We start from the raw sequence: 115,343 nt of genomic DNA on the forward strand, positions 1-115,343 counted from the left end.
ATTGATCATTTAACAAATAAAATTATAAAAAGATGGAAAACAATAATCAAAACCTACATTTCAAGACTAACATCAATTGCAGTTCATGTGTAACAAAAGTAACTCCTTTTCTTGATACTGCTGAAGGTATTTGCCATTGGGATGTTGATACTACTGTAAGAGAAAAAGTGCTTACTGTAAAATCAGAAGGAATTACTGAACAGGAAATTATAGAAGCAGTACTGAAAGCAGGTTTTAAAATAGAGCCTTATGCCCTAAAAGTAGAATAAATTATTATTTAAAAAGAGTATAAAACTATTTCTAACAACTTCCAATTTAAACATAAAAACCCCAGTAGATACTGGGGTTTTTATTCTTATCTATAATTATAACCTCTCTATATCAAGACGCTCTAATTCTTTCAAAAAATTCTATTCTTTATGATAAGGGCATTTTGAATCCAAGATAGAATATTCTGCTTTATCATTATCATTATGTCTTTTGATACCTTTAAATTGCTCTTCTATTAAAATTCTCTGTTCAGCAGGAACATCTTCGATTTTACGGAGCGTATTAACCTGTATGTGAGGCCAACTTGTAGTACCTCCATCATCTCCAAAATTAAACTCAAAAAACACAATTTGTTCGTATTGCAGTTGAAGAACTTTCTTATTTAAAACCTTGTCATGCACTCTTTGAACACTCATGTTCATATTCATTTCAACAGTTGGCACAAAACGATTCACAAAAGGCACATTTAATATCCCTCCTTGTGCTCCAGTTTTGTTTTTAGATGACATCTTAATTGACATATATTCATCTATTTCCTCCCCTTGTATAGAATCTCTTAATCTTAAATCAGGACGCACTGAATATGGATATAATTGATGAGCAAGTATTCGCTGTGTATAAATTTTATTTTCACGAGGATCATTAGCATGAGTTAATTTTTCATGTACCCATTTTGGCGCTGGATCATCCAGATTAATTGGACCATCATGCCTTGTATCTGCACCTCCCATAGTTGGTGAAATAGAAAGATGATCAAAATCCCAAGCTTCAATACCTTTAGGGAATTCTGGAGCTCCCTCAATTACATATTTGCCTTTTTTGGGTACAAGATCGCCTAATAAATTAATAGTACTTCCATGAGGAATTACACCACTACGCGAAATAGAATAATCAGGAATAAAATATGGCCCATCTAAGCCAAATCCTGGTTTTAGCTCTTTAGCAGGAACTACCCCATAGTATTTTTGTCCTTCTTTTAATTGACTTATAGCTATGTACTCATACACATTTTGATCGTTTTTTATCTTAACAAGTGTTTCGTCTTTGTAATCTCCTTTAAATTTATACTTTTTTATATCTTCCTCAGATTGGGTAAGAATACCTCTATCCTCTTTAATAGATGCAGCTGTAGCGGCATGATTGTAAAGATCACTAAGCCAAAGATACATTCCGTTTTCCTCATGTATTGGCGTGTATTTTAAATCTTTTTGCCCCTTTATTGTATTCACGCTTTTAATACTTTGTTCGTATTTTACAGCTCCACAAAATTGTTCACTTACACCTCCACGATTACGTATACCACCAGGAACGAGAGAGAACGTTAACGCTTCGATATATTCTTCACATTCAAAACTATATTTTCCAGGAATGGTTCCTAAGTTTACACCTGGTGAAGGCATAATAGTGGTATGTATTCCTGTTCCTATACATCCTCGTTTTTTATCATTATCACTTTTATAACTAACCCAAGTTCCTTCTAATAGTTCTAAAACGCCATATTCAGCTTTATTCTCTTGAGCTTGTAGTGTTTCATCTGTAAAAGGTTTAATTTCATCATTTATGGTTAGCTTCCCATAATTTTTAAATTTTTCCCAAAGATCTAATGAACCAACTGCCTTAGCATAATACTTCTTTTCTACAATCTCTTCTTTTGGTTTAAGCATGATATATCTATTTTTTTTTAGTTACAAATTTGAGTATTCAATGTTGTCTTAAATTATATTTAAAATCCAATGCCTATTTCATTAAACCAACAAGTTGTTCTTTTGCTACATAGAGGCATACAATAATAAAGTAAAATTTGAAAAACCAACTAGGTGTTTTTACTCGTTTTATATCTTATATTTAACAGAGCAATTCTAAGATTGATTATCAAAAATGAATATGTTTATTTGAGCTTATCAAGTAAAAAATGTAGCTCTTGAAAATGGTATGCAAATTGTAGAGGCTTACTATCAAACTGAATCCCTATAATTTTAAAACACACAGATGAAAAAATTACTGATTATTATATTAGCTATAGGATGTATTTCTATTACCCAAGCACAAACCATAGAGTCTGGAAACCATAGTACAATTGGATATATTAAACCGAACGGTACTATCGAAAATAGCAACCATTCTACAGTAGGTTATATTAAAAGTAATGGGACTATCGAAAATAGTAATCATTCTACAATTGGATATATCAAAAGCAATGGAACTATCGAAAATAGTAATCATTCTACAGTAGGTTATGTAAAAAGTAACGGGACTGTAGAGAATAGTAACCACTCAACTATTGGTTATATCAAAGGTGACGGAACTGTTGAAAACCGCAACCATAGTACAATCGGTTATGCAAGAGGTGTGAGCAAAGAATGGGCTGCTGTAGTTTATTTCTTTTTCAAGTTTGATTAAACCATTTTAATTCATCAGAATAAAACTTCAATTGAGAAATCAAAACATATACAACTTCAATTAACATAAATTATATAGGTAACGCCTGAAGGATAGTTTATGAATAACAATACCATTTAGCATTCTTCTTTTGAAGAATAACAAATGGCTAATGATAAACATTATTCTTAAATGCGACTGAGTCAGTACAATAGAACAACTCGTTTATTCTATAGTATTCCAACCTTTTTATTTAACTTAGCGCAACCGATTTTAAATGACAAAAAAACTGTCGTCAAAATAGAATTCGGTCTTTGTAACGCATTAAAAAAACAGCATAACTACTCATTATTTCAATGCATTACAAATATAAACTCACTAATAATTTAGTTAATTTTAAAAATTATGAACACATTTGATTTTGGCATTGTCGGACTCGGCGTAATGGGTCGTAACCTTCTTTTAAACATTGCCAGCCAAAAATTTGCTGCAGCAGGTTTAGATTTAGATACAGAAAAAGTCAATTCTTTACAACAGGAAGCTGATTCAGAGCACACACTAGAAGCAACAACTGACGTTAAACATTTTGTAGAACTTATCAAACGTCCGAGAGCAATTATGCTTTTGGTACCTGCTGGTAAGCCTGTCGATAGCGCAATTCAAAGCCTTTTACCTCATCTGGATGAAGGCGATATTATAATAGATGGTGGAAACACCTATTTCACTGATACTGATAGAAGATTCCTAGAATTATCTGCTAAAGGAATTCATTTCTTTGGTATGGGAATTTCTGGTGGAGAACAAGGAGCTAGGTTTGGTCCTAGTATGATGCCGGGAGGTGATAAAAAAGCGTACGAAAGACTTCGTCCTATTTTTGAAGCTATCGCTGCCAAAGTAGATGGAGAGCCATGTGTAGAATATTTAGGAAACGGATCAGCTGGTAACTATGTTAAGATGGTTCACAACGGAATTGAGTATGGAATCATGCAACTTATTTCTGAAGTTTATGACCTAATGAAACGTGGTTATAATCTGGATGAAGATACCATAGAAAAAACTTTTGAAGAGTGGAATCAAACAGATCTTAAGTCATTCCTAATTGAAATAACAGGGCATATACTTAAAGTAAAAGAACCAAATGGAGTGCGACTAATCAATCTTATATCTGATTGGGCAAAATCTAAAGGAACAGGAAAATGGACTTCTCAGAATGCTATGGATCTCCAAGTACCCGTTCCAACCATCGATGCTGCAGTAGTAATGCGTGATATGTCTAAAAGTAAACCAGAAAGAATTGAAGCGGCTACTAAATTAATTTGGAATGGTAAACAAACAACTGTAAATTCAGCTGAAGCTATAAGCGCTCTTAAAGATGCATTATACTTTTCTATCCTAATTACTTATGCACAAGGATTGGCACAACTTAAAACTGCTTCTAAAGAATATAACTATGAATTAAATTTAGAAACTGTTACAAAAATATGGCGTGGAGGGTGTATCATCCGTGCAGATGTTCTTGAAGATTTCAGAAAAGCATTTGCAACAAACCCTAATTTGCCTAACATCCTTTTAGATTCTGCTATCGCAGCAAAATTTAATGAAACCCAAGCTGGTATAAGAGAAGTTATCTCATTTGCTGTACAAAAAGGACTACCTGTAGCTGGGCTTATGAATTCATTAGCTTATTTTGATGCTTACCGATCTGAAAATCTTCCAACGAATATGATTCAGGCACAACGTGATTATTTTGGAGCTCATACATACGAACGCACTGATCTTCCGGGTACTTTTCATACCCAATGGAATGATTAAGAAACTTTAAGTGAAAAACAATGAATAATTTCAAAAATACTGACCCAACCATAATTGTTATTTTTGGGTCATCCGGTGACTTAGCAAAAAGAAAGCTTTTTCCAGCATTTCAAAATCTATTCCTTGATGGGCGTATGCCAGAAAAGTTTCAGATTATTGCACTAGGAAGAGCTGAAAAGAGTAATGAAGAATTTCGCAATTATGTAATTGAAAACTTAAAGAGTTTTTCAAGAAAAGGAGCGCTTTCAAACGAAGAAACTCAGAAATTCATCTCTCATATTACCTATTTGAGACATGATATCGATAAGGAAGAATCATATCAAGAATTAGAATCAAAATTAAATGGTATTGACGAGGCTTTTGGTGTGCGTGCCAATAGACTTTTTTACCTTTCTATAGCACCTTCATTCATCGCTACAATCTCAGGTAACATGAAAAAGTTACGTCTTGCAGCCAATGCTAAGCAAGACCGCATCATTATCGAAAAACCTTTTGGTTATGATAAAAGCTCTGCGATTGAACTTAATGAAATGCTCTCACAAACTTTTAAAGAAGAACAGATTTACCGTATTGATCACTATCTAGGTAAAGAAACTGTTCAGAATATCTTAGCATTCCGTTTCGGAAATTCGATGTTTGAACCATTATGGAGTCGTAACTTCATTGATTTTGTACAGATTACTGTAGCAGAAGAAGTGGGTGTTGAAGAGCGTGGTGGTTTTTATGAAGGAGTTGGTGCTTTAAAAGATATGATCCAAAATCACTTGCTACAAATTTTATGTATGACTGCTATGGAAGCTCCCGCTTCATTAGGAGCTGATGACATAAGAAACCGCAAAGCTGATGTATTAAAATCTATTCGACGTATAAAACCAGAAGAGGTAAATCACTACACCGTAAGAGGTCAATATGATGAAGGTTTTATAAAAGGAAATCCTGTTCCTGCTTATCGAAATGATAAAGGAATAGCTCCTGACTCAAATACGGAGACCTATGTAGCAATGAAAATTTATCTCGATAACTGGAGATGGCAAGGTGTTCCTTTTTATTTGCGTACTGGGAAAAGAATGCAAGAAAAACAATCATCGATTATCATTCAGTTTAAACCTGTACCTCATTCTTCTTTTTCTTATGACAATCAAGGGATGACTCCAAACAGGCTTATCATAAATATTCAACCTGCAATGGACATAAAGTTACAATTCATGACCAAAAAACCTGGTTTGTCACTTTCTTTACAACCTGCAGAAATGATTTTTGATTACTTCCAGTGCTCTACAATGTCACCAGAAGCATACGAAACGCTACTCTCTGATGCTTTGGCAGGAGACCCTACTCTATTCATGCGTTGGGATCAGGTTGAACAAGCTTGGGATGCTATCGATACAATTCAGGAAGTATGGAAAAACAATGCTCCTACCGATTTCCCTAATTACAAAGCAGGAAGCTGGGGACCTGAAGCTGCAGACGAGTTACTTGCTCGCCAAGGACACGCTTGGGTTGCTAACACACAAAATATTGTGAAATAAAAAGTTTAAAATGATACAGATATATAATACTATAGAAGCCATAAATAATAAAGCTGCAGACATTTTTGTAGCCGCTGCACAGAAGGCAATACTTGAAAAAGGGAGCTTTACAGCAGTACTTACAGGAGGATCTTCACCTGCAGGTATATACAGACTCTTAGCTTCTGCCGAGTATAAAACAAAAATTGACTGGAGTAAGGTTTTTATCTTTTGGGGTGATGAACGTTGGGTACCTCTTGAAGACGATCGCAGTAATGCAAAAATGTCTTTTGATACTCTTTTAAGTCATGTGCCTATTCCTGAAAAGAATGTATTTCCGATGTACAAAGATGGCGTTTCAGCAGAAGATTATGCAGTGACGTATGAAGAGTCAATTAGAACTGTTTTAGGTGCTGACGGAAAATTTGATCTTATTTTACTTGGTCTTGGAGATGACGGTCATACTGCCTCTCTTTTTCCGGGTGAAGCAGTTCTGGACGAACAAACAAAATGGGTAGCTGCTTACCGACTTGAATCTCAAAATATGCATCGTATTACTTTGACTGCGCCTTTAATAAATAAAGCAGAAAAGATAATCGTAGTTGCTTTTGGTGAGAAAAAGGCTCCTGCTTTGAAAGAAGTATTATACGGAGATTATAATCCTAATACTTATCCAATGCAATTGATTAAACCTGTTTCGGGTGAATTATTATTTTTAGTAGATAATAGCGCAGCAGGGATAAATGGTCAAAATGCAACTGAAGCTATTTTAGGCCTTTCATAAAAAATGGATAATCGCTGAAATAATGAATTATTGAGTTCAATAATTTCTTTTTAGCATTCCTCTCATAAAAAAGAGGCAGTTTCACAAGTGTTGAAACTGCCTCTTTTTATTTTTATATAAATTCCAATTAAGGTCTAATATTCAACTCTTAAGAAATGGGGCTTAGCAAATAATTAATTTGGGATTTTGCTAGGTGAAACACCAAATTTATTCTTGAAGGCTGTCGAGAAATGATTGTAGTGCTTGTAACCAACCTGACGTGCCACCTCGGCAACTGTCCAACCTGATGAATACGATAATAGCTGATAGGCTTCTTCCATTCTTTTATCTACTACAAATTCATGAATAGTCATTCCGAAAAGCTGTTTAAAAGAGCTCTGTAATTTTGTACGATTCATAAAAGTCAGCTCTGTCATTTGTTGAATCGTATATTGCTCTGTTTTAACTGATGCAAGGAGTTCCTTTAAATGAAAGAGTCTTTCTCTATCTATCTTAGATATATTCGTTAAAGGTTTTGTTGGAAAACTATTTGCTGCCTTATGAATTTTAATAGCAAGCAATTCCAATAATTTACTCTCTATAAAAAATTTCTTTAAATCGCCTTCATAAGGACAATCATAAAGTTGTTTGATAATGCGATAGATATCTGGACATATCGGATATGCTCGTCCTCCTAAAATAGCTGCTTGACTTCCTTTTAAAGCAAAAGCAAATTCCGTAAGCAAGGACAATTGTTCTCCAAGTTGCTTCTTTAGCCATTCTTCAGACAGTTCGATTTCAACAGTTGTTGCTCCCAAACAAGCCGGAAAAGTCAAATACCCATCTAAATAAGGTTCAAAAAACAACATATGTTGCCCTTGATAGGTAGGCAAAATTGACCCTTTATTTTCTCTGGATTCATATAAAGTTGCTCCGGTTGAAAGTTCAAAATGCATTTGAATATAGCCCGAAGTACTGAGCACTTTTACTTTTTGTTGTTCAAAAATATTCTTCTTGTAGAAATGAATGAATACGCCATCAATTTGAATACTACGTTTTTCAATTTTAAATTCTTTAGTCTCAATCTTAGTTTGAGTCTCTAAAATACTTTCTTGACCTGATAATATATACCCACGATTAACTTCAATAATAGTTTTGGGAAGAGTTAACTGAGGTTTATTTAATTCAATTTTCATCATAACATACTAATCCTAGATATTACTGCCTTTACCGTATATAATGCTGTTAATACCGTATACCTATCTCTTTATTTTTGCACTTGTTTTTATTAAGTCTTAATAATGCAAATTTATAAATTAAATGAAATACTTATACTATACTTCAACAATTATCATTTTCTTCTGCTCAATAGCAACAGGAGTTACTGCACAAAATACCCCCAAACGAATACATGGACAAGTTCTTTTTGAAAATGGGTTAGCAATTCATTCAGCAAATATCATGCTTATTGGGGCACAAATCCAAGTACAAACTGATGCGCAAGGATATTTTAACTTAATGTCTACTGCGGTAAAGTCAGATACCCTAAAAGTGAGTTATATGGGAATGAAGACTGAAACTCGAGTTTTAAATCTACAAGACAAGAAAGATGTACCGCTTCTATTTATTCTCTCTGATGGATCTGTTCAAATTGATGAAATTAAAGTTTATGCAAAAAATGCTAATAAAGTAGCCAAGAAAGAAACCGTTAAGGCAGAAATTATCGATACCAAAGCAGTTCAAGGTCAAGCAGCTACCTTGGTCGAGTTAATGAATCAGGCAGCAGGAGTACGCATTCGCCAATCAGGAGGATTAGGATCTAACACTAATATCATGTTAAATGGTTTTCAAGGGAAGGCTATTAAAGTTTTTAAAGATGGAATTCCTACTGATTACTTAGGCAATGCGTTTAATATTTCGGCAATTCCAATCAATATGCTTGAACGTGTGGAAGTGTTCAAAGGAGTATTACCTACCAATCTTGGAGCAGATGCATTGGGAGGGGCTGTTAATATGGTTTCTCGTGCAGATCAACAACGTTATCTTGCCTTATCCTATGAGTTAGGTTCCTTTAATACTCATAGAGTGTCTGCCAATTTATTGTATAATACTGCCGATCGTAAACTCTTCTGGGGTTTAAACTCCTTTTACAATTATTCAGACAATAACTATTCAGTCACTGCAGGCGTACCTGATCACGAAACAGCAAATGTAATTCCGACAAAAGTAAAACTCTTTCACAATGCTTATAAGCAAATCTATGGTGAGGCCTTTATAGGGTTACGAGATTTATCTTGGGCTGATGAGTTTCGTATAGGAATAACTTCCTTTTATATCAAGCGAGACAATCAGTTTGCTGCCTTGATGGAAAAACCGTATGGTGCATCATACAACGAACAATACACTCCTATTATCCCCACAGTTCGATATAAAAAGAAGTTTATAAATGGACGTTTAGATGTAGATCAGTTTTTAGTGTATAGCAAAATCAATAGTCTTCGTGTAGATACGTTAAGAGGTTCGTATGATTGGTTTGGCAAATATCATCCACCAGTTAATCAAAATCAGCGTGGGGAAAGCGGAAATCCATCCCTTTTAGATGCATGGTTTGCCAATTTTACTTCTCGAACTGGAATAAACTATACGCTTTCAACAAACCACAGTATTGCATTCAACTTTATTTACAATGCCTTTTCTAGAACAGGAAAAGATCCCTACGGAGGCAAAACTGCTGGAGAAAATCCTGTGGACTTACAAAGCCTACCCGCAGATTATAATAAAGCCATAGCCACATTGGGTTTAAATTCTAGCCTGATGGGTGATAAATTGAAAAACACCTTTCAACTGAAAGCCTATCATGCAAATATGGTCGGACAAGAGGTTGATGTGAGCACAGCAATGCTGAAGGGAGAAACTTCAAAAGCAAATATCTCCACCTTCGGATTAGCTGAATCTTTAAAATACGATTGGACTAGACAAACTTTCATGAGAATTTCTGGTGAATTGGCTACCCGACTACCTGAACAAAATGAAATACTGGGTGATGGTTCTTTTGCTTTATCCAATTTTAACTTAAAACCTGAGCGCAGCTTAAACGGAAACATTGGTTTTGGTACTGGTAAAGAAGGCCTTTTCGGTCTTGAGCTAAATGGATTTTACCGTATTACCAAAGATTTAATCCATGCTGTACCCATGAATTTGATTTATACTCAAAACATAAATGTCGAACAAGTGAGAGGAATCGGTTTAGAAACTGACCTGCACGTAACTCCCCTATCTTGGCTGCGTCTTAATGGAAACTTTACCTATCAAGATTTCCGTTTGTACCATGTTGAAGATCCTCTTTTACATTATTTAGAAGGAGCACGATTACGTAATATGCCTTTCTTCTTTGCTAATTTATCTACTGATGTACATCTTACAAAAGTTTTTAATAACCAAGATCAGCTAAAAATGTACTGGAACATGGGGTATGTACATCAATATTACCTCGACTATATTCCTAAAGATACTGAGCCTGATGGTTTTCTAGGGCTTTGGGGAGATGCCAAGGTCAATGCACCTAATATTATTCCGACCCAAACAATCCAAAGTGCTGGAGTACTCTGGACCCCATGGAAAGATCGCTTGTTATCCGTGAATATTGAATGTAAAAACATATTTGATAAAACGGTCTATGATAATTTCCGTGTTCAGAATGCTGGGCGTAGTTTCCACTTGAAGCTAAATTATATTTTAAAATATTAATCCTAAAATAAATAATTATGAAAAATAGATTTTTAACAACCGTACTATCCATAACAATGGGTGGTTTAATACTAACATCTTGTAGTAAAGATGATAATAACGAGACAGCTACGACAGGACCTTCTGCATCAGGTAAATATGTACTCTTAACAGCAGAAAGTACAACAGCAAATGCAGGTTACTATGCTGCATATACTAATTTACCAAATGGTCCTGTGGACAATATTGGTGGATATTCACTTCAAGCTAGAGCTTATGGTGGTTTTAGACATTATAAGAACTGGATTTTTAATAAAGCAACCTTATCAGGCGAAACTGGTGTAGTACGTTTTTCTTTAAATGCATCTGGAATATTAGAGCAATCAGGATTCATTAAATGTGGTACATCGGCACAAAACTTAGTGGTAGATGAAAACACAGGTTTTTATTTTGATGCTGATCGTGGAAAGACTAAAATTCAAAAATTCAATCCTTCAACTATGAAAAGAACAGGAGAAATTGATTTGTCTGAATTGGTAGAAAAAGGAAGTGGAATTAGTACCAATGTAACTACAGGTGATCAGACAATTGTAGCTAAAGAAGGTAAGTTGTTTGTTAACATTAACTATTCTCGTGAAGGAGGCTCTGGTTTTAATGACAATACACGTAACTATACATTGGCAGTTATTGATATTGCAACGAGCAAACCTGAGAAAACTATTGTACATTCTTTTGTAAAAAACCAAGGGCATGCCCGTTCTGAATTTCCTGCTTGGACTCAGGCGCCTGATGGAAGTATTTACCTAGTAACAACAGGTTGGGACAATAATAACTTAGGAGTATTAGAGCCACAGCCTTCAACAATATTCCGTATCAAGGCTGGACAAACTGATTTTGACCAAAGCTGGTATTTAAAATCAACAGATCTTGGTATGCCTGCTGGTGCACAACTTTGGAGTTTGAGAGTATATCATGGAAAATTATTTGTCGATGTATCTGAGAAAAAAGTTGAATTGCCTTCGTATAGTAACCTAATGGATATCATGTACCGTTTTTATGCTGTAGATATTGAAAGCAAATCGTCTAAACAAATTACTGGTCTTCCCTTATCGACTTTTGGTTTTACCATTGGTAATTTAGAGGTAATCGATGACTCTTTGTTTATTCGTATTATCAACAAAACAGAAGGAATTAATGGATACTATAAGTTAAATACAGATGGAGTTTCGGCAAGCCCAGCTTTTACTATTTCACGTGGTGGAGAAGTTAAAGGTTTTGTACGCTTGTCTAACAATTAATTGATAAATGGCATTACAAGATAAAAAACAAAAAAGCACTTGGAGGAAGATTAATAATTGGCTCCATCTATGGCTAGGATTAACCTCAGGAATTATTGTCTTTGTCATCTGCTTGACCGGAGTAGCCTTTGTCTTTCATGATGAAATAAATAATTTTGTTAATAGAGAAGCTCGTTTTGTTAAGGTTGAAAATGGAGCTGAAAAGCTTCCTATAGATTCTATATTAGAGAGTGTAAAACATCAATATCCAAAAATAATGTTGATGCAATATACAAGTTACAAAGACGCTACTAAATCAGTAAAAATTATGTGTTTTGATCGCTCAGCAACGCCATCGTTGCTGGGTTTAGGAAACATTTATGTAAACCCATATACAGGAAAAGTATTAAAAATGGATTTTACCTACGGTATTTTCCGATTTATTGCTGAGGTGCATGCTAATCTATTATTAGGAAAAGTAGGTTCACAGATTGTACGTATTTCAACTATTATATTTTTAATCGAGTTGATATCAGGACTGATCTGGTGGTGGCCTAAAAAATGGAATAAAACCAATTTCAATAAAAGTTTTAAAGTAAAATGGGATGCTAACTGGAAAAGATTAAATATTGACCTGCATAATGTATTAGGCTTTTATGCTTTACCATTGGCCATTATCCTAACGATCACTGGATTGGCTTTAACCTATGATCCTGTAAAAAATGCAATTTTCACTGCTTTTAGCGGTACCACTGAAAGAGCCAATTTACAGGAAACCTTACCTAAGGCTGATAGCACTAAAGTAGCCATGCCTATAGCAGATCTTTTAGCTCCTTATGAAAAAGCAGATGTTCCGCAAATTACGATTGGTATTCCGAATCCAAAGTCAGGAGCCCTTATGATTCGTACTGAAAATGAAACTAGTATGGTTACTTACAGGGGCGATATTGCTTACGTTAATATGTACTCTGGCGAAAAATTAGATTTAAACCCTCAGCTATTGACAGAGTTAAAGATGGAGAATATGAATTTATCACTGCATCTGGGTACTTGGTATGGCTTGCCTGCCAAAATCTTAACTTTTATAATTTGTCTTATCTGTACCAGTCTTCCTATTACAGGTTTTATAATATGGTACAATCGGAAGTTTAAGAAAAAAAGACCTCAAAAAATTATTAATGCATAGCATTTAATGCTTGCTAAATCATTCAAATATTTATGAAACTATCAAGAATCTTATTGTTTATTATGGTCATTTTTGGCCTACAAAATTGCATGGCACATGCCCTTTGGGTTGAAACCAATGCCCAAGGAAAAAAGGGAGCTTCTCAATTAGTAAAAGTTTATTTTGCTGAGGTTGGTGAAAAATGGGAACTCCTTAACGGTCAGGAATGGTCTACGGTGAAAAATTTTGAACTGTGGTTACAAAGTCCTAAAGGAGAATTAAGCCGTCTGGAAGTGAGCCCTAAAAATGACCACTATGAGGCAAATTTTACCCCTGAAGAAGATGGAGTATATCAACTCATCGCAAAAAACACTTCTATTGGAGCATTAAATTTCCCAAATACTCCTGCCTTTATTCCTTATTTCTATGCTAAGTCAACTGTGCAGGTTGGAAACTTAAAGTCTAAAGTAGCAAGTTATGAGCTACCACTGGATTTTAATTTAGTTCAGAAAAAAATCAACTTGGTTATACCTGAATATGCTGCTGGAAAAGCTCAGGTAACACTATTTACTCCTTCAGGTAAATCAAAAACTTTTAAAGAGTTACAAAACGGATTATTAGATTTTGATTGTGTAGAAAAAGGAGTTTATCAAATCGAACTTCAGATTAAAGATGAACGTCCCGGAAAAGATTATCAATTTGCTTTTCATACCTTGACTTCAAATATATTAGTTACTAATATTTTAAGATAACATCAATTTATGATATTTCTAAAATTACGATTTACACAAAGTGTTCTCTCTTTTTATTTACAAAAGCGTTTTACTGAATAAAATCTAGTTTAAAAACAAGCAACAAAAAAGCCATCTCGATTAAACGTTTGAGATGGCTTTTTTCAATTAAACGAATACTATTTAATTAACCCAAGGAGTTTGCCAAAGTAAAACTTCACTAATCTGTAAGATGGGAGTAACATTGGTATATTTTAAACCGTCTTCTCTAAGTACATCCTCATTGGGAAGAAATCGATCATAGAAATCTTCTATTTTTCAAAAAAAAGATTAGTAAAAAGCAAAAATAAGCAAAACGGTTAAAACCGTTGCTATGCAGGGTTTTATAAAACAGTAGTCTTAGTTTGGAACTCGGTGTCTGATAGGTTTTGGTCATGAAAATACAAAGTTAGGTTACTAATTCATTACCGATTTATAAAGCAACCTTTCGGCATAACTGATTATATTTCAGTGTTTTGCTCTATTTTTTATATTCCCTTGTAACTCAATGTAATTTAATTTTAAACATTAAACATTTGAGTTATGGAACAGACAAAAAAATCCACGTTCAAGCTACTTTTCTACTTAAAAAAGAACGAGCCGAAAAAGAATGGTAATGCTCCTATTATGGCACGCATTACCATTGATGGGACCCCTAAGACTTTGGGAACTAAGTTAGAAATCAACCTGAATAATTGGGATTTAAAGTACGGAAGAGTTGAAGGCAAGAGTGCAAAAGCACTAGGTATTAATCAAAAATTGGATAATATACGGGCACGTATCGATACCCTTTATGAAGATATGCTGAAACACGAGGGTTTTGTAACGGCACAAAAGCTGAAGCTTGCATTTCTCGGTGTTGGTGTTATGGAAGATTCCTTGCTGAAAGTATTTAAAAAGAACAATGACGATTTTGGGAAAATGGTAGTACAAGGAGAACGCTCCGAAAGTACCTACTACAAGTACAAAATTGTCTATAACCACGTTGCTGAATTTATCAAAAGCAGGTATCATCGTGATGACATGGCGTTCAGGGAATTGACGTGTGATTTTATCAGAGAGTTTGATTTCTTCCTTAGAATAGACAAAAAGTGCACACACAATACTGTTTGGGTATATACTATGCCACTCTATCGTGTTGCGGAAATAGCTGTCAAAAACGGTCTTATCAGGAAAAATCCTTTTGAAGATTATGAAATATCGATGAAGGAAAATGACCGTAGCTATTTACTTAAGGAAAACGTTGAATCCCTGTTATTACACAATCCTTCAAAACAAAATTATGAAATTGTAAAGGATCTTTTTGTATTCAGCTGTTTTACAGGACTATCTTATATAGATATTAAACAACTTAAAAGTACTAACATACAATCCTTTTTTGATGGTCACGATTGGATTATAAGCCGAAGACAAAAATCTGATGTTGCTTCTAATATAAGGCTTATGGAAATACCCAAACGAATTATTGAAAAATATAAAGGTACCACCCGAAATGATTCTATTTTTCCTGTTCCTACAAACAAAATTTGTAACAGCTATATAGACAAACTAATTCAAGAATTAGATATTGTTACAGAACAAAAAGTAACCTTTCACACAGCAAGGCACACATTTGGAACAATGTTTTTAACAGAGGGTGTACCACTAGAAAGCCTCAGCAAAATGATGGGACATAAAAATATTTCTACCACTCAAATCTATGCCAAGATTACCAGTCAGAAAATCAGCAAGGATATGGATTTGGTTTCTGATAAATTTAGGTCTATGGAAAATGCTTTTATGGAATCTATATGAGATATTATCTCAAGAAGCAGGATCATAGAATCCTGCTTCTTATTTACATTCATTCCTCCAATTTTGAACGCACTATTTTCTATATTTACAGTTGGGGATGATAAAAAGAATCTCCCAAGAATTCAGCAAAATTTCTATTAATATAAAATTTATCCTGTGGAAGAAATAGACCTTACCAAAATAAAATATTATCCCGACAGATTTTATATATGTCTTGATGGATTTGATATCCAAAATTTAACAACCTTCGTTACAGATCTTAATATTGGTCAACAACAGTCCATATTTATACACGAGTACTACCATTATCTAACTAACATAGCGACTCTTCCCGGAATCCGCCAGTTTGCCCTCAATTTTTGCGACAGATTTAAGGCAACGACAATCTTGACTGTGGCAGAAGGCTTGGATGCATTCCCGATAAATTCTAACACACACGAGAAGTCTAAGGAACTGGTGCAATATTGGAAAGGGGTTATTGATCTGCTTGAAGAGGATGATATTGACTATAAAGTTGTGGAAGAAACCGAAAAGTCTGCTAACAAGAAGTTTACTATAGCATCTGTGGAAAAAACAGTAAAACCAATGGAAGTCGTCATCGAAGGAAATGTGACAAATGGGGGCAGAAATTTGATAAACATTTCAATTAATGGCTTAATTGGCATTCAATCTTTCAATCTCACCTTTGGAGCAATTGACGAGTTTCTTAGTTCATCTATTGACGAATATCTATTTGAAAATGACCTATCAGATATAAATCCAAGTATGCTTAGCAACAGACCTTTTTATCCGTACTGTTTTTTTGATGAGCTACTTTCATTTTATGGCATACGAAGACCATCAGCATTTGAAAAGATTATTATAGCTTACTTTTCCCTAAACTCTCCAAACCCTCCAATTACCCTTATCAATATTCTCGAAAAACTTCAGGATGGCGGTTATGATGAATTTCAGAAGAATCCTGAAAATTTTCTTATGTCAAATTTTCTTGAAGCTTCCCAATATAATGAGGTTCTTGATTATATAAAATCATTCGCTGATCAGTGTTCTGATCAAGGAAGAGTCCACACCGCACAGGCGCTTTACTATTATTACGACAAATTTTATCTTGCTCAGAAATTAAAAGAAAAAGATTTCTTTTTCTTCATTAGGCCATTTTTTGTAACCGCAGAAGATACCTTGAAGATGAAACAGAGATTTCTACTTGCTCTTTCAAGAATTATCAACCTCTTTACCCCGCCATTAATACTGAAGGATAAGCAATTCTTTTATATTGATAAACTTACTTCATTTGGGGAGTCTACAGCTTTGATATTGGCTACATACGAAATTTTGGAAAGTGTTAAGACCAATCAGATTGCTAAAAGACCAGCACATCTTAAAGCTAAATATAGTTTCCCTGACCGAGATCCAGATTGTGACACATTCGAGCTTTTTACGCCTCCACCCATATATGGAACTGTGTTTCGATTGGCACTTAATGAAATAGGCTTGTATGGTACATATCTACAGGAGCTTGAAAAACGTAACAAGAATAAAGAAAATGACAGCACTAAGTAATATTTAACATGCATGACCCTATCAAAAAGACACCATTATATCCCGCAGTTTCTTATTAAGAGATTTGCTGATGAAGATAATATGCTTTATCTCTATGATAAAGAAAAAGGGGCTTTCGCAAAAGAAAGAAGAAGTCCCAAGTCTGTATTCTTTGAGATGAACCGGAATACCTGGTACTTTGACGGAATGCCAAACGATAATATGGAAAAACTTTATGCCGAACTTGATGAAAAGTTTTCAAAAGATCTTGTCGAAATAACACGTACAGGTATTATTACCGAAGAAGCCTTAACATCTATATTGGTAATGGCATCATCTATGAAATGGCGCTTGCCGGCAAATGATAATCTTTTTGACACCAAAGACAAGGAGTACCCATATGATAAACTTCCTGTAAACATAGTAATTAAAAAAGACGATGGTTCCGATCACACAGAAGCACTGGATCATCTATTGAATTCTGAATTGTTCAGGCATACCAAAAAATTAATATTCCCATTTCTCCCTTTCTATGACAATCTGAATATAAGTGAGGAAAGATTACTTCGAGTTCACCATAATAGTTATGTAAACTCTAATCCAAATATTAAATCGATTTTAGGAGATGTCCCCTTAATAGAAAGCGACAGTAATAATCTTGATGATTTTGGAAATTTTATCTTACCCCTAGGTAGTAATGATACCTTTATCTGTAATGATTCCCAAGTAAAACGTGTACAACATATCGCATTCTATGTAAATAAGGACCTGGCAATGTTTCATCAGGCACAGAAATATGTTGTGTGTAAGGATAAAGAACATCTTCAATCAATCATTGATGCTTACGCCCATCTTCAAACAATAGGACAAACAGAAATTATAAATCGTTATGTGTTCCAGTTTGTATAAGGGTGATTGTGTTATTTAAGGACGGAGCAAAAATGCTCCGTCTTTTTTTATGCTCATACTTAATCCTCAAAAGCACATTTATTCCTCCAGTGCCATCCAACACAATAAAAAAGCTTTAGCAGGATGTCTTAATAAACCATCCAGAAAAACTACCCAATCTTATCCCTCAACAAATGTTTTTTAGTATCGTTTACGTGGCTACCATAGCCACAATATTTTAAGATACTAAAACCCCATATTTATAAATTCTGCAAAATGTAATTGCAGGTTTTGTAATCACAAGGCCATTTACTCAATGCCTTTTTCACGTGCTTCCACATGATTTTTTATTCAAGAACCGGTATGCTGTTTTGTTCCATTTCAAGAGCAAAGGTATTTCCGTGTTCTTAACGCAGGAACAAGGTCGTGCCCTCTTGGTTTGCAAAAAAATCTCCACCCATTCGGGTCGTATTTTTTTGACAAAACCTTGTTCCTGCTAAACACTAACCTTTTTATGCTCGTGAAACGAAACAAAGCATACTCCGGCTCTTTAGACGAATAAAAAAAATGTCAGAAATGAAAAAATACAGCATTGGAAATGGCAAAAGAGTGAAACGAAACTTCAGCACCTCCTCTCATTGCCGAATAAATCAAGGAAAATTAAATCAGAACAAAATTAATAACGCAAAAAAGTAGAAATCATGAACATTACAGGAAGACTGACAAGAGATGCGGAAGTACGCACAACGTCACAAGACAAACAAGTAGTAAACTTTTCAGTAGCGACCAACGACAGCTACCGTACCAAACAAGGCGAGCGTGTAGAGCAAACAACCTATTTTGATTGCTCCTATTGGATAACCCCAAATGTAGCCAAGCTACTTACAAAAGGCACTTTGGTGGAACTATCGGGAAGAGTAAGTACAAGAGCGTGGACAGGCAATGACGGAGAGCCAAGAGCAGGACTAAATTTCCATACATCAAACATAAAATTACACGGAGGTAGCAAAAAATCGGAAACGGCACAAGCTACTACAGGCACAAACAATAATAAGACAGAAGACGACCTCCCATTTTAACAACGAGTATTCAATCATTTTTTAACATCAAATTTTAAGCATTATGGCACATAATATCAATTTCAACGAGAGAACAGGACGTTATTCATTTTTTAGCGTACAACAAAAAGCGTGGCACGGTTTGGGGCAAATCGTGGAGCAATACCCGACAAGCGAAGAAGCTATCAAGCACGCAGGGTTAGATTACGAAGTCGTAAAATCCCCACTGTTTACCAAAGGTTCGGGCATTATCGAAACTGCTAATGATATAGAGATAGGCAGTAGTGAATTGGAAGTACCCAACTATTTTGCCAACATACGTACCGATAACAATTCAGTATTAGGAGTAGTTGGCAAGGATTACCACATAGTACAAAATCGTGAAGCCTTTAATTTTTTTGATGCTATTGTAGGCGGTGGCGAGGGTATTCTCTATGAAACCGCAGGAGCATTAGGAAACGGAGAACGTATTTTTATCACAGCCAAATTGCCTGACTATATCCGTGTAGGTAATGGCGATGATGTTACGGAAAAGTACATTTTCCTAACCACTTCGCACGATGGTAGCGGAAGTATCACAGCCGCATTTACTCCTATCCGTATAGTTTGCCAAAACACCTTAAACGCTTCGTTACGCACTATGACCAATGTAGTCCGTATCAAACATACTTCGGGAGCAAAACAACGTATTGAGAATGCCCATAAGATTATGGGACTTGCCAATACATTGAGCAACCAATTAGAGGGCATTTTTAATGAGTGGGCAAAAGTAAAGGTAACAGACCAAGAGGTTAAAAAGCTAATCCAATTGGCACTTTGCCCGAATAAGGAAACCTTTGATTTGCTAAAAAAAGGTGCTATGGATGAAATTTCCACAGTGTTCAAAAATACCGTTGAGGATGCATTTGCATACGCAATGATAAGCGATACACAGCAAATGGACACAACAAAAGGCACTTTGTTCGGAGCGTATAATGCTGTTACAGGCTACTATCAGAACGTGAGAAATTACAAGAATGACGAAGCCAAATTACAAAGCATTGTATTGGGTGGTACTGCTCAACTCAAATCACAGAAAGCATTTGAATTGTGTAATGGTTTTGCTTTAGACGGTGCAGAAATCCTAAACCTTAATTAATTAACAACAGGCTACCGCCTTAAACGGTGGTAGCCTCATAAAGCTATGCAAGTAACAGATTTAAACGGTTGCCCCATTGAGATAACAAACCTTAAAGAAGCCATTAAAATGGCTAGGCAATACAAAGAATACCGCCACGAAGACAAAAGTTTTTCTGAGTTCGACAAAAGACAAAAAGCTTATTGGATAGATATGTACGAAAAACTGACAGTAATCAAAAAGCAATCTTCAACAATTAAAATTTCAGAACGATGAACACAAATTTTTTCAATCAGATACAGCAGTTGGACTTTACAGGAGTTTTACAACTGAACATTTCAAAAGGAATAGAAAGTAACCTAATTGTAACAGTATTGCTCAATAACGAACAATGCGGAGATAGTGCCAAAAACGGTATTCCCCCATTAACATTTAACGCCACGCCCCAAGAATTTGACGAGGGATTTTTTGAGCAGATAACCACACCTATACAAAAGGTATCGGGCTTAATGGTGGATATGGAAAAATTCCTAAAGCAATTGGAAGAAGTTAAAAAGCATTCCGCAATAGAAAAAGAAAAAGCCGACAGGCAGAAGAAAGAACAGGAAGCCAAAGACAAGAAGTTTAAAGATGCTATGGCAAAGGCTGACGAACTCGAAAAAGAGGGCAAATTCCGTGAAGCGTGGATGAAAGTACCCGATATAACAGAGTTTCCCGAAAAAGCGGACGAGATACGAAAACGCAAAACATCATTATCCGACAAGTTTGCCACACCGAGCCTTTTCGGAGCAATGGAAGAAGCAACACCCGAACCGCCAGAGGAAGCAGTTACTGGCGATTATCCTATTGATGAAGCGGACGAAGAAGAACAGTATTAATAATTAAAACGAGCAATATGTTATTAGCAACCCAATTAGAGCGAGTTTTCATACTCAAAGATAAAGGACAGGACATTAGACTGACCGACCCCGAACCACGTTGGAGCGTGGAAGCCGTAATGAATTTTTACGCTAATATGTACCCGATTTTGACAACAGCAAAAGCATCTGCACCGCAAATTAAAGATGATGCAGTAGAATACAAATTTGAGAGCGTAATGGGTACGAAAGGTTAAACCAAAATTATAAAACAATGAATTATGCAACGCAACATCATATCGGGAACTATCAGCATACCCGAACAGAAACGACAACGGCAATTGCACCGACAGTTGTGCGAGTTCGCCAATTGGCTACAAAGACCAAAAGATGCAAACCAAGTGCAGAAAGACAAGCAGAAATCCGTACCGATAGCAATGCTACCAATGGTATTCTAAAGTGTACGTTTCTGCCAAAACTGAAAACAGCACAATCCGTACAGGCTTGTCAGAAAACGGAGAGGGATTTTTACAATTCCCTTTCCAAACTTGCCGAGCATTACAGCATTGAACCAATGCAGACCAAGGATTTTGAGTTTCCATACAATATAACATTGGCTATGTGGGATATGGAAACCAAAGTAAAACATACCAATATCAATTGGGATAGTTTCAAATTGGTACAGGACAGTAAGAAAATCTACTTCACAAGTGAGGAACGATACAATACAGGTACAACCCTTTATTATATTCCTATAGCACCACTTTATCGGATGCTAAAAGACCCGAAGCGTAAAAAGACTGCACAGCTTTTAATATCAGTATGTAGTTATCTGTACCATATTGCCGATGTGCCGTATTACAGGCAGGAAGAAAGTTATCTGTATTGGCTGTACGAAATGATGAACGATTGGGTAGAACAGGACGAGGAAACGGACGAAACAGAAACATATAGAAGTGAGTTGAGAAATACCGAATACATTGGCGATAAAATAGAACAAAAGCTATTTAACCGTAGCAATCTAAAGGTATTTGAACAGCGTTTGAACCGATTTAAAAGCGTTGATATGTTCGACAGGGAATGCCATAAGGTGTCTTGCAATGCGTTTGCCCTTATTACAGAATATCCGAACGCAAGCATTTTCCGAAACGCACCATTGTCCGAACAAGACCCTTATGATGATTACGAAAACGAAGCAATCGGAATGGAAAAGTACATTTCATTTATTGCAGATACCAAAGGTTGGTTATACGGAAGCCTTTCCGATACCATCAACAATGAATTTAACGAGTACGGAGCAATGGAAGAACCAACCATTTCCAAGCGATTTGACGGAAGTGAAATACCAACAACAAATCTCGATTTTGAGAACCGCTTGTTTGCCTTATTGGATGACCTCTGCACAATATTAGACGACTATAAAACAACAGAAAAATGAACAACGTTAACGATATCACCGAAAATTTTGGCACATTGTACCACCCAAAATCCGCTTTGGTTTTCTATGAAACTATAGGCACAAATACCGATCTGTACGTGGAGCATTTTGATATGGACAGCAACGGAATGCCTATCAATGCCCACCCACTAACGGTAAAAGAAGCCAATATTTTAGCAAAGTCCTTACAGACCGATGAAGAAAAGAACCAAGCCTTTTTAAAACCGAAGGGAATATTGCCTACAAATATCCTGCATATCAATCCGAATGCTGAAAAATGTACGGTACTTTGGTACACCAAAGCACAGCAACGGAAACTGTATTTTGTGGATAGTTTGGGCATACCCAACGGAAAAGCACAAGTACCGCCAATGCTTTGGTTGGCGAGCAAAAGCAGTCTTACCGTATTTGCTTTGGCAAATGACAGAAGACCCACCGAGAAAACGCTATTGCATTATGCACCTTTTTTCAATATCTACGAAAAGGGCAATGTATGTATGGGTACGGTGAGTATTGACATTAAAAATTCGGCTTCGGTTGAGGAATTTATACAGGCGTGGGAACATTATTTTTTCAATTCTTATTTCAGTCATTCATTATGCGAAAACTTAACGAAAAAAAATATTGTAACCCTTTGGAAAGACCTTATCAATACGGATAAACCCTTTCCTAAAGAGGTATTGAAAAAGAATAATAAAACCCTTAAAAATATATTGTGATGAATACAGAAAAAACAGCAGTTCATTTTACGGACAACTATTTACTCAATCCTACCAACCCGATTTCGGTAAACCTCATCGGAGCAGGTGGTACAGGCTCAAAAGTATTGACCGCCTTAATGGAAATAAATGAGAGTTTGATAGCATTGGAACACGCAGGGTTGCAAGTCCGCCTTTGGGATGATGATGTTATCACGAGTGCCAATTTGGGCAGACAGCGTTTTGCAGAAAGTGAAACAGGATTATACAAATCCGTTGCTTTAATCAATCGTTGCAACCGTTGGGCAGGTACAAATTGGAAAGCCAAAACGGTAAAATTTGAAAAAGACAATTTTGGCAGATTGCCCGAACAAGCAAGGGCAATCATTACCATTACTTGTGTGGACAATGTACAGGCGAGGTTTGGCGTTGCTGAAATTCTTAAAGAAATAAGTTACCGCAGACACTACCAAGATGAGCCGAAGTATTGGTTGGATTTTGGCAACAGCCAAGATACAGGACAAGTGCTACTATCTACTATCGGAGAGATAAAGCAACCCAATTCCGAGAAATACCAAATGGTGGCAAGCCTGCCATTTGTTACCGATGAATTTGGCGAATTGCTGAAGCAATCCGAACAAGAAGACAACACGCCAAGTTGCTCCCTTGCCGAAGCATTGGAATACCAGGACTTGTTTATCAATTCCTCATTGACACAAATGGGTTGTTCTTTGCTGTGGAACTTATTCCGCAGAGGAATGACCGAATACAAGGGATTTTTTCATAATCTGAAAGATTTCCGTACCCACCCGATAAAAGTCGCCTGACCCGAAAAATCGGGCGGGCAAAAATGCAATTCCTCACTTTGGTCGGAAACGCATTTTTGCATTTAGAATAGGTGCAACCCCCTTGTCAAAATGCACCACTACACAATTCCCTTTCCTTACATTTTACCAAACAGGTTGCGAGTTTTTGCTTGGGATATTTAGTATCCCATTTGTTGTATTTAGCACTGACTTCTTTTCTTTTCACACAGCGACCAAAGAAAAGAAGCAAAAGAACGTCGCATGATTAGATTTGATCGTCACATTAAAAATTGCGCCATATTATTTTTTAAATTTGACTATATCCTAAATAAAATAGACAATATGGAAAAAGCAGAAAAAATAAAGCAATTATTATTAAATCAATTTGAACAGGATTTATTTGAAGCTTCACTTGCTAGCCTAAATGATCGAACAAACAAACTTCGCTTTAATAATTTTGCATACTCTATAAGGGAGTTATCACGACATTTTTTATATAACCTTGCACCTGAAGAACGTGTGAAAAATTGTGTTTGGTTTAGTCCCGAAACTACTGACGGAAAGCCTACAAGAAACCAAAGGATTAAATACGCAGTTCAAGGTGGAATAGAAGACGCTTTATTAGATAGCTGGGGATTTGATGTTGACGAACTTAAAGACATGATAAAGGAGGTAAAAGAAACAATCAATACTTTAAGCAAGTACACTCATATTAATCCTGAGGTGTTCGATATTAGCGATTCTGAAGTTGAGCGTATGAGCCAAGATGTACTTAACTCCTTCATTGCTTTAGTAGAAACAATTGAGAACTATCGTGAAGATCTTAAACAATTCCTTGATGGACATATTGAAGAGCATATGATATCATCCGTTGTAACTAATTTTTTTGAGAATGTTGATCGGCTCGCACCTCATCATTCATTGGAATATAGTGAGGTGTCAGAATATCATATTTCAGAAATTAATGAATATGAAATTGTAGTGGAAGTCTTTGGAGATTTACATGTGATTCTTGAATATGGATCTAATAGAGAAAGACGTGAAGGTGATGGATTAGACTTGCCAGAAACATTTCCTTTTGAAACGAAGATACGCTATCAAATCGATGATGATTTTCCATCCACTAAGTTTGAGGTTGATGATTACGATGTAGATACTTCAAGCTGGTATGGAGATGATGAAGATGAAATATAGTCTTAAGCGTTGAAAATCAATTTCTTAAAATCCATAGTATCACTACCAACAAGAAGATAACTTGAAAACCCTATATTTAAAATTGCCTTTCCTACTTTCTCATCATCAATATCACTATGGGCAATCAGTTTTATGGTTGGATATTTTGTCCTCAATTCTTGAAGCTGTGTCAGCACATTCTTGTCGTAAAAATCAAGGTCAATAATGCAAACATAGGGAAGTTCATTCAATGAAAACAATTGCGATAGTCCATCTTCAATGCTTTCCGAACGAAATAAGACTTCAGTTCCTGAAGCGACAAGGTCTTGGCAGATACCATTTAAAATAGGGCTTTTGTCGTTGATAAATGCGAGAGTGATTTTTTGTTGTGCTGTACCAGTTTCCATAATATTGTCAGATTTTGAGTTAATGGAGTTTCCTGCACAAAAAAGAAAGCGCAGGCAACTACACTTACCGCACATTGAGGTACTGGTATACCCGACAACGAATAAGCGAGCGCCCACGCCTATGGCATGAGCGTTCTTCCTTATCGTCCCGTTGTCTAAAAATTACCAGTTTTCAATGTGGGACTTAAAGTAAAAACACTTTAAGATTCTATATTTTATATAGCAAATATACTAAACTCATTCCTTTTTGAACAGATATAAGATACAAAAGGTTACCGTAAGCCTGTTTTATTGACTATATAATTCTGTTCCAAGATAGTCAGGATATCACTTTCCTTGTAGATGATCTTTCCGCCAATCTGTATAAATGGCAATATATTATCATCACGGTACTGCTGTAAAGTCCGTTTGCTGATATGCAATAACCGGCACAGATCTTCGCCCGATAAGTAAATCTCTCCATTCATTACAGGACGATAGTTTTTCAATATTTCTTCAATGCGGCCTCTTAACTTCATTATCATTTCCTGATGAGTAATGATTTCTTCATTTTCATTCGTCAATAAATCCATTTTCAGTAGTATTGTACGGCTGTCCGGCTTCGAGCAAAGCCTGTATGTCCGAAAGTTTGTAATAATTCTTGCGGTTCAGTTTGGAATAAGGTAATAAGCCTTTGTCCTTGTAGGTTTGCAAGGTCCGTTTGGTAATGTTCATCATCAAACACACTTCCTGGTTATCGAGCCACTTTTCTTCTTTGAAAATCGGTGTGTATTTTTTCGTTGCGTTTTCGGTCATTTTCAAAAGTTCCTTCAACTCATTTTTCATTCCGTCCAATGCGGATTTTTGTATTGCGATAACTTCCATAGTTTGCTTGTTTTTTCCGTGGAAGTCTAAATTAAAGAGGCTTAATGCAGTGTTGGGAGTTGTGGTATTGATTGGCTTTGAAAGGAAGTGTTTGGCTTAAAAATAGGATTCAATTTTGTTTACAATGCGTTTTATTTAATCAGCCCCAATTGTTTAGCAATGTCCATTGTCATTTTGCTAAATGGTCTTTTATGGATATCTTTTTCTTTGGTATAATTACCTACAATTACTCTATCAAAATCATTTTGACTTAATGATAATTTTGAAAAGCTCTTTTGAAGAATATCTTTGAAACTCTCATTATAAATTTGGTTCTTGACAATCAATTCTGCTATAATATCCTTTTGAGTATCGTGAATTTCTTTTATGCTGAACATATTTTGTAGCGATTGATGACCAGCTACTGTTGTAGAGACATCATTAAATAGAATTTCAATACTTTCAGCATCTTTCGTCACTAAATAATCACATTCGGAAGACTTAGTGATTTTAAAGTTATAATCGGATTTTGATAGTTTTGATGTGATATCTGTATAAAGAAAAAAATTGATTGGTGTAGAACTTTTTCTTTTGTTACAAGAAGCACAACAGGGATATAAATTAAATAACGAAATGCTCAAAAACGGAAAATCACTTTTAGGATAGTGGTGGTCAACTTCGAGTCTTGCGTCAATTTCGTTGTTCTTTTTAGTGATAACAACAGTTAATTGAGAATTACAATAAACACAAGATTTTATTCCAATCTTCCTAAAATATTTTGGATAAAATTTATCTCGGCAATTTGTATAGTTAAGGGCATTTTGAATAAAATGAGTTAGTTGTTTTTTCATGGGCTTGAGTACTCCATTAACCGTCTCAAAACGGGAATTTGTAGGTAATGGCCCAACTATTCCTTTGATAACTTCTATTTCTAAAGGGCTTTTTGTTAAAAATGAAATATCTTGAAATTGAGTAATGATGTTGTTAAGGTAAGTTTGTTCAGCTTGATCAAATATGTTTGCGTTAATTGCCTGAAGTTTTTGCAGTGCAGAACTTCTTTGTTCTTCTATTTCTACTTTAAAAAATTCTTGAACACTTTTTGCTTTATTTATATGTAACGAAATCATGATTATTTGTTTAATAGTTTAGTTAGCTTGTCAATTTGTGATTGAATGAAATTGGTTTCATCATTTGGAAATGCTTGACTGTAAAGTTCCATTAAACTATTATACAAAACAGGTTCACCAACTATTGATATAATAGAAGAGCATTGACTTTGATCTATCTCTTTGTATCTAGAATTTTCAATTTCAATAGATTTAATCTCGCCTTTTATTATAGCAATTTTATTTTTTTCGGTCTCTTCATTTAATAGACCGTTGAGTGATTCTATCTTTTTATTATTAATCTTCAATGTGAGACTTTCAATAACCAATTTTATTTGACTTTTTGCCCATTCCCCCATAAACCCCTTTTGCATAAAAAAGTCATTTGCTAAGAGGTCGTGTACATTTGCTCCAAAGGTTTCGTTGCCTTCTATATAAGGCTCTCCTTTGATTAATTTCAAAACAAAAGCATTCGGAATGTCTGATAAAATATATGGTGAGTGCGTTAAAAAAGTTATGTTTAATCCTTTAATGTGTTTTAAATTTTCAGGATTAATTTTACCAATATAATCTAATAGATCAGCAATATATGTCCTTTGCCATTCAGGGTGATAATAAAGTTCTATTTCGTCTAATATGATGTTGATATAGTTGTAATGAATTATTTTTTCGGACTCTTCTGCTTTTTCTTCCTTTAGCTGTTCAACAGAATTGAGGTTAATAAGATGATATACAATAGAACTAATACTATGTGTTTTTTGTTTTTCTCCAGAACTTAAAGAACCAAATGAAGAACCATCTTTTGGGACTATGTTAATATAGAAAAAAGAAGGAGGTGACATCATAAAGGTATTCACCATAAATGATTCTTTTTTCTGTATCTCCTGTATCTTTTTTGACAATCCATCAATTTCTAAACTGAAAGGTTTTTTAAAATCGAGATTCGGTAACAAGGTCTGATAATATTTTAAGTAAAGAATAGCTCCTTTTACTTTGAAAACGGCGTGACTGTCGCTTTCTTTTATTCTTCTGATATACGCATTTATATTTTTTATATTTCTTTCTTTCGGTTCTCTATATCTTTTGAATATTTTATAATCAGAAAAAGCCATTTTAATGAGCTTCTTATGAATGTACGAAAGTGTAACATTCACAAATAAATCATTATTAAGTTGTTGTTCTGTTATTTTAAATCCAAAATGTTGCTGAAAGGCTTCAATTAATTTTTCTCTTACTGTTGAATCTATGGGCTCTTCTAGGGTTGCATTAGGATTAGGATTGTATGACAGTTCCAAAGCAGATGCAATTTTATTGTTTACAATATTGCGTAAACTGTTTTCTTCTTGTCCTTCGGTTATAGGTTCAAGAAGATTGGCTAATAATCTTCTTGTGAGCAAATATTTTTCTTTATTGATGTCAATAATACCATCGGTTCGCATTGGATTTAATACAATAGGTGTCTGATATCCGTCGTTTTTGTGAAATAAAGGATTAATCCAATCTCCAATTTCTAAAGAATTCAAAGCAAAGTGAGAGTAATTAACAACTATCGTATAAAAGAACTGTTGTAAGTCATCAATGCTTTTAATCTCTTGCTTTGACACATTCGCGACAAACTTATTGTTTTTTCGTTTATAGGTTTGTTGATAAACATTACCTTCTTTAAAAACAACATTTATTAGAGTATTCAAATCAACAGAATACAAAAGTTCAAAATCTAAAAATTTAAAAGGTTTCCGTTTTCTACGGTTCTCATCTTCTAATAAATTTAGAATACTTCCAATATTGTAATTTGCCCAGTATAGTAATTCTATTAAAGTACTTTTACCTGAACCGTTTCCACCTACAACAGCATTAATGTTAATTGGAATATTATTTATTGAGGTTTTAAGTTCATATAAATTGACATCGGTTTTAGGTATGTATTCTACCTCTGAAAAGTCATTTTTCCGAAATTGATACTCATTTCGGAATTGGTAAATTTGATTTTTTTTTAAATTTTTTGAAGCATCTAAAGTCAATAAAGAATTTTTACGAGTGTCTTTGGTTGGTAGCATTTTACCAACATTAATAGCTATAATTTTGAAGTTTTCTTTGTTACTCATTCTGTACCATAATTGTAATTATTAGTGATCTAAATTACATTATTTTTTCCTCTACAGTGAGATCATAAAGGTTTAATTAATCATTCTTGTACTATAAAAGTGCTAGATTTGCTCAATTAGCTTTATATTTTTACCGAAAACTCGTAATATCTATACCATCTACTATATAAATTTGAATAATTGCTGTTTGATGAGTTTCAATTATTGTTCTACCGAATACTTTCCACTGCTGCCTTCTGCTTTTCCATTTCTTTTTTCTCACGAGAATAAACCCAAAGCGACAAAAGTCCAAATATTATCAGGGCATAAGCTATCCATTTACCAACCTTTTCAATAAATTTAATGGCAACCGACTTTTCATAGGACGAAAAGCCCTCAGCTCCCATTGGACCACGCCTGTAAAACTTTCTCCGGTTGATCCAATAACGAAGTCCCAAGCCTGCAAACACAAATATTATCCCAATAACCAATGATGCAACCATATCCTCACATTTTTAATTTCACAACTATGAATTTAAGAAATATTGATGAGCCAGTAAAATACTCCTAATCATATTGCTTTAAATATAAAACGGCTTACCAATCAGATAAGCCGTTTTTATGAACTGACATACTACTTTTAATCACTACTGTTAAACTGAAAGCTCAATTGCTTTTCGTTTCCGAAGCTGTCCGAAATCCAAACCTCAAAGGATTGTGATACGGCAGATGTTGACGTATAGTACAATCTAAACTGCTCTGTCGGTAAAGGGTATAAATCGTTCGGCAGATATGGCGGTTCATCGTAGTATTGCAACGTTCCTTGTCCGTCAAACTGAAAGTAACGGAAAAAATACTGCGTGTTGCTGTAATTGCCTTTACGCTGTATGGTAATGCGTATTTCAACCGTTTGCCCGTTGGCTACATCTTTTGGAACAGGCATCACGTTTACCTCAAAAGGGAAATCGTTCTGTATTTCGAGTTCATCATCTTTGCTACAAGATACCAAAGAAACCGAAGCTGTGAGGATTGCCAGCATTACATATATCGGCAGTAATCCTATTCTGAATTTATTGAATATTCCTATCATTGTTTTAAGTTTTAAAAATTAAACCTTAATCCCACACCTGCAGACGGTCGGAACTGTTGTAAATCCGTACCCCATAAAACCTTTGTACGCCCTTGCAGGACTAACACAAAACGGTCTGACAGGTACGTTTCAAAAGTGAGGCGACCACCTGCTCCGTATATAAAATTATCCTCGCTCAAAATCTTTGCTCCGTCATATAACATTGTTTCGCCACGATTGATACTTTCATAACCGACTACGCCTGTTATCCCGAAGTTCAGTGTGATATTCTTACGAACATCACCCAGAAGGAAGAAGCTGTAACCACCCTCGGCAGTATAAGTTTCCTGCTGTATACGGAGGTCTTTATAATCGTGGTATTGGTGTGTGTATTCCAACGCCCAAAGCTGGTAATTTCCATTTTTTCCGTTCACGGTCATTCCGATGTTGAGGTAATAATCATTACCGATTTTATCATCGGATAATACGCCTGCACTTATTTCCAATCCTTTCTGTTTTGGAAGCATTCTTTGTGCCTGTGTAGCAGTGATGGCCATAAAGATGAGCATCACGGTATAGATATACTTTTTCATAAAATTGCTTTAAAAGGTTATTAAAATTTCAGGTGCATATCATTAACCAAACGAGCCTTGATTAAATCGGAATTTTCTATCTGGAGTGTCTGATGCCTGCCCCCGTTTTTTTCGAAAATCTCAATCAGCAGTACTTTGTCATCGGCAATCGTAAATTGATCTAACAGGAACACGTTTTGTTCGGTCGATTTACCGCCAATCTCCTCCAATGGCTTGTAAGTGCGTAACGGTATCAGCGGGCGTTCCTGTACTACGGTACGTTTGGCTATCTTTTTATCCACTACTTTGAAATTGATAAAATCAATCTGAAACGGCACATTGGTACGGTTTCTCAATTCCGTATGGAAATAGTATTTGCCGTTATGTATGTAAATGCCTTTAAGAATAAACTGTATACCGAAACTCTTAGCCCCGATATGTTTTACAATGCGTTTGTCTTTTTTGTAAATGGTTTCCAAAAGCAAACCCGCCAATGATGGCGAATTGTTGCCCAATTCCTCAAAAAGCACATCGTTTCCGTTAGCTTTATCAACTGCTTTTTGCATTGTAAGTAGGTCATAGCTCAACACTTCGGGATAGGAACTGTAATACACATTGAAACTGTAAAAACGTCCGTCATTAGTAATCACAGAAAAATTGGTTTCAGCTTCAAAATCCCTTACCGTTGCTTTTACACGCAACACGTTTTCCGCATCTTCCGCTTTCCCTGCAATCAGGTATTCGCTTCCCAAATCCACGTAACGGATAGCGGTCGGGAAAATCAGGTGTGAAGTCTTATCATAGGTAACTTCCATTTTATACGGTTCTATCTTGCCCAACGCAAGCGGAGTTTTTGCCTTTGTACTGTCCTGTGCATAAGATTGTACGGCAAGGCCGAGTATCAGGGCGATTGCCCAAAAGGTTTTAAAATGATTTTTCATTATTTTATTTATTTGAGTTCAACATTATTTTTTAGGTACAAGAAAAACCTGATGTCCTGCTTTCAGCGTAACTTTTGGGGTTCTTACCTTTTTGGCGAAATAGCCCGAAATTCCCTGTACCACTCCTTTGCTTAAATCTGCGGCAACCTGTTGTCCGGCATTCTGTGTGAGCATTACGCTCGTTCCACCTGTCTGGCTCATATTGCCTGCCATTTCGGTAAGGGCATTCATTTCGGGTGAATACGGAACATACAAGCCTTGCTGCCCGTCCAAATCGTAAATGGTTATATCTACCGGGATGATATTGCCCTCCATTTCTATCGAGGTAATTTTTAGTTGTAATCTCCCACCTTGAAATTTGGCATTAGCCGTTACAATCGTTCCTTTTGGAATGGTATGTTGTGGTGTTTGGGCAGGCTCTAACAATCGTAAACGCACACCCGTTTCGCCAACTACTGTTTGAGCATCGTGTACACAGGCTTTGATACTGTTTTTCGGTTGTATCACCTGCTCAACAGAACCGGCGGTATAAAAACCTCGGTTCTTTGTTTGGCTCCAATCGGCTAAAAAAGCACTGTCCGTAGGCTCACGGTACAGGGCTGATACGGCATTCTTTCTTGCAGGCGTAAACGATACAAAATGCTCTTTTTGGTTAGTGCCAGCAGCACTAAAAGCATCCGGAACAGCACCATTAGCAGGTGTTACATTTTCGGTATTCGTATTTTTCGGAAGATACTTTGCTGCCATTTCATAGGATTTCTCCATTAGTTTAAGTTGGTCATCTACGGTAGCAACGGGTGGCACATCTTTTTCAGCCAGCTTTTCTTTCATTTCGTCCAATTGCCTGCGGAGTTCCATTGTTTCCGAATTGTTGTCCTGATAAAAAGAACCTAATGTGCTTTGCGCATTACGGTAACTGTTTACTGCCGGATTACCGTTCCTGCCCGAATTTCTGCCGCCGCCATAGCTGTTGCTTTGGTCTTCTTCAGGAAGTTGTTCATCAACTGGCTCTTCTTTGTCTTCGGTATTCCAATAATCAGAAAGCGTAGTTAAAGCATTACGCTTTTCCTGGTCTTTGCTTTCCAGCATTTCCTGCTCATACGCCTTGCCTTTGTCGGCAGGCATTCCGGCTCCCGTAGCTTCTGGTACTGCATCGTTCAGCCCGATGTTTTCAATCGCTTTTTTATCTTCGGACGGTTTAAATATGAGGTACATACAACCCACGAATACAATCGCCATCAAACCAAAGATTAGGGGCTTTTTGAGCTTCTCCTTATTATTCTGTGTGCCGTCTTGCAGCACATCAGCGGTTGCTGTCGGGTTCCCTTCCGTTACCCGAACAACCGATTTTTTGTTCTCATTTTCTTTCATAAATCTTATTTTTTAGAATTGTTGATAATGTGTCCTGTAATCTTGCAGGGCTTTCACTTTTTTTGAGGACAGGGTTTTCGATATGCTCAATGATTATATCGTTACCGGATTTTGAGGTATCATACATTACTTTGCCAATCACCGCCATGGTAAGCAGCAGGTAACCTACAAAGAAGTACAGCGTATATTGGTACTGTTTGCGTAGGGACAATGCCCGCCAGCGTTCGTCCAGCTTGTCAAAATATCTGTCCATAATTGCTCTTAATTTTTTCATACCGTTTTCTGTTTTAGAGCTTGAAACGCTTAGGGCTTTTACCTGCCTTTTGTTTTAGTTCATCATTGACCAAAGCGACTACCTCAGCCGCTTTGGGTGCAGATATTACAGACAGGTTTGTCAGTTCCGATTTTTTCAGCAGTTGCCCAAATTGGTCTTTCCTTGCCACCTCCATTTTATTGAGAGAGAATTTCCCGTTCAGGTATTTTACCCACATACTACATTCGACACGGGGCTTGTCATCGCCCGACCATTGCAGATAGCCTGTCAGCAATAAATCTTGTTTGGGTAAACTGTCTGTACCTTTTTGGCAGCTTTCGATGTAATCGCTGATGGTGTCTTTCAACCTTCCGGCATACGCACCCTGCGTATGGAAATAGCCGTTATATCCTTTGTCGGTAAGGATTTTCGCAAACGTGTTTAAATCTGATAATGTTTCCATAAGATTGTTTTTTAGCGTTCGATGACTTCAATATCCCTGTTTTCAACCACTGCAAATTTTTCAATGTTAAAGCCTTGCGGGTTATTGTCGGAACGGACGGAGTTCACGAGATAGCAGGAAGTAATCAGGTTACGCCTGGTTACATTACTCGAACGGATAATAAATTGTTTGGCATAGGTGCGCACCGCATAAGGATGGGTGTCGAAATTGCACACGACACTATCGACTTCGATGCGTTGCTGAACATTACCTGAAATAATTCTGTTGTAATAACCCTTTTCAGATAAGTCTTTGTAATAGTCAAAAGCACTTTTATCCGCAAGGTTAAATGCCCTCCTCATATTGCTTTCGATAGCATTTTTATCCGGAGCGAGTGTAAAAAAAAGCTCGTGAAAACGTCTGACGTGTTCCCTTGCTTCCACAGGTCGGTTGATGCTCGCATCTTGCGACAAGGCAAGCATCAAAGATTTGCCGTTATCCAATACATAGATTTTTTGGCGTTGTTCTTCTGCAAAGTGGTAGGACTGCCATACGGCATATCCTACCACGCCAATGCAGAGAACCGCAAACACAATGGCATATAATCTTATCTGCCTAAAGCTGTTTTCGATATTTCTTAGAGTTTTAAATTCCATTTTTTAGAATGATTAATTGTTTATTTATTCATCAGTTTGCCGCCGATGTTTCCAACTGTGGAACCTGCACCTGCTCCGGCGATGTTCCCTGTTTTCATTGCAGCTTGGTTCACGTTGCGGGTAAAGTTTCCTGCGCCTCCGGCTTGGATTACCCAACCTGTCACTGTAGGAATTGTGAAGTACCCGATGATGCCGATAATCATAAATATGATGTACACTGTATTGCTCGTATCAGGTATGTAGGTCGGATCGGCAAGCATTGCTATATCCCTTTCCAGTATGAGGGATTGTATTCTTGCCAGCATCGAGCTGAACAAATCCGAAACAGGAAGCCAGAGATATACGCTGACATACCTGGTAATCCACTGTGTGAGTGTGGACTGAAATCCCTCCCAAACGGAAATAGCAAAAGCTATTGGTCCGAGTATGGAAAGGACTATCAGGAAAAATGTTCGTATGGTATCAATAACCAAAGCCGCCGCCTGAAAGAGTATTTCCAGTAAATTGCGAAACCAATCCTTTATGGCTTTCTCTATCTTGTAGGCTTGTCTGTCCATATACATTCCCGCCATTGTACCAACGTCCGATGGCGACCAGCCCAATTCATCCAGTTTTTTATCAAACTCTTCGTCTGATGCCATATAGGCGGTTTCTGGATTTCTGACCATTGCTTCATATTCCAATTGGTCTTTCTGCTGTTGCAGCTTGTTCAGGTCAAGTACTTGGTCTTCGAGTATGGTGTGGGTTCCTCTAACCACCGGACTTAATACTGCATTAATGGTTCCCAACACGATAGTTGGGAAGAACATTATACAAAGCCCCAAAGCGAAGGGACGCAACAACGGGAACACATCAATAGGTTCTGCTCGGCTTAAAGCCTGCCAAACCTTTAATGCTACATAGAACAACGCTCCCAATCCCGCTAAACCTTTAGCTACTGCCGCCATATCGCCTGCAAGCGGCATCATATCGTCGTAAAGCGAACGCAGGAGTTCGTGAAGATTATCCCATTCCATTTTACCAGTATTTTTGGTTAGAGGTTCCGTAGAGTTCAAGCACTCTTTTGGCATCGTTTTTCTTTTTCGCTCTTAGGTAGCTTACAGAAATGTTCTTATTGGTGTAGTAGCGTACAAGGCTGTGGTAATCCTTTACCTCTTTGTACACACGATCAATAATATCCATACGCTCTTTGTCGTTTAGCGAAAGGCTTGAAGAGGTTATAATTTGCTTCAATTCTTTCAGCAGTTCGGTACTTTCATTGAGTAGTGCCGAATAACCATTGCCAATAGCAACCAATTCCTGTGGTGTGAAATTTGGGTCGTTCATCATCTTGCCAAAATTCTGCACATACATTTCGGAAACATCGCCTACTAAAAGTACGGTTTGCTGCACCTTACGGGCATCTTTCACAAGGTTGTTAATAGCTTTCAGCTTGTCGTAATATTCCTTGCCCTGGTCGTAAACTTTCTTCACTTCGTTGAAGTTCTTTACTACATTGCTCACGGTGGAAGAAGTCTGTATGATTTCGTTCGCAGAGTTGATAATACCTGAAGCCAAATTTGCAGGGTCGGTTACTACCCATTGTGCTTTCGCTGACGGTGCTACGGCAAGCATTAGTGCCGTACACACCAGATACAATACTTTTTTCATTGTTTCTGAATTTTAAAATGTTAATGACTATTGATTTACTTTGTCCCGCCTTTCCATTGCGATATGCTTAATGGCGAGTTCTACGTTACCGTCCAATTCGGAAGCTAATTGCATTACTTCCATTTTTTCGGTTTCTTCGGTCGTATATGCGAGGTATTCCTCCAAACTAACTTCGGTGGCATAGACTGCCGAGTGCGTACCACCTAAGCCAATCCAAACCTCTTTGTACAGACGGCTTGCATCGTTGTTCATATTGATGGAAAGTACTTGCCCTTTCTCTTTATCCGTAAGCCCTAACATCGCCTGTATATCATCGAATTTGTTCATATACTTGCGTTGGTCTAATAGGATTTTACAATCGGAATTGTTGATGATACTTTCTTTCACAATGGGCGACTGGATAATATCATCGACCTCTTGCGTTACGACAATCGCTTCTCCGAAAAATTTGCGGACGGTCTTAAACAAATACTTGATGTATTCTGCCATTCCCTCTTTCGCTATCGCTTTCCACGCTTCTTCAATCAGGATGAGTTTGCGGATACCTTTGAGCCTTCGCATCTTGTTAATAAAGACCTCCATAATGATAATTGTGACTATGGGAAACAGGATTTTATGGTCTTTAATCGCATCAATTTCAAACACGATAAAGCGTTTGGAAAGCAGGTCTAATTGCTTATCAGAGTTCAACAGGTAATCATATTCGCCACCCTTGTAGTAGGGTTCGAGAACATTCAGGAAATTGGCGATGTCAAAGTCTTTTTCCCGTACCTGTTTTTCTTCGAGTACCTTGCGGTAATCGCCCTTCACATATTCATAGAAGCCATTGAAAGATGGATAAACATCGTCCGCTTTAATGCGTTCGATATATCCGCTTACGGCATTGGAAAGGGCAACCTCTTCCGAACGGGTTGGCGGTTCATCATCACGTTTCCAGAGTGTCAGTATCAAAGTCTTGACACTTTCTCTCTTTTCAATGTCAAACACACCATCATCAGTATAAAATGGATTAAAGGCGATCGGGTTGTCTTCCGTATAAGTAAAGTAAACACCGTCTTCGCCTTTGGTTTTTCCTTTAATGAGTTCACATAGTCCCTGATACGAATTACCTGTATCTACAAGCAATACGTGAGCTCCCTGCTCGTAATACTGCCGTACCATATGGTTTGTAAAGAACGATTTACCACTTCCCGATGGACCAAGTATAAACTTGTTCCTGTTCGTGATAATTCCACGCTTCATCGGTAAATCCGAAATATCTAAATGGATAGGTTTTCCGGTCAAACGGTCGGCCATCTTGATGCCAAATGGCGATGGCGAATTGTGGTAATTGGTTTCTTCTGTGAATAAACACAAAGCAGGTTCAATAAAAGTGTAAAAACTTTCCTCACTCGGAAAATCGCCTGCATTGCCAGGCATTCCTGCCCAATACAATGTGGCTACATCCGTAGTGTTGTGGCGTGGTTTGCATTCCATCAGTGCCAACGCACTACCGCAATCATTCTTTAGCTGTTTCAGTTCTGCCGGATCTTCCGACCACGCCATAATGTTGAAGTGTGCACGGATGGAGGATAGCCCGAAGCTGTGGGCTTCGTTCAGATACTTTTCTATCCATTCTTTGTTGATTTGGTTGGCACGGCTGTACCTTGCCAGTGAGTGCATATTCCTTGCGGACTTTTCAAACTTTTGCAGGTTGTCTTCGCTGTTATCCAAAAACAAATACTGATTGTAAATGTGATTGCAGCTTAACAGCAAACCCACAGGTGCGGCGAACGACAAACGGCAGTCGCTGCGGTCGGTGGATAGTTTTTCAAAACGGGTATCAGCCGATACCGTTCCGGGTAAATCGTCCGTATCGGACAAGGTGTGCAAGCTCAACCTTTTGTTCCCGATACGGACTTCTTCCGTTCCGAGAGCGATGTCCTGCATCGGTGCTCCGGCATCCCTTGATAGAGTTAGGTATTGTTCCAGTAATCCCTGCGTTTCTTCTGTTCCGATGATGTCATCTTCGGTAAGGCGTTTCAGGGTTATGAAACCGCTATCGTTTACGATACGCTCAAATTGTGCTACCGCTTCCATAAAGCGATGTATCGTTTCCTTGTTCCTGATTTCCTTTGGTATCAATGAACCTTTGCAAAGCGAGCTGAAGTTGCTTTGCATACGCATTCTTTCCTTAGTAGTCTTGGTTAGGAAAAGGTAGCAGTAGTGATTTAAGAACGGTCGCTCATTAAAATGGCGTTGGTAGGATTTAGCCAAAAAACTTTGGTCTTCCTTCGCCAAATCGGGAGCGTAGCTTTCTTTAATGTACCAATCCTGTTTGTGAACGACTGTAAAATCCGGTAAAGTCTTGATAGCTTTATGCCAGGCAGAATGAATGGCTTCATATTCCGCAGAAGCTACCGTAAACAGTTCTGGTAAACGAACCTCAAAGCAGGCGGTAATGTCTGCATCTTTTGAAAGAATGCAGTTGTTTTCTACTGCCAGCAAAGGAAACTTGCTTTCCAATGTGGTGGTCTTTGCTACATTTCTCATACGGCATTCTGTTTAGAAGTGAATTTTAAATAGCGGCGTACAGGCTTGCGGCAGATGATGTAGCGCGGATGCCTTTTATTGGCCGCTATCTTCATCAATCCGTGTTCTCCATATTTCCTATTCAGTGAAAAGGTTTGCCATACAATGAGCGAAGCTCCGCCTGCTCCGAGGAACAGGCAGATGTAAGAGTTTACGCCTGCCATATACAGTATCATCACGAGGATAAGCGTACCGAGCAGCCCACCTGCGAAAATGAACAGGTATTGTGCTTTCAACCCTTTAAATTCCACTGTCCTGCCAATGCCTTTGTTTATGTTATAACTGTTCATAAAGCAAAGGATTAAAGGAAGAATGAACGCAGGATGGTAGCCGCCACGATTAAGAAGATACACGCACCGAACCAGCTCGCCGCAGTTTTCGATGTGTCGGGATCGCCTGAACTGAATTTGTTGTACACCTTAACGCCTCCGATGAGCCCAACCACCGCACCGATGGCGTAGATTAGTTGGGTTGCGGGGTCGAAATAGCTTGTTACCATTTGGGTAGCCTCGTTGATACCTGCCGAACCGTTTCCCTGTGCGAACGCACCAATTCCTGACAGCATTGCCATTGCTGCCAGCAAAACTTTTTTTCTCTGTTTTTCCATAATTGAAACACATTAATTTGTTACTGTTTTCCCGCACCTTGCGGGCTTTCGAGACAAAGGTGTTTCAGAAATCAGGGCGTGATAACAAAGTGGCAGTCAAAGGAATTGTTTGGCGGTGGGTGGCGGTCTAAGGGGGATTTTTTATAACTTAGTCACTTATTATTTTTAATAAGTTAATACTATGATAGATTTTGAAATAGCAGAAATAGAAGATGCTAATCAATTTGCCCGATTATTGAATCCAAGGGTAGATTTTGCGACACCGTACATATTCTATTATGATGAAACCAATAACATCAAAACATTCTATGTAAGAGAAAATGATTTCAATTATACATTTACAGCAAACTTCGTTTTGGGTGGACTTCTACATCAGGGAGAAGTACCAGACGTACAGCCATTGATAGATAGCTTTAAATTGCAAAAAACAGCTAAGGAAGTTAAATTCAAACATATAGCATTCGGGGATTTTCTTGATTGCCTCAAATCCCAGAAGTTAAACCTGTTCTTGCACTTTTTAAAGGATAGTGATCTTTATGTGCATTATTCAAGTCTTAATATTCTCTATTGGTCGATTGTGGACATTGTAGATTCTGCTATCATGAACTCTGATGTGGCTATGAGATTAGGCCCTGGATTTGACAACCGACTAAAGAACGACCTCTATAAACTGTGTCGTCTTGAAATAGATGCCGTTATTCAACTCTTTTATACTTTCGAATATCCTAATGTTAAACCTGAGAAAATTGGTGATTTCATTGAAGCATTGAGTAATCTTTTTGAAGCATATCTTCAGTTACCTGAATTTCATTTTGGGTTGGAATCGTTACGACAGATATTGAAAGAGTCTAAAAAGAAAGGCGAACTAGCTTTTGTTATGGATGAAAAAGATTATATTCTGCTGGCAGATCTGACACATTTTTATCTTAGACCCATTTACACTTTCAAGAATTCAACTCATATATTCGATAATGAGGATTCCATCCGAGAAGCTTTGAACGGGTATAGAATGCTAGATAAAGGAGTAGAGTTTAAAAACTATTCTTTTGTTGATTCTCAGGATAGCCAATTGACACAACTATCTGATGTTTTTGTTGGTTTCATGGGTAAATACACCAATTACAGGAATACACACAATATGGAGGAAATTAAAGCGGATATCGACTCTTTCTCAGCTTTACAATTAGAAAACATGAAGTTATTTATTGATATTATTAATAAATCAGACCAGAAAAACCCCGCCTTTCTACACGCAACAGATAGTTACGAAGAGGTAATGAAATTTGGAGAGTTGTGCGAGATTATTGCTGGAAAATAACCTGTATGTCTTCAAAAGAAAGTGTACTTTTTCTTAGAGAGTGTTTTCTGTTTCAAATATAGAATTTAAAGTTTAGTTTTTTGCTTTTAAAAAGAAAAAAAATTAGGTTTCGATTAATTTTCTTTTGTAATATTCCTTTTTTCTTCTTTTTAGAGTTTCAGATTTTATCTGCTGTCTTATCTTCAAGACTTCGTTGGCTCTTCCAAAATACACATCCGCTGGAGTGAGATTCTTCAAAGATTCGTGATAACGCTCATTGTTGTAGCGGTTTACAAACACTTCCAAAGCGGCTTGCAATTCATCCGGACTGTAATAATGATGCAGTTTCACCACATTTTTCATCGTCCTGTGGTAGCGTTCAATCTTGCCTTGTGTCTGTGGATGAGCGGGTTTTCCGTGGATTTGCTTCATGCCGTGATTATCGTGTAAATAATCCTTTAATTCCTCGGTAATATAGCAAGAACCGTTGTCCGATAGAAGTTTCGGAACTTGTCCTTTTCTTAAACCTGCTTTCTTCACAGCTCGGTCAATCGTTCTTTGAACATCATTCACCTTCATATTTCGGCACAATTCCCAATGAACGATATAGCGGCTAAAATCGTCAATCACCGTGCTTAGATAGTACCAGCCCCAACCCAGAATTTTAAAGTAAGTAAAATCCGTCTGCCACATTTCGTGAACAAAATTGGTTTTATCCTTAAATTCATTCGAGGCAGAAATCAGGATATGCGATGGCGCGGTTATCAGCCCTCTTTTCTTTAAAATCCGATAAACACTGGATTCTGAGATGAAGACGCCCTTCTCATCGGTGATTTTATGAGCCAGTTCTCTGCTGGAGAGTTCAGGATAATTCAAAGCGATTTCTACCACCAGATTTTTCTCTTCTTCAGGAATGCTGTTCCACTGCCTTCTGCCAGAAGAAGGGGAAGAATGAAATCCCGCTTCACCTTTCTCAAGGTACAGATTATACCACTTGTAGAAGGTGCTTTTGTGAATGCCAAGTTCCCTGAGCGTCCTGTTGACGCCGATTTCACTACGGGTAACCATTTGGATGATTTCCAGTTTTTCTTCAGGTAACAACCTCATATACTTTCTGTATTTTTCGGTTATTCCAGAATTTCCAAACTTTTTTTTATAATGTCGTAGCGGATAACGAGGTCGGCGACCGTCTCCTTGAGTTTTCGGTTCTCTTCCCGAAGGGCTGAAACTTCTTCGGAGGTTGCCTGGCGGAGCGTATCTCCGGAGAGCTGCTTTTTACCGGCTTCAATGAACTCCTTATTCCATTTGTAGAAGGTAGATTCCTGAATAGCGTGCTTGCGACAGAGTTCGGCTATGGAGGTTTCAGCCCGAAGGGCTTCCATCACAATGAGGATCTTTTGTTCCGCCGTGAAAATCCTTCTGGTTTTTCTGCGGATGTCTTTTAAATAATTTTCAGGATTACTGATTGGTTTTTTGGCTGTCATAATAAATCAAATTTAATTATTTTTTTGTTCTGTTTATTATGAAAACACTATCTTAGTTCTGAACTAAATCAGTACACTTTTTGCTGACGATTTACAATGTATGTCTTCAAAAGAAAGTGTACTTTTTCTTAGAGAGTGTTTTCTGTTTCAAATATAGAATTTAAAGTTTAGTTTTTTGCTTTTAAAAAGAAAAAAAATTAGGTTTCGATTAATTTTCTTTTGTAATATTCCTTTTTTCTTCTTTTTAGAGTTTCAGATTTTATCTGCTGTCTTATCTTCAAGACTTCGTTGGCTCTTCCAAAATACACATCCGCTGGAGTGAGATTCTTCAAAGATTCGTGATAACGCTCATTGTTGTAGCGGTTTACAAACACTTCCAAAGCGGCTTGCAATTCATCCGGACTGTAATAATGATGCAGTTTCACCACATTTTTCATCGTCCTGTGGTAGCGTTCAATCTTGCCTTGTGTCTGTGGATGAGCGGGTTTTCCGTGGATTTGCTTCATGCCGTGATTATCGTGTAAATAATCCTTTAATTCCTCGGTAATATAGCAAGAACCGTTGTCCGATAGAAGTTTCGGAACTTGTCCTTTTCTTAAACCTGCTTTCTTCACAGCTCGGTCAATCGTTCTTTGAACATCATTCACCTTCATATTTCGGCACAATTCCCAATGAACGATATAGCGGCTAAAATCGTCAATCACCGTGCTTAGATAGTACCAGCCCCAACCCAGAATTTTAAAGTAAGTAAAATCCGTCTGCCACATTTCGTGAACAAAATTGGTTTTATCCTTAAATTCATTCGAGGCAGAAATCAGGATATGCGATGGCGCGGTTATCAGCCCTCTTTTCTTTAAAATCCGATAAACACTGGATTCTGAGATGAAGACGCCCTTCTCATCGGTGATTTTATGAGCCAGTTCTCTGCTGGAGAGTTCAGGATAATTCAAAGCGATTTCTACCACCAGATTTTTCTCTTCTTCAGGAATGCTGTTCCACTGCCTTCTGCCAGAAGAAGGGGAAGAATGAAATCCCGCTTCACCTTTCTCAAGGTACAGATTATACCACTTGTAGAAGGTGCTTTTGTGAATGCCAAGTTCCCTGAGCGTCCTGTTGACGCCGATTTCACTACGGGTAACCATTTGGATGATTTCCAGTTTTTCTTCAGGTAACAACCTCATATACTTTCTGTATTTTTCGGTTATTCCAGAATTTCCAAACTTTTTTTTATAATGTCGTAGCGGATAACGAGGTCGGCGACCGTCTCCTTGAGTTTTCGGTTCTCTTCCCGAAGGGCTGAAACTTCTTCGGAGGTTGCCTGGCGGAGCGTATCTCCGGAGAGCTGCTTCTTACCGGCTTCAATAAACTCCTTGTTCCATTTGTAGAAGGTAGATTCCTGAATGGCGTGCTTGCGGCAGAGTTCGGCAATGGAAGTTTCTGCCCGCAGGGCTTCCATCACAATGAGGATCTTTTGCTCCGCCGTGAAAATCCTTCTGGTTTTGCGACGGATGTCTTTTAAATAATTTTCAGGATTACTGATTGGTTTTTTGGCTGTCATAATAAATCAAATTTAATTATTTTTTTGTTCTGTTTATTATGAAAACACTATCTTAGTTCTGAACTAAATCAGTACACTTTTTGCTGACGATTTACAGTTTTCTTCTGCAATTTTGTCCAAAATTTGTGCTGGAACGCTATAGCCTGTAGTTGATGCATGCTCTTCTATATTCAGGCTGAAGTTAAATATTCGAACTCCAGTTCTAGCTTTTAATTCCTGAACAGCAGTTTCAAGTTCATTAAAAAATTCTAGAGGTTTTGAATAGTACGAGCTATATCTATCAGCACGAGGTAATATATCAAGATCTATAATTTTACAACCATCAATTTCCCTGCAAATAGCCTTTCCATTTAATTGTTGGCCAAATATTGCTAATCCAGCTATAAAAGTACCGTGATTTTCGTCTTTGTCCATGCTGCTAATTAATCCCCAACGATCTTCTATCCAGTCGCCATAAACATCTGAAACACCTCCGTCTACAACGCATATTTTTGGATATGAGCCTTCATGATCAGGAGCAAGAACAGTAAAGTTTTCACCTTTGACCTGAGACTTGACAGTTGAGCTTTGTGTAATGATGGGAGGAAGAGTAACTTTTTTTACCAATGGATGATTTCCCAAATATTCTAATAATTCGTTATGTCTCTCCAAGTTTAGGTCAATAGATTTTTTCTCACCTGATTTGCCTGCTGTTGATGATGAGTAAAGCTGTATTACAGGAGTTGAATCGGTTTTTTCTAATTTGATACCAAATACAATAGATGAGCCCTGACCAGTAGTAATTCTTGACACAAATAAGCCTGTGCCTAAAATGGTTAACCCGCCAAAAAAGCTATCAAACAAATCGAATTTGTATTTGCTTAGTAAATCCCAATCTTGCCTCGCCGGAGGAGCTTCAAACAATTCTACCATATACGAACCGCCAGTTTGAGGATTAGATAGCCATTTTACGGCTTCTTTAACAGAAAAATTCCTTTTGTCACTTGCAGTATATGGGCTAATTCCTTCAATTGCACCGACTTCACTTCTTAATCTTGAAGGATTAGGTTCATTCTTCCCATTCTTTTCTTTATATCTTGTTTCGGGTTCAGCCTGTCCAACTTTAGTATTTATTTTATCAATACTTTCTGGCGTCAGTTCGACAAATAATTCTCCCAAATCTCCAGCTCCAATTATAGGAGCAACATCCCTTTTAAAAACTTGTGAAGTTGGGCGATGACTTTTTGCTAATGCCGTTTGCTTTAATGTAACTTTCGCATAAGAAACCTTAGCAAAACTATTTACCAATTGCATGCTCTTTATCTCACTAAGCTGATTTTGAATGTTATCTCGATGCTCTATGAATTCAGTATCATTTCCGGCAAAAAAGTCTTTAGAACCACCGCCACCATTATTTTCTAATGCCTCGATAAAAGCATCGCTATTTAATACTATTTGAACAGGACTATTTGCCATAACTTATATTTTTTCAGAATCTTTAAATTTCGATAGCTGCTTACTCAAAGTTGACGGGGTCATTCCGAACAATGATGCTAGATCTTTCTGTTTAAAAGAGTAAACCTTATCGTTTAACAGCATGTTTATAAAATCTTCATCACTGTGAACCATAACATTTCTCTTTTTTGTGTCTACCCTTCCAGAGTTGAGTACAGCAAATTGCTTCATTACTTCTACGATATTGCTTTTCTTTTCTAAGACAAAAGCTCTCTTTAGCCATTTTGAAAGCATTTCTGCATCAGCACCTGATGAACCATCTAGGCACCATGCTAAAAATTTAATCTCACTTTCGTTAAATTCTAAAGGCGTAATAAAATTCTTGAGTAATTGAATCATTACTTCGGGAGAAGGTTTAGGAATTTCAACCTGTATATCAAACCTTCTCCAAATAGCGGGATCAAGAAGACTTTCATGGTTGGTTACACCAATGGTAAAACCTTTTTCATGACGTGAATCTAGACTTTGCAACAACGTATTGACTACTCTTTTTACTTCACCAACCTCCTGTGGATCGTTACGGAGTTTAGCAATTGCATCAAACTCATCAAGAAGTAAGATGCATTTATACCTATTAGCAAAAGCGAACAGATTACCAATATTTCGAGATGTAGTTCCTAAATACGAAGACATAAGCCCTTCTAACCTTGCCAGCACTACAGGTAATCCAATTTGTTTTGCAATCCATTTTGCTAAATGTGTTTTACCAGTTCCTGGCGCACCATAAATTAAGCAAGAGCTAGCAGGAGTAGCATTAATTTCTAAAAGTTGATCGAATTTACTCCATTCATTTACAATTGAGTGAATAGCAAGCTGGATATTACCATCAAACATTGGGGCTTTTTCTGGTAGATCATCAGGAAAAAAAATCTCTGCCAATGGAGTTGATGTCTCCTTATCTACAGGAATCGATGTCTTAGGAGTTACTTCCTCGCCTTTTAAAACAACGAAAGATCTTTGGATTTTACTTGGAGACATGTCAAGCGATGATTCAGAAGCAGTCAACAAAGCCTCCAATGACTTTGCCTCTTTAGCAAACCCATCTTTTTCCAGACTTTCTTTTAATCTTCTAATTTGATGCGTGACAGCTTCATTCGGCGTTGCCAATGCGGACCTGCTTAGAGCTTGTACTATACTGAAATATTTGAGCATTTGCTTATTTGTTTCTTAAGTTATAAATGCAAATATAGTAATAAATTTCCAAAACAAGATTTTTATTTCCATTTTTTGATATAAATTTCCAAAAAAAAGATTTTAGTTTCTATTTTCTATTAAAAACAAGTTTAACGACATGAAAGTGAGTATGTTTCATGAATATTAATAAATGGGGAGCATTGCAAATAGAAAAGGGAGCTTGCTATCAAACAAACTCCCAATGTCAAAATTCTCCAAAATCATTTTCCACAAAACAAAAGAATAAACTTCAGTTTCAAAGAAAAGGTAACTGCCCAATAGCTAGCTTTTTAGCATGCTTAATTCACATTCTGCGACCTTTTCTTTTGCTGAATTCACTTTCCTCTGGCTTTGGACTAGTAGATTTTTTTTGTCCTACCTTTACTTCTTGTCCATTGTTTTGCTTTACGGTTTCCGCAAAACGGGTCTGATGCCACGGTATTACTTTGGCGTCAAATTTCAGTTGCACTCCATGTTTTTTTAAATAGTCTGAACTATTTAAGTCACCCGCTTTGTTTTGACCAATTGGGTCAAGGGTACGTTTGCCGGGAATTTGTACAACAATAAGGTCTTTGGGAACCTCCTTGACATTGAGGCTCACTTCCTGAAAGGTATGTGTCCCTTGATTGTACGGAATTGTATAGGTGTCGTCTTTGTACGAATAATAATGTTTGAGTTCGGAAAAGATGATGCCCCGTGACCAGATATCATCTTTAGGGTGCAATTTGTCATTGAATAAGTCAATATAGAAGGTATGCCCCGCAATATCTATTGTTGGAATAATACCTTTGTAAGCAATTTTATCGAACGCATCCTGATTAACCATTAGTTTGAAATCGTCCATTCCCGCCATAATATCTTCGGAAATATTATATTTCTTTGACATCCCAGTTGGGTCGAGTTTTACAAAGTCGGGTATCTCTGCTAATTTTGCTCCTGGTTCGGCATATGTCGTCAAGCCCTTTGTGTTTGGGCTGTACCAAAATCTGTAGCCCTGTACTGCTTTTTCTTCCATGTCGGATAGAGAAATTACATTTTTCGGATTGGCTTTTTGACGGAGTTCCAACTGATTGACATCGACGATAAATTCTGTTCCGAATACTTTATATGTCGGAAGTACCCTTTGTGTATCGGTTGGTATCTTATACAGATTGTCCTTTGGCTGGTTGACAATATATTCTTCTTTTGGATGTAGCTGTTCGGCAACATTACGTTTTATATGCTCAATCACATTGGTATCTACCCACGGCAGGGTACGCGCTTCAAAGTGCATTTGTTTCACATCCTGATCAGTTAGGCTATTACCATGCTTTCTATTCCATCCCACTATATCCAATTCATACTGATTGGGAAACTGCACTATGATAATATCAGTAGGCAGTTCGGTCATTTTAGAAACATCGTCCTGCTGAAATTCGCGTTTTGTTGGATTATAGGGAATAACAAATGCCCGTCTGTCTCGGTCATAATAATCTTTTATTTCAGTAAAGTCTATGCCTTTGGATATAAAGTCGTCCTTTGGCCGTAGTTTGTTCATGCGTAAATCCACGTAGAATGTATGACCTGCAATATCAAGTGTAGGTAGCATGCCTTTATTCAAACGCAGGTCAAGCAAACTGCCCGGTTCTATATTGGTATTAGGCAATCCATTTTCCATATTTTCTTATTTTAAAAGACAAAGGGAAGTCTATACAAACTCCCCAATGTCAAAATCATTCAAATCATTTTTCCGCAAAGTGGAAGAACCGGCTTCCGTTTCAGATGAGAGTGTGCTATCCAAAAGCTCGGCAATTTTTCGGGAGGCACCCTCGATGGAATTTTCCAGCAGACTGAATAATTCAGTCCCCTGTATTCTTTGAACTATATCTACCGCTGTTTCCTTTTGTGATTGTTCCAAATTCTCTTTTTGGAGCAACGCCCCTACGGAGCTTAGTTCTTCAAAGGTAACCCCTTGGGCAAGACTGTTATCGCCACTGGATATTCCATACCTATTCCAATCTTCTTCCTCTTCCTCCAAATCAGGCATATTACTGAAAACTTCGTCCAGCTCTTCCTTGCGGATTTGAATGCCGACGTTTTCATTTTCGTCGTATTCAATGTCTAAATTAGCAGGGTTTATCTCCGGTTCCTCAATTTGGCGTTCAGTGGCAGTGTTTGGCACTGAAAGGCGTTCTACGGATTTAGGTTGCCCCATAATATCGGGCAGGTTCGGATTGAATTTCTTCTGCGGAGGTTCTTGTTTTGTCCTTTTCTTAATAACAATCTTATCCTGCAAAAGCAGGACAATGACCGTCAGCATGCATATCACAATTACTATTTCCATAACGTAGGTTTTTTTAAAACAAGCCTTTGTACTTTTCGTTGAACTCTTTTGTAATCATATCTTCAAACATTTTAAAATGGTATTCAAGAATATTATTGAGATAGGCAAACAAGGGTATTTTATCATCGCCTATAATCTGGACAATGCGAGTTAAACGCTCATGATGTTCAGGACTTAGGTATATGCTTTTATTGCCTCTTTTCTGCATCCTATTCATTTGCATAAATGCTTGTTCATAGGTTGTCTTAGCCGTATTGCTAACTGTATCGGAGCCGTTGCCGGATGCAACAGCAATCCTGTTCTTTTTATCTTTCTTCATTATAGAATGGGTTTAAAATGTTCATTAAAATAATTGGTAATATCGTCCCCGTACTCCCTGAAATGATGTTCAAGGATATTGTCAATGTAAGAGTAGAGCGTTGTTCTTTCTTCCCTTGTCAGTTGAACGATGCGGAGCAATCTTTCGTGGTATTCAGGGCGTATATAAACCACCTTGCCGTTACGCCCCGATGGAAACCGATTGACCAAAAATGTTTCCTCGTAGTCTGCTTTCTTTGATGAACTATTCCGGGCTTTTTCCCTGGGCTTGGTTTCCTTTGGTACATCCTGCTCTTTATTATTGCTCGGTGGAGCAACAGGCTCATCGCCACTTATGACGTTCATAAGGTATTCCTCATCAACATTGGGCTTTTCAAAATCGTTGTTTTTGTTATCTGAAGCCATACTTTACTGTTTTTATAGATGAACGATTTTTAAAAATTCCTCGACAAACAAATCCATTTTGGTTGCTTTCATTAGCTGTGGTTCGGCAGGCAGCAAACTTGACCGGAATACATAACTGCCCGTGTCGTCTGTTTCCTTTCGGAAACGCTTGCTATCCATTATCCTTGTTTCCATTATGGGCAGGTTGAGTTCTTTGATGACACTTTGATACGCATCATACAAACCTGTTTTTTCCCTGCCGTCCACTTGGTTCCAAAACAGCCATATCTCTTGTTCGGGATTGCCCTCGTCCGTTTGGGGAAGTCCGAGAAAGGCTTTGGTAAAGCCCAATGTACTTTCCACTACCAAACGGTCGGCAGTAATGGGCGAAAAGATAAAGTCCATTTTTTTCAAGGTAGTCAGTACGCCTTTGGTATTGGCTGTTCCCGGCAGGTCGAAGAAAACCACATCCGGTACAACCGCCGACTGGCTTCTATATTCCGATGCTTTCTCCAGAGCCGTTTCAGCCTTGCATTTGATAATCGGGTACGCTTTTTTGTTGATGGCTTGGAACTGCTTCATTGCTGCCTTTTTATGGTAGTCGTTCTGCATTATGGTTCTCTTATCCCGTTCACGCATATTGGTCAGGCTGTGCTGTGGAAAGTCGCAGTCCATTACCAGCACATTAAAACCTAAACGGTAATGAAGTACACTTGCCAGCAAGGTGGTCATCGTAGATTTTCCCACACCGCCCTTTTGGGTGGAGAAACTGATTTTTAAAGTTTTCTTTGTCGTTTCCATTATTTAAAAATTTATTGTTACACACTTTATTTGTTTTGCAGGATTGAATATTGGTTTATCTGATTATTACCTCATTCCTATATTCCTGCATTCCCTTTTGCGTACTTTTCTGCACAGGTATTTGCTTTCATTTTTGCCTTGTCAGGTACATTCTTTGGCAAGTGGCAAAACTTGCAACAGGTAAATTGCTTTACCGCTTTTATGCTTTTACACTTTTATTGTTTTATGCTTTTAAAACCCTATGCTTTTATTCCAAACCGCTTGTTTTCAAACCTGATTTTCTTCTTTGTTGAAATACATTTTTTACTACCTGCACTAAAATTATACGGCAAATAAAGAGATTGATTTGACCGCTGATTGCGGTGTGGCAGTGTTTGGCGTTCAAAGGCAGTGTTTGGCACTGTTATACAGTACAATGCTTTCGTAAACAGGGCTTTACTTTGTACAATGATTTTTATTAATGGATTTATGCAAAATTCTTTTGACAAATCGGAGGGTAACGGGAACGGCATCGAGCCGTTTTTCCCTGTTACATTTAATCCGTCCCGCAGGGCGGATTTTTGTGTTCAACAGAACACGGCAAGTTGTGTTCTCAGCATCTCAAAAGTATTTTCCGATGCAGAACAACTTGCCCTGCCGGGGGCTGAAAAACACTCTCCGAAGTCGAGGTTTTGTATAGATTAAAAATGGATTAATTATGAACGAGAACAACAGAAGACAAGTGAAGAAGACCATAGGTCGTCCACTTAAAACAGATCCAGCGACCATACGGTACACCGTTTCTTTTAACGAACAGGAACACGCCCTATTTCTTGCTCTTTTTGACAAATCAGGTATGCAGGTAAAGGCACATTTTATTAAGTCTTGCATCTTTGATAAGACAATCAAGACCATTCAGATTGACAAAGGAACCGTTGATTTTTATATGCGACTTACCTCATTTCACAGCCAATTTCGCAATGTTGGCGTGAATTACAATCAGATTATTAAACTGCTTTACAAGAATTTTTCGCCGAAAAAAGCATCGGCTTATCTTTTTAAACTGGAAAAACAGACCGCTGAAATGGCGATGTTATGCCGACAAATAATTGAATTAACAGAAGAATTTGAAACAGAATATCTGAAAAACCAGTCTAAAAAATGATAGCAAAAATTGGTAGGAGCGAAAATTTATATGGTGCATTGGCGTACAATAATCTGAAAATTGAGAAAGAAAACGGACAAATTCTGTTTACAAATAAGATTATTGAAACTGCAAACGGGCAATATACAGTGACGCAATTGGCTCAATCTTTCGCTCCGTACCTAATTGCAAATCGCAATACGGAAAAACATACGCTGCATATTTCACTCAATCCCGACCCAAACGATAAGGTTTCTGATGATAAATTTCGGGAAATGGCACAACAGTATATGCAGGAAATGGGTTACGGAGAACAGCCTTTTATAGTATTCAAACATACCGATATTGACCGCAGCCATATTCATATTGTTTCGGTTTGTGTAGATGAAAACGGTAAGAAAATTTCTGACAAGTTTGAGAAAATGCGGTCGATGAATGTTTGTAGAGAACTTGAAAAACAACATCATTTGATACCTGCAACGGACAAAGAGCATAAGCAAAATGATAAGATTTTCCGTCCGGTAGATTACAAAGTTGGCGATATTAAAAGTCAGATTGCATCCGTCGTTCGTCATCTTCAAAACTATTACCAATTCCAAACGTTGGGCGAATACAATGCTTTGCTTTCGCTATTTAATATTACTACAGAAAAGGTCGAAGGCGAATTACGTGGCAAGCCGCAGCAGGGTTTACTCTACATTCCATTAAATGAAAAAGGCGAAAGAGCTGGGCATCCATTCAAGGCTTCGTTATTTGGAAAAAACGCAGGACTTGCGGGTTTGGAACTGCATTTTGAAAACAGCAAAACAAAATTAAAAGATCATCCCGTCAAGCAGACTTTAAAATCTGTCGTTACCATTGCCCTGCAATCCACAGATAATGAACAGGATTTTAAAAAGAAGTTAATGAAACAAGGTATCAATGTGGTGGTACGAAGAAATGACACAGGGCGTATTTATGGTATGACTTTTATTGACCACAATTCAAAATCGGTATGGAATGGTTCACGATTGGCAAAGGAACTTTCTGCAAATACCTTTAATGATTATTGGAACAATAGTATCAAACCGGATATTAAAGAACCTACCGTACAATCCAAACGATCTACTATTAATGATGTAGATCTTCCAAAAGAAGAACCTCATCATTTATTCGATTTCTTAACTACGGATAAAAATGAAGACGGTTTGATTGAAGCATTAGGAGGTTTACTGCCCGAAGTTCAGGGCGAAGATTACGAAGAACAAGACTTTGCAAATAAGATGAAGAAGAAACGAAAACGTCAAAGAGGTCAGCGATAATATTCCGCCAAATACTACCAAAAAACGCCAAACACTGCCACATTAATACAGCCATTATGTAGAGCTTTTAAATTCACGCCCGAACATTAAAATTTAAAATAATGCAAGGAGAAGACGATTTAAGAGGACTTGCCAAGATAATGGCTTTTATGCGGGCAGTCAGTATTCTTTTGGTGCTGATGCACCTTTATTGGTTTTGCTACGGTTTCTTTTTAGAACGTGGTTGGACTTTGGAAGTAATCAACAAAATATTAGGGAATTTTCAACGAACGGCAAGTTTGTTTTCACATACTCTTTACACCAAAGCCTTTGCTTTAGTATTGTTGGCTTTAAGTTGTTTGGGAACAAAAGGTGTAAAGAACGAAAAGATAACCTGGTCTAAAATTTATGTTGCTTTGGGCGTTGGTTTTGTATTGTTCTTTCTGAACACACCATTGCTAAAATTACCTCCGATAATTGGCACATTTCTGTATATCCTTACTATCTCTTTGGGCTATATTGCTTTGCTGATGGCAGGAGTATGGATGAGCCGATTACTTAAAAACAACCTGATGGACGATGTTTTCAATAACGAGAACGAGAGTTTTCAACAGGAAACCAAGTTGATGGAAAACGAGTATTCTGTTAATCTACCCACCAAATTTTACTACAAAGGTAAATGGAACAACGGTTGGATAAATATTGTAAATCCATTTAGGGCATCTATCGTGTTGGGCACGCCAGGTTCGGGAAAATCTTATGCTATTGTAAATAACTACATCAAACAACAGATTGAGAAAGGTTTCTCAATGTACATCTACGATTTCAAGTTCGACGACCTTTCCACCATTGCCTACAACCACTTACTAAAGCATCGGGATAAGTACAAAATCCAGCCTAAATTTTATGTGATAAATTTTGATGACCCACGCAAGAGTCACCGATGTAATCCACTCAATCCCGACTTTATGACGGACATTTCTGATGCTTACGAAGCCGCTTATACCATAATGTTAAACCTCAACCGAAGCTGGATACAAAAACAAGGGGATTTTTTCGTGGAAAGTCCAATCATCTTATTGGCTGCCATTATTTGGTATCTGAAAATCTACGAAAATGGTAAGTATTGCACATTCCCGCATGCAATCGAATTGCTGAATAAAAAGTATTCGGACGTGTTCACGATTTTAACCTCATACCCCGATTTGGAAAATTACTTATCACCCTTTATGGATGCGTGGCAAGGTGGCGCCCAAGATCAGTTACAAGGTCAGATAGCATCAGCAAAAATTCCGTTATCGAGAATGATTAGCCCGCAACTTTATTGGGTAATGACAGGCGATGATTTTACACTCGATATCAACAATCCAAAAGAGCCTAAAATTTTATGCGTTGGTAATAATCCTGATCGTCAAAATATTTACTCGGCAGCGTTAGGTTTGTACAATTCAAGGATTGTAAAGCTGATTAACAAAAAAGGACAGTTAAAAAGTTCTGTTATCATTGACGAGTTACCAACTATTTATTTTAGAGGACTGGATAATCTAATCGCAACAGCGAGAAGTAATAAGGTAGCGGTGTGTTTGGGGTTCCAAGATTTTTCGCAATTAATACGTGATTATGGCGACAAAGAAGCCAAAGTTATTCAGAATACCGTTGGTAATATATTCAGTGGTCAGGTTGTAGGGGAAACGGCAAAAAGCCTTTCGGAACGTTTCGGTAAAGTTTTACAAAAACGCCAAAGTTTGACCATTAACCGTAATGATAAATCTACGTCTATTTCTACACAATTGGATAGTTTGATACCTGCTTCCAAAATCTCAACATTGACACAGGGGATGTTCGTTGGTTCTGTATCAGATAATTTTGATGAGCGCATTGAGCAAAAGATATTTCATGCAGAAATTGTGGTGGATAATGAAAAAGTAGCTGCCGAAACCAAAGCCTATCAGAAGATACCTGAAATTTTATCCTTTGTTGATGAACATGGAGAGGACAAAATGAAACAGGAAATTGAAAACAATTACCGCAAGATAAAAACCGATATTCTACATATTGTAGAAAGTGAAATTGAACGGATTAAGAATGATCCGAACTTACAGCATTTGGTGCAAGAATGAATAGCACACAAACTATATAAATGGTATAAAAATGTCGAAAGCAACTATATCAAAACTGAAATATATTTTATGTAATTAGTTGTTTATTAAAAACTTAAATTATGTGTTTTTTGGTTAAGAAGTTTCTTTTACCCGTCTCCAATGCTTAAAATCAAAAGTATTAACAATATCCAATAGGTAAATGTTAGATGGTCGCAAATGTATATTACATAATATTATTTGTATAATATCAGGAGAATTGGGGAGTATAACTTTGCATTATCAAATTAGAAGAAATAATTATTAAAGTTCTTCTAAAAGCAAAAAATGGAACAAGTGAATACTACAATAGACAATTTAAAAAAGATCCTGATCGAAAATGAAGAAATCTCAACTCTTCTGAATCCAGAATCTCTATCGTTGCTTGAAAATCATATTAAGCAAGCAAAACGTATCTTTTTTGTAGGAGCTGGACGTACTGGATTAGCATTAAAGATGACAGCTATGAGGTTTATGCACCTTGGATTTAAAGTGCATGTAGTGGGAGAAACTACAACACCTGCTATTTTAGAAAATGATCTGCTTATAGTCGGTTCCGGTTCTGGCACAACATCAACCCTTGTGCTTGCTACAGAAAAAGCTAAAAAACAAAATGCCACAGTAATTGCAATTACAGCAGATGAGCATAGTAAAATCGCAACTCTATCAGATCAAATAATAGCCATTAAAGCAGCTGTAAAAACCGATTTCGGTATATCTGCTTCTGAGCAATATGCAGGTAGCTTATTTGAACAGTCTGTTTTGTTGATTTTAGACGCAGTCTTTATGACGCTATGGCAAAAATCAGGATTAACAAAAGAAAATCTTTGGCCGAAACATGCCAATCTCGAATAATTAAAATACAACTAAATTTTTAAATTTTATATCATGACTAAATTACAAGTAGCAATTGACTTATTAACTACTGAAGCAGCCTTAGAATTGGCAGAAAAAGTAGCACCTTATGTAGATATCATTGAGTTAGGTACTCCATTAATCAAGGCAGAAGGTCTTAAAGTAATCACAGCAATGAAGGCCGCTCATCCAAATAAACTGGTATTCGCAGACCTTAAAACTGCTGATACAGGTGCATTAGAAGCAGAAATGGCATTCAATGCTGGGGCAGATTTAGTAACCGTAATGGGTGCTGTAGATGATGCAACAATTATTGGCGCTATTGAAGCTGCGAAAAAAGCGGGTAAAAAAGTAGTAGTAGATACAATCGGTGTTAAGAATCGTGTACAACGTGCTAAAGAAGTAACTGCTTTTGGAGTAGAGTTTGTGGAATTACACGCTGGTTTAGATGAACAAGCATTACCAGGCTATAATGTACAAAAATTAATCAGCGAAGGTAGAGAAGCTCAAGTTCCTTTCTCAATCGCTGGTGGTGTTAACATCAACACAATAAAAGATGTCGTAGCTGCTGGTGCTGCAGTAGCAGTTGCTGGTGGAGCAATCTATGGTGCAGAAGATCCTGCCGCAGCTGCAAAAGCTTTAAAAGAAGCAATAATAGCATAATTTGCTATTAACTCACCATCAAAGTCTTCTCTACTATTGTAGGGAAGACCTTGTTCTATGCTATTGATGATATAAATTCTCTTTTTTTAATCTCTGCATATTAAAATAAAGATTAATTTTAATGAGGGATTTTTAAATTCAGAATGGCTAATATCTCAATTAGTTTGTTAGCGATACTCGATAGCAATTGATATTAATAAAAAACTTAGAAAATGATTACATATAATTTCGGTATAGTTGGTTTAGGTGTTATGGGCAGAAATCTATTGCTCAATATGGCTGACCATGGATTTGCTGTTGCAGGTTTAGATTTGGATCAAGAAAAAGCAGATTCATTACAGGCAGAAGCTCAGGATGGTCATTCTGTTTTTGCAACTGTTAAACCAGAAGACTTTGTAAAATCCTTAGAACAACCAAGAGCTATAATGTTATTAGTTCCGGCTGGTGCTCCAGTAGATGGAGCAATTAAAACATTGCTTCCATTTTTGGACGAAGGCGATATTATTATTGACGGAGGAAACACGTATTTTACAGATACAGACAGAAGATATAAAGAGCTTTCTTCAAAAGGAATCCATTTTTTCGGAATGGGTATTTCTGGCGGAGAAAGTGGGGCAAGAAGAGGCCCAAGCATGATGCCTGGAGGAGATAAGATAGCTTACGAACGTTTACGTCCAATCTTCGAAGCCATAGCTGCAAAAGTAGATGGTGAACCTTGTGTAGAATTTTTAGGCAACGGATCTGCTGGAAATTATGTAAAAATGGTGCATAATGGTATAGAATATGGAATTATGCAGCTTATTGCAGAAACCTATGATATTATGAAAAATGTTTATCATTTGGATCATGAAACCATTCAACAATTATTTGAACAATGGAATAAAGAAGAATTAAACTCTTTCCTTATTGAAATTACAGCTGATATTTTGAAGCAAAAAGAAGGTGATAAATATTTGGTTGATTTAATTTCAGACTGGGCTAAATCTAAAGGAACAGGAAAATGGACTTCACAAAATGCAATGGATTTACAGGTTCCGGTTCCAGTTATTGATGCTGCTGTAAATATGAGAGATATGTCTAAATACAAACTTGAAAGAATACAGGCTTCAGCTTTATTAAAATGGAATAATGAAGAAAATATCAGTAATGCAAATTTAGATGATTTGAAAAAAGGACTGTACTTTGCCATTATAACCACTTATGCACAAGGATTAGCTCAACTTAAAATTGCTTCTGAAATCTATGGATACGATTTGAATTTAGAAACAATATGTAAAATTTGGAGAGGAGGATGTATTATTAGAGCAATTTTATTAGAAGATTTTAGACAAGCATTTGCAACAGAATCCGATTTACCAAACGTAATGCTCGATAAACACATTGCAGAAAAACTGAATACAACACAAAGCAGTATTCGTACTGTTTTGAAAGACACTATTCAAAATGGAACTCCAGCTTCTGCATGGACGAACGCATTATCTTATTTTGATGCTTATCGTTCTGAAAATTTGCCAACCAATCTTATTCAAGCGCAACGTGATTTCTTTGGAGCACACACGTATGAACGAATTGACAAAGATGGAATATTCCACACCCGTTGGGAATCGTAAAAAATAAATCAAATGAAAAATAATGATAAAAAACCAACTTCTATTGTCATTTTTGGCGCAACGGGAGATTTAGCAAAAAGAAAATTATTTCCTGCATTTTTTAATCTGTTTTTGGACGGTTGGATGCCAGAAGATTTTGAACTTCTTTCTTTAGGAAGAACAGAACATACTCAGGAAGAATTCAGAAATTATATTTTAGAAAATATCAACGATTTTTCGAGAATCAAGAACTTTTCTGAAGAGAAATGGAATCAATTCAAAGAAAAAATCAAATTTGTCAGGTTCGATATTACACAAGAAGAATCTTTCATTCAGTTGAAAAATCAACTTGACGGCATAGATGCTAAATTAGGTGCCAGAGCCAACCGTCTTTTTTACCTTTCGGTAGCACCAAGCTTTATTGAAAAAGTTTCAAAAAGCCTTAAAGAAAATGGCTTGGCTAATAATATGAATCAAGATCGCATGATTATCGAAAAGCCTTTTGGATACGATAAAGATTCGGCTGTGGCGCTTAATGCAATGTTAGCACAAACGTTCAAAGAAGAGCAAATCTACAGAATTGACCATTATTTGGGTAAAGAAAATGTACAGAACATTTTAGCGTTCCGTTTTGGTAACACTATTTTCGAACCACTTTGGAATAATAAATATATCGATTCTGTGCAGATTACTGTGGCGGAAACCGTAGGTGTTGAAGATCGTGGAGGTTATTATGACGGTTCGGGAGCATTGCGAGATATGATCCAAAACCATTTAATGCAGATTCTTTGCATGGTAGCTATGGAACCACCAACTGCATTTGAATCTACAGAAATCAGAAACCGAAAAGTAGATGTCTTAAAAAGTGTGAGAAGAATCAATTTGGAAGACATCAATCATTATACGGTTAGAGCACAATATACTGAAGGTGAGATTGATGGTAAAAAGAAATTAGGCTATTTGGCAGAGCCAGGAGTTAATCCAAACTCAAACACAGAAACTTATGTTGCCATGAAGCTTTATGTTGATAATGAGCGTTGGAAAGGTGTTCCGTTCTATATGCGCACAGGAAAACGTATGTCCAAAAAAGAATCTTCTATTGTAATCAGTTTTAAAGAAGTACCTTGTACTACTTTTCAGGATGGAATAAAAAAATTGCAACCCAATAAATTAACCATCAATATTCAACCTGAAATGGATATCAATTTATCGTTTATGACGAAAAAGCCAGGGCTTGACATGAAACTGAAACCTGCTGAAATGGTATTCGATTATTTTGAATGTGCACCAGATACACCTGAAGCTTACGAGACGTTATTGTTGGACGCTCTTGATGGAGATTCAACACTGTTTATGCGTTCAGATCAAGTGGAAGAAGCTTGGGATGTTATTGCGAATATTCAAACAGCATGGGAAAATGGAAACGTGTCAAAAATGGTAACTTATCCTGCTGGAAGCTCAGGGCCAGAAGCAGCAGATGAATTGTTGAAGAGACAAGGACATAATTGGCTGAGTAATTCTAATGAAACTTTGAAAACCAAAAAAGATGCTTAATATACAATCATCAACGGAAGAAATATTTAAAACGACAGCACAACTATTTGTAGCTGCTGCTAATGATGCAATAGATCAAAAAGGCTTTTTTACAGTTGCTTTAACAGGAGGTTCTTCGCCAGAAGGGCTATACAAACTTTTGTCCGAAGATCAATACAAAAATCAAATTGACTGGACTAAAGTTCTTGTTTTTTGGGGAGATGAAAGATGGGTTTCACTGGATAATGGGCTAAGTAATGCTAAAATGTCCCAAGAAACACTTCTACAAAATGTTCCTGTCCTGCCGTCTAATATTTTTCCAATGTATGCAGATGATGTAAAGCCCGAAGATTTTGCATCAACTTACAATACACTTTTACATGAAAAACTTGGAGATGATGGAATAATGGATTTTATACTTTTGGGGATGGGAAGTGATGGACACACTGCTTCATTATTTCCTGGAACTGCCGTTCTTGATGAAAAAGAAAAATGGGTTGCTGCTTATTATTTAGATGCACAGCAAATGTATAGGATCACTCTTACAGCTCCTTTTTTAAACAAAGCAAAAAAAATAATCGTGTTAACTTTTGGCGATGCTAAGGCTGATGCCTTGAAAGAAGTGTTGGAAGGAGATTATAATCCGTCCCTCTATCCATCGCAATTATTGAAACCCACAAAAGGAGAACTTTTGTTTTTAGTGGACGAAAAAGCGGCAAAATATTTGAGCAATAACGATTAATTAGCAAAAAGAAAAACTACAATATGTTTACACATTATCTTAAAGATATACAGCATAATTCTGAAAGGGCAATCACGCCCTTTCATATTTTTGATTTGGATAAAGAGGATATGGAGCAATATCGGAATCCTCATACAAAAGACCATTTTTGTCTCCTGTTTGTTAAAAAAGGGAGTATGAAAATGCAAGTAGAAGATCGTCGTTATGATGTCAGTGAAAATTGCATAAGCGTTATATTTCCTGGTCAATTATCCTCAAAAGAACAAATCAGTGATGATTTTGATGGAAAAATGATTCTATTTGATGAAGTATTATTCTGTTCAGATATTTTAAAAAATGAGTTAAGTATTTACAATCACAATATATCCGTTAAGCTAAACCATATTGAATTACCCGTTGCCGAAACAAATGAAGTACAAATGTTATTGGAACAAATTGAAAAGTTGTATCATGACCTAACCTCTGTCAAAAAAGAGCAAGCACGATTTTTTATCAAGATAACATTGTTGAAATTAGTGGAGTTTGTACATACAAAATGGGATAAAGATAAAGTAACAAATGAGAATACCAGACTTTATGGAAAATTTCTTGAATTGTTGGAACGCCATTATAAAACGGAACGAATGGTTAGTTGGTACGCTGAAAAACTACTCATTTCACCAAAGAAATTAAATGAAATAACGAAGAAAGTGGCAGGCTTAACTTCTATTGAAACCATTCACGCAAGGATAATGAACGAGATCAAACAATTGCTGTTACTATCCAGTTATTCTCATAAAGAAATTGCTTTTGAACTTGGATTCAATTCGCCAGCAGCGTTGAATAAATTTGTGCGTGCAAAATTGGATGAAACCCCAACAAATCTGCAACAACAACTGGCACAAATGTATAATACATAGGCTTAACTTGGTAGCATATACGCCTAAGATTAGAGGTAGGTTTGTACTACAAATTAAAAGTATATGTTACCATCAGTTCAATTAAAAAATACGCAAGCATTTCAGAAGCTTGCAGCACATTTCGAGGACACAAAAGATGTGCAGATTAAGGATTTATTTTCAAAAGATCCACAACGATTTTCTTCGTTTTCTATCTTATGGAATGATATTTTGTTCGATTATTCAAAGAACAGAATCACAAAAGAAACATTTGATTTATTGCTTGAATTAGCAAATGAAGTGAAACTTCAGGAAGCTATTGAAAAGATGTTCGCAGGCGATAAAATTAATGCAACAGAAGGAAGACCTGTTTTGCATACTGCATTAAGACAACCAAAAGACGCAGTTGTTCTTGTTGATGGAATCAATGTTGTTCCACAAGTTTATGAAGTGCTTGAACAAATCCAAACTTTTACCGAAGATGTACTTTCAGGCACATGGAAAGGATATACTGGAAAACAAATTACCGATATTGTTAATATCGGTATCGGTGGTTCTGACCTTGGACCTGTAATGGTTACTGAAGCTTTAAAAGCATACAAAACGCATTTAAACTTGCATTTTGTTTCCAATGTTGATGGTACTCATTTGTCAGAAGTTTTAAAAAATGTAAATCCTGAAACCACACTTTTCCTTATTGCATCCAAAACATTTATCACACAAGAAACCATGACCAATGGACGTAGTGCACGTACTTGGTTGATTAATTCTGGTGCTAAAGAAGAAGATGTAGAAAAACACTTCGTCGCGCTAAGTACTAATGAAGCTGAAGTGAAAAAATTCGGAATCAATCCTAAAAATATGTTTGTTTTCTGGGATTGGGTTGGCGGAAGATATTCATTGTGGTCTGCAATTGGCCTGTCTATCAGTCTTGGAATCGGCTTTAATAATTTCAAAGCGTTATTAGAAGGTGCTAACGAAACCGATCAACATTTTCAGAACAGTGCGTTAGATCAAAATATCCCTGTTATCATGGCTTTACTTGGTGTATGGTATATTAATTTCTATGGTGCTGAAACATTAGGAATATTCCCGTACGACCAATATTTGCATCGCTTTGCTTCTTATTTTCAGCAAGGAGATATGGAAAGTAATGGAAAATATATTGATCGCAATGGTAAGGTAGTCAACTATCAAACTGGTCCAATAGTTTGGGGCGAACCTGGTACCAACGGACAGCACGCATTTTATCAATTACTTCATCAAGGTACAAAACTTATCCCTTCGGATTTCATCGCACCAGCTAAGAGCTTAAATCCACTTGGCGAACACCACAAAATATTACTTTCTAACTTCTTTGCACAAACTGAAGCCTTAATGAATGGCAAATCAGAAGAAGAAGTAATTGCAGAATTGAAAGCCGCTGGAAAATCAGACGCAGAAGTCAATCAGCAAAAGAAGTATAAAGTATTTCAAGGAAACCGTCCTACTAATTCATTCTTGTTGGAAAAAATAACACCAAAATCTTTGGGGAAACTTATCGCTTTGTATGAACATAAAATTTTTGTTCAGGGTGTGATTTGGAATATTTTCAGCTTCGACCAATGGGGAGTAGAATTAGGTAAACAATTGGCTACCGTAATTCTTTCAGAGCTTGAAGAAGATGATAAGATTGTAAGTCACGATTCATCCACCAATGGATTGATCGATCAATATAAAACTTGGCGTTAATCTATAATATTAATACAGTTTTACAAAAGGCAACGGAGAAATTTCTGTGGCCTTTTATATGTTTAATCGTGTATAATAAATGTATATCGAAGCGAAACAATTAAAGGAATATGTAGAATCATGATCCCCTATTGCATATTGTATTGATTAAAAATAAACAATTCAGGCGGTTGGCTCTGAATGGATCAAATGTATATCATATAGTAGGTAATGTATAACAACAGCCATGCAAGAGGCAGTACTTTTGTAGAAGAAATTTAAATAATAAAATATGAGTAAGTTATTTGTTGCCAGCGAAGTATTTCATGGTGCTGGAAGTTTATCAGAATTGAAAAATCTATCTGGAAAAAAAGCAATCATTGTGACTGGTGGACAATCAATGAAAAAAAGCGGAACGTTAGATCGTGCAAAAGCATTCTTAACAGAAGCTGGATTGGAAACTATTGTTTTTGATGGTGTTGAAGAAGATCCATCATCAGCGACAAGTCTTAAAGGAGCAGAAATTATGCGTGAGTTCCAACCAGACTGGATTGTTGGTCTTGGTGGTTGTTCAGCGATTGATGCCGCTAAAATGATGTGGGTATTCTACGAACATCCAGATGCAGATTTTGAAGCGATGACAAAACCTTTCAGTGTTCCAACATTACGTCAAAAGGCAAAATTCGTAGCAATTCCTTCTACAAGTGGTACAGGAACTGAAACAACAGGTTTAGCGGTTATTACCGATAAAGAAAAAGGGGTTAAATATCCAATTGTTTCTTATGAACTAACACCAGATATTGCGATTGTTGATGGAGAAATTTGTGCTACTATGCCAGCTCATATCACGTCAAACACTGGTTTAGATGCATTAACACATTGTGTTGAAGCATACGTTTCAAATATTGAAGACAATTATGCAGACGTATTAGCTAAAGGTGGTTTAGAAATCGTATTCGACAATCTTGAAGAAGCTGTAAATAATCCAACAAATATTAAAGCTCGTCAAAATATGCACGACGCTTCATTTATGGGGGGCTTAGCGTTCAATAACGCTTGGTTAGGAATTGTACACTCATTATCACATCAAGTAGGTGCCCTTTATGGTATTCCACACGGTGCAGCTAATGCGATTTTCCTTCCGAATGTTATCCGTTACAATCAAACAGAAACAACAAGATACCCTAATTTGGCAAAAATTGTTGGAAAAGAAACTGCTGAGGAATTAGCACAAGAAATCGAAAAACTAAGAGCTTCGGTAAACAATATCGGTTCTTTGAAAGCTTTTGGAATATCTCGTGAAGATTGGGACAAAAACTTGGATTACATTACCAAAAATGCTTTGGAAGATCCATGTACAGGTTTTAATCCACGTAAACCAAGTCTTCAAGACTTAAAAGATCTTTATAACGCTTGTTATGAAGGTGTGATTTACCAAAATTAATTAATATTGCAAAGTAAAGCGGTTAATCATTCTTGAATTAACCGCTTGCTTCGCTAATAAAGTTATTAGCGTTATATTTATTAGAGGAAAATGAATCGCATGATTTTCGTCTTTCATTGAACCTAAAACTATAATTTAAAATAACAATTGCTATGATTATCAACCGAAAAATTCCATTTAAGTTTCTGTTGAATGAAATTAAATTACCGTTGTTTGCTGTTGCTTTATTGGGAACGGCTTTTGGTTTATTACCCCGTTATTATTCGGAATATACGCCAGATGTATCCATTCAGATTGCTTCAACTTTGGGTATTGCAATCTCCATTCTCTTATCTTATAAAATCAATCAATCCTACAATCGTTGGTGGGAAGCTCGCACAATTTGGGGATCGATTGTTAATGATAGCCGTACATTAATTTTGCGACTGCAACTTTATTTGGGTAATGAAAATGGGCACTTGCAGAAAATTTCATATTATCAGATAGCTTGGAATTATGCGTTGGAAAAATCGTTGAGAAATCAGGATGCATGGTCCAATTTTGAAGGATTGTTGAACGACGATGACATTGCTGAAATAAAGAGGCATTCCAATATTCCGCTTGCTATTAGTCATTTGCAGTTAAAAGCTGTAAAAGCGTTATTTGAGAAGAATTTAATTGATGATTTAGGACGTCTTCAGTTAGAAAATACAATTAATAATTTATTGGCATCTATGGGGAAAACTGAAAGGATAAAAAATACAATTTTCCCTCCAACCTTTGGGCAAATATTGCATATTGCTATTTACTTGTTTGTTGTACTTTTAAGTCTTTCTTCTTCATTTCATCAGAATATTGATATTGTACTGCAAGTTTTTATTCTTATTTCAATTTCAATGATGTTCTTTTTTCTGGAAATGTTGGCACATAGACTTCAAAATCCGTTCAATAATAGCCCTACTGATACACCAATATCAGCACTGTCACGTACAATAGAAATTAATATTCGACAATTATTAAATGAGACCGAAATCCCTAAGTCTATTGAAGCCCAAGGATTTTATCTTATGTAATATTAGGAAATAACGTATAATCTTAAAGTATAGTTATCATGGTTCAAGAATTTAATGACGAGAATATAGCTGGTTTTGTTCAGATTCGAGGAGCAAAAGAACACAACCTAAAAAATATAGATGTAGATATTCCAAGAAATAAACTTGTTGTGTTTACAGGAATATCAGGTTCAGGGAAATCTTCATTGGCCTTTGGTACTATATATGCCGAAGCCCAAAGAAGATATCTGGAATCGGTATCACCTTATGCTAGAAGATTATTTAATCAGATGTCTGTTCCAGATGTTGAAGCTATTCATGGTCTTCCGCCAGCGGTTGCTCTGCAACAAAGCCGTGGAGGAACAACTGTACGTTCTACCGTAGGAAGTGTTACCACCATTTCTAATTTACTACGGATGTTGTATTCCAGAGCTGGAGATTATCCTGCCAACCAGTCTATTATTTATGCGGAAGGATTTTCTGCAAATACACCTGAAGGAGCTTGTCCAAAATGTCATGGTATTGGTCGTATTTATGATGTTACGGAAAAATCTATGGTGCCGAATGATTCATTGACTATACGAGAAAGAGCAGTTGAGGCATGGCCATCAGCATGGCAAGGACAGAATCTTCGTGAAATATTAATGACTTTGGGTTTCGATGTGGATAAACCATGGAAAGATCTACCACAAAAAGATCGTGACTGGATTTTATTTACGGATGAAACGCCAACTGTTCCGGTTTATTCAGGGTTATCGGCTCCGGAGGTAAAAAGAGCTTTGGAATTGAATCTGCCTGCAAGTTATATGGGAACATTCACCGGTGCAAAACGATATGTTCTTCAAACTTTTGCTAATACAAACAGCCAAATGATGAAACGAAGAGTTTCACAATATATGCTGAATACAGAATGTCCTGTATGTCATGGAAAAAGACTTAAAAGAGAATCATTATCTGTAAAATTTGATGGATATGATATTATTGATCTGTCCAATCTATCCCTTTCACAATTGATGGATATTTTTACGTCTTATGCCGAAGGACAATTTTTAAATAAAGAAAAAGATAAATTTCCTGAAAAAGCTATAGTAGCCCAAAATATCGCTATTGATCTTGTCGCAAGATTAAAAATCATGATTGATCTAGGACTTGGATACCTTTCATTAGAACGTAGTACACCAAGTGTATCTCCTGGAGAATTACAAAGATTGCGATTGGCAACACAGGTGCACTCTAATCTTTTTGGAGTAATTTATGTTTTGGACGAGCCCTCCGCTGGACTACATCCTGCTGATACCGAAGCGTTATTTACGGTACTTCAAAAACTAAAGGATGTTGGTAATTCCATGTTTATTGTTGAGCACGAAGTGGATATCATCAGGCACTGTGATTGGATTGTTGATGTTGGCCCAGAAGCAGGAACCAACGGTGGAGAAATATTGTACAGTGGTACTTTAGAGGGCTTACAATCGGTCGAAAGATCATTGACCCGTCATTATATCACCCCAAAACCTATAGCTAAAAAGAAGGTTAGAAAAGCAGAGCAATGGTTGCAAGTAAATAATGTTACCCGAAATAATATTCAGAATCTTGATGTGTCCTTTCCATTAGGAGTTCTTACCAGTATTACCGGAACATCGGGTTCTGGGAAAAGCAGCTTAGTAAGTCAGGCGTTGGTGGATTTAGTTTCAGATTATTTAGGACAAGAGATAGAAGAAGCTAAAGAAGAACAGTCAGAATTATTACAAGAAAATATTATTCACACCTCAGGTGTAATAACTGATGGTATGCAAAATATAAAACGATTGGTAAGAGTAGATCAAAAACCAATTGGTAGAACGCCGAGATCAAATCTGGCAACTTATACAGGTTTGTTTGACAGAATACGACAGCTTTTTGCGGAAACCCCGATGGCTAAAAGTCGCAAATATGATGTAGGTAGATTTTCATTTAATGTAGCCAAAGGTCGTTGTACACATTGTAAAGGCGAAGGATTTGTTATGGTAGAATTATTATTTCTTCCAAGTGTTTATACACCATGTCCAACTTGCAAAGGAACACGATACAATGAAAAAACGCTAGAGGTAACGTATAACAACAAAAATATTGCTAAAGTGTTGGATCTGACCGTAGATGAAGCTTGGAATTTCTTTCAGCATGATAAATCATTACGCCAAAGTTTAGATGTATTAAAGCAAGTTGGCTTAGGGTATATTCGTTTAGGACAACCAGCAACCGAGTTATCAGGTGGTGAGGCACAACGTATTAAATTAGCTTCAGAATTACAGCGTACGCAGCGTGGTAAAACATTATATATTTTGGATGAACCAACAACAGGTTTACATCCATCTGATGTTGAAAAACTGATTGGTCAGCTTAATTTTCTGGTTGATGCAGGAAATACAGTTATCACAATCGAACATGATATGCACGTGGTGGCTTCAAGTGACTGGGTAATCGATATTGGCCCCGGTGCAGGGAAAGATGGCGGACAAATTGTAGCAGAAGGTACTCCGGTAGAAGTTGCGAAAAACACAAAAAGTAAAACAGCTAAATATTTGGCGGAGTATGTTTAAATGATAAAATACCCTGACATGATTGTTGTTGTTAAGTGTTAAGATTTAAACATTTGGTTTGAGGGAAATAATACAAATTATAAGGTATAAAATAAAAATGAGAAGTAGCTTTTTAATTATTTTTGTATACAGCTACATTAAAACATCAAAAAACTAAAATTATGTCAAAAGATACTTTTATATTACATTCAAAATATATACCGTCAGGAGATCAGCCTGATGCCATTGCACGAATTGTTTCAGGTATTGAATCTGGTGCAACTCATCAAACATTGAAAGGTATTACAGGGTCTGGGAAGACTTTTACGATGGCTAACATTATTCATCAACTGAATAGACCTACGATGATTCTTGCCCCAAACAAAACACTTACTGCACAACTTTATGATGAAATGAAGCGGTTCTTTCCCGAAAACGCAGTTGAGTTCTTTGTTTCTTATTACGATTATTTTCAACCCGAAATGTATCTTCCCGGAAGTGACCGTTTTGTAGAGAAAGATTCTTCAATAAATGAACATTTAGAAAGATTACGTCTTTCAACCACAAAATCACTTATCGAACGTAGAGATACCATTGTGGTAGCTTCTGTGTCTTCTATTTATGGACTTGGCGATCCGAAAGATTATAAAGAATTACAAATTCATCTTTCATTAGGACGAGCTATTCAATTGGATAAATTGGAACAAAGCTTGGCTCATTTACAATACGATCGTACCGAACGAAAATTGAAGCGCGGTACTTATAGAATTGATGAAGATACTATTGATATTTTTCCTGCTGATTCAGAATCCAACGCCGTGCAATTAATACTAAGCAATGGTGTAATTGCTACATTGCGATTAATAGACGCTGCAACAGGAAATTTTATTGAAGATTTAGCACAATACGCAGTATCTCCAAAAACGCTTTTTGCACCATCAAAAGGACAAGCAAAGGCAGCAGCAGAACAAATCTTAATTGAGTTGGAAGAACGTGTAGAACAATTAAATAATGAAAATAGATTAGAAGAAGCAGACCGCCTTTATGAAAGAATTACCAATGATGTAGAAATGTTGAGAACTGCTGGATATTGTTCAGGTATGGAAAATTATGCAAGCTATTTTAGTGGTAGAGATCCAAAATTACCACCAACAACTCTGCTTGATTATTTGCCAAAAGATGGACTTTTGTTCATTGATGAATCCCACGTTATGATTCCGCAAATCTCAGCAATGTTCAAGGGTGATCAGGCTCGTAAAGATACATTAATTGATTATGGTTTCAGGCTTCCTTCTTCAAAATACAACCATCCTTTGAGTTTTGAAGAATTTGAAAAAATTAAACCACAAGCAGTTTTTGTTTCGGCTACTCCGGGAAATTATGAATTGAATATTTCTAAAGAGCGGGTTGTTGAGCAAGTTGTAAGACCAACTGGACTTCTTGACCCAATTGTAGAAGTACGTCCATTAACTGATGCTATTGATGATTTATTGGGCGAAATTAAAACTTGTGTAGATGCTGGCAATCGTGTTTTAATTACAACTTTAACAAAAGCATCAGCTGAAAACCTAAACGAATACATCGGAAGCAAAGGTTTTCGTACAAGATATTTGCATTCAGACTTCAAAACAACAGAAAGAACGGAGATTTTGGACAGTCTGAGAGTTGGTGATTTTGACATTTTGATAGGCATTAGCTTATTGCGTGAAGGCTTAGATATCCCAGAGGCTTCATTAATTGCAATTATGGATGCTGATCGTGCAGGATTCTTACGTTCAGCAAGTGCCCTTTTACAGATGATTGGTCGAGTAGCTCGAAATGTTAATGGAAAGGCAATTATGTACGCAGATAAGATTACACCTGCAATGCAACTTGCTATTGATGAGACAAGAGGCCGTAGAAAACGTCAAATTGCCTATAATGAAGAGCATCATGTTTCTCCAGTTTCTTCGATAAGAAGATTAAATTCTGATACCGCTGAAGATAATAAAACAGTTACACATTCTGAACAATTCTGTGAGAATCTTGAAGAGCTTTGTGATCGTATCACGAACTTGGAACATCAGCTTATTGCTGCATCTGACGAACAGGACGAAAAAGCTATAAAAGAAGTTCGACTTCAATTGGATGTTTTATATAGACAGTTTATTTATGTTTGATTTAGTCTTCAACTGAATAAATTATAGTATTATCAAGCTCAAACAAGCGTTGATAACTCAGGTTTGGGTTTGTTATTTCACTCAATTTAATTTTATTAAAAACTAATAATATGGAAGAAAAGGTTATCTTTTATATAATCCTTATTGTTGTCATTACTTTATTGATTATAATGGCAAAAAAGATCAAAGTTGCATATCCCATTCTGTTGGTTTTAGCAGGGCTTGCGATTAGTTTCATTCCACATGTTCCAATGATTACGATTGATCCTAAGCTTATTTTTATTATTTTTTTACCACCATTACTTTACGAATCTGCATGGAATATTTCGTGGAAACAACTTTGGAAATGGAGAAGAATCATAATCAGCTTTGCCTTTTTAGTTGTTTTCTTTACTGCATTCGCTGTTGGGATAACAGCTTGGTACTTTATACCAGGTTTTACATTAGCTTTAGGATTTTTGTTAGGAGGAATTGTTTCCCCTCCTGATGCGGTTAGCGCTGGGGCTATTTTAAAAAATGTAAAAATACCAAAGAGTTCATCATCAATTCTTGAGGGAGAAAGCCTATTAAATGATGCATCATCTTTAATTGTTGTTTTCTTTGCCGTAGCAGCTGTAATGACAGGGAAATTTGTTTGGTATGAAGCTTTAGGAAGCTTTGTTTGGATGGTTATTGGAGGTATAGGTATTGGTCTTCTGATAGGGAAAATATTTATGGAAGTGCATAAGAAACTAGAAACCGATGCCAATATAGATACTATTTTTACATTGGTAGCGCCTTATATTATGTATCTTCTTGCAGAAGAAGTACATGCTTCGGGTGTATTATCGGTAGTTTCTGGTGGACTTTTTCTATCATACAATCAACATAAATTTTTGAGCAGCTCTTCACGTTTACGCGCTATAAGCGTTGGAACTGTTTAGGCTTTATTTTAAATGGTGCGGTGTTTATGATGATTGGTCTTGACCTTCCTCAAATTATAGCAGAACTTGGAGATATTAGTATTTCTAAAGCAATTGGATATGGTGTTTTAATTACAGGAGTAGTTATATTGGTTAGATTTATTTCGTCTTACGCTGCCGTGATTGTGACTTTCATTGCAAGGAATTTTGTAACAGTTGCAGCGTCTAAAAATCACGGTTGGGGATTCCCAATTTTCTTTGGATGGTCTGGAATGCGTGGTGTAATTTCATTAGCAGCAGCTCTTTCAATCCCTGTTTATTTAGATAATGGAGAGCTTTTCCCACAAAGAAGTCTAATTCTGTTTATTACATTTATTGTTATTTTATTGACGCTTGTTGTTCAAGGTTTAACCTTGCCGTATCTGATTAAAAAACTGCAACTACCGAGCGATGATGACGATACATCTGAAGAACACGTAAGTTCATCTATATTCAGAGAAATGACATCAGAAACACTAGATTATCTAAAAGATAAGCACGGTGATAAGATGAATGACTATCCGTATGTAATGACTATGGTCTCCAAATGGGAGAAAAAGTATGATGATGTTGAAAATGTGTGTAGAAATGATTCTTCTAAAAATTTATACATAGAACTTTTAGAATTTCAAAGACAGTGGTTATTACGGAAAAATTCGGAATTTAAGGATTTAGATGAAGATGTGATTAAAAAGCATTTGATGCGTTTAGATCTTGAAGAAGAACGACTTAAATATTCATCTTTCTAAAATTGTATTATCAAAGAGAATAAAGTAATGATAATGTAATTGAAATAATCTTTGTAAAGCGAAATTGAATAAACTCTTGTTCATAATCCCAAATTAATTCGAGGGATTATGGCAGGAGGAAAAATATTACTGTCCAAACATCACGGATTGGACATCCTTTCCCGCAATTGTATAGGATCTAGGTTTCAACCATAGCTCATGGAAAAATACTATAACGAAATATTAAACAAGTTGGAAACTTCAATCATTGAATTAGAAGTCGATACTGACTGCTCTTTACACAGGATCGAAACAGTTATAAATATTATTCTTAAATGTTTAGGCGAAGTAAAAAAATATGTCGTTCAAAATGGATTTAATAGTATTGATGAGGAAATCTACTTTTTTAAACATCAAAAACCTGCCATTGTTTCAAAGCTTATTTATTACAATGCTGTTTACAAAATAGAAACGAAAAAACCATACGGTGCAAAGCCAATAAAGAAGTATCTCAATGACGAACTGAAAAAACTAAAACGCTTTTTTGACAACAACCTCGAATTTTACAAGTATTATAGAACTAATAATTCTTTTATTGATGATAAACTATTTGTGCGTGGAAAGCACGATGTAAAGCTAAGTATAGACACTTATTATTTTGAGGCTGACCATAGTTTTTCAACTTCACACGATTACAAAGCTGCAAAAATTATTGCTAATGACTTAATACAAGTTTACCTTGAAGATCAACTTCATAATGTAAATCAGAAAAAGACTTCGGATAATTCTAATTTGATTTGGACGGGTAGTAAAGCTGCATTGACCGAACTAATATATGCACTACATTCGCAAGGTGTATTTGACAATGGAAATGCAGATATAAAAAATATCGCCAAAACCTTTGAACAAGCATTTGATGTTAATTTAGGAGATTTCTACCATACCTATTTGGAACTGAAAAACCGAAAAATGAACAGAGCAAAATTCTTAGACAGCTTACGTGATTCATTGATTAAAAGAATGGAAGAACATGAGGAGTTGTAAACAATCTTATCATCAGAAGATTAGATATAGAATAATAGATATTAATCCTTTAGAAAAACAACAATGAATTTAATAGAATTATTACACTTTCGTCGTGCCGTGCGTGTATATGACAAAGAAAAACCAATTGATACGGAAAAAGTAAAGCAATTTTTAGAGTTAGCAACTTTAGCACCCAACAGCTCCAATATGCAGGTGTGGGAATTTCATCATATTACAGACCCAAGTCTTATGGCAAAGGTTTCAAAAGCATGTTTAGATCAAGTAGCGACTTCAACAGCCAACCAAATAGTGGTATTTGTAACCCGACAGGATTTATATCGCAAACGTGCAAAATTTGTTTTAGATTTTGAAATTGACAATATCACCCGAAACAGTCCAAAAGAAAGACAAGCAAAGCGGATTAAAGACAGAGAGTTGTATTACGGAAAATTGATACCATTACTTTATGCCCGTTTTTTCGGATTATTAGGAATGTTCAGAAAAACACTTACAACAGTTACGGGTCTGTTTCGTCCTATAACTCGACAAGTATCTGAAAACGATATGCGGGTTGTCGTTCATAAATCCTGTGCTTTGGCTGCACAAACTTTTATGATAGCAATGGCAAATGAAGGATATGATACTTGTCCGTTAGAAGGGTTTGATAGCAGAAGGTTAAAGAAAGCATTACAGTTGCCTAGTGGAGCCGAAATCACTATGGTTGTTTCTTGTGGTATAAGAAAAGACGATGAGGGCATTTGGGGTGAACGCTGCCGAGTTCCATTTGAAGAAGTATATGTGAAAAGATAGCCTATTGTTTTTTGAACAATAGAGATATGGAATCTTATTATTAAATAAGAAGTAAATTTAAAATTGAAAGAAAAAGAAGTACAAAATCAGTCAGAAATTTCACTTACAATATTCCCAGAGATAAGTGGATGCCTTTCGTGCTGACAATATTTTCAGAAATTTGAGGTACTTCTTTTTGTTTTTTAGCTTGCTTTACTGGTTCTTCTAATTGATTAACAGGCTCAATGGACAATTGTATTTTTCTTTCTACGGCTGCCAATTCTGTTTTAAGTTCGCCCAATTTAATTTCCTTAGACCATGTACCATTAACCACCTGCTGAAGAACAGGCAGGTCTTTTTGAAACTCGTCTATATTTTCCTTTTCTTTCTTGATATAAGAAGGTAATTTTTCCAAAGCTCTTAAAAAATTGAGTGCTGCAGTTTCGGGGTCTTTAGCCATTGCACCGTTGTTGTGCGTGTATTTAATGTTTCCCTCGCCCTGTACAAAAAAGCGGTTTACCCGAATATCAATCCCTTCTTTTTGAGAAACTTCGGTTTTTACCAACAGCTGAAAACCATACAAGCTGCCGATTTCTTCATAATCGCCACCTGTACGGGCTTTGTCCGCCAATTGATTGAGTTTGGCACCGATTTGTTTTACATCTGTATTAGGCGATAAACCCTCTAACTGAATTGGATTGATAATGAAACCATCTGGACGTTTTTGAATACGTCCTTGCAGATTATTCCAGTCTAAGCTCATGCGGTCATAACGAGATTGGGCTTTGTCTAATTCTGCCGTATAGTCTTCCAATTTATACTTTGCACTGTATTTAGAACGGTTAAAAGCCTGCTTTTCGCTCTCTAGTCCAGCAATCTGTTTTTCCAGTTTGGCTTTGTCCAATAAGTCGGTATTACCTGAAAGAATTGCCACATATTCTGAAAAGTTCATTCCCGATTTTTCGTCCATACTGCCCTCATCAATTGTTCGTTTACCCAAGTTGTTATTCTTTAATTGGTCAATAAAAAGTTGTTTATTATACAACAGGTTGAACTTATAGCTATCCAACGATTTTTCAACGGCATAAATCACAACATCTACTTTGTTATCAGCAAAGAATTTGGCTATTTCATTTCCTTTTCGGATTGCCCGACCATCCCGTTGAGCAAGATCAGACGGTCGCCAAGGTGTATCCAAATGATGAATGGCAACCGCTCTTTTCTGTGCATTTACGCCCGTTCCCAACATACTGGTAGAACCAAACAATACTCGGATTTTACCCTCGTTCATTCCCTTAATCAATTCCTTACGCTGTTTGTCGCTTTTTGCTTCTTGAATAAAGCGAACCTCATGAGCTGGTAAACCGTGATCTTCTACCAACTTGCGTTTAATTTCAGAATAAACGTTCCATTCGCCCGGCTTGTAAGTCCCCAAATCCGAAAAGACAAACTGCGTTCCTTTTTGTGCGTTGTATTGATTATAATATTTGGCGATGTTGGCTGCACAATGCGAAGCCTTGCTGTCGGGATGATCGTCATAATCACTGCTTACCATCCGCATATCTAAAGACATTTTTCTGGCATAATCGGTAGCAATCAGCATCTTTGCTTTTTCTTCGGTTGGCGATAACGGTAATCTTCCCAATAAGGTCGCATCGCCCGATTTGGCAAACTGCATCAAGCTTTGGATAAATGCTTCCTGATCGGGCGTTGGAGGAATGTTGTACAGAATTTCGTTCTTATTCGGGCGGTCAATGCCGATATCTTTTGCTGTTCGGTAATCTGTAATTTCTGAATAGAATTGTGCCAGTTCCGGCACTTTGATAAAGTAACGGAAACGCTCTTTCGCCACGATATTATTTGCCACAGAAAATTCGTAATCGGTGGTTTTTCGTGCATAGATAGCCGCCCACGCATCAAACGAATGAATGCCTTGTTTTTCCATTGCCCGAGGTCGCAGGTATTTGAATAACAGGTACAGTTCCGTTAAGGAATTGCTGATGGTAGTTCCTGAAAGAAAGGTCGCACCCATATCCGCATTGGTACGCTCTTGAATGGTGCGAATGGCAAACAGCAGGTTCATTGCTTTTTGACTTCCGTCCACATTGCCCAATCCCGCAACCCGTGTATGTCTTGTGTTGAACATTAGGTTTTTGAACTGGTGACTTTCGTCCACAAACAAATGGTCTATACCCATCATTTTGAAGTCCACCACATCGTCTTTTCGGTTCTCAATATCGTGTTGCAGGGTTTTGAGCTTTACTTCTAAATTTTCTTTCCGCTTGATTACTCCAGCAAGCATTCCTCTGGTTACCTCTTTGCCTTGGGCTTGTAGTGCATCAAGGTTACGCTCTACACTATCCAGCTCAATTTGCAATATTTCCTTTTGTATTTCGGGTGATTGTGGTATCATGCCAAATTGATCGTGTGTTAAAATCACACAATCCCAATCGTTGTTTTTAATATCGCCGAAAATGCGCAGGCGTTTTTGAGGCGTAAAATCTTCCTTGCCCGGAAACAGAATTTTGGCGTGTGGATAAGCGGTACGGTAGGCTTCGGCAATTTCGTGTACATTACTTTTTAATCCGATAATCATTGGTTTATGGGCTAATCCCAAACGCTTCATTTCCTGTGCAGCCGTACACATAACCAACGTTTTCCCAGCACCTACTTCGTGGTCGCAGATAGCACCGTTGTTCAGTTTTATCATCCAAACGGTGTCTTTTTGGCTATCGTACAAATCTTCGATGCTCAATGCTTTTCGGTCTAAACCCGGAAAGTTCTGATGGGTTCCGTCATAATTCGGTCGGACAAAACAATTAAAGGTATCATTGTATTGGTCGGTCAGTCTGTTTTTAAACTCATCGCTTTGGGCATGGAGCCAATCAGTAAAAGCAGTTCGGATTTCGTCAATCTTGGTATTCGCCATTTGGATGGCTTCCATATCACGCACCTTTACTTCCTGATCGCCCACCATTATTTTTTTGGTAATGTCCGGAGTGGTATTTACCAAGGCATGTTTGAGCAAGGCAATACCGTCAAAGGTTCTACTTTCTGCTTTTACGGCATATTTATCCCATATATGGACATTCTTACGGTCACACTTTACTGAAAAATCATCGGAACTATCGGAATAATGAACCAGTACATCGGTATCAAACAAATGCGAAGCAAAACGGGCGTAAATTCCGGTAGGTATCCAGCGTTCGCCTAAGTTGAAATCCAATTCTTCAAACTCAATGCGTCTTGGTCGGGCTTCTTCCAATACGGTAAGACTGGCTTTAGCTTCGGTGTTATTGGGATTTTGTTCAACGTAATTTTGGACATTTTGGGCTTTTTCCACTACATTACCAGCAATCCAGCGTTCGGCAATTTCGTATTCACGCTCTAAAGGATTGTAGAAAATACGACCGTGCAAAGCTTCTTTCAAAGCATCATCGGTCATACCGCTGATTTCGGACATATAATCCAAATCCACGCTTCCGTACTTATTCAGCGATGCAGCCAACGCTTCATCAGGATTGTCGGTTGCTATGGTTAGGGTAGAAAAACTTACCGGACGGCTGAATATATCCGCTTTGTGTACCACACCGCCCACAACACGTTCCAGATAAGGAATTTCTTTACCTGTACTGTCGGTTTTAATCAGTTTGATGTTATCGGCACTGTTGAGGTTGCCGTACTTTTTGACAAAAGCATCGTACAAACGGTTCAACACTTCTCGTTCTTCTTTATGCTCGGTTTGTTTTTCGGCTTCTTTGGTATAAAGCTGTTGGTACACATCACGAACTTCAATGTAGGCTTCGGCTCTTGCTTTTTGCAAAGGCGGTAATTGCAACGGATGGAAATCAGCCAAATCATTACGTAAATCTACTTCTTGCAAATGACCTACGAAGCCTTTATCCACCACAAGGCAATCGTTTCGGTAAAACGATTGTAACTTGTTACTATACGGAGCACGTTCAGGAATAGTGGTAATTATAGACGGTATTTCTACTTGATCTTTTGCACTGGTATCCGAAAATAAATCGCCAATAATTCCCTGTTTTTGTTCGGTTGGCGAAGATTTTTCATTGTTGATTTGGTGCCTAATTGGTGCTGTGTAAGGCTGTTGCATTGAACTACTGAACAGATTGGTTTGGCGTGCTGTATTTCGTTTGGGTTTGCGAGAGCTTGGTCGTTTTATTGTCTGAGTTGCCAATTTAGGTGTTGCAACCATAACTGACTCTCCTGCATTTTCAAACAAGTCGAAAATGCTTAGCTGCTTTAATTCCTGTGGATTTTCTTTTCTTATTGTTTGCTGTATAGATTGTTGTTTTGGAGGTTCAATGATTATTTGTTCAGCGATAGATGGTGTGAAAGTTGGCGTAACAGGAATTTGTACAATAGGTTCATCATTACGTTCCCCTTTGTATAAAGCTAAATTCAGATTTTTACCAAAATCTTCGGAAAGCATCTGTTTTAAGTCTTTGGCAATACCCTCTACACCATCCTTATGCGTGTAAATAATGGCTGGCTTTCCGTAGGGATCGGTATCTATTTTACGGTCGGTATGGATAACCCTTGAACCATTCTGAAAAAAAGCATTGCTTGGCGTATTGTATTTGGTTTGCTTGCTTTGACAAAACAGCTCTTCGGTTTCACTCAAACCTTGTTTTGCAGTATTCTTTTGCAGGATAATCAAATCACTTCCAACCTCTGTTCCTGCATATTCTGTAAAGAGATTATTGGGCAATCGTACAACCGAAACCAAATTATTGGTTTCCATTAAAGCCCGGCGGATAGGCTCGTTCTTCGGACTGTTTAAAATGCCTTGTGAAGTAATATAAACCTGCAAACCTCCCTCACGAAGCATATCATTTCCTTTCAAAAAGAAATAATTGTGAATACTTCGGGCTGCCTGTATTTTTGCGGTGTCTTTACTTCTGGAATACGAAAGATCGAAAATAGCCGTATCGCCAAACGGGATATTGCTGGCGATAACATCGAAGGTATCTTGTTCTTTTTCGGAAATTTCCTCAAAGCCACTGATACGGATAGTATTGTCGGGATAAAGCTGTTTTAATATCTTTCCTGTCAGCAAATCCTTTTCATAGGCGGTAACTTTGGCGTTTTGATTTTCCGAAAAGGATTGTATAAACGAGCCGATACCTGCCGATGGTTCAAGAAATTTATCAATGTGCAAACCGCTTTCACGCAAACTTTCTGAAAGGACATCTATAACCTGTGGTGGTGTATAAAAAGCTGTAAGCACCGAGCTTCGCATACTGTCCACATAATGCTTATACTGCTTTTCATCGGTAGCATTTTCTTTGAGAAGTTGGTGTAATTCCCGAGTAAGTGGAAATAAATCGTGTTCGGTTTTTCTCCAATTATTGATGTCAATTTCATTTTCAATGGGGTTCAATACGAATTTTAGACCACCAAATCCGCTGTATTGCATCATGAGCAGTCTTTCGCCTACGGTGGCTTGTCGTTTCTCCTTTTCCAGTGTAAAAGCAATTCGTAGGGCATCAATGTTCTGTTGGAGATGTTGACGTTTACTGAAGCCCATTTTCCTCAATCCAAATAGCGATGGTTCCGGTTATTTCGGTATAAAGCAGGTCAAAATCATAACCGTAGGCGAAATCATCGGTTAGCTCATAATTATTAAAAACAGGCTCGCAGATTGGAAACATTTTAAGAGCGAATGGTCTTAGCTCCTCGTCAGCCATTACGGTGTCAAACTCGTTACAGACTACCTGAAAAACAGTATCGAATTTGGAGAAGTACAAGCCTTCAAACAAGATGTAGTTGGCTATTTCATCGCATTGCTCAATAGCGTTTCCAGAGCGAAAAGCCCCGTCATAAGCATTGGCAGCCCACGAAGAACGTTGCTGTATAAATTTCTCGTCGTTTGCTTTCTCAGGAAAGCTGGTGTTTAATAATTCTTGTAATCGTAATCTGAAATACGATAGGTCTTTTTGCTGTGTATCCATGCTCTATTTTGTTTTGAATTTTACTCGAACTCAAAATTATAGCGATAGATAGCAGCCTTTATAATTGTGGTAGTATTTGGCTTTGAGAGGTAGGTTTTGGCGTAAACATAATAGGCGAGGCAGCCGAATACAGATTGGTTTTGATTAAATTTGACGATTAAACAATATGGTGCAGAATATGGCTAAAAAGGATTTTGAGAATAAAAAACCAAACAACATAGTAGAATATATAAGCCTTGCAAATGATATATCTGACTATCAGAACAGATTGAACGCAATAGACTTCCTTTCAAAGTATAAATGCTTTGAAAGCAAAAGGGAATTGTATCGTTTGATGAAAACGGATAGGATATTTGAAGTTAAGGAACAAGCCTTTAGAGCATTGCAAAATTTTGGCGAAGATGTTAGATTGACCAAAAAAAAGAAAGGAAAGCCAGTTAAAACTATAAATGATAAACTTTTGATTTTGCACAATTCGTTTAATGGCGACCCTTATACATTAACAGATTTCAAGATAAAGTTTAAGGATTTATATCCCTACGTTTATGATATTTATAATTATGAAAAGAAATCAAAGTTTGACAGCTTTATAACAAGCTCCATTAAGACATTCGCAAAAAATAAAATAAAGCACAATTATTCCATCAATATAAGTTTTGATGCTCCTGACATTTCAATTTCTCGGGAAGTATTTGAAATGGAGTATAGAGGAAGTTCAGATACAAATGACGAATTAGTGATTGAGAATGACACAGTAACTATAAAGTGCAATAGAACTGCAAAAATCAATCTCATAAATATTGTTTTTTCAGAAAGCAGTTCTATTCATAATCAGATTATAAAATCTCTGATTTACTATTACATTCGAGTAAACCGCTTCGTTCCTATACAGAATATCTCCATTAACCGAATAAAGCAAACAGGAGAAGAAACAATTCTTTCTTTGCCAACCACAAAAATTGGTATTGAGCAGATATTGAACGATAAGTTTCATGGTGTTGATATTCCAATTGCCAATATCAACGACCTATTTAAGGTTAATGATAAATCTAAAGCAATACAATACGCTTTAACCTATCTTTTGAAGTCGAAAATTACCAATGAAGAAAGTGAGCGATTTGAAAAGTTATGGAAGTCTTTTAATTCTATTTATTATTACTTTGGAAATGGTGCAAACGAAAATGAATGCCACCGCTTAATGCGAGATTTTATACTTACCAATCCAACATTATTCTCAAAATCACTGCATAAGGCAAGAACCATTACGGCTAAAGAACTTCGGGAAAAAGTTCGTTTCTATGAGCTACTTAGTAATGATTACGACACAAAAGAAAAGATTGTTTCTTTTATTGCATTTATCTTTAGGTATCAAAATCAGGTTGTTTGTAAAAACCTATTTGATAATATCAGTTATTTTGAAGCTGATTTAAAAGATATTTTCAATCTGGATAAAGTTGAAAGCAAGTTTAATAAGTTCGACTATATCAAAGACCTTTATCACAACAATAAGTCTTCAACAGATAGCGAAATAATTTTTAAGAAGATTAAAGATTATTTGGAGGATAAAGTTAAAAAACCCGTAACAAATACCGAACTGGAAATTATTGTCTTCATCTGCATAAAATACTGTTATTACCTCCGAAACAAGATATTTCACGCAGAAAAACAAGATTTAACTTTTAGGTTCGCTAAAAACAACCTGATTTTTGAATTAGAATGGGTAAATGAAATATTGGAAACTCTAATAATCGAATTAATATCTGTAAATTCAAATTGGACAAGGAGAGCTTAATTTAATCCCTGTCAAAACAAGGATTAAATTAAGCTCTATTCAGTATTTGCAGCATCCTACCTACCTCAATATCCATTCTCGAAAAGGCAAACCATTTTTTGCCCAGATCTTTGAGGGAAGCTCCGATATGATAGAGTTCTGTATCGTCAATAATTAAAAAACGGTCGTGGGCATCTGTAAAATTTTTAACTTCAATGGGAGGATATTGACAGTTGTACCGTTGTAAATCCAGCCGTAGCTGATTACTTATGTTTTTGGTATAGATGATAGCGGTTACTTCAGTAGTTCGTTTTCCCAATAAAGTCAGCACCGTGTCGTCCACATAATTGTCAAGCAGGATAATGGAATGGTTAGCGCTTCGGATGATATCCGATACAAAAGTGTAAGCATCAAAGATTTGTCCGTTGTAGAAAATGCCTTTTTCGCTATGGAGCTTATCACTTTCTAAAGCCTTAAAAATCTCTTCAAATTTTTGGTCGGTTTGTAGTTGTTTTAATTCGATATTCTCCAAACGCTGAAACAGTGAAGCATTGCTGATAAGGATTTTACGCATTTCTACAAAGGCATTCATTATCTCGATGCTTACCCTTATAGCAACAGTGCTTTTTAGTACACCGGAAAGCATTGCTATTCCTTGTTCGGCAAATACAAAGGGCAGGTATTTTCGGTGCTGACCTCTACCTGTATTTAAGGTCACAAATTGTGACCTTAAAACTTCCCACTCCTCGGATGTTAGCTGAAAACAGAAATTTTCGGGGAAACGTTCTGCATTACGCTTTACAGCTTGGTTGAAAACCTTAGTTTCAACCTGATAAATACTAGCAAGGTCGGTATCCAGCATCACCTGTTTTCCTCTGATGCTGTAAATCCTGTTTTCTATCTCTTTTTGTGGAATGATATTATTTTCCATTATTTCTGTTTGGGTTTATTCTTTTCAAATTCAAATGAAGTACTGCAATCTGCATTCAATACGATAAAAGCATCAAACTTTTTCCCTGCTTTGCTTTTCATCCCTTTGATAAGATTGGTTTTTCCTTTGTTGACAAGGTTTTCAATCTCAGCTATACTAATTTGCAGCTCACAAACATTCCGGAACTGAATCCAATTACAAACCTCATCGGGACATTTCACAATTTTATCACGGATAATCAATTGTTGGCTTTTGCATTTTGGGCAAATCAATTTCGGTAAATTGTTTGTAGCGATGGAGGTTTGCAACAATTCATTGGTAATAGATTTTGTATAAACTTCCATTTCCTTGTGAAATGTTTCTGCATCAGCTTCGTTGTTTTCAATTTTCTGCAACGCCAATTCCCATTCGGCAGTCATGGCTACATCAGCAATTTTTCGGTCTTTTACCAACTCGTACACTTGCAATCCTTTTTCCGTAGGGATTAGAGATTTCTTTTCTCGCTGAATATAATTACGGGTAAACAGCGTTTCAATGATGGTGGCTCTTGTTGCCGGAGTACCGATACCGATATTTTGCAAAGCTTTCCGTTCTTCCTCGTTTTCGATTTCCTTTCCCGCGGTTTCCATTGCCGATAAAAGCCCTGCCTCGGTATAAAGTACAGGCGGTTTGGTTTTCTTTTCCAAAACGATCGCTTCTTTAATTTTCAGTTCATCACCCTTTTTCAATTCGGGCAAATCTTGTATAGGTTCGGTATCGTCTTCCGTAAAGCTACCCTTAATGGCACGCCAACCTGCTTCTAAAATTTTACAACCTTTTGCTGTGAAATCATAATGAGCGGTCTGTAATGAAACATCGGTAATCTCTTTGACACAAGCTCCCGAAATAGCTTCGAGTAAACGAAAGGCAATCATATCGTAAACGGCATTTTCGTCTGCACTCAAAACAGATGGTATTTTGTCCGTAATCAATAATCCGTGATGATCGGTAACTCGCAAATCGTTTACGATACGTTTATTGAAACGTCCCCATTTAATTTTTGATAAGGCTGTTTTGCAAACTTCTCTGTTTTGTAAGGCTCTTACGAGGTTCGCAATTTCAGCCCATACATCTTCTGGAATATACTTGCTACCGGTACGTGGATAGGTAATGAATTTCTTTTCGTAGAGGCTTTGGGCAATATTCAGCGTTTTTTCGGCAGAAAGGTTCAGTTTTTTATTCGCTTCCTTTTGCAAACCGGTAAGGTCAAATAATAAAGGAGGCTGTTCGGTAACAGTTTTACTTTCTACTGAAGTAATGCTTACTGCATTACCGTTTCTTTCGATAGATTTTAAGGTATCATCTGCCTGCTGTTTATCCTGCCATCTGGTGGTAGAAATACTTTTAAATTCAATTTGCTCTTTATGATGCAATAACTGAATCTGCCAGTATTTCAGTATGGAGAAATTTTTGTTATCTAAATAACGTTTACAGATTAAAGCAAGAGTTGGCGTTTGCACACGTCCAAGAGAATAAATGCCGTTGCTAGCGGTGATACTCAACGCTTGTGTGGCATTGATGCCTACGAGCCAATCGGCACGGCTTCTACCTTGGGCTGCCTGATACAATCCGTCAAATTCCTTTCCACTTTTCAGGTTGTCAAAACCTTGCTTGATGGCTTTTTCGGTAAGTGAGCTTATCCAAAGGCGCTCAAAGGGTTTTCTACAATTCAGATATTCATAGATGTAGCGAAAAATAAGTTCGCCCTCACGACCAGCATCGGTAGCAACAATAAGGCTTTCACTTTGGTTGAACAGTTTCTCAATGACTTTCAACTGTTTTAAAGCACCTGCATCTGCGGTATAACCTTTGTCTTTTTTTACTTTTCGAACGGTAAGCATAAACGGATTTGGGAGGATTGGCAAGGCGGTTTTGTCAAATCCCGAAATCCCATAATCTTCGGGCATTCCCAAACCTATCAGGTGTCCGAATGCCCAGGTAACAAAATAGCCGTTACCTGTAAGATAGCCATCTTTTTTATCGGATGCTCCTACAATTCCGGCTATTTCTCTTGCTACGCTTGGTTTTTCTGCAATAATTGTCTTCATATTTTACACTTTTCTACCTTTAGATTTTGCAGGTGCTTTTGGTTTTTCCTGTTGATCCTGCTGTTGCTTATTTTTTGGGGTTTGTTGTCCCGTTTTCAAAGGTTCCTTGATATTCTTGGTTGCTTCGTTGGTTTTGCCCTCCGAATTAACGGCAGTCTGCGTTTTATGAGCTTCGGTAGGTTTTGCCTGTGCTTTGAGTTTATCGGGATTTTGAAACGAGAAATCTGTTTTGCCCGTTTCTTTATTGAGTGTGATGTAACCCTGATATTTTTGTCCTTTTTTATCTATCAAACCATCTAAATAAACCGTTTGCCCTGCTTTGAACTTGTTGTACTGCTCATCATCGAGTTCCTTTCCTCTAAATGTTTTCGGAACTTCTTGCGATTGGCTCTGTTCCTTAGCCTGCCCAGTATTTTGAGTTTGCTGATTGCTTTTGCTTCGATCAAATAGAAACTCAACATATCTTTTATCGGCATTGAACTGAACCGTTGCACTAAATTCATCGCCTTTTTTAGAAATCATTCCGTCTAATTTTAAAGGCTTACCTTCCATTAAAGTCTGTTTTTGTTCGTCGTTTAATTTTACTCCTTTAATTTCATTGGGAATTTTGATGTATTCCGTTTTTAGGGCGATCAATTCGTTTGTTAGCCTGTCCACACTGATAATAGAGGGCATCTGTTCGTTTGTTTTAGTATTGGTCAAATTAACCACACGTCCCATGTTACCCGTTTCCAACAAGTTTTTCTTGTCCTCATCGGTAAACTTGTGTCCGAAGAACTCAAAATTGAGGTTAGGTTCTTTTCTGATACCGTGTATCGCTGCCACAACCATTCCGTCTGGTGTGGTCTGTAAAGACAAGCGAGCATCTGTACGAACAATAGCACCGCCAAGATTTACGCTGACAGGTACAAGGTCATTGGTTTTGTAGCCTCTTAACAAAGGATCTAAAAGGTTCATTTTTTCAAGACGTTCTTTACCTAATCCAAGATTGCTCATTGTTTCCCAATCAATCTGTTCTGGTTTAAAGCGGTATTCGCTGGTTTCCGGTGTTGTCTGTGTTGTTTCCATATTATTTTGATTTTCTTGTTGATTTTCTTTTTCGGGTTCGATTTTTACTTCGTTCTTTTTCATTTCCTTCTCGCCTTCGGGCGTGGGATGATCGACCTGCTTTTGCATTTCCTTAGCTTTATCTAAAGCCTCATCGGCAGGGACTTTGAAGAATGAAAAATGGGTAGGATTTTTTAGCTGCCGCAGAAAGTTGGAAAAGAAATTCGAGAACAGATCTCCGTGTTTGTCCACGTGCATAAACTGGCTTTGATTTTCCTTTGTAGGATCGGTAGTCTTCAACTTGCCATTTTCGTCAATACCTGTAACTGCTTGTATTTTATTCTTTTGCTTATCCAGTACCAATAATATATCCGATAGCTGTTCTGGGGCAGGTTGCTTGTTTTCTGTTTCTTCGCTCATAATCTGAATATTTAAAGTTCAAATACCGAAAGTAGTTGAAGCCTTTGCTTGATTGCAGGATTTGGCAGTCAAAGGCAGTGTTTGTCACCCATTGGCTTTCAGTTTAGGTAAGGGAGGATTAAAACTTTCTCTTATGAATTGATGCACATCGGATAGTTTGTAGTACAGTTTACCACTGATGGTATAATAAGGCAGCTTGCCAATAGAGCGGTAGCGCTGTAAAGATCGGTTGCTGATTTTCAGCATTTGTAATAAATCCTGATTGTCCAGTAATTCTTCCCCGTCAATGCTGTTGCGTTTCTTTTGTAAACTGTCAATATTATCGCTCAGCATATCCATTCGCTCCATGATGCGTTCCATCCACGCCAAAAATTCCATTCTGTCAATATTCATAGCCCTACGTTTTACGGTTTTCTCAATTTTAGTTTTCTTCCTTTTTCGACATAGCTTTTTCCTTTTGCCATAAGTTCTTTTACAAATTCATCACTGCTTTGAATGGCATTTGCATTCAGCATATCCTTGATTGATCCGATGGTATAGAAATATTGTCCGTAGATTTTTGAGTAAGCTATTTCGCCTTTGGTACGCATTCGCCACAAAGTCTTTTCGCTGATATGCAGGTATTGGCATACCTCGTGATTGTTGAGCCAGAGATTATCATAACTTGTATCTTCTAGTCTTTTCAGATAATCGAAAATGGCATTGATACGATTGTCAAGTTGTTGCCAAGCTTCTTCTTCAATAGTGATTATTTTCATTACACAGCATTTAAAGTTTACTATGCAAAGTTGCTAAGGGTGGCAGAGTTTGTCCGCCAATGCTTACCCATTGGTTTGGCACTTTTTTTAAAATTTTTAGAATAGAGAAAATCCCTTACTAGATAAGGTTTTTGAAGAATTGGAGATGTTTTTAGATGGAAATTCGCCAGCGTTTGCCAATTGGCAGATATGGGCAAAAAAAAAGCAGCACACAAAATGTACTGCCTGTAAATTCTCACTTGAATAAGGTTAAAGGTCTTTATCCATGTATTCTTCTAATGAAGTTTTAAGCTGATCTAAAAATGAAGTTCGGGTGCCGCTTCGGGTTTTCATGCGGTGGAAAGCGTGGTGCACATCATTTAAGGGAGTTCGGAATAATACTTGGAAAAGCAAAGCTAATTTGCGGATGCCCATTTTTCCGTATGCTATGGAGTTTGAGGCATAAAGGGCGTAAATTAATTCGATAAGTGCATTTTGAGAATTTGTCCAGGAAATATCCTTGTTGGTATCGCCATTCAGGAAGATGGTATCGGAATTTTCTTCGGGATTGATTTTGGCGAGCAGATATGTGTAAAGTAATTCGTTGGCAATAATGTAAGCAATCTTGTTGTCGTAATAAGTGGAGAAACTAAGGTCAATTTCAAACACACCGCTTTTAAGTCCATCGTGATAATTAATTTGCCCAAGCCTAAAATAACTATGATCACGATCTGTTCTGCCTGCACGATAGTACCTGTAAAAATCCTCATTACAGATACTTTCTTTATATTCTGCTTTGAGATTTTTGAGCTGATTTTCGTAAAAACATTGGTGTATTTTTCCGGTGCTAACAGGGCAGGTGGTTTCAATGCGAAACACCTTGTTGTAATAAATGAGTTTGCCTAAAACTTGCGGTTTGATGTTCTTGAAAAAATCAATTTCCTGTTGCTCATTTTTAAATCCAAATTGGAGGACTTGGTCTTTTATAGAACTCAACATGTCCTTTAGGAACAAAGTCATTTGATATGTTTCATTTGCTGTCGGCAATACTTCAGAAGTTAGTTTATCTTCCTTATGCCTGATTTGCGCTAATATTTTACTCAACACGATTTCCATAGCATAGTCTTTTTTAAGGGTTATTACTATTTGTTTCGGAGTTGCAACTATTGTTGATATACCAAAATCAAATTTTGTGAATATTCTTCAGACCATTTCCACAGATGAACCCAACTTGGGAAAGATTTATTTTCAAGAAACTGTATTTTGGATAAACAAAAAAGGTAAAGTCTTGGTGTACTTTACCCTTTATTTATTAAATTTGCTGTATTGATTTACAAGGTAATCGAGTGAAAGTAAGCGCAATGAGCACCATTACTAAATCGTTACCGATAGAGTTTTCCACTCTCGTAAACTACTCTTAATAAGCTGAGTTGGGCTTAATTAATCTTTTTCAAGAAAAAAGATGCCCAATAATTTTATACGAAATAACCTCATCAGATGCCGCTGCAGTATTCTCCTCAATAGCAATTCCTTTTAATACCGCTCCAAAAATTGATTTAGATAGTGGCATGTGATTATTTAAATAATAAGGTAAATCAAACCAATCATTTTCTTTAACAGGATAAAATACAGTTACTTTAATCATATCTCTAGTATTTAATTATACTAATTTTTCACATTCGATAATACCCGAAATTTCAGTATTGGTCTCAATTAATCTTATAAACGACAATCCTACTTGTTTTAACAGCGATTTAAATTCACTCAGCGTTCGTTCTTTTCCTGTAGTCAATGCCATAAGATTTAAATCCAATAACTTTCCTGCATGCGGACCATTTAATTCATCTGAAATAACCGAATCTATAATTAATAATTTCCCTCCAACTGGCATAGCTTTATAACAAACTTTCAGAATATCAATTGCTTCTTTATCATTCCAATCATGTATTACCCATTTGGTCAGATAAAGATCTGCATTGGCTGGTATTTCATCAAAGAAACTTCCTCCTGAAACGGAGACTCTGTTTTTTAAATCATCTGGGATTTGTTTAGCAGTAGCTTCTACAACATAAGGTTCATCAAAAATAATCCCTTTACTCGATGGAGAAGAATAAAGTACTGTAAATAACATTGCTCCATTCCCTCCACCTATATCCACAATGGTTTTGTAAGGAGAAAAATCATACGTATCTATAATTCCTTTTAATACCGCTCCAGACACACCTGCCATTGCTTTCATTAGATTAGCACCAGCGTCAGGATTATCTTTGTAATATTCCCAAACAGACTTTTCATAAACATCATCAAAAGATACTTTCCCAGTTTGTACTCCATAGGTTAAGTTTCCAAAAGCTGGATAATGCTCTCCTAGATTTGCCAAAGCCCAAGGCTTAATAGAACCAGGAACATCTGTTAATAAGGTTGCTCCCAAATCATTGATTTTAAATTTACCATTAGGTAACTCTTCAAATATACCTACACTTGCCGTAGCACGTAATAATCGATATAATGAAGTCTCATCTGATTGAGATTCTTTTGCTAGTTCTGATAAAGATTTGGGTTCATCAACAAGTAAATCTGCAATTTCTAATTTAGCTACGGAGTGGATTGCACAAGCAACCCAGTATCCACTAATTAATTCATACATCTTAAATGTAAGCTCAGGATTCTTTGGGAGATTTTTCATATTAAATAATTGTATATTTTTGATTACTAACGATTTAAAATTAAAAAAAAGTTTTTAAATTGCAGTTAATTCCTATTTATTTTTTTATTAATTAATCTTAACCCATATTAATTTTATGAAAAATCCCCCCCATCTACCTACTACAATTCTGACTTTATTGAATCTAATTTCTAGTCAACATCCTCAAAAGACAGCTCTTGTTTTTGAAAATCAGAATATAAATTATGAAGATCTAAACTTACAGTCTAATAAGCTGGCAAATTATTTAAATACGAAAGGTGATTTCTTAGATATTCCTATCTGTTTTTCTTTAGAACAGTCTATTGACAAAGTAATTGTTATGCTCGCTATCTGGAAAGCAACAGGAGCTTATGTATCTCTCAATCCTCTATATCCAGAGACAAGACTGAAGTATATAATAAATGATACCAACAGCCCTATTTTGATTACGACCAAAGCTTTATCCCCAAAATTTAATTATTTTAATAAAGAAATTATTTTAATTGATGATCTGGAAGAAGCAAAAAGCATCAAAGAGAACTCGGATGAAGAATTACCCGAAAACGGAATATATGACGGATTAGCTTATCTTACTTATAACTCAGAAACTAGTGATTCACCCAAAGCTATTATAACTGAACACAGAGGACTTATCAATTTTGTAAAGTATTTTAATGAACTTTTAGACAGCAATCTTGATGATAAAACCTTAAATATTTCCTCTTCTAATTTTGATAGCGTTGTTCTTGACCTATGGATTCCTCTTTCACTAGGACTCACTGTGCATTTATACCCTAATAACAATATCGATAATGATGTTTTACTGGATTTTAATATCCTCAATAATCAACTTATTCCAGTTCCTAGCGGTGAAATTGGAGAATTACACATTGGTGGAATTCAAGTGCTCCCTGATTATTTAAACCAGCCAAAACTTAATACTGAGCGATTTATATATTACACAAATTCATCTGGGCAAAAAAAAAGAGTTTTTAAAACAGGAAACCTTGTTAGGATGACTTCCAACGGTAATATTGAATTTATCAGTAAAGCTCCTCCTCCGCAAATTAAAGCTACGAAGTTTAAAGTTGAACTATCTGAAAATCAACATAAATTAATAGAAATTTTTGAAAATCAGGCAAAAAAAACTCCCGATAAAGTAGCGCTTAGCTTAATAGGGAATACTATTTCTTATAAAGAACTACACCAAAAATCCAATAAAATTGCGAATCAGTTAATCGCAATGGGAATCAAAAATAATGAATTTGTTGCCTGTTATCAAGATCAATCGATAGAAAGAGTTATTAGTTTATTAGGAATAATAAAAGCTGGAGCTGCATACGTACCTTTAGATACTAGCCATCCCCTTGAACGAATTAATATAATACTCAACGATACCAACCCTTCATTTCTTATTACTACCGAAAATCAAATTGACATAAGTAAAAAGGTGCACATTCCTGTGCTACATATTGAGGATATGCTCAGTTATATATCTGATAATGGAAATGAAAAAGATAGTTTTACCGATACGCATACTCCATCAGATCTTATGTATGTAATCCATACGTCGGGAACAACAGGAAAGCCAAAAGGAGTATTAATTGAACATAAATCGGTAAGCAATTTTATTACCGAATACGGAAAATTATTAGAAATAGACGCTACTGATCGTACGCTACAATTCTCCCCTTACAATTTTGACGGATCCATTATTGATCTTTGGATACCACTAACAAAAGGAGCAACAATACATTTATATCCTAACAATAAATTATTAGGAGACTCACTATCTGACTTTATCTCCTTACATAATCTTACTGTTATCCCATACATCTCCCCATCAGTACTTTCTACCATTCCACTTTCAATAACGTTTCCTGATTTACGAGTCATCGGCACAGGTGGAGAAGTTTGTCCTATAGCCATTCGTAATCATTGGATGCATCAGGTTAAACTTGTAAATGGATATGGTCCAACTGAAGCCACAGTTGCTGTCAATAATTATGTGTTTGATAATAGCCACCCTGCAAATACAATTGGTAAACCAATTACCAATATGAAATTCTATGTTCTGGATCGTAATATGAAGGAGGTTCCTATTGGAATTACAGGAGAGCTTTATGTCTCTGGTATACAATTATCAAGAGGCTACCTTAATGAACCTGAACTCACTGCTGAACACTTTATTACAAATCCTTTTATAAAAAAAGAAGACAATGAAAGTTCAATTTATAATCGATTATACAAAACAGGAGATTGGGTAAAAATATTGCCTGACGGAATGATTGAATATATTGGTAGAGAGGATCATCAGATTAAAATAAGAGGATATCGCATAGAAGTTTCCGAAATAGAAAAAGCACTTCAGCAAATCAAAGGTATAAAAAATGTTGCCATTCAGATGCATAAAGATTCAGAAGACATCATATCGCTCCGAGCCTTTTTTACTGGGAAAATAAAAACCACAACTATAAGAAATGAACTCAGCAAAAAGCTTCCTGCATATATGATTCCAAGTGAAATTTTCGCAATAGAGGCTATCCCTGTTACTGCTAATGGAAAATTAGATTTGAATGCCCTTTCTGTATTTGCAGAAAAAAACCTTGAAGAACAGGAAGGTACTATTGAACAAACAGAATCATTTATAGCTCCCCACACCGAATTACAAAAACAACTAGCTGTATTATGGAAATCTTTTCTAAAAGTAAAAACGGTAGGAATAGATGATAACTTTTTTCATTTTGGTGGCAACTCTATTTTAGCTTATAAACTGGTTTCTTCTATCCGTAAAGACCTTCATATATTCCTTCAAATTTCTGATTTGTTTTTATACCCAACTATTAACGAACTAGAAAATTATATCCGCACTAAAGAAGCTAATACCCTAGAAGAAGATATTAGTGTAAATAGTCTTGAAGAGCCTATAAAATTATCTTCACAACAACAAAGTTTATGGTTTCTAGACAAACTTCATGGAAGCTTACCCTATCATATAAGTGCATTATATCCTGTAAGTAATACTATTTCTGCGCCCACACTTGAGAAAGCATTCCGATTACTAATGCAACGTCACGGTGCACTGAGGACTATTATTTCTGAAGACGAAAATACTGCTTATCAGTTTTTGATTAGTTCAGATAATTGGATGTTACAACAAATTTATAAATCAGATTCATTGCAAAAATTAATAGATATTCCTTTTGACTTAGAAAGGGATTATATGTTAAGAGCCTATCTTATTCATGAATCTAACCAGAACATATCGCTATTTGTTGTTATCCATCATATTGCTACAGATGCTTGGTCGATGCCATTAATAATTAATGAATTAAATGCTATTTATCTAGAAATTCTAGAAAAGAAAAAACCAGTAATTAACAATTATCCAATACAGTATAGAGATTATGCACATTGGCAATTTAATAAAACACGACAGAATAAAATAAGCACTAGCACTGACTTTTGGAAAAACTATCTACAAGATGTTCCTGTGTTACAAGTAGCCCATGATTTTCCAAAACAGCATTTACATTCCATTAGTGGTCAACAATATCACTTTACAATTCACTCCCAATTAGCTTCAGATTTACAAAAATTTTCAAGAGAACAACACGCCACATTATACATGACTCTTTTATCGGCTTTTGGATTATTGATGCAACATTATAGTGGTCAAAACGATATTTGTATAGGTAGCCCAGCTGCAAACAGAACACCACATACGGTAGATACTACAATTGGCTATTTTGTAAACATGCTCCCTATTCGCATAAAAATTGATGGGAATCCTATTTATACCAACTTCTTAGAAGAAATAAAAAAAATGCTGTTAACCGTATTTCAACATCAAGAAGTTCCCTTTGAAACAATTATAAATCATGCCATTAAAGATCGATTTGCTGGTTATAATCCGTTATTTCAAACTGTATTTATATTGCAGGATGCTCCTGAAGAAAATAGTCAATCAGGACCTATAGATAGTAACAACTTAAAATGGATTTATAACGGAAAATCAAAATTTGATCTTCAGTTTGAAGTCACTCCATTATTAAATGGTTTAGATGTTACAATTGAATATACCGATGCCTTATTTAAAGAAAGTACCATTCTACAAATGGCAAAAGATTTTCAAATCATTCTAGAATCAATCGTTAAGGAGCCTGAAAAAAAAATCGGAGATTTTGAAATTTTACTGGAAACACATGAGCAAAATGAAATTTCAGAATTGGAAGAAATTCAATCTGAAAAAACTTTGGTAGAAATGTTTGAAGACCAAGTAAAAAGGAATCCTAAAAAAACGGCACTACGCCTAACAGGAATGAGCATTACCTACAAGGAATTACATGAAAAATCCAATAAAATAGCAGATCAACTAATCGCAATGGGTATCAAAAAAAATGAGTTTGTTGCCTGTTATCAAGATCAGTCTATTGAGAGAGTCATTTCATTATTAGGTATTATAAAAGCTGGTGCTGCATATGTCCCTCTAGATACCAGCTACCCTATTGAACGAATTAATGTAATAATCAAAGATACGAATCCGCTCTTATTGATTACAACCGAAAAACGAATCGACATAAGCACAAAAGTACACCTGCCTGTATTAGATATTGAGCACATGATTAATTACATACCCGATACAGAAAACAATAAATACAGCTATATTGATACCCATACTCCATCAGATTTAATATATGTAATTCATACATCGGGAACAACTGGAAAACCAAAAGGAGTTTTGATTGAACACAAAGCAGTAAGTAATTTTATTGCCGAATACAGTACGCTGTTAGAAATAAATATTGACGACAGTACCTTGCAATTCTCTCCTTACAATTTTGACGGGTCTATCATTGATCTTTGGTTACCGCTAACAAAAGGAGCTACAGTACATTTATATCCAAATAATAAATTACTGGGCGAATCGCTCTCTGATTTTATCAGTTTACACAATATTACAGTTGTTCCTTTTGTCTCTCCTTCAGTTCTTTCTACAATTCCACTTTCAGTACATTTTCCAAATTTAAGAGTTATTGGTACTGGTGGAGAAGCTTGTCCATCACTAATTAGCAAACATTGGATGCATCAACTCAAACTTGTAAATGTATATGGTCCAACTGAAACTACTGTTGCTGTAAATGAATATGTATATGATGATAAACATCCTTCTAACACATTAGGTAAACCAATTAAAAACATGAAATTTTATGTTCTTGATCGGTATATGCGAAAAGTACCTGTTGGAGTTATCGGTGAGCTTTATATCTCTGGCATACAATTATCAAGAGGATATCTCAATGATCCTGAACTTACAGCTGAGCGTTTTATTACTAACCCATTTATAAAAGCTACTGATAAAAAATCTATTTACAATCGATTATACAAAACTGGAGATCAGGTAAAAGTATTACCCGATGGCATGATCGAATACATTGGTAGAGAAGATCATCAGGTCAAAATAAGAGGATATCGCATAGAGATTAGCGAAATCGAAACTGCGCTTCAGCAAGTAAATGGTATAAAAAACGTAGCAGTTCAAGTTCATAAAGCATCCCAAGATATACTATCGTTACGTGCTTTTTTTACTGGCGAAATAAAGATTTCGATTATAAAAAATGAACTCAGTAAAAAGCTTCCAGCGTATATGATTCCAAATGAAATTTTTGCAATAGACGCAATTCCTGTCACCGCTAATGGAAAATTAGATATGGAAGCGCTTTCATTATTAGCAGAGAAAAACCTTGAAGAGAAAGAGGAAGAAATACCGCTTAACTCCTACGAAGAAATAATCAGGGATATTTGGAGTGACGTTTTACAACGCAGGATTACCTCTTTAGAAGATGATTTTTTTCATCTAGGAGGACATTCTTTACTGCTTACTAAGCTTTATAACAGAATATCCAAACATTACCCCAATAAAATATCTTTAAGCGAATTGTATATAAACAATACCGTCCGAAAACTAGCCTTACTAATCGAAGAAAGGGATTCTGATACCCATGTCGATCAATATGGATTAGGAATGGATCCATTAAGTGATGAAATTAAAAAAGATGCCTATCTTGACCCTTCAGAGTTTAATCCTAACCTAGAAAATAAAGGTGACTTTGTGAATCCTAAATTCATATTACTAACAGGAGTCACAGGTTTTGTAGGCGCAAATATGCTTGCTGAGTTTTTAAAAACTACTACTGCAATTATTTATTTACTAATTCGTGCCAACAATGAAAAACATGCCCAAGAACGCTTACTTGAAACGCTAAATGACCAATTACTCCCTCTGAGTTTGTACGATAAAGAACGTGTAAAATTACTTCCAGGTGATCTATCAAAACCTCATCTTGGATTGTCTCCTGAAACTTACGATGCCCTTACACAAAACATTGATGTCATTTATCATGCTGGAAGCGCCGTAAATTTTATTCAGCCTTATTCTTATATGAAAGCTGCAAATGTTGATGCATTACGTACTGTGATTCATTTTGCAACAACTAGCAAACTCAAACAGATTTGTTTGTTATCTACCATTGGCGTATTCAGCTGGGAACATCATTTTACAAAGCCTGATCTTATTATGGAAAAGCAATCTATAGAATCGGCATTTAAATACCTGAGCCGTGATATGGGATATGCACAAAGTAAGTGGGTCATGGAAAAAATTGCAATGCAAGCAATAGAACAAGGCATTCCAATTATTATTTTTAGATTGGGTTATGCTTTTTGCCACAGTACATCTGGAGCTACAGCCAAATACCAATGGTGGGGTTTATTAGTTAAAACCTGTGTAGAATTAAAAGCCTACCCAATTCTGCTGGAACAAAAAGAAGAGCTAGTTTCTGTAGATTTTATCAGTAAAGCCATTGCACATATCTCTAAAAATCCAAAAGCTACTGGAGAGATATTCCATTTAAGCCCTGCTCCAAAAGATAATATTCCTGTGATTAATTTTTTCGAGAAACTTCGATCAGAATTTGATATAGAGCTAACTCCTCTGCCTTATCATGAGTGGATGAACCTTTGGGAAAATGATGAGAATAGTCCGTTATATCCGCTCTTGAGCTTGTTTAAATTTAAAGTATATGATAATAAATCGATTATAGAAATTCATCAGAACACGCCTGAATTTGATATCACTAATACACTAGATTTTATAAAAGATAGTGGCATCGAAACTACAGTTGTTAACCGAGAGATTCTTGAAGCTTATTGTATTTATTTGGGTATTCTAAAATAATTACAATACTAGATTTAATAGCAACGAACCTGTTCTATTCCAAATTAAATCCCCAAAACAAGGCAGCTATTTACGATAAATGGCTGCCTTGTTTACTTAATTAATTGAGAGTTAAAATTTTTAATTGCATAGATTTTTTTATCTTTTCCTTTTATTTACAACCTTTAACTTCATAGTATAATGAAAAAAAATATTCCTCTTGATATTCTAGAAAAATGGCTTAAGGGTTGGGCGCTATCAAGAGAATTGCCTCTGCCTATTAAATATAAATCTGGTTATATGATAGATGTAGGCTACGAAAATCAGAAAAAGCGATATGTTTTTACAGAACCTAACAATGATTATATTCAGTTATCAAAATCTATTGATGAACCTTGGGTATATTTAAAGGCTTGTACCGCACCTGATAAATTAAAAAGCATGCTATCCAAAAAATGGGTAATTGAGCCTCAAGGTTATATGATGTCATGCTCTACACAAATGAGTTTTTCAAATCGTAACCTATCAGATGATTATAAGTTTGAATTTGATAACTATAATTCAACTTTTGTAATCCGAATTGTTACCAAAAATGGCGAACTAACTTCTATCGGTCGTGTTGTACTCGTTGATGATTTGGCCATTTATGATAGAATCTCTACCGAAGAAAATCACAGAAGAAAAGGGCTTGGTACTATATTGATGAAAGAACTTGAAAAAATTGCATTAGCCAATAATGTTTCTAATAATTTTCTCGTTGCTACAGAAGAAGGTAAATCACTTTATCTGTCTTTAGGATGGGAAATTTATAGCCTTTATTCCTCAGCGGTTATCATTGATTAATGATTTCTATTTACTTTTTAATGAAACAATGTTGCAATTGTAAATAAGATTTTTATATTTGCAACACTATTGCGTTAATAAAAGGGTTTGAACTGAAAATTATATATTTTCTATTGCTTTTATTCGCTATACTTTATTGAATATTGATTCATTGGAATGAAAAAGAAATTTAAAATTATTAATCTTCTTATGCCGCTGGTAGTAGTATTTGCAATACTATTTCCGGTAGTCCATTCGTATGAACACATTCAAAGTCATGCTTCTTCTCATGAACATACACAACATTACAGCGAAAGTAAAAGCGAGCTTATAACACATAATCATTCTTCTGAAGAATGTGCTATATGCCATTTTAAATTTACTCCTGTAAGCACTTTTTCTTTTGTGTCTTTTGATTTTTATAAAAATAGCAACATAACTTCTTATGTTACTTTTTATTTCAAAGCATATTCTAATTTCTTTAAGGGGTCCTTATTTGCCCTTCGAGCCCCTCCCACTGTTTAAAGCACAAAAGCAATCATTTCTGATTCAGAATGAGATGCATTTGTATCTATTTTAAATTCTACTACTGTCGAAAACAATATTGTTTTGTAATTCTTCTGTAATTGTGCATGATTATATTCTTGCATCATTCCATAAGTAAAACATGCTTTCTTGAACTAAATACTCCTGATTGTGCTATAGCTGCATCCTAATGATACGGCTAATCATTAATCTTTCATGAGTCAAAATTCTGAAAATAAGACCATTCAACAGTAAACCATTTTTTTAATAGTTGCTAAAAACTGTTTTGAAACATACCCAAAAACTAGTCTGCAAACTAAATCTGATAGTATCAAATTAATACTACTCAGGAATGCCATTTTGTACAATAATCAAATTTAATCTCTAAAAAGCAACCTGTTCTTTAGTAGTATAGCTGTGATGTTTATTAGTACAAGCAACCTGTTTTATTGGTGATGCTTTCTACACTGTTACGTCTTTAAACACCCCACTTCATTACCCTGTAACCCAAAATTAATACATATGAACAAAGTAAAATTCAATCAAAACAAATCAAAAACAGCAAGATTCATGCTGGCAACATTTGTGTTAGCAGGTTTCTTTACAGCCTGTAGTGGCAGTGATGACGACAAAATTGACACCGAATATCCAGTAATTGATATATCGGCAACAAATGCATTTCCGATACAGTGTAGCGAAGTTACTCGTGGACAAAAATTCACCTTTAAAGCAAAATTTACCGACAATGCCGCATTAGGCTCTTATAGTTTGGATATTCATCATAATTTTGACCACCATAATCATAGTACTGAGGTCAATGACTGCACTGTTGAACCTATCAAAAAACCAGTAAAGCCACTACTTTATATCAATTCAGTGAGCATTCCTGATGGGCCAAAAAGTTATGATGCAACTCAAGAAATCAATATTCCTGAAGACATTGATCCCGGAGATTACCATTTTCTTATTCGCTTGACGGATAAAGAAGGCTGGCAGACAATTAAAGGTTTAAGCATTAAGATTAAATAAGTGATTTTGATGAACCAAAATAAATCAAATCGATTACGGAACCTTTATCTGTTGCTATTTTGTGTTGCTCTATTTACAGAAGTAACTGCACAAACTGTTAGCATATCAGGTAAAATATTCTCCAATACCCACAAACCATTGGAGGGTGCTACTGTGACGATTCATCCTTCTTCTCAAACGATTATAACAAATAAAGAGGGGTACTTTTATTTTCCACAACAGTCTAAAACTGCTACGAAATTAACGGTACGATATTCAGGTTATACTCCATTTGAAATTGAACTTTCATTAGATAAAACCATAAATGTACTAGCCGATATTACCTTAAAACAAGAAGTTAAAGAACTACAAGAAGTTATAATAAAAGATACTTATGAAATACGTCAAAAAAAAGAAAAATCACTTAATGTAGACATCGTAAGCAGTAGTTTTATCCAACGTAATCTTGGAGGAAGTTTGATGCAATCACTTCAGAGGTTGCCCGGCATTAAAACCATTTCTATTGGCTCTGGTGGATCAAAACCTCTTATTCGTGGACTCAGTTTCAATCAGGTTATTGTTGTCGAAAATGGACTTAAACATGAGGGACAACAATGGGGTGCCGATCATGGTCTCGAAATTGATCAATACGCTGTAAACCGTGTAGAAATAACCAAGGGACCGTCCTCATTCATTTATGGATCAGATGCCATTGGTGGTGCTATCAATATAAAACCTTTACCATTTCCTGCTAAACATGTTTTGGGTGGAAGTGCTACTCTTACAGGTAAAACTAATAATGAGCAATACGGAAGTTCTATCAATTTGTTTGGACGTAATGACAACTGGTTTTTTGATACCCGAATCACATCAATGGATTATGGAGACTATCGTGTTCCTACCGATGTTGTTCATGTTTATAATTATGCCGTTCCCCTCTATAAAAATCATTTGCGTAATACAGCAGGACGCGAACTCGATTTACATGCGAGTACTGGATATATAAGTTCTAAGTTTAAATCTGTTTTATATCTAAGCAATGTTTATAATAAAACAGGTTTTTTTGCCAACGCACACGGACTTGAACCTCGCAATGTCGATCTTGAACTTCATGACAAATCCAGCAGGGATATACAAATGCCTTATCAGGAAGTAAACCATACCAAAATAAGCAATACCACTTCTTTTCAATTGGGTCAACATCAATTGGAAACGCAACTGGGATTTCAGAGAAATTTTCGTCGAGAATGGAGTCATTATGTAAATCATGGTTTTATGCCACCGATATATCCTACTGATATGTATGCGCCTCAGGATCTCGAACGTCAATACGACAAAGAAGTTTTTTCGGTAGCCCTAAAAGATGAATTTTCACTAGGTGACCATCAACTAACTGTAGGGGTAAATACCGAATTGCAACAAAATAAGATTGGTGGTTGGAGTTTCTTGATTCCTGCATTTACACAAGTAAATATGGGGGCATTTGCCTACGATAAATTGCAACTAAATGAAAAATGGTTACTTCATGCTGCAGTACGAATGGATCGAGGCAGAATCGAAATGGAGCAATATATTGACTGGTTTGAAAGTGAAACAACAAGCAATGGACAACCCAATTTTGAATACTTAAAACGCTCTGAAGAACTAACAAGAACATTCAATAGTTTTACTTGGTCGGCAGGAGTAAATTACAACCTCGAAAAGTTTTCTTTAAAAGCTAATGCTGGTACTAGTTTCAGAATGCCTATTGCCAAAGAACTGGCTTCAAATGGTGTTAATTACCATTATTTTAGATTTGAAAAAGGAGATCCAAACTTAAATGCAGAACAATCGTATCAGTTAGACCTTGGTCTTGAATGGCAGGATACTAAATGGTCTATACAACTAAGTCCCTTTTTTAATTATTTCCCCAATTACATCTACCTCAACCCTACTTCTAAACATGATATTTATTACGGGGCAGGCAATCAGGTTTTTGAATATTCGCAAAGCAAAGTCATGCGCTATGGTGGAGAATTACAAACTCGTTACCAGATCTTACACAATCTAAGTACTGAAGTTCTTGTAGAATATCTCTATTCCGAACAGCTATCAGGCAGTAAGAAAGGATACACACTTCCTTTCTCTCCTCCTGCATCAGTTTTATTTGGTCTTACATACAGTCCAGAAATCAAGTCACTCAGAGATACTTATTTCTCTCTTGATTATCGTTTTACTGCTAAGCAAAATCTAATTGTTCCTCCTGAAAGAAAAACAGCCAGTAGTCAGGTTTTCAATCTGGCATTAGGAACAAAAGTAAAATCAGGACAACAGGATTTAGATATTTCGCTGCAAGTTCAAAACTTGTTTAACACAAAATACCTCAATCATACCAGCTTTTACAGGTTAATTGAACTTCCAGAGGCTAGCAGAAATATTATTCTGTCCCTCAAAATTCCTTTTTTAATACTTAAACAAAAATAATATGAACCCTTTTAAACAAAACCCCCTTTTATGAAAAAAGTAAAATTCTTTTCAATGTTTTTACTATTTGCTACAGCTTTTACAGCTTGTAATAGTGATGATGATACTACTCCTGAAGTTATAAAACCAACTGCCAAAAATATAGAGATTGGTTCTGCCAATAATAAACAAGGCATAATTGGTCGTGATTTTCACTTTAATGCTGATGTTACTGCTGGTGATAAAATTGCTGCTGTACAACTTAAAATACTTCCTAAAAAAGGCGAAAAGTATACTGCCGATTGGAAACTGGAACTAAGCTGGCCTGAATATGTTGGAACTAAAAATACTACTGTACACAAACACTTTGATATACCTAAAGATGCCCCAGAAGGTAAATATGATTTTTATTTTATTGTACTAGACAATAACGGATCTAAGCTAGAAATTAAAGAAGATTTAACCATTGTTGACGCTGCAAATTTACCTACTGATCCAATAATTGGGCGAGACATGATTTCTAGAAATGAAACCTTAATTTATCATATGGGAACTTGGGTAGAACCAGAACTAATCTTCAAAAAAGATGATGAACTTACAGCTCATGCGCAAGTAAGCCAAATTAAAGGTGATGGAATATTATATTCAGTTCTTATCAAAAAAAGCGCTAATTATCATCCCGAAAACATCGACAATCTTGATTTAAAAAAGGTAATCGTAATTTCAAAAGTTGAGCACAAAGACCTTGCTGCTGCATCAAAAATCACAACATTACAAAAGATAAATGATGTTTGGGGTGGTGAAAAAATTATTATCGGTGCTTTAAATGACGCAAATAAGCCTGTTGCAAATCCAATAACTGGCGAAAAAGCATGGGGATCTGGTGTATACAATTGGGTCGTATTGTATAAAAATACAACCTACAATCTCAATGTCTATAAATCAATGCCTATCACAATTAATTTTAACTAAAACATAAACAGTAACTTAAATACACATATAATATGAAAACCAATTATTACAAACTAATTTTCCTATTTGCTTTATCCACTTTTGCAATCTCTTGTAGCAATGACGACGACAACAATACGAATGAAACTCCAAAAGAAACTTTGGCTGAATATAAGTATTTGAGAATATTACTTTCTGATGAAAAAACAACAGAAATTACACTCGTAAATCCAGTGGATGGTACGTCAAGTTTTTTTAATGCAAAATTTGCCAAATCAACTATTTATACCACTGAATCTGGTAGATATGCAGGTATTATCCATAGAGTTGACAATACTGTAGAAACTTTTGACAGCGGATTTGAAAGTCATGGTGACCATGTTGATGTAGATGGAATTCCAAAATTTGGTGCATTAACAGGTCAATCACCTATGCCAACACATTTTAAAAGTAAAATTGGTGAATTATTAACTTTTAATGATGGAGATGGAACATTATCTGTAGCTAAAGAATCTGAAGTCAATACAGCAGGAGCTAAATTTAAAGTAATTAATGCTGGCTTATTGGCACATCATGGTGCTATGGCGACTTTTACTAATGGAACTTATGCCATTACTCAAAAGGACAATTCGGTTGCAGGGACACTACCTGAAAAAGTAAAAATTATAGATAATACAGGTAAAACTCTTTTTGAAGCTACAATTGCTACAAAAGGAATTCACGGAAATGCTTCAGATGGAACGTATGCCGTTTTCGGTTCAGCAAGTGGTGTACTTGTGGTTGAAAGCTCAGGAAAACAAAAGCTTATTGCACTTCCTGAAGGTTTTGGTACATCATGGTTTGGAAGTATTTTAGAAACAAAAGCTCAAGGAAAATTTATCGGCTTTACTGCTGAGAAAGGAGCTTACTTAATTGATGTTATAAACGGAACAATTAAACCAATTTTACAAAGTACCGATATCTCACAATGCAAAGTAAGCTACAACATGAGCAAACTAGGAATTTTACTTAATAATGGTGATTTTAAATTATTCAATTTAACTACACTGCAAGTTGAGAAACAAGCAAAAGTTATTAATGAAATTGCAAAAGATGCGACTATGAAACCTCAAATTCAACTGACAGAAAGCTTTGCTTATATTACTTCTCCAACTACAGGAGAGCTATTGCAATTGAGCTTACCAACTATGACAATTGTAAAGAAAATAAAAGTTTCTAATACGCCATATAGAATTACAATTCTTGGTTTTGAAAATAATAAAAGTCACTAAACTTAATTTTCTCAAACCCATTAAATAAGTATTAATTAATACCTGAAGATGCTAAATTATTTTGACATCTTCGGGTATTTTACTTTATGCCTAATAAGGTAAAAAGCTCTTCTTTTTTGTTTAAAGCTATTGAGATTGATTTACCATTAGTCAATTCTACTGTATTCCCATTAATGCTTCTTACAGCTTCTAAATTGAGAATAAAAGAACGCTGCACACGGAAAAAATTCGGAAGATTAAGAATTTCTTCCATTGCTTTAAGAGTCACCTGTGTGGTAAAAGTTCCTGAAGGAATAATAATTTTAAGATAATCACCTTGGGCTTCTATGTATAAGATTTCGTCAAATAAAATCTTAACCAGCTTTCCTTCTGATTTTATAAATATTCTGTCTGTATGAATCTGTTGCTGAATTGCTGCCACCTGACTTAGTGAAATTTTTTCCTTCGCCCTATTAACCGCCTTTAAAAAACGATCAAATCGAACTGGTTTTACTAAATAATCTGTTACTCCTGCCTCAAAGCCATCCAAAGCAAAATCACGATGTGCTGTAATAAAAATCACTACTGGCGGATATACTAACGAACGTAACAATTCCATTCCGCTAATCTTAGGCATTTGGATATCACTAAAAACAATATCTACAGCATTGTTGTGCAAATATGCCAATGCCTCAATAGGATCTTCAAACGAAGCAACAAGTTCTAGATAAGGAATTTCTTTTACGAATGTTTCTATAACTGATCTCCCTAATGGCTCATCATCTATTACGATGCAAATTAATTTATTCATTAGTCTAAATCTATTATTAAATTGACTTTAAATTTTGTTTCCAGATTTTCAATATCCAATTGGTATTTATTAGGATACAATAGCTGCAATCGTTTACGAGCATTTGTAATTCCTATACCGCCAAATTCGTTGTTCTTCATTCCTTGCTCTACATCATTTTCAAGTTGGAAACTGAACTTTTTATCTTGAACTTTTATTTCTAAGTATATAAACTGTTCCTTATTTCCTTTTAGTCCATATTTAAATGCGTTTTCTATAAATGTAAAAGTCAATAAAGGCGCTATGTACAATCCCAATACATCTTCCTCGTTTGGAATGTGAAATTGAATGTTTTTATCTGCAGAATACCTCATTTTCTCCAATTCGAAATAATTTTTTATAAAACCCAATTCCTTTTCTAATGCTACTTTTTCAGTATTAGATTCATAAAGGGTATAGCTCATAATATCAGAAAGATTCAGAATAACTTCTGGTGTACTATCATCTTTTTTAATAGAAAGACCATAAAGATTATTTAATGTATTAAAAAGAAAATGCGGATTGAGCTGGGCTTTCAGAAAGTTCTTTTCAATATTGATATTTTGAATTTCTAAGTCCGCTTTCTGATTCTGAATATTTAAAGTTTTACTATAAAGCTTAGAGATTTCAAAAAGAATTTTCACGAAAAAGAAAGGAGATAAAATTGTAATAATAATGAATGCTTGTGAAACCATTCTTCTTACTGAAATTGCTTCCAAAAAAGTTTGGCTTGCTGCCATTTTTATCGCTCCTTTAAGCTCCCCTTTATCAATTTCAAATCCAAGTGAATGATATAGCAACGAAAAAAAATAAGTTCCCGCCATCCAAATAAAAACTGATACAATAAAAGTAATCAGCAGCAAAAACAGCACTCTAACCTTACCTCCCGAAAAAATTATAGGCAACAACAAATAAAAGAATATGTAAAACACTATCATATTTACAGTTGTCATTCTAACTGCAAGAATAAAAGCATTGAAATAAGACAGTTGATATGCCAGCACATAACTTAAAATCAATAGTATTGAGAAACTCAACCACATAAAGACATGAAGCAGAATCCGATTTCTCTTAGTGTAAAATTCATCAAAATTAAATTCAGCTATTTTACTTGCTAAGTAATTTGAGAAAATCTTTTTGTCTTGCATTAAATACATTTTATATGAAGCAAATTTAAATATAGTTTTTGAAGTTGTTCCCTTAATTATAATATTCTGATAATAGCATTTATTAAATTAACAGCATTATGCCCTAAAATTGAATAAACAAGATTACCTGAGAATTTACGAAGTACTCCAAGACTTAAAGATGAAATTAAAGTGAGGTAAACTATTGTAATAATATCAAACTTAAATTGGTAGTCTTCTGTTAAGAACACTCCGTGACCAATACCAAATAATAGGGTAACAATCAAGAATCCCCAACCAAATTTAATTCCTTTGAAATCCCATTTTGGCAAAAAGGCTTTATCTAGTAGCCACAAACTGATTCCTCTAAATACAATTTCTTCTGTTAAGCCAGGCATTGTCGCCTGAAATGCAAAAGTTTCAAAATCAAATGTTCCTCCTTTTGGAAACAAAATCAACTTAAAGACCACATCAAAAAACAAGAAGCCAAGGAAAAGTAAAACACCAAATTTCAATTGTCTTCCTGAATTAGTTTTGGTTGTAAATCCAATTTGTTCACGGTCTTCTTTACTAACCGAAAAAATAATTCCCAATGCTAAAACCAAGCTGAGAATTTTCCCAATCCATGTAAATTTCAATCCTAGAAATTCAAGACTAAGATACCTTTGACTAAACTGTTGCAGATAACAATCTGCTAAAAAATACAGTATAAAAAATAAGAGAAACTTCAGATTTACTTTTTTAACATTGATAAAAGCAAAAATGAAAAGTGGCAGAATAACTAAAAGCCAGATAAGCGGTGTAAGTGGTGACATAGGTTAGATTTTTTCTTCAAAAGTATTAGTACAATACATTGATTAAAAAACCTACCGACGAAAGAGCTTCTCCAACCGACAAAAATTATTTATTAGTCGATAATCTTATTTCTCTCTCTTTAATATCCCACTACTGACACTATTTTATAAAATTGAATTATAAATTTTTCAAATCATCAACAGTATAAAACTTAAGATCATTATCTATGGCATATTTGCATAATTCTTCTAAAGCAGCAAGGGGCGTTTCTAACCTTTCATCAGCATTATCTACTGTTTTATGACCATAGAAAATAACAATCTTGTTGTGCTTTTTGGCATAATCCATTAAGGTTTTATAATAGTTTACATTAAACTGTTTATAATCATCGTCGATACCCAAACCATAAATTACCCTATTCCCCTCATAATAACAATACTGAGATTCGGGAGGCAACATACCATAGGTAGTTCCTCTTATGATATCAAAATATTTCAATAATTTCTTATCAAGTGCAGCATCACGTGCTCCATCAGGATAAGCAAATGAACGAATATTAAATCCGTCTTTATTCATGGCAGTTTTTAAAGGAATTATTTCATTTTTAATGTATTTATTAAGTCCATAAGCAGCCGAATATTTAAGTGCATTCTCATGATTATACCCATGTCCTGCTATATCATGCCCCATATCTTGCAAGTAGTGTAGTTTTTTCTTTTGTATGGCGGTCAACGAATCATATTTACATATAAAAAAAGTTGCCTTCCACCCTAGGTGATGCAATCTTTTTTCAGCATTATACCAATCTTCAACATAATTATCATCAAACGACAACAATATTCCTGGCTTATATTCTTTTGCTATAGGCGCAACAACTTTCGGTTTCTCCTCTTCTGAATAAATACGCGCTGTAATAAATAAAATGCCTACAGTAAGAAGACCGATAAGTGCATATGTAATTTTATTCATAATAGAGATTTTGTTATCGAATTTAGTCAAATCCTTGATTAAAACCTAAGAATAAAAAGCTACTTTAGAGGCGACAGAATAAAACCTCTTTCTGTTTAAATTTACAACTCAATAATTACCTCATGGATTCTTTTACTCAGATTGTGCTAGGAATTGCAACTGCCGAATTATGTGCAGGCGAGAAACTACATCGCAAAACGATTTTATATGGTGCCATTCTAGGAACCATTCCTGATCTAGATGTCGTTTTGGGGCAATTTTTAAATCCTGTTGATGGCGTAGCAATACATCGAGGACTAAGTCATTCCTTATTATTTTTCGGATTACTTTCCCCTATTTTAGGTTTGGCTATTACCAAAATAGAACGGGAAAAAATTAATTTCCGTACAGCTTCTTTGATGGTGTTCTGGTGTTTGTTTACCCATGTTCTTTTAGATATGTTTACCTCTTGGGGAACACAAATCTTTTGGCCTCTGCCTGATCGCATCGCCTTAAAAACTATTTTTGTAATTGATCCTCTCTATACACTTCCACTACTTATTTGCTTGATTTTAGCTTGGCGAAAACCTACTTTCTCTCTGCGAAAAAAATATGTTCTACGAGGTATATACATCAGTTCATTCTATTTACTGTTAACTTGTGGATTGAAACTATACGCTTTACATCAATTTAAAAATGCATTGCAAGAACAGCATATAACCTACGATGACCTTATCGTAAAACCTACTGCCTTTAATTGTATTTTATGGAATGCTAATGTAGCCACAAAAGAGGCTTACTTATTGGGTGATTATTCGCTATTTGATAGCCAGCCAATAACTTTTGAACGTTATGAAAAAAACAATAACTTATCACAACAGCTTGCTGGCAATCCCGACTTTGAGACCTTAAAAAAAGTAAGCGAAGGATGGTATATAGTAACCCAAAAAGAGAATGAATATCACTTTAATGATTTACGTTTTGGTTTACTTACTAAAGATCCTAAACAACCACAATTTGCTTTTAGCTATGTTTTTAAAGATGAAAACGGAAAACTAAGAGCACAAGAAGTACCTAAAGAAAAACGTGATGGAAAAGCCTTAATGAAAGGAATCCTAAATAGGATTAAAGGAAATTAAAAATGCTTGCCAGCAATATTGCTTTAAAACCCTACTGAGTACTTCATTTTGAGAAATACCATATCATTTTGATAGTGTTTATTTTATACTAACAACACCAAACTAAACACAACTAATTAAATACCAATAAACTAAATAAAAACAATAAATAGAGGTACCATGTTTGCAACCATAATGAAAAACCCTAATCATTATGACACTCCCAAACCAAAAAAAAATCCGAAACAGCTCCCTACATCGCCATAAATTAAAAAAATTAACTCAAGTCAGGGAAAGACTCACACCAGGTCAATTACTGTTTATTACCTATGCAATTGTATTCTTATTTGCTGCAATACTAAAAATTACAACTATGTAGTAGGAAGAAACACCATAATAAAAAAATGCTCGAATATACAGCTTATGTACATTCGAGCATATTTATTTATAACTCTTTTTTATCTATTTCCCTTGAGCTAAACCACGTGTTAACCAACCGCTTTTATTAGCAGTAGCAATTGCATAAGGAGTAATCCAAAACAATCCAAAGGTGAAAAGAATACTATATGAATAAGCCCAAAATGACTCAGAGATACTATGTCTTTTAGCATAAAATAAAGCTGAAAAACTAGATACAATCATGATGCTTAAAAGTGTAGATCCGAAAAACAATATTGGATGTACTGCTATAAAAAACAACATAAATAAGACAAATGGATAGGCCATAACAATCTTCAATGATTGATCTAAAAATAAAATTCTTGTACCTAATTTAGATCCTTTTCTAAAATCTTTAAAAACATATTTTGCCATCATTAGATTCTCACGTACATTACTTCTACCCCATCTGATAAACATTTTATACAATCCTGTATAACTTTCAGGTACATTAGTTAACACGTATGAATTTCTTTGAAACAATACTTGACGTCCTTGTTTTAAAATCATATTAGTCATTGCACGGTCTTCACCAATATCTGATGGTTGTCCCATAAAAGTTTGGTTAATCCATTCTGGAAGACACTCATATACTGCCTCACTACGGTAAGCAGCTAAAGCTCCTGGAGTACAAAGTACTGATCCCAAAACACTTTCGGCAGAACGTGCAAACTCAAAACTCATTACAAAACTTACATTTAGCATTTTAGGAAGTATCGCTTTTTTATTATTTAAAACGAGAACATTTCCTGCAACAGCACCACAATTTTCATTAGTTATAAAAGGACTAACTAAATTTCGTACTGTATCTTTTTTCACAACTGAATCACTATCAACAGTAACAAAAATTTCTCCAGTTCCTAATTCAAATCCACGGTAAAGTGCGTGACGTTTTCCTTGATTTTTAGGTTGCTGATAAATTGACAATCTATCTCCTAATTTTATTTTTGCTTGTTGCATCCAGTACCAAGTATCATCCTTACTTCCATCATCAATAGCAAGGATTTGCATTTTTTGCTCTGGAAAATCACTCTCAGCTAAACTTATTAAAGTATCCAAAACCAATTTCCCTTCATTGTATGCTGGAACAATTATTGTACAAGTAGGCAATAACTCATCTGAAACAGATTCGATAGGTTTGTAACGGAAATAAAGGAATAAATTATATAGAAAAACTCCTGTCTTAAATAAAAAAAAGACTGTCGTTATTACCAAAAATGGATAACCCCATGTTGAGTTTATTCTCTCTATATGAAATTGATCAAAGTCTGATTGGAATTTATAAACTAAGAAAGCGCCTGCCAGCATTAATACAAAACTGCTTATAAGTACAATAAAACCTAAAGGACTTGAGTTTACTTTAATTGCTTTCTTTAATGATTTGGCGTTAATGTTAAAAATAGAACTTGCTAAAGAATGTTCATTGCTATTTGTAGTACTATTTGCTGCGTATAATTGTTTTGAAATTGTTTCAGTTTTCATGCTTGTATTCTTATATTACTATATTAGGCTCTTATTTAAATGCCACCTCCTTTTTCATTTGTTTTTGATGTCGATTATGAAATTCAACGACCAAATTAAATGGTATACAGGAATAGACAATTCATATTTAGCAAGCCTTGTGCCATTATAGTTTTTAATAGAAAATGAGGCAATTACAATAGTATTTGCTCATTTATTGTGTATACCTGTTACCCAAATTGGGTAAAAATTACACACATTGTATCTTTTTATAGAATAAGCAGAATCAGTATAACATGCTATAATTTATACTTTATACAATAACTTTATAGTGGTGATTAATCCCAGTTTTAATTCTTTGCAGGCATGAGATAGCAGCCCCAACAAATCATACTTTACAAACAGTTTAAAACATAGCTGTAATTGTAAGTTGTCAGGAAAAATTGAAGCAAGAAAAAGAAAAGATTATTTATCGGCAGTCAATGCTTTGATTAATTCATCTAATTTGTTTCCATGAATATTCTTGGCGAGGATAATTCCGTTTTTATCAATTAGAGCATTAAAAGGAATTGATTGAATTTTATAATTTAATACAGCCGGAGAATTCCATAGTTTTAAATCACTCACTTGAGTCCATGGTTGTTTTAATTTTGCCATAGCTCCTAACCAAGCTGGTTTCTTTGAATCTAAAGAAACACCATAAATCATAAACTTATTAGGGTACTTTTGGTACAATTTCAATAATTCAGGTTGCTCTTTAACACAAGGTCCGCACCATGATGCCCAAAAATCAACTAATACTAATGCCCCTCTCATAGAAGAAAGCGAGATCACATTTCCTTTAGCATCTGGAAGATCCAGATCTGGAATTATATCTCCTATTTCAAGACCTTCAGTTTGTGCATTAGCACTAGTAAATGAGCAAATTAAAAATGTAAGCGTAAAAAATAAATTCTTCATAGGTTCGTGTTAATTTACAAGTATTTGGGAATGCTTGATTATACTGTTTAAGAAGAAGAAATAGAATAAACAACAATTGGTATCTCTCCAATTTCTCCCATGCGAATTTAAAAATATTTTTCACTAATTAAGAATAGTTTTTCTTTGACACAAATTATAACTCTTTAAAATTATACTAAGTTTGTAGTACAGCCTTGAAAATAAAAATTACTACAATGAATTTAAGGAACTTAGTTAGTCATTAGCAAAGTAAAAACACGATAGAAGGCAGTAAACCAATAAAGAAATAAAACTATAAAAATGAAGCAAGCAATTATCAATACAACTATACACACTGGTGAAGAAATAATTAATAACGGAGTCATTATTATCGAGAACGGAACGATACTTTCTGTTCAAAAAGAAATTCCAAATGATATTAAGACAATTGATCTAAAAGGAAATCATATCGCAGCTGGATTTATAGATATTCAAATAAACGGTGGTGAAAAACTTTATTTTAGCCAAACACCTACCGAGGAAACCATTCAAGATATATACGAATCAAGTCTTAAATACAGCACAACACATGTACTTCCGTGCTTAATATCCTCATCTAAGGAAACAATTCTCCAAGGAATAGAAGCAGTACGTAATTATAAAGAAAAATATAACAATGGTGTAATCGGAATGCATTTGGAAGGACCTTTTTTAAATCCTTTAAAACGTGGAGCACATAGTATCGACCAAGTTCGTAAACCAACCAATTCAGAGCTAGAGGAAATTATTCGTCACGGGAAAGATGTCATAAAAGTAATCACGATTGCTCCTGAATGTTTTACTGATGAACAACTAAATATGTTATTAGAAAGTGGTATTACAATTTCGATAGGACATTCGACCATTACACATAAAGAAGCCCAAGTTTATTTCTCTAAAGGCATAAAACTCGTAACCCATTTATTTAATGCTATGACGCAATTTGGTCATCGAGAACCAGGTTTAGTTGGTGCAACTCTAGAAAATGAAAATGTATATGCTCCAGTAATTTTAGATGGTGCACATTGTGATTATGCTGCAGCAAAATTGGCATATAAACTAAAACAGGATAAATTTTTCTTAATTAGCGATGCAACATTTTTAGGACGTAAAATAGCCGATTTTAAGTGGGGAAATTTTGATGCACACTTAGAAAATGGTTTCTATAGAAACAACGAAGGCAATCTAGCAGGCGCAACAATATCTATGCAAGAAGCAGTACAAAACGCTTATAATCATTTAAACGTATCAGCAGACGAAGCTGTAAAAATGGCTTCTACTCATGTAGCAAATGCTATAGGTATGGGAAATAAATTAGGAAAAATAAAAACTGGATTTCCTGCAAGCTTTGTCAAATTCAACGCTGATTTAACGACAATAGAAACATTGAATTTCAATACTATTTAAGCAGTTGTTTCAGAGGCTAACCAAATAACTAAGCCCGCATGGGGATTATTTAGTAATTAACACCGATTAAAATCATTACCCACATTTTAATCTGTGCTAAAATTCTAAAGCGCTATTGCTTCACTTTCTTTTTTTAATATCGTTTTTAGCTGAGGAGCAAAATCTATTCCCCACTTATCAAGAGCAACAATTAAAGGCAAAAGCGATTCACCAGTTTCAGTAAGATAATATTCTACTCGTAAGGGAACTTCTGTATAAATTGTTTTTGCCAAAAGCCCATGCGATTCCAGTTCTCTTAATTGGTTTTGCAATACTCGCTTGCTAATACCATTAATAGCTAGAACCAAATCTTTAGGTCTTTTAATTCCTTTATAGATTTCATCTAGTAAACAAAATTTCCATTTAGAACCTACCACTTCCATTGCAACAGTAAGACCACAATTATAATCTATCGGAATTTTTCGTTGGTACATAGTTTTAGTTTCATTTGTTGATTTACAAAAGTAACCATAAATGAAGAATTTGCCTTAATTATCAATGGTGATTAATTAATCACTAAATGATTAATTTGCCCCTTATTGATTAATCCTTCAATGCGCTTCATATTTGCATAAGCAAATTTTAAAATTAAAAGCATGAAAACTCTAGTGATTATCATACATCCCGATTTAAAAAATTCAATAATAAACAAACGCTGGATTGAAGAATTAAAAAAGTATCCTGAAAAATATCATATACACGATTTACATAGTTTATATCCAGACGAGAATATTGATGTTGAGAAAGAAAAACAACTCGTAGAAGCACACGATACAATTATATTTCAATTCCCTTTCTATTGGTTTAACTGCCCTCCACTTTACAAAAAATGGCTGGATGAAGTATTAACTTACGGATGGGCTTATGGCTCTAAAAGTGGCTATAAGCTGAGTAATAAGAAAATTGCATTGGGCATAACAGTTGGTATCAATGAAGAAGATTATACTACGGCAGGCAAATACAAATACACCCTAAAACAGTTAACAGCTCCTTTCGAAATTACTTTTAATTATATCAAAGCCGATTATAAATCTCTCTTTGCATTTTATGGTGCCGAGCACAATGCTACTTCTGAAAGAATTGAGAAAAGCACTCAAGATTATATTTCTTTCATCGCCAATTTATAAAATAACAAACCATAAAAAAACCGCTATATAGCGGTTTTTTAAATTCTGATTACGATTTACTATTTTTTAATTGTAACGCCCTTTGCAAAAAGCTCTGATTGGCAATTTTACTTTCAGCTTCATTTATAGCTTTCAATAAATTATTCTCATTATCAGTAATTTCATTAAGTACTTCAGAGATAATATCCCATACAGGTTTCATCTCTAAAATAAGATCCTGTCCTTTTGCAGTAAGCACAATTAAACGTTTACGCTCATCTTCTTTATCTTTTTTCGAACGAATAAGTTTTTGTCTTTCTAATTCTTTTAGCAAACTAATTGTAGATGGATGCGTATAACCAATCTCATTAGCGATTTCTACAATACTTAATACTCCTTTATTATAAAGAGTGTAAATTACTGGAAACCATTTGGGTTCAAACTCAATGTCAAATGATTTGTAGAGCATCGCACCGTCTTTACGCAATTGTTCACTAAGCCGTTGCAATCTTGTCGATAAAGCCAAAATACCTGATTCATCTATAATATTCATCATGTCTAATTTAATTTTAAATGACAAAACACATTATCAGCACCCATTATTGGAAATGCAACTGGAAGCGTTTCTTTCTCAATTCGCACAAAATCATTTCTTTCATAAAAACGTAAAGCAGCTTCTAGTACAGATACCGTTCCCAAATACAAATCAAGTACATTATTTTGCTTGCTAAAAGCAATTAATGTATCCAGAAGTTGCTGGGCAATAAACAACTCTTTACCTCTGAACTCTTTTTTTACAAACATCTTTCGTATGGCTCCTTCCCCACTATCATCATATTTTACCAATGCTATAGTGCCAACTAATTCTTCATCAATAAAGGCTCCCCAAAAACAGCCACCTCTTTTATGATAATAATTATTTATTTCTAAAAGATCAGGCTGATCTTCTAAAGTTATAGGAACATTAAACTCTTTCTGCTGGATATTTAAAATTAAATCAACTACAACAGCTGAATGATTATCTGCAATAGGAACAATTGATATATTCATAGTTTACAACATTTACAATGTAAAACTACGTAGTTAAATACATAAAACAAAATTATTTAATTAAAAACTAACATTCTACAAATAACCAATACCTATCTAATTGCCTAATTTTTATTCCAAAACGACTTCTGAAAACATTACAATTCATTTAACTTTTGAGTCCAAATTATACATTAAATTTTTTGTAATTTCGCGCCCTCATATTTTGAACCCTTCATGAAAAACAAATTAATAAATATACCACCACTTCCAGCAGTAATTTTAGCAATCATAAGCGTGCAATTCGGCGCTGCCATTGCAAAAAGTCTCTTTCCAGCTATTGGAGCAGCAGGAACAGCATCATTACGAATAGGAATTTCTGCAATAATATTATTATTGGTTTACAGACCAAACTTGCTTGCAATTACACCCAAACAATGGAAGCTTGTAATTCCTTACGGGTTGTCTTTAGGATTAATGAACTTAATCTTTTACCTCGCAATAGAGCGAATTCCTGTTGGTTTAGGAGTTACATTAGAATTTATAGGACCACTGTTACTAGCCGTTTTGG

100 protein-coding genes (1 of these 100 cut by a window edge) are annotated in these 115,343 nt (G+C 35.9%); 51 read left to right on the plus strand and 49 right to left on the minus strand.

All coding sequences use genetic code 11. The annotated features are described in order from the left end of the window. Positions 1-32 precede the first annotated feature (32 nt). Positions 33-269: a heavy-metal-associated domain-containing protein gene (locus tag LNQ49_RS02970; protein WP_229987294.1), complete on the plus strand. Its 237-nt coding sequence runs from the start codon at positions 33-35 to the stop codon at positions 267-269. 141 nt (positions 270-410) lie between these two features. On the opposite strand, the gene LNQ49_RS02975 is transcribed toward LNQ49_RS02970, so the two are convergent. Next, entirely contained in the window at positions 411-1,934 is a 1,524-nt protein-coding gene (locus LNQ49_RS02975; protein ID WP_229987295.1) for a peroxidase, FMP-type, read from the minus strand. Positions 1,935-2,259: 325 nt separating this feature from the next. Here LNQ49_RS02975 and LNQ49_RS02980 point away from each other — a divergent pair, with 325 nt between their 5' ends. The 4 genes from LNQ49_RS02980 to pgl (LNQ49_RS02995) all read left to right on the plus strand — a co-directional run bounded on the left by LNQ49_RS02980 (position 2,260) and on the right by pgl (LNQ49_RS02995) (position 6,753). Then, positions 2,260-2,670, plus strand: a complete 411-nt coding sequence (locus LNQ49_RS02980; protein ID WP_229987296.1) for a 5-fold beta-flower protein — start codon at positions 2,260-2,262, stop codon at positions 2,668-2,670. Between the two features lie 384 nt (positions 2,671-3,054). Beyond that, positions 3,055-4,461, plus strand: a complete 1,407-nt coding sequence (gndA, locus tag LNQ49_RS02985; protein ID WP_229987297.1) for an NADP-dependent phosphogluconate dehydrogenase — start codon at positions 3,055-3,057, stop codon at positions 4,459-4,461. Positions 4,462-4,481: 20 nt separating this feature from the next. After that, positions 4,482-5,990: a glucose-6-phosphate dehydrogenase gene (gene zwf / locus LNQ49_RS02990; protein WP_229987298.1), complete on the plus strand. Its 1,509-nt coding sequence runs from the start codon at positions 4,482-4,484 to the stop codon at positions 5,988-5,990. A gap of 10 nt (positions 5,991-6,000) precedes the next feature. Continuing rightward, positions 6,001-6,753, plus strand: a complete 753-nt coding sequence (gene pgl, locus LNQ49_RS02995) for a 6-phosphogluconolactonase (protein ID WP_229987299.1) — start codon at positions 6,001-6,003, stop codon at positions 6,751-6,753. Positions 6,754-6,926: 173 nt separating this feature from the next. On the opposite strand, the gene LNQ49_RS03000 is transcribed toward pgl (LNQ49_RS02995), so the two are convergent. After that, entirely contained in the window at positions 6,927-7,931 is a 1,005-nt protein-coding gene (locus LNQ49_RS03000) for a helix-turn-helix domain-containing protein (RefSeq protein ID WP_229987300.1), read from the minus strand. Between the two features lie 121 nt (positions 7,932-8,052). Here LNQ49_RS03000 and LNQ49_RS03005 point away from each other — a divergent pair, with 121 nt between their 5' ends. From LNQ49_RS03005 to LNQ49_RS03080, 16 genes are all read left to right on the plus strand, one after another. Further along, a complete protein-coding gene (locus LNQ49_RS03005; RefSeq protein ID WP_229987301.1) occupies positions 8,053-10,479 on the plus strand; it encodes a TonB-dependent receptor in 2,427 nt (808 codons plus the stop codon). Between the two features lie 17 nt (positions 10,480-10,496). Further along, on the plus strand, positions 10,497-11,756 hold the full coding sequence (locus LNQ49_RS03010; RefSeq protein WP_229987302.1) for a DUF4374 domain-containing protein: 1,260 nt from the start codon (positions 10,497-10,499) through the stop codon (positions 11,754-11,756). 7 nt (positions 11,757-11,763) lie between these two features. Continuing rightward, positions 11,764-12,921: a PepSY-associated TM helix domain-containing protein gene (locus LNQ49_RS03015; protein WP_229987303.1), complete on the plus strand. Its 1,158-nt coding sequence runs from the start codon at positions 11,764-11,766 to the stop codon at positions 12,919-12,921. 32 nt (positions 12,922-12,953) lie between these two features. Then, complete coding sequence (locus LNQ49_RS03020; RefSeq protein WP_229987304.1) at positions 12,954-13,652, plus strand: hypothetical protein; 699 nt, start codon at positions 12,954-12,956, stop codon at positions 13,650-13,652. Positions 13,653-14,213: 561 nt separating this feature from the next. Continuing rightward, positions 14,214-15,464: a site-specific integrase gene (locus tag LNQ49_RS03025; RefSeq protein ID WP_191180561.1), complete on the plus strand. Its 1,251-nt coding sequence runs from the start codon at positions 14,214-14,216 to the stop codon at positions 15,462-15,464. Between the two features lie 156 nt (positions 15,465-15,620). Beyond that, entirely contained in the window at positions 15,621-17,024 is a 1,404-nt protein-coding gene (locus LNQ49_RS03030) for a hypothetical protein (RefSeq protein ID WP_191180560.1), read from the plus strand. Positions 17,025-17,036: 12 nt separating this feature from the next. Beyond that, complete coding sequence (locus tag LNQ49_RS03035) at positions 17,037-17,912, plus strand: DUF4238 domain-containing protein (RefSeq protein ID WP_191180559.1); 876 nt, start codon at positions 17,037-17,039, stop codon at positions 17,910-17,912. 680 nt (positions 17,913-18,592) lie between these two features. Then, positions 18,593-18,970 carry a single-stranded DNA-binding protein gene (locus LNQ49_RS03040; protein WP_191180558.1) on the plus strand — a complete coding sequence of 126 codons (378 nt, stop codon included), beginning with the start codon at positions 18,593-18,595 and terminating at the stop codon, positions 18,968-18,970. Positions 18,971-19,013: 43 nt separating this feature from the next. Beyond that, on the plus strand, positions 19,014-20,087 hold the full coding sequence (locus LNQ49_RS03045) for a DUF932 domain-containing protein (RefSeq protein WP_191180557.1): 1,074 nt from the start codon (positions 19,014-19,016) through the stop codon (positions 20,085-20,087). A 45-nt stretch (positions 20,088-20,132) separates the two neighbouring features. Further along, positions 20,133-20,342, plus strand: coding sequence for a hypothetical protein (locus tag LNQ49_RS03050; RefSeq protein WP_112376282.1), 210 nt, complete (start codon positions 20,133-20,135; stop codon positions 20,340-20,342). Further along, the gene (locus LNQ49_RS03055) at positions 20,339-20,944 is read left to right on the plus strand and encodes a PRTRC system protein E (protein WP_191180556.1); all 606 of its coding nucleotides are present in this window, start codon (positions 20,339-20,341) and stop codon (positions 20,942-20,944) included. The genes LNQ49_RS03050 and LNQ49_RS03055 overlap by 4 nt, the downstream gene beginning before the upstream one ends. 17 nt (positions 20,945-20,961) lie before the next feature. Continuing rightward, positions 20,962-21,180 (plus strand): PRTRC system protein C, encoded by a 219-nt coding sequence (locus tag LNQ49_RS03060; RefSeq protein WP_002978317.1) that lies wholly within the window; start codon positions 20,962-20,964, stop codon positions 21,178-21,180. Between the two features lie 17 nt (positions 21,181-21,197). Continuing rightward, positions 21,198-22,361 carry a hypothetical protein gene (locus tag LNQ49_RS03065; RefSeq protein WP_191180555.1) on the plus strand — a complete coding sequence of 388 codons (1,164 nt, stop codon included), beginning with the start codon at positions 21,198-21,200 and terminating at the stop codon, positions 22,359-22,361. Further along, complete coding sequence (locus tag LNQ49_RS03070) at positions 22,358-23,080, plus strand: PRTRC system protein B (protein ID WP_191180554.1); 723 nt, start codon at positions 22,358-22,360, stop codon at positions 23,078-23,080. Before LNQ49_RS03065 ends, LNQ49_RS03070 begins: the two co-directional genes overlap by 4 nt. Then, on the plus strand, positions 23,080-23,886 hold the full coding sequence (locus tag LNQ49_RS03075) for a PRTRC system ThiF family protein (protein WP_191180553.1): 807 nt from the start codon (positions 23,080-23,082) through the stop codon (positions 23,884-23,886). The genes LNQ49_RS03070 and LNQ49_RS03075 overlap by 1 nt, the downstream gene beginning before the upstream one ends. Positions 23,887-24,207: 321 nt before the next feature. Beyond that, the gene (locus tag LNQ49_RS03080; protein ID WP_191180552.1) at positions 24,208-25,059 is read left to right on the plus strand and encodes a pPIWI-associating nuclease domain-containing protein; all 852 of its coding nucleotides are present in this window, start codon (positions 24,208-24,210) and stop codon (positions 25,057-25,059) included. Between the two features lie 2 nt (positions 25,060-25,061). Here the strand turns inward: LNQ49_RS03080 and LNQ49_RS03085 are convergent, their stop codons facing one another. The 18 genes from LNQ49_RS03085 to LNQ49_RS03170 form a co-directional block, all read right to left on the minus strand. Continuing rightward, positions 25,062-25,445 carry a response regulator transcription factor gene (locus LNQ49_RS03085; protein WP_191180551.1) on the minus strand — a complete coding sequence of 128 codons (384 nt, stop codon included), beginning with the start codon at positions 25,443-25,445 and terminating at the stop codon, positions 25,062-25,064. Positions 25,446-25,717: 272 nt separating this feature from the next. Then, positions 25,718-26,017 (minus strand): helix-turn-helix domain-containing protein, encoded by a 300-nt coding sequence (locus tag LNQ49_RS03090; protein WP_191180550.1) that lies wholly within the window; start codon positions 26,015-26,017, stop codon positions 25,718-25,720. Continuing rightward, positions 25,998-26,309 (minus strand): helix-turn-helix domain-containing protein, encoded by a 312-nt coding sequence (locus LNQ49_RS03095; protein WP_078702670.1) that lies wholly within the window; start codon positions 26,307-26,309, stop codon positions 25,998-26,000. The genes LNQ49_RS03090 and LNQ49_RS03095 overlap by 20 nt, the downstream gene beginning before the upstream one ends. Positions 26,310-26,440: 131 nt before the next feature. Further along, entirely contained in the window at positions 26,441-27,415 is a 975-nt protein-coding gene (locus LNQ49_RS03100) for an HNH endonuclease (protein WP_191180549.1), read from the minus strand. A 2-nt stretch (positions 27,416-27,417) separates the two neighbouring features. After that, on the minus strand, positions 27,418-29,499 hold the full coding sequence (locus LNQ49_RS03105; RefSeq protein WP_191180548.1) for a hypothetical protein: 2,082 nt from the start codon (positions 29,497-29,499) through the stop codon (positions 27,418-27,420). 209 nt (positions 29,500-29,708) lie between these two features. Then, positions 29,709-29,981 (minus strand): molybdenum ABC transporter permease, encoded by a 273-nt coding sequence (locus LNQ49_RS03110; protein ID WP_191180547.1) that lies wholly within the window; start codon positions 29,979-29,981, stop codon positions 29,709-29,711. A gap of 137 nt (positions 29,982-30,118) precedes the next feature. Continuing rightward, positions 30,119-30,568: a DUF3872 domain-containing protein gene (locus LNQ49_RS03115; protein WP_191180546.1), complete on the minus strand. Its 450-nt coding sequence runs from the start codon at positions 30,566-30,568 to the stop codon at positions 30,119-30,121. Between the two features lie 11 nt (positions 30,569-30,579). After that, complete coding sequence (locus tag LNQ49_RS03120) at positions 30,580-31,140, minus strand: conjugal transfer protein TraO (protein WP_191180545.1); 561 nt, start codon at positions 31,138-31,140, stop codon at positions 30,580-30,582. 20 nt (positions 31,141-31,160) lie between these two features. After that, positions 31,161-32,060, minus strand: coding sequence for a conjugative transposon protein TraN (gene traN, locus LNQ49_RS03125; protein ID WP_191180544.1), 900 nt, complete (start codon positions 32,058-32,060; stop codon positions 31,161-31,163). Positions 32,061-32,084: 24 nt separating this feature from the next. Continuing rightward, positions 32,085-33,431 carry a conjugative transposon protein TraM gene (gene traM / locus LNQ49_RS03130; protein ID WP_191180543.1) on the minus strand — a complete coding sequence of 449 codons (1,347 nt, stop codon included), beginning with the start codon at positions 33,429-33,431 and terminating at the stop codon, positions 32,085-32,087. Next, positions 33,418-33,705, minus strand: coding sequence for a nitrogen regulatory IIA protein (locus LNQ49_RS03135; protein WP_191180542.1), 288 nt, complete (start codon positions 33,703-33,705; stop codon positions 33,418-33,420). Before LNQ49_RS03135 ends, traM begins: the two co-directional genes overlap by 14 nt. A gap of 13 nt (positions 33,706-33,718) precedes the next feature. Continuing rightward, entirely contained in the window at positions 33,719-34,147 is a 429-nt protein-coding gene (locus LNQ49_RS03140; protein ID WP_191180541.1) for a hypothetical protein, read from the minus strand. Positions 34,148-34,158: 11 nt separating this feature from the next. Beyond that, positions 34,159-34,782 (minus strand): conjugative transposon protein TraK, encoded by a 624-nt coding sequence (traK, locus tag LNQ49_RS03145; RefSeq protein WP_191180540.1) that lies wholly within the window; start codon positions 34,780-34,782, stop codon positions 34,159-34,161. Between the two features lie 20 nt (positions 34,783-34,802). Beyond that, complete coding sequence (traJ, locus tag LNQ49_RS03150) at positions 34,803-35,798, minus strand: conjugative transposon protein TraJ (RefSeq protein WP_191180539.1); 996 nt, start codon at positions 35,796-35,798, stop codon at positions 34,803-34,805. A 1-nt stretch (position 35,799) separates the two neighbouring features. After that, positions 35,800-36,432: a DUF4141 domain-containing protein gene (locus tag LNQ49_RS03155; RefSeq protein WP_191180538.1), complete on the minus strand. Its 633-nt coding sequence runs from the start codon at positions 36,430-36,432 to the stop codon at positions 35,800-35,802. Between the two features lie 27 nt (positions 36,433-36,459). Continuing rightward, positions 36,460-38,964, minus strand: coding sequence for a TraG family conjugative transposon ATPase (locus LNQ49_RS03160; RefSeq protein ID WP_191180537.1), 2,505 nt, complete (start codon positions 38,962-38,964; stop codon positions 36,460-36,462). Then, positions 38,961-39,293 carry a DUF4133 domain-containing protein gene (locus LNQ49_RS03165; protein WP_191180536.1) on the minus strand — a complete coding sequence of 111 codons (333 nt, stop codon included), beginning with the start codon at positions 39,291-39,293 and terminating at the stop codon, positions 38,961-38,963. The genes LNQ49_RS03160 and LNQ49_RS03165 overlap by 4 nt, the downstream gene beginning before the upstream one ends. Positions 39,294-39,304: 11 nt before the next feature. Next, positions 39,305-39,610, minus strand: coding sequence for a DUF4134 domain-containing protein (locus LNQ49_RS03170; protein WP_086949882.1), 306 nt, complete (start codon positions 39,608-39,610; stop codon positions 39,305-39,307). Between the two features lie 181 nt (positions 39,611-39,791). Here LNQ49_RS03170 and LNQ49_RS03175 point away from each other — a divergent pair, with 181 nt between their 5' ends. Next, positions 39,792-40,928, plus strand: coding sequence for a DUF3800 domain-containing protein (locus LNQ49_RS03175; protein ID WP_191180535.1), 1,137 nt, complete (start codon positions 39,792-39,794; stop codon positions 40,926-40,928). Between the two features lie 102 nt (positions 40,929-41,030). Here the strand turns inward: LNQ49_RS03175 and LNQ49_RS03180 are convergent. The 9 genes from LNQ49_RS03180 to LNQ49_RS03220 form a co-directional block, all read right to left on the minus strand. Further along, positions 41,031-42,391 (minus strand): IS3 family transposase gene (locus tag LNQ49_RS03180; protein ID WP_394369357.1). Its coding sequence is split into 2 segments (ribosomal slippage): positions 41,031-42,050 and positions 42,053-42,391, totalling 1,359 coding nucleotides; the frame shifts between segments, so codons are not numbered across the junction. A gap of 197 nt (positions 42,392-42,588) precedes the next feature. Next, a protein-coding gene (locus LNQ49_RS03185) for an IS3 family transposase (protein WP_394369357.1) occupies positions 42,589-43,949 on the minus strand; the annotation gives its coding sequence in 2 pieces (ribosomal slippage) (positions 42,589-43,608 and positions 43,611-43,949; 1,359 coding nt in all). 63 nt (positions 43,950-44,012) lie between these two features. Further along, positions 44,013-45,404, minus strand: coding sequence for a S8/S53 family peptidase (locus LNQ49_RS03190; protein WP_191179249.1), 1,392 nt, complete (start codon positions 45,402-45,404; stop codon positions 44,013-44,015). Positions 45,405-45,407: 3 nt separating this feature from the next. Beyond that, entirely contained in the window at positions 45,408-46,595 is a 1,188-nt protein-coding gene (locus LNQ49_RS03195) for an AAA family ATPase (protein ID WP_120181096.1), read from the minus strand. Between the two features lie 325 nt (positions 46,596-46,920). Further along, positions 46,921-48,273 carry a hypothetical protein gene (locus LNQ49_RS03200; protein WP_191179250.1) on the minus strand — a complete coding sequence of 451 codons (1,353 nt, stop codon included), beginning with the start codon at positions 48,271-48,273 and terminating at the stop codon, positions 46,921-46,923. 30 nt (positions 48,274-48,303) lie between these two features. Beyond that, positions 48,304-48,939 carry a conjugal transfer protein TraD gene (locus LNQ49_RS03205; RefSeq protein ID WP_191179251.1) on the minus strand — a complete coding sequence of 212 codons (636 nt, stop codon included), beginning with the start codon at positions 48,937-48,939 and terminating at the stop codon, positions 48,304-48,306. 13 nt (positions 48,940-48,952) lie between these two features. Further along, complete coding sequence (locus LNQ49_RS03210; RefSeq protein ID WP_191179252.1) at positions 48,953-49,258, minus strand: DUF3408 domain-containing protein; 306 nt, start codon at positions 49,256-49,258, stop codon at positions 48,953-48,955. Beyond that, entirely contained in the window at positions 49,258-49,662 is a 405-nt protein-coding gene (locus LNQ49_RS03215; protein ID WP_191179253.1) for a DUF3408 domain-containing protein, read from the minus strand. The genes LNQ49_RS03210 and LNQ49_RS03215 overlap by 1 nt, the downstream gene beginning before the upstream one ends. Positions 49,663-49,674: 12 nt before the next feature. After that, complete coding sequence (locus LNQ49_RS03220; protein ID WP_191179254.1) at positions 49,675-50,442, minus strand: ParA family protein; 768 nt, start codon at positions 50,440-50,442, stop codon at positions 49,675-49,677. Between the two features lie 697 nt (positions 50,443-51,139). On the opposite strand from LNQ49_RS03220, the gene mobA reads away from it, so the two are divergent. The 18 genes from mobA (at position 51,140) to LNQ49_RS03305 (ending at position 73,647) form a co-directional block, all read left to right on the plus strand. Then, complete coding sequence (mobA, locus tag LNQ49_RS03225; protein WP_191179255.1) at positions 51,140-51,586, plus strand: conjugal transfer protein MobA; 447 nt, start codon at positions 51,140-51,142, stop codon at positions 51,584-51,586. Continuing rightward, positions 51,583-52,866, plus strand: a complete 1,284-nt coding sequence (mobB, locus tag LNQ49_RS03230; protein WP_191179256.1) for a conjugal transfer protein MobB — start codon at positions 51,583-51,585, stop codon at positions 52,864-52,866. The genes mobA and mobB overlap by 4 nt, the downstream gene beginning before the upstream one ends. Before the next feature lie 101 nt (positions 52,867-52,967). Beyond that, positions 52,968-54,965 carry a conjugal transfer protein MobC gene (gene mobC / locus LNQ49_RS03235; RefSeq protein WP_191179257.1) on the plus strand — a complete coding sequence of 666 codons (1,998 nt, stop codon included), beginning with the start codon at positions 52,968-52,970 and terminating at the stop codon, positions 54,963-54,965. 306 nt (positions 54,966-55,271) lie between these two features. Further along, the gene (gene hxlB, locus LNQ49_RS03240; protein WP_191179258.1) at positions 55,272-55,838 is read left to right on the plus strand and encodes a 6-phospho-3-hexuloisomerase; all 567 of its coding nucleotides are present in this window, start codon (positions 55,272-55,274) and stop codon (positions 55,836-55,838) included. A 33-nt stretch (positions 55,839-55,871) separates the two neighbouring features. Then, positions 55,872-56,501: a 3-hexulose-6-phosphate synthase gene (gene hxlA, locus LNQ49_RS03245; RefSeq protein ID WP_191179259.1), complete on the plus strand. Its 630-nt coding sequence runs from the start codon at positions 55,872-55,874 to the stop codon at positions 56,499-56,501. 212 nt (positions 56,502-56,713) lie between these two features. Further along, a complete protein-coding gene (gene gndA, locus LNQ49_RS03250) occupies positions 56,714-58,111 on the plus strand; it encodes an NADP-dependent phosphogluconate dehydrogenase (RefSeq protein WP_191179260.1) in 1,398 nt (465 codons plus the stop codon). Positions 58,112-58,123: 12 nt separating this feature from the next. After that, a complete protein-coding gene (gene zwf, locus LNQ49_RS03255) occupies positions 58,124-59,644 on the plus strand; it encodes a glucose-6-phosphate dehydrogenase (protein WP_191179261.1) in 1,521 nt (506 codons plus the stop codon). Further along, entirely contained in the window at positions 59,637-60,365 is a 729-nt protein-coding gene (pgl, locus tag LNQ49_RS03260) for a 6-phosphogluconolactonase (RefSeq protein ID WP_191179262.1), read from the plus strand. The genes zwf (LNQ49_RS03255) and pgl (LNQ49_RS03260) overlap by 8 nt, the downstream gene beginning before the upstream one ends. Positions 60,366-60,388: 23 nt before the next feature. Next, positions 60,389-61,264 carry an AraC family transcriptional regulator gene (locus LNQ49_RS03265; protein WP_191179263.1) on the plus strand — a complete coding sequence of 292 codons (876 nt, stop codon included), beginning with the start codon at positions 60,389-60,391 and terminating at the stop codon, positions 61,262-61,264. A gap of 63 nt (positions 61,265-61,327) precedes the next feature. Beyond that, positions 61,328-62,974 carry a glucose-6-phosphate isomerase gene (pgi, locus tag LNQ49_RS03270; protein WP_191179264.1) on the plus strand — a complete coding sequence of 549 codons (1,647 nt, stop codon included), beginning with the start codon at positions 61,328-61,330 and terminating at the stop codon, positions 62,972-62,974. 271 nt (positions 62,975-63,245) lie between these two features. Next, entirely contained in the window at positions 63,246-64,397 is a 1,152-nt protein-coding gene (locus LNQ49_RS03275) for an iron-containing alcohol dehydrogenase (protein ID WP_191179265.1), read from the plus strand. Positions 64,398-64,549: 152 nt separating this feature from the next. Beyond that, entirely contained in the window at positions 64,550-65,449 is a 900-nt protein-coding gene (locus LNQ49_RS03280) for a bestrophin family protein (RefSeq protein WP_210787965.1), read from the plus strand. Positions 65,450-65,487: 38 nt separating this feature from the next. Continuing rightward, a complete protein-coding gene (gene uvrA / locus LNQ49_RS03285) occupies positions 65,488-68,004 on the plus strand; it encodes an excinuclease ABC subunit UvrA (RefSeq protein WP_191179267.1) in 2,517 nt (838 codons plus the stop codon). A 161-nt stretch (positions 68,005-68,165) separates the two neighbouring features. Next, on the plus strand, positions 68,166-70,142 hold the full coding sequence (gene uvrB, locus LNQ49_RS03290; protein WP_191179268.1) for an excinuclease ABC subunit UvrB: 1,977 nt from the start codon (positions 68,166-68,168) through the stop codon (positions 70,140-70,142). Positions 70,143-70,252: 110 nt separating this feature from the next. Further along, positions 70,253-71,065: a cation:proton antiporter gene (locus LNQ49_RS23295; protein WP_313636065.1), complete on the plus strand. Its 813-nt coding sequence runs from the start codon at positions 70,253-70,255 to the stop codon at positions 71,063-71,065. Positions 71,066-71,091: 26 nt separating this feature from the next. Further along, a complete protein-coding gene (locus tag LNQ49_RS23300) occupies positions 71,092-71,832 on the plus strand; it encodes a cation:proton antiporter domain-containing protein (protein ID WP_313636064.1) in 741 nt (246 codons plus the stop codon). 198 nt (positions 71,833-72,030) lie between these two features. Continuing rightward, a complete protein-coding gene (locus tag LNQ49_RS03300; protein WP_191179269.1) occupies positions 72,031-72,855 on the plus strand; it encodes an RteC domain-containing protein in 825 nt (274 codons plus the stop codon). Between the two features lie 63 nt (positions 72,856-72,918). Then, complete coding sequence (locus LNQ49_RS03305) at positions 72,919-73,647, plus strand: nitroreductase family protein (RefSeq protein ID WP_191179270.1); 729 nt, start codon at positions 72,919-72,921, stop codon at positions 73,645-73,647. Between the two features lie 103 nt (positions 73,648-73,750). On the opposite strand, the gene LNQ49_RS03310 is transcribed toward LNQ49_RS03305, so the two are convergent. After that, a complete protein-coding gene (locus LNQ49_RS03310; protein ID WP_191179271.1) occupies positions 73,751-79,180 on the minus strand; it encodes an N-6 DNA methylase in 5,430 nt (1,809 codons plus the stop codon). Continuing rightward, the gene (locus LNQ49_RS03315; protein WP_191179272.1) at positions 79,167-79,604 is read right to left on the minus strand and encodes a DUF1896 domain-containing protein; all 438 of its coding nucleotides are present in this window, start codon (positions 79,602-79,604) and stop codon (positions 79,167-79,169) included. Before LNQ49_RS03315 ends, LNQ49_RS03310 begins: the two co-directional genes overlap by 14 nt. A 166-nt stretch (positions 79,605-79,770) precedes the next feature. Between LNQ49_RS03315 and LNQ49_RS03320 the strand changes: the two genes are divergently transcribed. Next, entirely contained in the window at positions 79,771-81,396 is a 1,626-nt protein-coding gene (locus LNQ49_RS03320; protein ID WP_229987306.1) for a hypothetical protein, read from the plus strand. Between the two features lie 28 nt (positions 81,397-81,424). Here LNQ49_RS03320 and LNQ49_RS03325 read toward each other — a convergent pair whose 3' ends face one another. The 8 genes from LNQ49_RS03325 to LNQ49_RS03360 all read right to left on the minus strand — a co-directional run bounded on the left by LNQ49_RS03325 (position 81,425) and on the right by LNQ49_RS03360 (position 89,283). Then, on the minus strand, positions 81,425-82,306 hold the full coding sequence (locus LNQ49_RS03325; RefSeq protein WP_191179274.1) for an ORF6N domain-containing protein: 882 nt from the start codon (positions 82,304-82,306) through the stop codon (positions 81,425-81,427). Then, positions 82,306-84,393 carry a type IA DNA topoisomerase gene (locus tag LNQ49_RS03330; RefSeq protein ID WP_191179275.1) on the minus strand — a complete coding sequence of 696 codons (2,088 nt, stop codon included), beginning with the start codon at positions 84,391-84,393 and terminating at the stop codon, positions 82,306-82,308. The genes LNQ49_RS03325 and LNQ49_RS03330 overlap by 1 nt, the downstream gene beginning before the upstream one ends. Positions 84,394-84,396: 3 nt before the next feature. Beyond that, positions 84,397-85,860, minus strand: coding sequence for a DUF3945 domain-containing protein (locus LNQ49_RS03335; protein ID WP_191179276.1), 1,464 nt, complete (start codon positions 85,858-85,860; stop codon positions 84,397-84,399). A gap of 84 nt (positions 85,861-85,944) precedes the next feature. Then, the gene (locus tag LNQ49_RS03340) at positions 85,945-86,253 is read right to left on the minus strand and encodes a helix-turn-helix domain-containing protein (RefSeq protein ID WP_191179277.1); all 309 of its coding nucleotides are present in this window, start codon (positions 86,251-86,253) and stop codon (positions 85,945-85,947) included. An 11-nt stretch (positions 86,254-86,264) separates the two neighbouring features. Continuing rightward, entirely contained in the window at positions 86,265-86,618 is a 354-nt protein-coding gene (locus LNQ49_RS03345; protein WP_191179278.1) for a helix-turn-helix domain-containing protein, read from the minus strand. 249 nt (positions 86,619-86,867) lie between these two features. Continuing rightward, the gene (locus LNQ49_RS03350; RefSeq protein WP_191179279.1) at positions 86,868-87,713 is read right to left on the minus strand and encodes an RteC domain-containing protein; all 846 of its coding nucleotides are present in this window, start codon (positions 87,711-87,713) and stop codon (positions 86,868-86,870) included. 334 nt (positions 87,714-88,047) lie between these two features. Then, positions 88,048-88,242 (minus strand): hypothetical protein, encoded by a 195-nt coding sequence (locus LNQ49_RS03355; RefSeq protein ID WP_229987307.1) that lies wholly within the window; start codon positions 88,240-88,242, stop codon positions 88,048-88,050. A gap of 15 nt (positions 88,243-88,257) precedes the next feature. Beyond that, positions 88,258-89,283 (minus strand): acetylserotonin O-methyltransferase, encoded by a 1,026-nt coding sequence (locus LNQ49_RS03360; protein ID WP_229987308.1) that lies wholly within the window; start codon positions 89,281-89,283, stop codon positions 88,258-88,260. A gap of 115 nt (positions 89,284-89,398) precedes the next feature. On the opposite strand from LNQ49_RS03360, the gene LNQ49_RS03365 reads away from it, so the two are divergent. Continuing rightward, positions 89,399-96,520 (plus strand): non-ribosomal peptide synthetase, encoded by a 7,122-nt coding sequence (locus LNQ49_RS03365; protein WP_229987309.1) that lies wholly within the window; start codon positions 89,399-89,401, stop codon positions 96,518-96,520. 180 nt (positions 96,521-96,700) lie between these two features. Continuing rightward, complete coding sequence (locus LNQ49_RS03370; protein WP_229987310.1) at positions 96,701-97,342, plus strand: GNAT family N-acetyltransferase; 642 nt, start codon at positions 96,701-96,703, stop codon at positions 97,340-97,342. Between the two features lie 500 nt (positions 97,343-97,842). Here the strand turns inward: LNQ49_RS03370 and LNQ49_RS23225 are convergent, their stop codons facing one another. Further along, positions 97,843-97,974, minus strand: coding sequence for a hypothetical protein (locus LNQ49_RS23225; protein WP_255680732.1), 132 nt, complete (start codon positions 97,972-97,974; stop codon positions 97,843-97,845). A gap of 394 nt (positions 97,975-98,368) precedes the next feature. Between LNQ49_RS23225 and LNQ49_RS03375 the strand changes: the two genes are divergently transcribed. Genes LNQ49_RS03375 through LNQ49_RS03390 form a run of 4 tightly spaced genes read left to right on the plus strand, consistent with a single transcriptional unit; the run spans position 98,369 to position 103,518 of the window. Further along, a complete protein-coding gene (locus tag LNQ49_RS03375; RefSeq protein WP_229987311.1) occupies positions 98,369-98,875 on the plus strand; it encodes a DUF4625 domain-containing protein in 507 nt (168 codons plus the stop codon). Between the two features lie 9 nt (positions 98,876-98,884). Then, positions 98,885-101,317, plus strand: coding sequence for a TonB-dependent receptor (locus tag LNQ49_RS03380; RefSeq protein WP_229987312.1), 2,433 nt, complete (start codon positions 98,885-98,887; stop codon positions 101,315-101,317). A gap of 30 nt (positions 101,318-101,347) precedes the next feature. Further along, positions 101,348-102,268, plus strand: coding sequence for a DUF4625 domain-containing protein (locus LNQ49_RS03385; protein ID WP_229987313.1), 921 nt, complete (start codon positions 101,348-101,350; stop codon positions 102,266-102,268). Between the two features lie 32 nt (positions 102,269-102,300). Next, entirely contained in the window at positions 102,301-103,518 is a 1,218-nt protein-coding gene (locus LNQ49_RS03390) for a hypothetical protein (RefSeq protein ID WP_229987314.1), read from the plus strand. Positions 103,519-103,597: 79 nt separating this feature from the next. Here the strand turns inward: LNQ49_RS03390 and LNQ49_RS03395 are convergent, their stop codons facing one another. The 4 genes from LNQ49_RS03395 to LNQ49_RS03410 form a co-directional block, all read right to left on the minus strand. Continuing rightward, positions 103,598-104,308, minus strand: a complete 711-nt coding sequence (locus tag LNQ49_RS03395; protein ID WP_229987315.1) for a LytR/AlgR family response regulator transcription factor — start codon at positions 104,306-104,308, stop codon at positions 103,598-103,600. Beyond that, a complete protein-coding gene (locus LNQ49_RS03400) occupies positions 104,308-105,474 on the minus strand; it encodes a sensor histidine kinase (RefSeq protein WP_229987316.1) in 1,167 nt (388 codons plus the stop codon). Before LNQ49_RS03400 ends, LNQ49_RS03395 begins: the two co-directional genes overlap by 1 nt. Positions 105,475-105,530: 56 nt before the next feature. Continuing rightward, positions 105,531-106,268: a CPBP family intramembrane glutamic endopeptidase gene (locus LNQ49_RS03405; RefSeq protein WP_229987317.1), complete on the minus strand. Its 738-nt coding sequence runs from the start codon at positions 106,266-106,268 to the stop codon at positions 105,531-105,533. Positions 106,269-106,425: 157 nt separating this feature from the next. Next, positions 106,426-107,217: a polysaccharide deacetylase family protein gene (locus LNQ49_RS03410; RefSeq protein WP_229987318.1), complete on the minus strand. Its 792-nt coding sequence runs from the start codon at positions 107,215-107,217 to the stop codon at positions 106,426-106,428. 122 nt (positions 107,218-107,339) lie between these two features. On the opposite strand from LNQ49_RS03410, the gene LNQ49_RS03415 reads away from it, so the two are divergent. Next, entirely contained in the window at positions 107,340-108,335 is a 996-nt protein-coding gene (locus LNQ49_RS03415) for a metal-dependent hydrolase (protein ID WP_229987319.1), read from the plus strand. Between the two features lie 441 nt (positions 108,336-108,776). Here the strand turns inward: LNQ49_RS03415 and LNQ49_RS03420 are convergent, their stop codons facing one another. Both LNQ49_RS03420 and LNQ49_RS03425 read right to left on the minus strand, forming a co-directional pair. Beyond that, positions 108,777-110,234 carry a glycosyltransferase family 2 protein gene (locus LNQ49_RS03420; protein ID WP_229987320.1) on the minus strand — a complete coding sequence of 486 codons (1,458 nt, stop codon included), beginning with the start codon at positions 110,232-110,234 and terminating at the stop codon, positions 108,777-108,779. Between the two features lie 444 nt (positions 110,235-110,678). Next, complete coding sequence (locus LNQ49_RS03425) at positions 110,679-111,173, minus strand: TlpA family protein disulfide reductase (protein WP_229987321.1); 495 nt, start codon at positions 111,171-111,173, stop codon at positions 110,679-110,681. A 300-nt stretch (positions 111,174-111,473) separates the two neighbouring features. Between LNQ49_RS03425 and nagA the strand changes: the two genes are divergently transcribed. Next, on the plus strand, positions 111,474-112,598 hold the full coding sequence (nagA, locus tag LNQ49_RS03430; RefSeq protein WP_229987322.1) for an N-acetylglucosamine-6-phosphate deacetylase: 1,125 nt from the start codon (positions 111,474-111,476) through the stop codon (positions 112,596-112,598). A gap of 104 nt (positions 112,599-112,702) precedes the next feature. On the opposite strand, the gene LNQ49_RS03435 is transcribed toward nagA, so the two are convergent. Next, positions 112,703-113,071, minus strand: coding sequence for a winged helix-turn-helix transcriptional regulator (locus LNQ49_RS03435; RefSeq protein WP_229987323.1), 369 nt, complete (start codon positions 113,069-113,071; stop codon positions 112,703-112,705). Positions 113,072-113,233: 162 nt separating this feature from the next. Here LNQ49_RS03435 and LNQ49_RS03440 point away from each other — a divergent pair, with 162 nt between their 5' ends. Further along, entirely contained in the window at positions 113,234-113,764 is a 531-nt protein-coding gene (locus LNQ49_RS03440; RefSeq protein WP_229987324.1) for an NAD(P)H-dependent oxidoreductase, read from the plus strand. Between the two features lie 49 nt (positions 113,765-113,813). On the opposite strand, the gene LNQ49_RS03445 is transcribed toward LNQ49_RS03440, so the two are convergent. Together LNQ49_RS03445 and LNQ49_RS03450 are read right to left on the minus strand one after the other, a co-directional pair. After that, a complete protein-coding gene (locus LNQ49_RS03445) occupies positions 113,814-114,296 on the minus strand; it encodes a MarR family winged helix-turn-helix transcriptional regulator (protein ID WP_229991312.1) in 483 nt (160 codons plus the stop codon). 5 nt (positions 114,297-114,301) lie between these two features. After that, positions 114,302-114,793 carry a GNAT family N-acetyltransferase gene (locus LNQ49_RS03450; protein WP_229987325.1) on the minus strand — a complete coding sequence of 164 codons (492 nt, stop codon included), beginning with the start codon at positions 114,791-114,793 and terminating at the stop codon, positions 114,302-114,304. A 216-nt stretch (positions 114,794-115,009) separates the two neighbouring features. On the opposite strand from LNQ49_RS03450, the gene LNQ49_RS03455 reads away from it, so the two are divergent. Continuing rightward, on the plus strand, positions 115,010-115,343 hold the 5' end (the start) of the coding sequence (locus tag LNQ49_RS03455) for an EamA family transporter (protein WP_229987326.1). It continues 530 nt past the right edge of the window; the window shows 334 of its 864 coding nt (coding positions 1-334); the start codon lies at positions 115,010-115,012; the stop codon falls past the right edge of the window.

It is taken from the genome of Flavobacterium pisciphilum (assembly GCF_020905345.1).
Taxonomy (GTDB): Bacteria; Bacteroidota; Bacteroidia; order Flavobacteriales; family Flavobacteriaceae; genus Flavobacterium; species Flavobacterium pisciphilum.

What these genes read in the sequence shown, in the direction of transcription:
- LNQ49_RS02970 (WP_229987294.1), top strand. Translation starts at nt 33, where the DNA reads ATGGAAAACAATAATCAAAACCTACATTTCAAGACTAACATCAATTGC.
- LNQ49_RS02975 (WP_229987295.1), bottom strand. Translation starts at nt 1,934, where the DNA reads ATGCTTAAACCAAAAGAAGAGATTGTAGAAAAGAAGTATTATGCTAAG.
- LNQ49_RS02980 (WP_229987296.1), top strand. Translation starts at nt 2,260, where the DNA reads ATGAAAAAATTACTGATTATTATATTAGCTATAGGATGTATTTCTATT.
- gndA (WP_229987297.1), top strand. Translation starts at nt 3,055, where the DNA reads ATGAACACATTTGATTTTGGCATTGTCGGACTCGGCGTAATGGGTCGT.
- zwf (WP_229987298.1), top strand. Translation starts at nt 4,482, where the DNA reads ATGAATAATTTCAAAAATACTGACCCAACCATAATTGTTATTTTTGGG.
- pgl (WP_229987299.1), top strand. Translation starts at nt 6,001, where the DNA reads ATGATACAGATATATAATACTATAGAAGCCATAAATAATAAAGCTGCA.
- LNQ49_RS03000 (WP_229987300.1), bottom strand. Translation starts at nt 7,931, where the DNA reads ATGATGAAAATTGAATTAAATAAACCTCAGTTAACTCTTCCCAAAACT.
- LNQ49_RS03005 (WP_229987301.1), top strand. Translation starts at nt 8,053, where the DNA reads ATGAAATACTTATACTATACTTCAACAATTATCATTTTCTTCTGCTCA.
- LNQ49_RS03010 (WP_229987302.1), top strand. Translation starts at nt 10,497, where the DNA reads ATGAAAAATAGATTTTTAACAACCGTACTATCCATAACAATGGGTGGT.
- LNQ49_RS03015 (WP_229987303.1), top strand. Translation starts at nt 11,764, where the DNA reads ATGGCATTACAAGATAAAAAACAAAAAAGCACTTGGAGGAAGATTAAT.
- LNQ49_RS03020 (WP_229987304.1), top strand. Translation starts at nt 12,954, where the DNA reads ATGAAACTATCAAGAATCTTATTGTTTATTATGGTCATTTTTGGCCTA.
- LNQ49_RS03025 (WP_191180561.1), top strand. Translation starts at nt 14,214, where the DNA reads ATGGAACAGACAAAAAAATCCACGTTCAAGCTACTTTTCTACTTAAAA.
- LNQ49_RS03035 (WP_191180559.1), top strand. Translation starts at nt 17,037, where the DNA reads ATGACCCTATCAAAAAGACACCATTATATCCCGCAGTTTCTTATTAAG.
- LNQ49_RS03040 (WP_191180558.1), top strand. Translation starts at nt 18,593, where the DNA reads ATGAACATTACAGGAAGACTGACAAGAGATGCGGAAGTACGCACAACG.
- LNQ49_RS03045 (WP_191180557.1), top strand. Translation starts at nt 19,014, where the DNA reads ATGGCACATAATATCAATTTCAACGAGAGAACAGGACGTTATTCATTT.
- LNQ49_RS03050 (WP_112376282.1), top strand. Translation starts at nt 20,133, where the DNA reads ATGCAAGTAACAGATTTAAACGGTTGCCCCATTGAGATAACAAACCTT.
- LNQ49_RS03055 (WP_191180556.1), top strand. Translation starts at nt 20,339, where the DNA reads ATGAACACAAATTTTTTCAATCAGATACAGCAGTTGGACTTTACAGGA.
- LNQ49_RS03060 (WP_002978317.1), top strand. Translation starts at nt 20,962, where the DNA reads ATGTTATTAGCAACCCAATTAGAGCGAGTTTTCATACTCAAAGATAAA.
- LNQ49_RS03065 (WP_191180555.1), top strand. Translation starts at nt 21,198, where the DNA reads ATGAATTATGCAACGCAACATCATATCGGGAACTATCAGCATACCCGA.
- LNQ49_RS03070 (WP_191180554.1), top strand. Translation starts at nt 22,358, where the DNA reads ATGAACAACGTTAACGATATCACCGAAAATTTTGGCACATTGTACCAC.
- LNQ49_RS03075 (WP_191180553.1), top strand. Translation starts at nt 23,080, where the DNA reads ATGAATACAGAAAAAACAGCAGTTCATTTTACGGACAACTATTTACTC.
- LNQ49_RS03080 (WP_191180552.1), top strand. Translation starts at nt 24,208, where the DNA reads ATGGAAAAAGCAGAAAAAATAAAGCAATTATTATTAAATCAATTTGAA.
- LNQ49_RS03085 (WP_191180551.1), bottom strand. Translation starts at nt 25,445, where the DNA reads ATGGAAACTGGTACAGCACAACAAAAAATCACTCTCGCATTTATCAAC.
- LNQ49_RS03090 (WP_191180550.1), bottom strand. Translation starts at nt 26,017, where the DNA reads ATGGATTTATTGACGAATGAAAATGAAGAAATCATTACTCATCAGGAA.
- LNQ49_RS03095 (WP_078702670.1), bottom strand. Translation starts at nt 26,309, where the DNA reads ATGGAAGTTATCGCAATACAAAAATCCGCATTGGACGGAATGAAAAAT.
- LNQ49_RS03100 (WP_191180549.1), bottom strand. Translation starts at nt 27,415, where the DNA reads ATGATTTCGTTACATATAAATAAAGCAAAAAGTGTTCAAGAATTTTTT.
- LNQ49_RS03105 (WP_191180548.1), bottom strand. Translation starts at nt 29,499, where the DNA reads ATGAGTAACAAAGAAAACTTCAAAATTATAGCTATTAATGTTGGTAAA.
- LNQ49_RS03110 (WP_191180547.1), bottom strand. Translation starts at nt 29,981, where the DNA reads ATGGTTGCATCATTGGTTATTGGGATAATATTTGTGTTTGCAGGCTTG.
- LNQ49_RS03115 (WP_191180546.1), bottom strand. Translation starts at nt 30,568, where the DNA reads ATGATAGGAATATTCAATAAATTCAGAATAGGATTACTGCCGATATAT.
- LNQ49_RS03120 (WP_191180545.1), bottom strand. Translation starts at nt 31,140, where the DNA reads ATGAAAAAGTATATCTATACCGTGATGCTCATCTTTATGGCCATCACT.
- traN (WP_191180544.1), bottom strand. Translation starts at nt 32,060, where the DNA reads ATGAAAAATCATTTTAAAACCTTTTGGGCAATCGCCCTGATACTCGGC.
- traM (WP_191180543.1), bottom strand. Translation starts at nt 33,431, where the DNA reads ATGAAAGAAAATGAGAACAAAAAATCGGTTGTTCGGGTAACGGAAGGG.
- LNQ49_RS03135 (WP_191180542.1), bottom strand. Translation starts at nt 33,705, where the DNA reads ATGAAAAAATTAAGAGCAATTATGGACAGATATTTTGACAAGCTGGAC.
- LNQ49_RS03140 (WP_191180541.1), bottom strand. Translation starts at nt 34,147, where the DNA reads ATGGAAACATTATCAGATTTAAACACGTTTGCGAAAATCCTTACCGAC.
- traK (WP_191180540.1), bottom strand. Translation starts at nt 34,782, where the DNA reads ATGGAATTTAAAACTCTAAGAAATATCGAAAACAGCTTTAGGCAGATA.
- traJ (WP_191180539.1), bottom strand. Translation starts at nt 35,798, where the DNA reads ATGGAATGGGATAATCTTCACGAACTCCTGCGTTCGCTTTACGACGAT.
- LNQ49_RS03155 (WP_191180538.1), bottom strand. Translation starts at nt 36,432, where the DNA reads ATGAAAAAAGTATTGTATCTGGTGTGTACGGCACTAATGCTTGCCGTA.
- LNQ49_RS03160 (WP_191180537.1), bottom strand. Translation starts at nt 38,964, where the DNA reads ATGAGAAATGTAGCAAAGACCACCACATTGGAAAGCAAGTTTCCTTTG.
- LNQ49_RS03165 (WP_191180536.1), bottom strand. Translation starts at nt 39,293, where the DNA reads ATGAACAGTTATAACATAAACAAAGGCATTGGCAGGACAGTGGAATTT.
- LNQ49_RS03170 (WP_086949882.1), bottom strand. Translation starts at nt 39,610, where the DNA reads ATGGAAAAACAGAGAAAAAAAGTTTTGCTGGCAGCAATGGCAATGCTG.
- LNQ49_RS03175 (WP_191180535.1), top strand. Translation starts at nt 39,792, where the DNA reads ATGATAGATTTTGAAATAGCAGAAATAGAAGATGCTAATCAATTTGCC.
- LNQ49_RS03190 (WP_191179249.1), bottom strand. Translation starts at nt 45,404, where the DNA reads ATGGCAAATAGTCCTGTTCAAATAGTATTAAATAGCGATGCTTTTATC.
- LNQ49_RS03195 (WP_120181096.1), bottom strand. Translation starts at nt 46,595, where the DNA reads ATGCTCAAATATTTCAGTATAGTACAAGCTCTAAGCAGGTCCGCATTG.
- LNQ49_RS03200 (WP_191179250.1), bottom strand. Translation starts at nt 48,273, where the DNA reads ATGGAAAATGGATTGCCTAATACCAATATAGAACCGGGCAGTTTGCTT.
- LNQ49_RS03205 (WP_191179251.1), bottom strand. Translation starts at nt 48,939, where the DNA reads ATGGAAATAGTAATTGTGATATGCATGCTGACGGTCATTGTCCTGCTT.
- LNQ49_RS03210 (WP_191179252.1), bottom strand. Translation starts at nt 49,258, where the DNA reads ATGAAGAAAGATAAAAAGAACAGGATTGCTGTTGCATCCGGCAACGGC.
- LNQ49_RS03215 (WP_191179253.1), bottom strand. Translation starts at nt 49,662, where the DNA reads ATGGCTTCAGATAACAAAAACAACGATTTTGAAAAGCCCAATGTTGAT.
- LNQ49_RS03220 (WP_191179254.1), bottom strand. Translation starts at nt 50,442, where the DNA reads ATGGAAACGACAAAGAAAACTTTAAAAATCAGTTTCTCCACCCAAAAG.
- mobA (WP_191179255.1), top strand. Translation starts at nt 51,140, where the DNA reads ATGAACGAGAACAACAGAAGACAAGTGAAGAAGACCATAGGTCGTCCA.
- mobB (WP_191179256.1), top strand. Translation starts at nt 51,583, where the DNA reads ATGATAGCAAAAATTGGTAGGAGCGAAAATTTATATGGTGCATTGGCG.
- mobC (WP_191179257.1), top strand. Translation starts at nt 52,968, where the DNA reads ATGCAAGGAGAAGACGATTTAAGAGGACTTGCCAAGATAATGGCTTTT.
- hxlB (WP_191179258.1), top strand. Translation starts at nt 55,272, where the DNA reads ATGGAACAAGTGAATACTACAATAGACAATTTAAAAAAGATCCTGATC.
- hxlA (WP_191179259.1), top strand. Translation starts at nt 55,872, where the DNA reads ATGACTAAATTACAAGTAGCAATTGACTTATTAACTACTGAAGCAGCC.
- gndA (WP_191179260.1), top strand. Translation starts at nt 56,714, where the DNA reads ATGATTACATATAATTTCGGTATAGTTGGTTTAGGTGTTATGGGCAGA.
- zwf (WP_191179261.1), top strand. Translation starts at nt 58,124, where the DNA reads ATGAAAAATAATGATAAAAAACCAACTTCTATTGTCATTTTTGGCGCA.
- pgl (WP_191179262.1), top strand. Translation starts at nt 59,637, where the DNA reads ATGCTTAATATACAATCATCAACGGAAGAAATATTTAAAACGACAGCA.
- LNQ49_RS03265 (WP_191179263.1), top strand. Translation starts at nt 60,389, where the DNA reads ATGTTTACACATTATCTTAAAGATATACAGCATAATTCTGAAAGGGCA.
- pgi (WP_191179264.1), top strand. Translation starts at nt 61,328, where the DNA reads ATGTTACCATCAGTTCAATTAAAAAATACGCAAGCATTTCAGAAGCTT.
- LNQ49_RS03275 (WP_191179265.1), top strand. Translation starts at nt 63,246, where the DNA reads ATGAGTAAGTTATTTGTTGCCAGCGAAGTATTTCATGGTGCTGGAAGT.
- LNQ49_RS03280 (WP_210787965.1), top strand. Translation starts at nt 64,550, where the DNA reads ATGATTATCAACCGAAAAATTCCATTTAAGTTTCTGTTGAATGAAATT.
- uvrA (WP_191179267.1), top strand. Translation starts at nt 65,488, where the DNA reads ATGGTTCAAGAATTTAATGACGAGAATATAGCTGGTTTTGTTCAGATT.
- uvrB (WP_191179268.1), top strand. Translation starts at nt 68,166, where the DNA reads ATGTCAAAAGATACTTTTATATTACATTCAAAATATATACCGTCAGGA.
- LNQ49_RS23295 (WP_313636065.1), top strand. Translation starts at nt 70,253, where the DNA reads ATGGAAGAAAAGGTTATCTTTTATATAATCCTTATTGTTGTCATTACT.
- LNQ49_RS23300 (WP_313636064.1), top strand. Translation starts at nt 71,092, where the DNA reads ATGATGATTGGTCTTGACCTTCCTCAAATTATAGCAGAACTTGGAGAT.
- LNQ49_RS03300 (WP_191179269.1), top strand. Translation starts at nt 72,031, where the DNA reads ATGGAAAAATACTATAACGAAATATTAAACAAGTTGGAAACTTCAATC.
- LNQ49_RS03305 (WP_191179270.1), top strand. Translation starts at nt 72,919, where the DNA reads ATGAATTTAATAGAATTATTACACTTTCGTCGTGCCGTGCGTGTATAT.
- LNQ49_RS03310 (WP_191179271.1), bottom strand. Translation starts at nt 79,180, where the DNA reads ATGGGCTTCAGTAAACGTCAACATCTCCAACAGAACATTGATGCCCTA.
- LNQ49_RS03315 (WP_191179272.1), bottom strand. Translation starts at nt 79,604, where the DNA reads ATGGATACACAGCAAAAAGACCTATCGTATTTCAGATTACGATTACAA.
- LNQ49_RS03320 (WP_229987306.1), top strand. Translation starts at nt 79,771, where the DNA reads ATGGTGCAGAATATGGCTAAAAAGGATTTTGAGAATAAAAAACCAAAC.
- LNQ49_RS03325 (WP_191179274.1), bottom strand. Translation starts at nt 82,306, where the DNA reads ATGGAAAATAATATCATTCCACAAAAAGAGATAGAAAACAGGATTTAC.
- LNQ49_RS03330 (WP_191179275.1), bottom strand. Translation starts at nt 84,393, where the DNA reads ATGAAGACAATTATTGCAGAAAAACCAAGCGTAGCAAGAGAAATAGCC.
- LNQ49_RS03335 (WP_191179276.1), bottom strand. Translation starts at nt 85,860, where the DNA reads ATGAGCGAAGAAACAGAAAACAAGCAACCTGCCCCAGAACAGCTATCG.
- LNQ49_RS03340 (WP_191179277.1), bottom strand. Translation starts at nt 86,253, where the DNA reads ATGAATATTGACAGAATGGAATTTTTGGCGTGGATGGAACGCATCATG.
- LNQ49_RS03345 (WP_191179278.1), bottom strand. Translation starts at nt 86,618, where the DNA reads ATGAAAATAATCACTATTGAAGAAGAAGCTTGGCAACAACTTGACAAT.
- LNQ49_RS03350 (WP_191179279.1), bottom strand. Translation starts at nt 87,713, where the DNA reads ATGGAAATCGTGTTGAGTAAAATATTAGCGCAAATCAGGCATAAGGAA.
- LNQ49_RS03355 (WP_229987307.1), bottom strand. Translation starts at nt 88,242, where the DNA reads ATGATTAAAGTAACTGTATTTTATCCTGTTAAAGAAAATGATTGGTTT.
- LNQ49_RS03360 (WP_229987308.1), bottom strand. Translation starts at nt 89,283, where the DNA reads ATGAAAAATCTCCCAAAGAATCCTGAGCTTACATTTAAGATGTATGAA.
- LNQ49_RS03365 (WP_229987309.1), top strand. Translation starts at nt 89,399, where the DNA reads ATGAAAAATCCCCCCCATCTACCTACTACAATTCTGACTTTATTGAAT.
- LNQ49_RS03370 (WP_229987310.1), top strand. Translation starts at nt 96,701, where the DNA reads ATGAAAAAAAATATTCCTCTTGATATTCTAGAAAAATGGCTTAAGGGT.
- LNQ49_RS23225 (WP_255680732.1), bottom strand. Translation starts at nt 97,974, where the DNA reads ATGATGCAAGAATATAATCATGCACAATTACAGAAGAATTACAAAACA.
- LNQ49_RS03375 (WP_229987311.1), top strand. Translation starts at nt 98,369, where the DNA reads ATGAACAAAGTAAAATTCAATCAAAACAAATCAAAAACAGCAAGATTC.
- LNQ49_RS03380 (WP_229987312.1), top strand. Translation starts at nt 98,885, where the DNA reads ATGAACCAAAATAAATCAAATCGATTACGGAACCTTTATCTGTTGCTA.
- LNQ49_RS03385 (WP_229987313.1), top strand. Translation starts at nt 101,348, where the DNA reads ATGAAAAAAGTAAAATTCTTTTCAATGTTTTTACTATTTGCTACAGCT.
- LNQ49_RS03390 (WP_229987314.1), top strand. Translation starts at nt 102,301, where the DNA reads ATGAAAACCAATTATTACAAACTAATTTTCCTATTTGCTTTATCCACT.
- LNQ49_RS03395 (WP_229987315.1), bottom strand. Translation starts at nt 104,308, where the DNA reads ATGAATAAATTAATTTGCATCGTAATAGATGATGAGCCATTAGGGAGA.
- LNQ49_RS03400 (WP_229987316.1), bottom strand. Translation starts at nt 105,474, where the DNA reads ATGCAAGACAAAAAGATTTTCTCAAATTACTTAGCAAGTAAAATAGCT.
- LNQ49_RS03405 (WP_229987317.1), bottom strand. Translation starts at nt 106,268, where the DNA reads ATGTCACCACTTACACCGCTTATCTGGCTTTTAGTTATTCTGCCACTT.
- LNQ49_RS03410 (WP_229987318.1), bottom strand. Translation starts at nt 107,217, where the DNA reads ATGAATAAAATTACATATGCACTTATCGGTCTTCTTACTGTAGGCATT.
- LNQ49_RS03415 (WP_229987319.1), top strand. Translation starts at nt 107,340, where the DNA reads ATGGATTCTTTTACTCAGATTGTGCTAGGAATTGCAACTGCCGAATTA.
- LNQ49_RS03420 (WP_229987320.1), bottom strand. Translation starts at nt 110,234, where the DNA reads ATGAAAACTGAAACAATTTCAAAACAATTATACGCAGCAAATAGTACT.
- LNQ49_RS03425 (WP_229987321.1), bottom strand. Translation starts at nt 111,173, where the DNA reads ATGAAGAATTTATTTTTTACGCTTACATTTTTAATTTGCTCATTTACT.
- nagA (WP_229987322.1), top strand. Translation starts at nt 111,474, where the DNA reads ATGAAGCAAGCAATTATCAATACAACTATACACACTGGTGAAGAAATA.
- LNQ49_RS03435 (WP_229987323.1), bottom strand. Translation starts at nt 113,071, where the DNA reads ATGTACCAACGAAAAATTCCGATAGATTATAATTGTGGTCTTACTGTT.
- LNQ49_RS03440 (WP_229987324.1), top strand. Translation starts at nt 113,234, where the DNA reads ATGAAAACTCTAGTGATTATCATACATCCCGATTTAAAAAATTCAATA.
- LNQ49_RS03445 (WP_229991312.1), bottom strand. Translation starts at nt 114,296, where the DNA reads ATGAATATTATAGATGAATCAGGTATTTTGGCTTTATCGACAAGATTG.
- LNQ49_RS03450 (WP_229987325.1), bottom strand. Translation starts at nt 114,793, where the DNA reads ATGAATATATCAATTGTTCCTATTGCAGATAATCATTCAGCTGTTGTA.